General features: G+C 49.1%; 106 protein-coding genes (2 of these 106 cut by a window edge). 76 read left to right on the top strand and 30 right to left on the bottom strand.

Annotated elements, in window-relative coordinates:
- Positions 1–266: the 3' end of a response regulator gene (locus MKX50_RS15730; RefSeq protein WP_213590492.1), read on the top strand. Its footprint begins 1,378 nt before the window's first position; only the last 266 of its 1,644 coding nucleotides appear in the window; its start codon lies beyond the left edge, outside the window; it ends in the stop codon at positions 264–266.
- A gap of 85 nt (positions 267–351) precedes the next feature.
- Here the strand turns inward: MKX50_RS15730 and MKX50_RS15725 are convergent, their stop codons facing one another.
- Positions 352–1,068, bottom strand: coding sequence for a Crp/Fnr family transcriptional regulator (locus MKX50_RS15725; RefSeq protein WP_155610235.1), 717 nt, complete (start codon positions 1,066–1,068; stop codon positions 352–354).
- Between the two features lie 433 nt (positions 1,069–1,501).
- Between MKX50_RS15725 and adhE the strand changes: the two genes are divergently transcribed.
- The 11 genes from adhE (at position 1,502) to metG (ending at position 18,212) form a co-directional block, all read left to right on the top strand.
- Positions 1,502–4,117, top strand: coding sequence for a bifunctional acetaldehyde-CoA/alcohol dehydrogenase (gene adhE, locus MKX50_RS15720; protein WP_155610234.1), 2,616 nt, complete (start codon positions 1,502–1,504; stop codon positions 4,115–4,117).
- 286 nt (positions 4,118–4,403) lie between these two features.
- Positions 4,404–6,665: a formate C-acetyltransferase gene (gene pflB / locus MKX50_RS15715; protein ID WP_339157338.1), complete on the top strand. Its 2,262-nt coding sequence runs from the start codon at positions 4,404–4,406 to the stop codon at positions 6,663–6,665.
- 57 nt (positions 6,666–6,722) lie between these two features.
- The gene (gene pflA, locus MKX50_RS15710) at positions 6,723–7,466 is read left to right on the top strand and encodes a pyruvate formate-lyase-activating protein (RefSeq protein ID WP_339157337.1); all 744 of its coding nucleotides are present in this window, start codon (positions 6,723–6,725) and stop codon (positions 7,464–7,466) included.
- A 166-nt stretch (positions 7,467–7,632) separates the two neighbouring features.
- Complete coding sequence (locus tag MKX50_RS15705) at positions 7,633–9,006, top strand: extracellular solute-binding protein (protein WP_213590495.1); 1,374 nt, start codon at positions 7,633–7,635, stop codon at positions 9,004–9,006.
- Positions 9,007–9,033: 27 nt separating this feature from the next.
- The gene (locus MKX50_RS15700) at positions 9,034–10,845 is read left to right on the top strand and encodes a sensor histidine kinase (RefSeq protein WP_339157336.1); all 1,812 of its coding nucleotides are present in this window, start codon (positions 9,034–9,036) and stop codon (positions 10,843–10,845) included.
- Positions 10,832–12,505, top strand: coding sequence for a beta-N-acetylhexosaminidase (nagZ, locus tag MKX50_RS15695; protein WP_339157335.1), 1,674 nt, complete (start codon positions 10,832–10,834; stop codon positions 12,503–12,505). The genes MKX50_RS15700 and nagZ overlap by 14 nt, the downstream gene beginning before the upstream one ends.
- A gap of 188 nt (positions 12,506–12,693) precedes the next feature.
- A complete protein-coding gene (locus tag MKX50_RS15690; protein WP_339157334.1) occupies positions 12,694–14,901 on the top strand; it encodes a stalk domain-containing protein in 2,208 nt (735 codons plus the stop codon).
- 180 nt (positions 14,902–15,081) lie between these two features.
- Positions 15,082–15,537 (top strand): Fur family transcriptional regulator, encoded by a 456-nt coding sequence (locus tag MKX50_RS15685; protein ID WP_213590499.1) that lies wholly within the window; start codon positions 15,082–15,084, stop codon positions 15,535–15,537.
- A 2-nt stretch (positions 15,538–15,539) separates the two neighbouring features.
- Positions 15,540–15,815, top strand: a complete 276-nt coding sequence (yidD, locus tag MKX50_RS15680) for a membrane protein insertion efficiency factor YidD (protein ID WP_213590500.1) — start codon at positions 15,540–15,542, stop codon at positions 15,813–15,815.
- Between the two features lie 86 nt (positions 15,816–15,901).
- Entirely contained in the window at positions 15,902–16,096 is a 195-nt protein-coding gene (locus MKX50_RS15675; protein WP_339157333.1) for a hypothetical protein, read from the top strand.
- A 142-nt stretch (positions 16,097–16,238) separates the two neighbouring features.
- Positions 16,239–18,212: a methionine--tRNA ligase gene (gene metG, locus MKX50_RS15670; RefSeq protein WP_339157332.1), complete on the top strand. Its 1,974-nt coding sequence runs from the start codon at positions 16,239–16,241 to the stop codon at positions 18,210–18,212.
- Positions 18,213–18,299: 87 nt separating this feature from the next.
- On the opposite strand, the gene MKX50_RS15665 is transcribed toward metG, so the two are convergent.
- Positions 18,300–24,653: an S-layer homology domain-containing protein gene (locus tag MKX50_RS15665; protein WP_339157331.1), complete on the bottom strand. Its 6,354-nt coding sequence runs from the start codon at positions 24,651–24,653 to the stop codon at positions 18,300–18,302.
- 543 nt (positions 24,654–25,196) lie between these two features.
- On the opposite strand from MKX50_RS15665, the gene MKX50_RS15660 reads away from it, so the two are divergent.
- The 7 genes from MKX50_RS15660 to MKX50_RS15630 all read left to right on the top strand — a co-directional run bounded on the left by MKX50_RS15660 (position 25,197) and on the right by MKX50_RS15630 (position 32,042).
- Positions 25,197–26,198, top strand: coding sequence for a zinc ABC transporter substrate-binding protein (locus MKX50_RS15660; RefSeq protein ID WP_339157330.1), 1,002 nt, complete (start codon positions 25,197–25,199; stop codon positions 26,196–26,198).
- Positions 26,199–26,229: 31 nt separating this feature from the next.
- Positions 26,230–26,991, top strand: coding sequence for an ABC transporter ATP-binding protein (locus MKX50_RS15655; protein ID WP_155610221.1), 762 nt, complete (start codon positions 26,230–26,232; stop codon positions 26,989–26,991).
- A 102-nt stretch (positions 26,992–27,093) separates the two neighbouring features.
- On the top strand, positions 27,094–27,888 hold the full coding sequence (locus MKX50_RS15650) for a metal ABC transporter permease (RefSeq protein ID WP_213590506.1): 795 nt from the start codon (positions 27,094–27,096) through the stop codon (positions 27,886–27,888).
- A 44-nt stretch (positions 27,889–27,932) separates the two neighbouring features.
- Positions 27,933–28,646: a cytochrome c biogenesis protein CcdA gene (locus MKX50_RS15645; RefSeq protein ID WP_213590507.1), complete on the top strand. Its 714-nt coding sequence runs from the start codon at positions 27,933–27,935 to the stop codon at positions 28,644–28,646.
- A 110-nt stretch (positions 28,647–28,756) separates the two neighbouring features.
- Positions 28,757–29,182 (top strand): transcriptional regulator MntR, encoded by a 426-nt coding sequence (gene mntR, locus MKX50_RS15640; RefSeq protein WP_155610218.1) that lies wholly within the window; start codon positions 28,757–28,759, stop codon positions 29,180–29,182.
- 167 nt (positions 29,183–29,349) lie between these two features.
- Entirely contained in the window at positions 29,350–31,002 is a 1,653-nt protein-coding gene (locus MKX50_RS15635; protein ID WP_339157329.1) for a family 10 glycosylhydrolase, read from the top strand.
- Positions 31,003–31,070: 68 nt separating this feature from the next.
- On the top strand, positions 31,071–32,042 hold the full coding sequence (locus MKX50_RS15630) for a patatin-like phospholipase family protein (RefSeq protein WP_155610216.1): 972 nt from the start codon (positions 31,071–31,073) through the stop codon (positions 32,040–32,042).
- On the opposite strand, the gene MKX50_RS15625 is transcribed toward MKX50_RS15630, so the two are convergent.
- Together MKX50_RS15625 and MKX50_RS15620 are read right to left on the bottom strand one after the other, a co-directional pair.
- Positions 32,039–32,362 carry a hypothetical protein gene (locus tag MKX50_RS15625; protein WP_339157328.1) on the bottom strand — a complete coding sequence of 108 codons (324 nt, stop codon included), beginning with the start codon at positions 32,360–32,362 and terminating at the stop codon, positions 32,039–32,041. The two genes, MKX50_RS15630 and MKX50_RS15625, sit on opposite strands and share 4 nt — an antisense overlap.
- Positions 32,363–32,368: 6 nt before the next feature.
- A complete protein-coding gene (locus MKX50_RS15620; protein ID WP_213590510.1) occupies positions 32,369–33,364 on the bottom strand; it encodes a DUF1385 domain-containing protein in 996 nt (331 codons plus the stop codon).
- Positions 33,365–33,523: 159 nt separating this feature from the next.
- Here MKX50_RS15620 and MKX50_RS15615 point away from each other — a divergent pair, with 159 nt between their 5' ends.
- From MKX50_RS15615 to MKX50_RS15450, 34 genes are all read left to right on the top strand, one after another.
- Positions 33,524–34,027 (top strand): YqhR family membrane protein, encoded by a 504-nt coding sequence (locus MKX50_RS15615; protein ID WP_339157327.1) that lies wholly within the window; start codon positions 33,524–33,526, stop codon positions 34,025–34,027.
- Between the two features lie 76 nt (positions 34,028–34,103).
- Positions 34,104–34,547: a type II 3-dehydroquinate dehydratase gene (gene aroQ, locus MKX50_RS15610; protein ID WP_213590707.1), complete on the top strand. Its 444-nt coding sequence runs from the start codon at positions 34,104–34,106 to the stop codon at positions 34,545–34,547.
- Between the two features lie 12 nt (positions 34,548–34,559).
- A complete protein-coding gene (locus MKX50_RS15605) occupies positions 34,560–35,636 on the top strand; it encodes a Xaa-Pro peptidase family protein (protein WP_339157326.1) in 1,077 nt (358 codons plus the stop codon).
- An 80-nt stretch (positions 35,637–35,716) separates the two neighbouring features.
- Positions 35,717–36,274, top strand: a complete 558-nt coding sequence (efp, locus tag MKX50_RS15600) for an elongation factor P (RefSeq protein ID WP_213590513.1) — start codon at positions 35,717–35,719, stop codon at positions 36,272–36,274.
- Between the two features lie 279 nt (positions 36,275–36,553).
- Positions 36,554–37,807 carry an aspartate kinase gene (locus MKX50_RS15595; RefSeq protein ID WP_213590514.1) on the top strand — a complete coding sequence of 418 codons (1,254 nt, stop codon included), beginning with the start codon at positions 36,554–36,556 and terminating at the stop codon, positions 37,805–37,807.
- Between the two features lie 206 nt (positions 37,808–38,013).
- A complete protein-coding gene (locus MKX50_RS15590) occupies positions 38,014–40,446 on the top strand; it encodes a glycogen/starch/alpha-glucan phosphorylase (RefSeq protein WP_339157325.1) in 2,433 nt (810 codons plus the stop codon).
- A 122-nt stretch (positions 40,447–40,568) separates the two neighbouring features.
- Positions 40,569–40,835: a YqhV family protein gene (locus MKX50_RS15585; protein WP_155610210.1), complete on the top strand. Its 267-nt coding sequence runs from the start codon at positions 40,569–40,571 to the stop codon at positions 40,833–40,835.
- 106 nt (positions 40,836–40,941) lie between these two features.
- Positions 40,942–41,943 carry a stage III sporulation protein AA gene (spoIIIAA, locus tag MKX50_RS15580; RefSeq protein ID WP_213590516.1) on the top strand — a complete coding sequence of 334 codons (1,002 nt, stop codon included), beginning with the start codon at positions 40,942–40,944 and terminating at the stop codon, positions 41,941–41,943.
- Positions 41,936–42,454: a stage III sporulation protein SpoIIIAB gene (spoIIIAB, locus tag MKX50_RS15575; RefSeq protein ID WP_155610208.1), complete on the top strand. Its 519-nt coding sequence runs from the start codon at positions 41,936–41,938 to the stop codon at positions 42,452–42,454. The genes spoIIIAA and spoIIIAB overlap by 8 nt, the downstream gene beginning before the upstream one ends.
- A 64-nt stretch (positions 42,455–42,518) precedes the next feature.
- On the top strand, positions 42,519–42,722 hold the full coding sequence (gene spoIIIAC, locus MKX50_RS15570; RefSeq protein WP_155610207.1) for a stage III sporulation protein AC: 204 nt from the start codon (positions 42,519–42,521) through the stop codon (positions 42,720–42,722).
- 11 nt (positions 42,723–42,733) lie between these two features.
- On the top strand, positions 42,734–43,123 hold the full coding sequence (gene spoIIIAD / locus MKX50_RS15565; RefSeq protein ID WP_213590517.1) for a stage III sporulation protein AD: 390 nt from the start codon (positions 42,734–42,736) through the stop codon (positions 43,121–43,123).
- 14 nt (positions 43,124–43,137) lie between these two features.
- Positions 43,138–44,337 (top strand): stage III sporulation protein AE, encoded by a 1,200-nt coding sequence (gene spoIIIAE / locus MKX50_RS15560; protein ID WP_339157324.1) that lies wholly within the window; start codon positions 43,138–43,140, stop codon positions 44,335–44,337.
- 24 nt (positions 44,338–44,361) lie between these two features.
- Complete coding sequence (spoIIIAF, locus tag MKX50_RS15555) at positions 44,362–45,222, top strand: stage III sporulation protein AF (RefSeq protein ID WP_244996394.1); 861 nt, start codon at positions 44,362–44,364, stop codon at positions 45,220–45,222.
- A gap of 14 nt (positions 45,223–45,236) precedes the next feature.
- A complete protein-coding gene (gene spoIIIAG / locus MKX50_RS15550) occupies positions 45,237–45,881 on the top strand; it encodes a stage III sporulation protein AG (RefSeq protein ID WP_213590520.1) in 645 nt (214 codons plus the stop codon).
- A 74-nt stretch (positions 45,882–45,955) separates the two neighbouring features.
- A complete protein-coding gene (locus MKX50_RS15545; protein ID WP_339157323.1) occupies positions 45,956–46,738 on the top strand; it encodes a SpoIIIAH-like family protein in 783 nt (260 codons plus the stop codon).
- Between the two features lie 169 nt (positions 46,739–46,907).
- Complete coding sequence (accB, locus tag MKX50_RS15540; protein WP_213590522.1) at positions 46,908–47,408, top strand: acetyl-CoA carboxylase biotin carboxyl carrier protein; 501 nt, start codon at positions 46,908–46,910, stop codon at positions 47,406–47,408.
- Positions 47,409–47,471: 63 nt separating this feature from the next.
- Complete coding sequence (gene accC / locus MKX50_RS15535; protein WP_339157322.1) at positions 47,472–48,815, top strand: acetyl-CoA carboxylase biotin carboxylase subunit; 1,344 nt, start codon at positions 47,472–47,474, stop codon at positions 48,813–48,815.
- A gap of 112 nt (positions 48,816–48,927) precedes the next feature.
- On the top strand, positions 48,928–49,335 hold the full coding sequence (locus MKX50_RS15530; protein ID WP_213590524.1) for an Asp23/Gls24 family envelope stress response protein: 408 nt from the start codon (positions 48,928–48,930) through the stop codon (positions 49,333–49,335).
- A gap of 69 nt (positions 49,336–49,404) precedes the next feature.
- Positions 49,405–49,944, top strand: a complete 540-nt coding sequence (gene amaP / locus MKX50_RS15525) for an alkaline shock response membrane anchor protein AmaP (protein WP_213590525.1) — start codon at positions 49,405–49,407, stop codon at positions 49,942–49,944.
- A 14-nt stretch (positions 49,945–49,958) separates the two neighbouring features.
- Positions 49,959–50,192 carry a DUF2273 domain-containing protein gene (locus tag MKX50_RS15520; protein ID WP_155610200.1) on the top strand — a complete coding sequence of 78 codons (234 nt, stop codon included), beginning with the start codon at positions 49,959–49,961 and terminating at the stop codon, positions 50,190–50,192.
- A 182-nt stretch (positions 50,193–50,374) separates the two neighbouring features.
- Positions 50,375–50,824 (top strand): transcription antitermination factor NusB, encoded by a 450-nt coding sequence (nusB, locus tag MKX50_RS15515; protein ID WP_213590526.1) that lies wholly within the window; start codon positions 50,375–50,377, stop codon positions 50,822–50,824.
- A 29-nt stretch (positions 50,825–50,853) separates the two neighbouring features.
- On the top strand, positions 50,854–51,711 hold the full coding sequence (folD, locus tag MKX50_RS15510) for a bifunctional methylenetetrahydrofolate dehydrogenase/methenyltetrahydrofolate cyclohydrolase FolD (RefSeq protein WP_339157321.1): 858 nt from the start codon (positions 50,854–50,856) through the stop codon (positions 51,709–51,711).
- A gap of 34 nt (positions 51,712–51,745) precedes the next feature.
- Positions 51,746–53,107 carry an exodeoxyribonuclease VII large subunit gene (gene xseA, locus MKX50_RS15505; RefSeq protein WP_213590528.1) on the top strand — a complete coding sequence of 454 codons (1,362 nt, stop codon included), beginning with the start codon at positions 51,746–51,748 and terminating at the stop codon, positions 53,105–53,107.
- On the top strand, positions 53,094–53,381 hold the full coding sequence (xseB, locus tag MKX50_RS15500) for an exodeoxyribonuclease VII small subunit (RefSeq protein WP_339160148.1): 288 nt from the start codon (positions 53,094–53,096) through the stop codon (positions 53,379–53,381). Before xseA ends, xseB begins: the two co-directional genes overlap by 14 nt.
- Positions 53,374–54,276, top strand: coding sequence for a polyprenyl synthetase family protein (locus MKX50_RS15495; RefSeq protein WP_339160146.1), 903 nt, complete (start codon positions 53,374–53,376; stop codon positions 54,274–54,276). Before xseB ends, MKX50_RS15495 begins: the two co-directional genes overlap by 8 nt.
- Positions 54,277–54,398: 122 nt before the next feature.
- Positions 54,399–56,306: a 1-deoxy-D-xylulose-5-phosphate synthase gene (gene dxs / locus MKX50_RS15490; RefSeq protein ID WP_213590529.1), complete on the top strand. Its 1,908-nt coding sequence runs from the start codon at positions 54,399–54,401 to the stop codon at positions 56,304–56,306.
- Positions 56,307–56,329: 23 nt separating this feature from the next.
- Positions 56,330–57,199 (top strand): TlyA family RNA methyltransferase, encoded by an 870-nt coding sequence (locus tag MKX50_RS15485; protein WP_213590530.1) that lies wholly within the window; start codon positions 56,330–56,332, stop codon positions 57,197–57,199.
- Between the two features lie 222 nt (positions 57,200–57,421).
- On the top strand, positions 57,422–57,928 hold the full coding sequence (locus MKX50_RS15480) for a hypothetical protein (RefSeq protein ID WP_339157320.1): 507 nt from the start codon (positions 57,422–57,424) through the stop codon (positions 57,926–57,928).
- The gene (argR, locus tag MKX50_RS15475; RefSeq protein WP_155610192.1) at positions 57,925–58,374 is read left to right on the top strand and encodes a transcriptional regulator ArgR; all 450 of its coding nucleotides are present in this window, start codon (positions 57,925–57,927) and stop codon (positions 58,372–58,374) included. Before MKX50_RS15480 ends, argR begins: the two co-directional genes overlap by 4 nt.
- Positions 58,375–58,437: 63 nt before the next feature.
- Positions 58,438–60,162, top strand: coding sequence for a DNA repair protein RecN (recN, locus tag MKX50_RS15470; protein WP_339157319.1), 1,725 nt, complete (start codon positions 58,438–58,440; stop codon positions 60,160–60,162).
- 114 nt (positions 60,163–60,276) lie between these two features.
- The gene (gene spoIVB / locus MKX50_RS15465) at positions 60,277–61,605 is read left to right on the top strand and encodes a SpoIVB peptidase (RefSeq protein ID WP_213590533.1); all 1,329 of its coding nucleotides are present in this window, start codon (positions 60,277–60,279) and stop codon (positions 61,603–61,605) included.
- 416 nt (positions 61,606–62,021) lie between these two features.
- A complete protein-coding gene (gene spo0A / locus MKX50_RS15460) occupies positions 62,022–62,828 on the top strand; it encodes a sporulation transcription factor Spo0A (RefSeq protein ID WP_213590534.1) in 807 nt (268 codons plus the stop codon).
- A gap of 309 nt (positions 62,829–63,137) precedes the next feature.
- Complete coding sequence (locus tag MKX50_RS15455; protein WP_339157317.1) at positions 63,138–63,974, top strand: SHOCT domain-containing protein; 837 nt, start codon at positions 63,138–63,140, stop codon at positions 63,972–63,974.
- Between the two features lie 297 nt (positions 63,975–64,271).
- Positions 64,272–64,481 carry a hypothetical protein gene (locus MKX50_RS15450; protein WP_213590537.1) on the top strand — a complete coding sequence of 70 codons (210 nt, stop codon included), beginning with the start codon at positions 64,272–64,274 and terminating at the stop codon, positions 64,479–64,481.
- A gap of 75 nt (positions 64,482–64,556) precedes the next feature.
- Here MKX50_RS15450 and MKX50_RS15445 read toward each other — a convergent pair whose 3' ends face one another.
- The gene (locus tag MKX50_RS15445) at positions 64,557–64,841 is read right to left on the bottom strand and encodes a DUF2627 domain-containing protein (RefSeq protein WP_213590538.1); all 285 of its coding nucleotides are present in this window, start codon (positions 64,839–64,841) and stop codon (positions 64,557–64,559) included.
- Positions 64,842–65,023: 182 nt separating this feature from the next.
- Between MKX50_RS15445 and lpdA the strand changes: the two genes are divergently transcribed.
- The 5 genes from lpdA (at position 65,024) to lipB (ending at position 70,779) form a co-directional block, all read left to right on the top strand.
- Positions 65,024–66,445, top strand: a complete 1,422-nt coding sequence (lpdA, locus tag MKX50_RS15440) for a dihydrolipoyl dehydrogenase (protein ID WP_339157316.1) — start codon at positions 65,024–65,026, stop codon at positions 66,443–66,445.
- A gap of 174 nt (positions 66,446–66,619) precedes the next feature.
- Positions 66,620–67,645 carry a thiamine pyrophosphate-dependent dehydrogenase E1 component subunit alpha gene (locus tag MKX50_RS15435; protein ID WP_213590540.1) on the top strand — a complete coding sequence of 342 codons (1,026 nt, stop codon included), beginning with the start codon at positions 66,620–66,622 and terminating at the stop codon, positions 67,643–67,645.
- A gap of 2 nt (positions 67,646–67,647) precedes the next feature.
- Positions 67,648–68,634 carry an alpha-ketoacid dehydrogenase subunit beta gene (locus tag MKX50_RS15430; protein WP_213590541.1) on the top strand — a complete coding sequence of 329 codons (987 nt, stop codon included), beginning with the start codon at positions 67,648–67,650 and terminating at the stop codon, positions 68,632–68,634.
- A gap of 17 nt (positions 68,635–68,651) precedes the next feature.
- Positions 68,652–70,040 (top strand): dihydrolipoamide acetyltransferase family protein, encoded by a 1,389-nt coding sequence (locus MKX50_RS15425; protein WP_213590542.1) that lies wholly within the window; start codon positions 68,652–68,654, stop codon positions 70,038–70,040.
- Positions 70,041–70,086: 46 nt separating this feature from the next.
- Positions 70,087–70,779: a lipoyl(octanoyl) transferase LipB gene (lipB, locus tag MKX50_RS15420; protein ID WP_213590543.1), complete on the top strand. Its 693-nt coding sequence runs from the start codon at positions 70,087–70,089 to the stop codon at positions 70,777–70,779.
- 3 nt (positions 70,780–70,782) lie between these two features.
- Here the strand turns inward: lipB and prli42 are convergent, their stop codons facing one another.
- The gene (gene prli42, locus MKX50_RS15415) at positions 70,783–70,884 is read right to left on the bottom strand and encodes a stressosome-associated protein Prli42 (protein ID WP_083484945.1); all 102 of its coding nucleotides are present in this window, start codon (positions 70,882–70,884) and stop codon (positions 70,783–70,785) included.
- A gap of 77 nt (positions 70,885–70,961) precedes the next feature.
- Between prli42 and MKX50_RS15410 the strand changes: the two genes are divergently transcribed.
- Entirely contained in the window at positions 70,962–72,089 is a 1,128-nt protein-coding gene (locus MKX50_RS15410; protein WP_339157315.1) for a M20/M25/M40 family metallo-hydrolase, read from the top strand.
- 80 nt (positions 72,090–72,169) lie between these two features.
- Here the strand turns inward: MKX50_RS15410 and MKX50_RS15405 are convergent, their stop codons facing one another.
- Together MKX50_RS15405 and mciZ are read right to left on the bottom strand one after the other, a co-directional pair.
- The gene (locus MKX50_RS15405) at positions 72,170–73,150 is read right to left on the bottom strand and encodes a hypothetical protein (protein ID WP_213590545.1); all 981 of its coding nucleotides are present in this window, start codon (positions 73,148–73,150) and stop codon (positions 72,170–72,172) included.
- Complete coding sequence (gene mciZ / locus MKX50_RS15400; RefSeq protein ID WP_213590546.1) at positions 73,143–73,307, bottom strand: Z-ring formation inhibitor MciZ; 165 nt, start codon at positions 73,305–73,307, stop codon at positions 73,143–73,145. The genes MKX50_RS15405 and mciZ overlap by 8 nt, the downstream gene beginning before the upstream one ends.
- Positions 73,308–73,397: 90 nt before the next feature.
- Between mciZ and MKX50_RS15395 the strand changes: the two genes are divergently transcribed.
- The 16 genes from MKX50_RS15395 (at position 73,398) to MKX50_RS15320 (ending at position 86,668) form a co-directional block, all read left to right on the top strand.
- Complete coding sequence (locus MKX50_RS15395) at positions 73,398–73,967, top strand: NUDIX hydrolase (protein WP_213590547.1); 570 nt, start codon at positions 73,398–73,400, stop codon at positions 73,965–73,967.
- Positions 73,968–73,999: 32 nt separating this feature from the next.
- Positions 74,000–75,202: an endonuclease Q family protein gene (locus MKX50_RS15390; protein ID WP_213590709.1), complete on the top strand. Its 1,203-nt coding sequence runs from the start codon at positions 74,000–74,002 to the stop codon at positions 75,200–75,202.
- Between the two features lie 87 nt (positions 75,203–75,289).
- Positions 75,290–75,931 carry a stage II sporulation protein M gene (gene spoIIM, locus MKX50_RS15385; protein WP_213590548.1) on the top strand — a complete coding sequence of 214 codons (642 nt, stop codon included), beginning with the start codon at positions 75,290–75,292 and terminating at the stop codon, positions 75,929–75,931.
- Positions 75,932–76,027: 96 nt separating this feature from the next.
- Complete coding sequence (locus tag MKX50_RS15380) at positions 76,028–76,504, top strand: Fur family transcriptional regulator (protein WP_055107708.1); 477 nt, start codon at positions 76,028–76,030, stop codon at positions 76,502–76,504.
- Between the two features lie 170 nt (positions 76,505–76,674).
- Positions 76,675–76,911, top strand: coding sequence for a DUF4227 family protein (locus MKX50_RS15375; protein WP_213590549.1), 237 nt, complete (start codon positions 76,675–76,677; stop codon positions 76,909–76,911).
- A 23-nt stretch (positions 76,912–76,934) separates the two neighbouring features.
- On the top strand, positions 76,935–77,852 hold the full coding sequence (gene xerD / locus MKX50_RS15370; RefSeq protein ID WP_213590550.1) for a site-specific tyrosine recombinase XerD: 918 nt from the start codon (positions 76,935–76,937) through the stop codon (positions 77,850–77,852).
- A 35-nt stretch (positions 77,853–77,887) separates the two neighbouring features.
- On the top strand, positions 77,888–78,715 hold the full coding sequence (locus tag MKX50_RS15365) for a purine-nucleoside phosphorylase (protein WP_213590551.1): 828 nt from the start codon (positions 77,888–77,890) through the stop codon (positions 78,713–78,715).
- 172 nt (positions 78,716–78,887) lie between these two features.
- Complete coding sequence (locus MKX50_RS15360; protein WP_244996379.1) at positions 78,888–80,075, top strand: D-alanyl-D-alanine carboxypeptidase family protein; 1,188 nt, start codon at positions 78,888–78,890, stop codon at positions 80,073–80,075.
- Between the two features lie 89 nt (positions 80,076–80,164).
- Positions 80,165–80,518: an anti-sigma F factor antagonist gene (spoIIAA, locus tag MKX50_RS15355; protein WP_213590552.1), complete on the top strand. Its 354-nt coding sequence runs from the start codon at positions 80,165–80,167 to the stop codon at positions 80,516–80,518.
- Entirely contained in the window at positions 80,515–80,967 is a 453-nt protein-coding gene (spoIIAB, locus tag MKX50_RS15350; protein ID WP_213590553.1) for an anti-sigma F factor, read from the top strand. Before spoIIAA ends, spoIIAB begins: the two co-directional genes overlap by 4 nt.
- A gap of 11 nt (positions 80,968–80,978) precedes the next feature.
- Positions 80,979–81,734: an RNA polymerase sporulation sigma factor SigF gene (gene sigF, locus MKX50_RS15345; RefSeq protein ID WP_155610174.1), complete on the top strand. Its 756-nt coding sequence runs from the start codon at positions 80,979–80,981 to the stop codon at positions 81,732–81,734.
- Positions 81,735–81,904: 170 nt separating this feature from the next.
- Positions 81,905–82,546, top strand: coding sequence for a stage V sporulation protein AA (locus MKX50_RS15340; RefSeq protein WP_213590554.1), 642 nt, complete (start codon positions 81,905–81,907; stop codon positions 82,544–82,546).
- Positions 82,543–82,968: a stage V sporulation protein AB gene (locus MKX50_RS15335; protein WP_213590555.1), complete on the top strand. Its 426-nt coding sequence runs from the start codon at positions 82,543–82,545 to the stop codon at positions 82,966–82,968. The genes MKX50_RS15340 and MKX50_RS15335 overlap by 4 nt, the downstream gene beginning before the upstream one ends.
- A gap of 48 nt (positions 82,969–83,016) precedes the next feature.
- Positions 83,017–84,675, top strand: coding sequence for a spore germination protein (locus tag MKX50_RS15330; protein WP_213590556.1), 1,659 nt, complete (start codon positions 83,017–83,019; stop codon positions 84,673–84,675).
- A 109-nt stretch (positions 84,676–84,784) separates the two neighbouring features.
- Positions 84,785–86,116, top strand: coding sequence for a diaminopimelate decarboxylase (lysA, locus tag MKX50_RS15325; protein WP_339157314.1), 1,332 nt, complete (start codon positions 84,785–84,787; stop codon positions 86,114–86,116).
- Between the two features lie 114 nt (positions 86,117–86,230).
- Positions 86,231–86,668: a peptidylprolyl isomerase gene (locus tag MKX50_RS15320; protein ID WP_155610169.1), complete on the top strand. Its 438-nt coding sequence runs from the start codon at positions 86,231–86,233 to the stop codon at positions 86,666–86,668.
- A 154-nt stretch (positions 86,669–86,822) separates the two neighbouring features.
- On the opposite strand, the gene tlp is transcribed toward MKX50_RS15320, so the two are convergent.
- From tlp to MKX50_RS15210, 22 genes are all read right to left on the bottom strand, one after another.
- Complete coding sequence (gene tlp, locus MKX50_RS15315) at positions 86,823–87,047, bottom strand: small acid-soluble spore protein Tlp (protein ID WP_339157313.1); 225 nt, start codon at positions 87,045–87,047, stop codon at positions 86,823–86,825.
- A 77-nt stretch (positions 87,048–87,124) separates the two neighbouring features.
- Positions 87,125–88,009, bottom strand: coding sequence for a peptidoglycan recognition family protein (locus MKX50_RS15310; RefSeq protein WP_339157312.1), 885 nt, complete (start codon positions 88,007–88,009; stop codon positions 87,125–87,127).
- A 35-nt stretch (positions 88,010–88,044) separates the two neighbouring features.
- On the bottom strand, positions 88,045–88,524 hold the full coding sequence (locus MKX50_RS15305) for a phage holin family protein (protein WP_244996380.1): 480 nt from the start codon (positions 88,522–88,524) through the stop codon (positions 88,045–88,047).
- A 62-nt stretch (positions 88,525–88,586) separates the two neighbouring features.
- Positions 88,587–91,415 carry a DNRLRE domain-containing protein gene (locus MKX50_RS15300; RefSeq protein ID WP_339157311.1) on the bottom strand — a complete coding sequence of 943 codons (2,829 nt, stop codon included), beginning with the start codon at positions 91,413–91,415 and terminating at the stop codon, positions 88,587–88,589.
- A gap of 41 nt (positions 91,416–91,456) precedes the next feature.
- Positions 91,457–93,583: a hypothetical protein gene (locus MKX50_RS15295; RefSeq protein ID WP_213590561.1), complete on the bottom strand. Its 2,127-nt coding sequence runs from the start codon at positions 93,581–93,583 to the stop codon at positions 91,457–91,459.
- A 12-nt stretch (positions 93,584–93,595) separates the two neighbouring features.
- Entirely contained in the window at positions 93,596–94,195 is a 600-nt protein-coding gene (locus MKX50_RS15290) for a hypothetical protein (RefSeq protein ID WP_213590562.1), read from the bottom strand.
- 89 nt (positions 94,196–94,284) lie between these two features.
- Entirely contained in the window at positions 94,285–94,749 is a 465-nt protein-coding gene (locus MKX50_RS15285; protein ID WP_213590563.1) for a hypothetical protein, read from the bottom strand.
- A 43-nt stretch (positions 94,750–94,792) separates the two neighbouring features.
- Complete coding sequence (locus MKX50_RS15280) at positions 94,793–95,944, bottom strand: hypothetical protein (protein ID WP_339157310.1); 1,152 nt, start codon at positions 95,942–95,944, stop codon at positions 94,793–94,795.
- A gap of 12 nt (positions 95,945–95,956) precedes the next feature.
- Positions 95,957–96,592 carry a hypothetical protein gene (locus tag MKX50_RS15275; RefSeq protein WP_339157309.1) on the bottom strand — a complete coding sequence of 212 codons (636 nt, stop codon included), beginning with the start codon at positions 96,590–96,592 and terminating at the stop codon, positions 95,957–95,959.
- A gap of 11 nt (positions 96,593–96,603) precedes the next feature.
- Positions 96,604–97,239: a hypothetical protein gene (locus MKX50_RS15270; protein ID WP_339157308.1), complete on the bottom strand. Its 636-nt coding sequence runs from the start codon at positions 97,237–97,239 to the stop codon at positions 96,604–96,606.
- A 15-nt stretch (positions 97,240–97,254) separates the two neighbouring features.
- Entirely contained in the window at positions 97,255–97,872 is a 618-nt protein-coding gene (locus MKX50_RS15265) for a distal tail protein Dit (RefSeq protein WP_213590567.1), read from the bottom strand.
- A 44-nt stretch (positions 97,873–97,916) separates the two neighbouring features.
- Positions 97,917–98,414, bottom strand: coding sequence for a hypothetical protein (locus tag MKX50_RS15260; protein ID WP_213590568.1), 498 nt, complete (start codon positions 98,412–98,414; stop codon positions 97,917–97,919).
- Between the two features lie 78 nt (positions 98,415–98,492).
- The gene (locus MKX50_RS15255) at positions 98,493–101,924 is read right to left on the bottom strand and encodes a phage tail spike protein (protein WP_339157307.1); all 3,432 of its coding nucleotides are present in this window, start codon (positions 101,922–101,924) and stop codon (positions 98,493–98,495) included.
- 70 nt (positions 101,925–101,994) lie between these two features.
- Positions 101,995–107,109, bottom strand: a complete 5,115-nt coding sequence (locus MKX50_RS15250; protein WP_339157306.1) for an NlpC/P60 family protein — start codon at positions 107,107–107,109, stop codon at positions 101,995–101,997.
- 264 nt (positions 107,110–107,373) lie between these two features.
- A complete protein-coding gene (locus tag MKX50_RS15245) occupies positions 107,374–108,132 on the bottom strand; it encodes a phage tail tape measure protein (protein WP_339157305.1) in 759 nt (252 codons plus the stop codon).
- A gap of 60 nt (positions 108,133–108,192) precedes the next feature.
- Positions 108,193–108,621: a hypothetical protein gene (locus tag MKX50_RS15240; protein ID WP_339157304.1), complete on the bottom strand. Its 429-nt coding sequence runs from the start codon at positions 108,619–108,621 to the stop codon at positions 108,193–108,195.
- Between the two features lie 21 nt (positions 108,622–108,642).
- Positions 108,643–109,227, bottom strand: coding sequence for a hypothetical protein (locus MKX50_RS15235; protein ID WP_339157303.1), 585 nt, complete (start codon positions 109,225–109,227; stop codon positions 108,643–108,645).
- A gap of 139 nt (positions 109,228–109,366) precedes the next feature.
- On the bottom strand, positions 109,367–110,161 hold the full coding sequence (locus tag MKX50_RS15230) for a hypothetical protein (RefSeq protein WP_213590574.1): 795 nt from the start codon (positions 110,159–110,161) through the stop codon (positions 109,367–109,369).
- Positions 110,162–110,174: 13 nt separating this feature from the next.
- Positions 110,175–110,900 carry a hypothetical protein gene (locus MKX50_RS15225; RefSeq protein WP_339157302.1) on the bottom strand — a complete coding sequence of 242 codons (726 nt, stop codon included), beginning with the start codon at positions 110,898–110,900 and terminating at the stop codon, positions 110,175–110,177.
- A 156-nt stretch (positions 110,901–111,056) separates the two neighbouring features.
- Positions 111,057–111,824 (bottom strand): hypothetical protein, encoded by a 768-nt coding sequence (locus MKX50_RS15220; protein WP_339157301.1) that lies wholly within the window; start codon positions 111,822–111,824, stop codon positions 111,057–111,059.
- Positions 111,821–114,568, bottom strand: coding sequence for a hypothetical protein (locus MKX50_RS15215; RefSeq protein WP_339157300.1), 2,748 nt, complete (start codon positions 114,566–114,568; stop codon positions 111,821–111,823). The genes MKX50_RS15220 and MKX50_RS15215 overlap by 4 nt, the downstream gene beginning before the upstream one ends.
- Complete coding sequence (locus MKX50_RS15210) at positions 114,528–114,710, bottom strand: hypothetical protein (RefSeq protein ID WP_213590578.1); 183 nt, start codon at positions 114,708–114,710, stop codon at positions 114,528–114,530. The genes MKX50_RS15215 and MKX50_RS15210 overlap by 41 nt, the downstream gene beginning before the upstream one ends.
- 515 nt (positions 114,711–115,225) lie before the next feature.
- Here MKX50_RS15210 and MKX50_RS15205 point away from each other — a divergent pair.
- Positions 115,226–115,343: the start of a hypothetical protein gene (locus MKX50_RS15205; RefSeq protein ID WP_213590579.1), read on the top strand. Its footprint extends 164 nt past the window's final position; the window shows 118 of its 282 coding nt (coding positions 1–118); the start codon lies at positions 115,226–115,228; its stop codon lies off the right edge, out of view.

The following is a 115,343-nucleotide window of genomic DNA, read 5'->3' as shown; positions in this document are numbered from 1 at the left end:
TGTTTAAGAACCATTACGGGGAGACGTTCGTTGAACATTTGCGAAAACAGCGCATGGAGCTTGCCAAGACGATGCTAAGGTTGACTTCCCGCAGCGTAACCGAAATCGGCGCCCTGGTCGGCTATAGCGACAGGCGTTATTTCTCCAAGGTATTCCAGCGCTATACCGGCGTAACTCCGACCGAGTACCGGGAACAGGAAGAGGCGCGAGGGAGCGGTAATGTGCCGGAGAATGCGGGTGCGGATTCCAACAAGCAGCAAATATAAGTCTCGCAGGAACAGCCTTGCGGCAAAATGAAAAGCAACCTCCTCCCGGCTCGAGATGAGGTTGCTTCCTTGCGTCTTGCCATCATTAAATCCGGCATATTTCGTTGGGGCATAGCTCACAGTGGCAAATGTCCTGCAGCATGACAAGGTCTTTAATAAGGATCATGCCGTTCACATATTCCAGCGCATCCTTCTTGCGCAAGTCGCTGAGCATCCGGTTGACGCTCTCGCGGGTCGCGCCGATCATGTTGGATAGATCCGTATGCGTAATTTTCTTGTTGATCAGAATATTGTCGCCTTGCTTCTCGCCATAGGTATTGCTGAGACGGATCAGGGTGGAGCAAAGCGCTCCCGGCTTGCCGTACATCATCAAGTCGCGGAACTTGGTCTGCGTCAGACGGTGATGGATGCCCATCCATTTCATGAAGTCAATGGCAAAGTCGCAATGCTGGCAGATCATGATTTCGAGATCTTTTTGTTCAATAATGCCGATTTCACTGTCCTCGATGACTTCGGCGGTAAAGCTGTGCTTCGAGCTGAAGAAGGGATCGGCCTGGCCAACCATGTCTCCGCGCCCGTACATATATAGAATAAGCTCCTTGCCTTCGTCCGTGGATTTGGTCAATTTAATGCGCCCTCGCTTAACGAAGAACAGCTTGTCGGAGAAGTCTCCTTCCCAGAACAGATGAGTTCCTTCCGGATACGTCTTGTCTTTCATGGTTACGAGAAGCCGGTTGAAGTTCTGCTCCGTAAAGCAGCTCGTATTCCCACGGGGCGGGGTTGCCGTTGCGAATTGAGTCATTTTTAAATCCCCCTCATGCTCCAAATTTTTCTGAAAATTTTAAATGAATTTAAATTAATTATATACCGAACTTCAAGCTTTGGGGCGGCTTGCAAGGCCGCAAAAGTGTCTAAATTCTAACATTGTGACTATTTTCACTATCTACGCGTCTAAAAACTCATTGCAGAACAGGGCGGTCTATGAAATTAAATTCATGAACCATCGTTGAAAGTACGGAATGAAAAACAAACTATAGAGATGAAAACTTTCATTTCTTTAAAGTTTGTGAAAATATTCACTATACAAACCCAAAATCCTGTGATATGATCGAGGTAACAAAAGAGAAGCTAAAGCTTCCGATGGATAAGCCAGAAAGTGAAAATATTCACAATAGGCAACGCACCCTAGAGAGACTTCCCTGGTTGGTCCATATGAAATTAGGAGGATGAGAGAAATGGCCGTAAAGAACAATGTGACCACGAAGCAGCAGCCTACCGCAGAGGATTACATCCAATCCCTGATCGACAAAGCGAAAAAGGCGACCGAAGCGTTTATGGAATTGGATCAAGAGCAAATTGATAAGATCGTTCAGGCGATGGCGCTTGCCGGCCTCGACAAGCACATGTATTTAGCGAAGATGGCTGTAGAGGAAACTGGCCGCGGGGTATATGAAGACAAGATCATCAAGAATATGTTCGCGACAGAGTACATCCACAACAGCATCAAGTACGACAAGACAGTTGGCGTCATCGAGGATAACCCTTACGACAGCTTCCAGAAAATCGCCGAGCCCGTTGGCATTATTATGGGGATTACCCCAGTGACCAACCCGACATCCACGACGATTTTCAAAGCGATGATCGCGATCAAGACCCGCAACCCGATCATCTTCGGCTTCCATCCATCTGCACAGCGCTGCAGCGCAGAAGCCGCGAAAATTTTGCTGGAAGCTGCGGTCAAACATGGCGCGCCAGCAGACTGTATCCAATGGATCGAGGATCCGTCCATGGACCGTACGAATGCATTGATGAATCACCCTGACGTAGCCTGCATTCTGGCTACCGGCGGCTCCGCGATGGTTAAAGCGGCGTACAGCTGCGGCAAACCGGCGCTGGGCGTTGGTCCTGGCAACGTACCTTGCTTCATTGAGAAAAGCGCTGATCTGGATCAAGCGGTCAACGACCTTATTTTATCCAAGACCTTTGACAACGGCATGATCTGTGCTTCCGAGCAAGCGGTCATTATCGAAGAACCGATCTTCGACCAAGTGAAGAAAAAAATGATTGCGAACGGCTGCTATTTCGTTAACAAAGAGGAAGCTGCCAAATTAACGGCCGGCGCGATCATTGCGGATAAATGCGCAGTGAACCCGACGATTGTGGGTCAGCCTGCTACGAAGATCGCCGAACTGTGCGGCATTGAAGTGCCCGCAGGAACAAAAATCCTGGTAGCCGAGATCGAAGGCGTAGGTCCTAAATTCCCGCTGTCTGCCGAGAAATTGAGCCCCGTGCTCGCCTGCTACAAAGTGAAAACAGCCGAACAAGGCATCGATCGTGCGCTGGAAGTTGTGCAATTCGGAGGCATGGGGCACTCGTCGGTTATCCATTCGAACAATGAAGACATCATACAAAAATTTTCGGACCGCATGCCAACATGCCGGATCCTGGTTAACCAGCCGTCTTCGCAGGGCGGAATCGGGGACATCTATAATACGAACCTGCCGTCGCTTACGCTGGGCTGCGGATCTTACGGACGCAACTCGACTTCGTCGAACGTTACGGCTGTCAATTTGATCAACGTGAAAAGGGTGAATCGTCGTACCGTGAATATGCAGTGGTTCAAGGTTCCAAGCAAAATCTATTTCGAGAAAAATTCGACGCAATATCTGGCCAAAATGCCGGACATCAGCCGTGTGCTGATCGTAACCGACCCGATGATGGTCAAACTCGGATATGTAGAAAGAGTCGAGCATTATTTGCGTCAGCGCCAAACTCCAGTTGCCATCGAAGTGTTCTCGGATGTTGAGCCGGATCCATCGACAACGACGGTGGAACGGGGAACCGAGCTGATGGCTAAATTCCAGCCGGACTGCATCATCGCACTCGGCGGCGGTTCGCCGATGGACGCTGCAAAAGGAATGTGGCTGTTCTATGAATATCCGGATACGGACTTCCATAACCTGAAGCAAAAATTTATGGATATCCGCAAACGAATCTACAAATACCCGCGTCTCGGCCAAAAAGCCAAATTCGTAGCGATTCCTACAACTTCGGGTACAGGTTCGGAAGTGACTTCGTTCGCAGTTATTACGGATAAAATCAACGGCAATACGAAATATCCGCTTGCTGATTATGAGCTGACCCCAGACGTGGCTATCATTGATCCTGAATTCGTATACAGCTTGCCGAAAGTGGCTGTAGCCGACACGGGCATGGACGTTCTGACGCATGCGATTGAAGCTTACGTATCGGTCATGGCGAATGATTATACGGACGGTCTTGCTATCAAAGCCATCCAGCTCGTATTCCAGTACCTGGAGCAATCGGCGTTGACCGGCGACAAGCTGGCCCGCGAGAAAATGCATAATGCTTCGACGCTGGCAGGTATGGCCTTTGCCAATGCGTTCCTGGGCATCAACCACAGCCTGGCGCATAAATGGGGCGGTCAATACCATACTGCACATGGCCGTACCAACGCGATTCTGATGCCGCACGTGATTCGCTACAACGCGAAAAAGCCTACGAAATTCGCAGCATGGCCTAAATACAAACACTTTGTGGCTGACGAGCGCTATGCGGAAATCGCCCGCATCCTGGGACTGCCTGCCCGTACGACGGAAGAAGGCGTCAAGAGCCTCATCAACGCGATCCGCGAGCTGAACAAGAAGCTTGGCATTCCGGCGAGCTTCCAGGAGCTAGGCTTCGATGCGAAGGACTTCGAAGCGCGCGTGGATTACTTGGCTGACCGTGCTTTCGAGGACCAATGTACGACGGCGAATCCGAAGCTGCCTTTGGTCAGCGAGCTTGCGGAAGTATACCGCGACGCATTCTACGGACGCTTTGAAGAGTAAAATCCGGGCTGCCTAAAATTTAAATAATTAGAATATAAGCTGTTCAATAAATAGTGACAAATATCACTCGAAATGTGATATTTGTCACAATCCTTTTGTCCAATCTGGTATATCATAGCAGTATAAAGATCCCTCATACGTTGATGAGTTGAATGGATTCGTATAAATGGTAAAAATGGGCTTATCAGTGTCTGAGTTGTGAAAATTATCACAAATTTTAGGGATCCAAGGGTGCGGGATGTAGCCTTCAACCCCGCATACACTATACAAATGGAGGGAATACAAGATGTCGGTGATTGAAAGAGAAGTACAAGAAGTACAGTCCGCATGGAGAGGTTTTAAAAAAGGGAAATGGATGAGGGAAGTCAATGTTCGCGATTTTATCGACCATAACATTGCCCCTTATCACGGTGACGAAGCTTTCTTGGCAGGACCTACGGACAACACGGTGGCCCTGTGGGACATCGTATCCGATCTAACCAAGAAAGAGCGGGAAGCTGGAGGGGTACTCGATGTTGACGTGAACACGCCATCTACGATTGTTTCTCATGCTCCAGGCTACTTGGATAAGGAGAAGGAACAAATCGTCGGCGTGCAGGGCAGCGCTCCGTTTCAACGTACGATCCATCCATTCGGCGGCATTAACATGGTTTTCAATTCCTGCAAAGCTTATGGATTTGATTTGCCGGAAAGCATTATTGAAATGTTTACGACGATTCGCAAGACGCATAACCAAGGCGTTTTCGATGCATATACTACGGAGATGAGAGCTGCCCGCAAAGCTGGTATTATTACAGGTCTGCCTGATGCTTACGGACGCGGCCGGATCATTGGCGACTATCGCCGGGTGGCCCTTTATGGCGTAGACTTCCTGATCAAACAAAAACAAAATGAACTGAAAAGTCTTGAAGTTGATGTGATCGACGAGGATGTCATCCGGCTGCGTGAAGAGCTGTCTGAGCAAATCCGCGCACTTGGCGAATTGAAACAGCTGGGTGAAATGCACGGCTTTGATATTTCCAGACCTGCGACGACTGCAAAAGAAGCATTCCAATGGCTCTATTTCGCATATCTGGCTGCTGTTAAGGAGCAGGACGGCGCGGCGATGTCCCTTGGACGCGTATCATCCTTCCTCGATGCCTACATCGAGCGTGACCTGGCCGAAGGCACGATTACAGAAGTTGAAGCGCAAGAGCTGGTAGACCATTTCGTCATGAAGCTGCGTATTGTGAAATTCCTCCGTACGCCGGAATACAACGACCTGTTCAGCGGAGACCCTACTTGGGTAACCGAATCGATCGGCGGGATGACGGTACAAGGTGCTACCCGCGTAACCAAGAACAGCTTCCGTTTTCTGCACACGCTGTATAACCTGGGACCTGCGCCTGAGCCTAATCTGACAGTGCTCTGGTCTGAGCAATTGCCGGAGGCGTTTAAGAAATACTGCGCCAAAGTATCTATCGAGACGAGCTCGATTCAATATGAAAACGACGATTTGATGCGTCCGATCTATGGCGACGACTACGGTATCGCTTGCTGTGTATCCGCAATGGAAATCGGGAAACAAATGCAATTCTTCGGCGCTCGCGCGAATCTGGCCAAAGCGCTGCTGTATGCGATCAACGGCGGTAAGGACGAGAAATCCGGTGCTCAGGTTGCTCCTGAATTCCCGGCCATCACGTCCGAGTATCTCGATTACGATGAAGTGATGAAACGCTTCAAGCCGATGATGGAATGGCTTGCTAAATTGTATGTAAATACATTGAATGTCATTCACTATATGCACGATAAATACTGCTACGAGCGGATTGAAATGGCCCTGCATGACCGCGACATTCTCCGCACAATGGCTTGCGGCATCGCCGGCCTGTCCGTAGCGGCCGATTCGCTTAGTGCTATTAAATACGCGAAAGTCAAACCGATCCGCAACGAAAACGGCATCGCCGTAGATTTTGAAATTGAAGGAAACTTCCCTTGCTACGGCAACAACGACGACAGGGTTGACCAAATTGCCGTTGAACTCGTTGAGAGCTTCATGGAGATGATTCGCAAACACAAAACATATCGAAACGCAATGCCGACACAATCCGTTTTGACGATTACCTCCAACGTGGTATACGGTAAGAAGACGGGAACAACGCCAGATGGTCGTAAAGCAGGCGAACCGTTCGCGCCAGGGGCTAACCCGATGCACGGCCGCGATAAGAAGGGGGCGCTGGCATCCCTGAGCTCTGTCGCCAAGCTGCCTTACGAGCACAGCCTTGACGGTATTTCCAACACATTCTCGATCGTGCCAAAAGCGCTCGGCAAAGAACCGGAAATCCGCAAGAACAACCTGGTTGCCATGATGGACGGCTACTTTGGCAGCAAAGCCCATCACCTGAACGTCAACGTCTTTGACCGTGAACAATTGATGGATGCGATGGAGCACCCTGAGAATTATCCGCAGCTGACGATCCGCGTATCCGGTTATGCCGTTAACTTCATCAAGCTGACTCGCGAACAGCAGCTCGATGTCATCAACCGCACCTTCCATGGTTCGATGTAATAAAGATAGGGTATGGAATGTAACACATGCAGCCAATTACAGAAAGGGTGACGAAACATGCTTAAAGGTCGCATACATTCATTGGAGACATTCGGAACGGTCGATGGCCCGGGCATTCGCTTCGTCCTCTTCATGCAGGGCTGCTTGCTGAAATGTCAATATTGCCACAATCCCGATACATGGAGCCTGACGGACGGTAAAGAAATGACCCTGGAAGAGGTGCTTGCTGAAATTGAGCCGTACCTCAACTACTATCGGCCGTCAGGCGGCGGGTTGACGGTCTCCGGTGGAGAAGCTACGCTGCAGGCGCCATTCGTGACGGAATTATTCCGTGAAGTGAAGAAGCGCTGGAATCTGCATACAACGCTCGATACGAACGGTTATAATGAAGGCCCGAAAATCATCGAGCTATTGGATGTCACCGACCTGGTCATGCTTGACTTGAAGCATATCGACAACGAGAAGCATATCAAGCTGACCGGCAAGCCGAACGAACGCATGCTGAACATGGCGAAATGGCTGTCTAAGGAAGGCCGCAACATGTGGATCAGATACGTGCTTGTTCCAGGCTTGACCGATGATGAACAGGATTTGCTTGATCTCGGACGCTTTATCGGTGAACTGAACGCCGTAGAGAAATTTGAAATACTTCCGTATCATCAGATGGGCATATACAAGTGGCAGGAGCTAGGCTGGAGTTATCCATTGGAAGGCGTGCCTTCACCGATGGAGGCAGAGGTTCAGCGGGCATACGAGCTGATTGAAGAAGGAAAAAAGCAGACGCTATCCGCGACTTCATAACATCATATGGCTAGAAACGGGTTGTCCCGATCAGCAGATCGCTGATCAGGACGGCCCTTTTTTTGTTTAATCCTCCCCCTGTTGCAGAGAATTATTCCCTTACGAAAGGCAGCTGCCCGGACTATAATAGAGATAGCTTCATATAAAATAGGGGGATTTGCATTCAATGAGAAATCGTTCCATATTATGCCTTATTCTGCTCTTCATCGCAGCGGCCATGCTTGCATCCGGATGCGATAAGGGGAACGAGGACGCCGGTCCGGCAGGGGCGAATGGATCCTCCCTACGAGGGCAGGAAGAAGTTCATGCCGAGCCTTTTGAAGTGACGATTCGACATACGCAGGTGGGAGAGTCCAAGAAATTTCGGCTGGCGATTCTGAAAGACGTCGTTCGGCAGACCGAAGCGGATATTCCCGGTTTGAAAATCCGGCTGGATGGGGTCGATTCCGAGGTGAACCGCAAGGAGAAGCTGCGCGGCGAGATGGCTGCCGGCAAGCCGCCGGACATCTTCGACGTATTTGGCAGCCCGGACTCCGGAATCTATGCGCGGGAAGGGCTGATGCTTGATTTGACCCCGATTTTGGATGAGCTGGGGCTCAAACATAAAATCAGGGGTCTTGAGCCGTATACGCATGACGGAAAAGTTTACGGTTTGCCGGCCGGAGCGTCAATCGAAGGTTTTTTTTATAATAAGGCTTATTTCGAAGAGAAGGGGCTTCATCTGCCAAGGACGCTTGACCAGTTGGAGCAGCTGGCGGAATTCATTAAGGCGGACGGCAAAATTCCATTTGCCCAGTCCTCCAAGGAAGCCTGGGTTCCGCTAATGACGACGAACAATTTATGGTCTTATTTCGCTGGACCCGAGATTACATACGGCTTCAGGTCAGGCACTGCCAAGTGGACCGACCCGGAAGTCGTACGGGCCTTCGAGAAGCATAAGGGATGGGTTGACAAAGGATATTACATGCCTGGCGAGCTGGCCGCGGAATATACCGATATGAGAAATCAAATCATTAGCGGCGAAGCGATCATGATGATGGACGGATCTTGGGCGAACTCAGTTTTCAGAGATCCTGATCAGGCGGGTGATTTAATCGGCAAAATCGGTTACTTCAACATGCCGCCGGAAGCGGAGGGTGACCCATACATCGTCATGAACGACTTTAACAACGGGTATGGTTTTTCAAGCTCGATGGCGGACGATCCCCGTAAATTGCAGACGGTGAAGCGGTTCATCGTGAATTTTTGGACGGAGGAAATGCAGCTGCGGGGGCTGAAGGAGGACGGCGTGCTTCCTGCTCTAGTCATCGATGCCGAACGTCTTGCGGATACGGTGAGCGATCCCTTGCTGCAGGACATTTTTAACGGCGTAGAGCAAATTGATATTTCATATCCTGCCTATGACGCGCTTGTCCAGACGCCGGTCAATGAGGCACTGGGGCTCGGATTCCAGCAAATGCTCAGCGGGGCGGCGGAGCCGGGAGCAATGCTCGAAGCGCTGCAGCGGACGCAGCAGGCAGCGAATACGGAGCTTCCATAAGGACTATTTTCCACTAGGAGACAACCTATGAACTTGAGGATCAAATTGTTGACGGCTTTTCTCGGCCTCGTAATCGTACCGCTATTCATTCTTGGCGTCGTCACGTTTTTCGTCACCTTTCAATCGATCGAGACAAAATACAGCCAGCAGGCTGAATATTCGCTCAAGGCCATCAGCTATAGCATTAAAAAAGTGTTTCAAGAGATGGACAATGTAACGGATAACGGGATCTCCAACGAAATATTCAAAATGGCGCTCATGGCCGAGGATCCCGAATCCCAGAACCTGGTCAGCCAAATTCAATTGAACGAGAACCAGAAAAACTTCCGCTCCCTGCTATATAACCATCCTGCCATCGATTACGCTTTTCTGTACAGTGAGCGGGGATACGGCGAAACCTCGAACGTGGTGACCTTGTTTAACAAGGAGAGCTTCCAGACTCTGCCGTACGAGAAGTTTAAGCTGCATCCCCTGTATGAAGAAGTGAAGGCGCTCAAGGGCCAGTCGAAGTGGATTGCACCTTATGAGTATCCAGAGCTGACGGGTTCTGAAAACGTATTCACACAAATCCGGCTGATCAAGGATAAAAATACGATGAAGCCGCTCGGCATTCTGGCGGTGCAGATCAAGAACTGGGAGTTTGAGCGGATTTTCCAGAATTTGAAGCTGGGCAGCGAAATGAAGGATACCCGTTTTATGCTCGTTAATGACGACGGTCTTGTCCTATACGATCATCAGTCCGAGTTTGACGGCGAGCACATTCAGGAGCATATTAACAAGGCGTTTCTTCCGAATGATACGTATCAGAGCTTCAAGGGAAAGTTCAACGGGCAGGAAAGCATCATTTCTATTTACAATTTGCAAGGTTATCCCTGGAGCCTGATATCTGTAACCTCCTGGAGCTATTTGTCGCAGGAGGTGACGACCTTTGCCAAATGGTTTATCGCCATCCTGCTGACATGCTTGATCACAGCGACGCTGTTCAACGTGCTGTTCATGAACCGGATTACCGGCCATATCGGCAAAATCGTCCGGTTTATGCGCAAGGTCGAGGCGGGGGATTTACAGGCCAGAGTGGAGGAGAAAGGCGATGACGAGCTCTTTTTGCTGCAAAAGGGCTTTAACAATCAAATGAACAAAATCAATGAGCTGTTCGAACAGGTCAAGACGGAGCAGGAGCAGAAGGCCAACGCGGAGCTGCGGGTGCTGCAGGCGCAAATCAAGCCTCATTTTCTCTTTAACACGCTGGAGTCGATCAACGTTCTGGCCATTCAGAACGAAGGGCGGAAGGTGAGCGAAATGGTGCTGCGCCTGGCCAGCATTTTGCGGATTAGCATTCAGGAGAAGGAAGAGATCAAGCTTAGTCTCGAAATCGAGCATTTGTACAGCTATTTGGAAATCCAAAAGATCAGGTTCGACGACTTGTTCGATTATACCATCGATATCCCGGAGGAAATGATGCCGTACCGGCTGCTCAAATTAACGCTTCAGCCGCTCGTGGAGAACAGCATTCAGCACGGCTTCGACGGCATTGAATATCCGGGCCATATCACGATTACAGGATTCCTGGAGGAAGACCGGATGATTCTGCGGATTGAAGACAACGGGATCGGCATGACCGGGGAGCAGCTATCCTCCATCCAGTATGCGGAGCTAGGGCAAGTCCAGTACGATGCGTTGAAGCCTTATCCAAGTCCGGAGAGACAGGGCCTGGGACTGCGAAGTGTTCATGACCGATTGCGTTTGCAGTATGGCCGCAGATTCGGATTGTTCATTTGCTCGGCTCCCGGACAAGGCACGATCATTCAATGCGTCATTCCCAAGCATGGTTTTATTTAATAGTCGATTATATGAAAGCAGGTGTAGAAGATTGGAACTGTCAAATCTAACGTTAGAGCAAAAAATCGGGCAAATGTTTATATGCGGTTTACCCGGAACAGCGGCAGATGAAGGAATTAAGGGGCTGATCGCGGAGCATCACCTGGGCGGTGTCATTTATTTCCGCCGGAACATCGAAAGCGTGGAACAGCTGTCCAGGCTGTCCCGGGAATTGCAGCAGCTGCCCCGCAGCACACCGGAAATTCCCCTGTTTATCTCCATGGATCAGGAAGGCGGGATGGTGGCGAGGCTGGATCATGACGGCGTAAGCCGAATTCAGGGCAATATGGCGCTCGGAGCCGCAAACGATCCGGCGCTGACGGAAAAGGCCGCTGCGCTGGCAGCCAAGGAATTAACCGACCTGGGCATCAACCTGAACTTTGCGCCGTGCGTTGATGTTAATAACAATCCGGCTAATCCGGTGATCGGCGTCCGCTCGTTTGGCGAGGACCCGCTGCAGGTAGCCGAACATGGAGCGGCAGCGATCCGGGGCTACCAAAATCAGGGGGTCAGCGCTACGGCCAAGCATTTTCCGGGGCACGGCGATACAGCCGTTGATTCGCATCATGGTTTGGCTAGCGTGCCGCACAGCAAGGAGCGGTTGTACCGCGTTGAGCTGCCGCCGTTTCGCAAAGCGATTGAGAGCGGCGTCGACATGATCATGACGGCGCATGTCATATTTCCAGCCTTTGAGCCGGACGGAATTCCGGCAACGCTGTCCCGCCGCGTACTTACCGGCTTACTGCGCACCGAGCTAGGATTCGAAGGCGTCATCATCACGGATTGCCTGGAGATGCATGCGATATCCAAAAGCTGCGGCATTGCCGAGGGCGCCGTACGGGCCATCGAGGCCGGAGCGGACATCGTCCTGGTCAGCCATACGCTGGAGGAGCAGGTGCGAGCGATTCAATCAGTGCTCGCTGCTGTGCAAAGCGGACGATTAAGCGAGGAACAAATCGATGAATCCGTGAGGCGTATTCTGTCCTTGAAGCAGAAGCGCATCGGCGTTGTACAAGAGAGCTCGCCGCCGGAGCCCTGCAGCCGCCCGCTGACGCCCAAGGAGGAGAGCGAACCGCTGCTGCGGCAGATCGCAGAGCGCAGTGTGACGCTCGTAAGCGATGCAAGCCGCAATTTGCCTCTAGACGGAGCGGAGCCTGTACTCGTCATCTGGCCGGAGCTGCGCCGCCGGACTGAGGTGGATGAGCCAGCTGTGCATCGTTACACGCTGGCCGATGCGATCGCTCCTTATGCGGAGGAAGTGACACTGGTTACCGTAGGCACTTTTCCCGATAGCGGCGAAATTCGCGGTGCGATAGAACAGAGCAGGAATTTCAGGCAGATTATCGTGCTTACTTACACCGCGGAAGGAGAGGTCTCCGAAGGGCAAATTTCCTTAATTCAGGGATTGAATGAAATTCATGGTTCTAGTATTATAGTTGTATCTACGCGGAATCCATATGATATCAATTTTTTTCCTGAAATCGGAACCTATTTGTGCCTATACGAGAACCGGCAATATTCGCTTGACGCGCTTGCCAAAGTGCTGTTCGGGCAGCTTCGCCCGCAGGGCAAGCTTCCGGTAGGCCTCAACCCTCAGTTCCCGATAGGACACGGCCTGTAACCCTGGAGCATCATTTTAATATGGCACTAATTACCTACTAAACCGGTATAAGTCCGTATTACATGACGGATTTTACCGGTTTTTGCGTGTCCGTGCGATAGGAGCAGCAACTTTTCCTATAAAACCGCGTTAAATAATAAGTGTACAAGTGACAGTATTATTCAAATGGGAGTAGAAGGAGTCAAGCAATGAATTTGAAAAAAATGGTCCTCACCACCGTATCCATAGCTTCATTTGTGACCATGGTTCTACCTGCTAGTGCGGCAGAGACCGTACATGGAAGTATTCTAAGCACGGAGGATATCAAGGCAGAACAAACCAGCATCGCAACCGAATGGCAGGATGCTCAGACGAGCATAACCGATCAGGAAAACCCGGAGGCTGAAGGAACCGGCTCAGGCAGCAAGGAAGAATTCCCTGCGGCAAACGGTACGGTGCAGCCGACGGAAACCAAATCTGCACCGGAGAGCCAGCAGACCAGCGTTGTCGCAGCGGGGACGGCGAATGGGGCAGCAGATTCCGGTGTCAGCCAGCTGGTTTTGATGATGAATAGCAACAAAATGTATCAGAACGGCAAGCAATACTTGGCACCGCATCCGATGACGGTCAAGGACGGAGTTTCGTACATCTCTATCCGGGCGATCGTAGAGCGGACGGGCTTGAAATTATCCTTCGACAATAAAACCAAAGAGACGATCATCCGGCGGGGCGGCGACGAGCTGCGCTTCAAGCTGAACAGCAAGACCTATAAAGTGAACGGTGCCGTCAAGTCAATGAAAGGGCCCTCATATTCTTCTAACGGCGTATTCTTGGTTCCGTTAACCTCTATTACGCAAGCGCTTGGCATCCCCTATACGGTCAACCAGCAGGAGAAGAAGGTCGTTCTCAACCTGTCGACGAAGCCGGTCGCCGCATTCAGCATCGGCAACCCGGAAATTTTCGCAGGCGAGACTTTGGTGCAGTATATCCCTAGCGCATATTCCCCGAAAGGACTGCCGATTGTGGAGGAGCAGTGGGAGGGGCGCGAGGAAGTCTTTATGTATCCGGGCAGATACGTGGTCAGTTACCGTGTCAAGGATTCCAGCGGACAATGGAGCGATACGTTCTGGCTAACCGTGACGGTGAACAAGCCGCATACGCCTCCGGTCGCTGATTTTACTACGAATAAGGATACCTATAAGATCGGGGAATTCATTTCTTACACGGATTATAGTACGGACGAGGATAATGCGATCGTATCGCGCGAATGGCTCAACAATGAAATGGCTTTCTTCACGCCAGGGCCGAAGACGATCCGCTTGACTGTAAGGAATAAGTACGGGCTGTCCTCGACGGTCGAGAAGACGATTACGATTACGGAAGAGATATTGTATACGAGGGACGAATTCTACAAGATTTATACTCCAGTCGGCAGCAAATACTCGTTTGACGGTACCAAGATTCCCACTTGGACTAAGGTTCCTTACCAATATGATACGGAGCCTGTAACACTAATTCGCAGCAACAGCCCGGAGACGGTCTATTCCGAAGGCATCCTCTACCGGGAATCGGCGATCGGAAATACAAGATTCATGCTGCATCATGTAAACTCAACGAGGAAAAACGTCAAGATGTACGTCGTAGCCACAAACCGCGGCACGGAAACCGCGCGCTTAACTCAGACGAGCTTAGGGATGGGCGGACCTACGAAATACGCGACTGCTTCCGGCAAAATGTCGGTTCAGCGCTATTTTGAATCGATGCAGTACGGCAATAAGTTTAAGGACGTCTGGCTGTCTCCTGGACAAAGCAAAGTTATATTTACAGAACTCAGCTCCAGCATAATGAGACAGGGAGATGTTGTATCCCTGTTCGCCGACTTATACAGCGATCAGACGATTCAATATCACGTCATCATGCTTTCGACGACTAGAGATCCTATTAATGCCCTGCAGAATTTGTCCGTATTGCCTATGGATAACCACAACCGGGGAACATATTTCGATGCGACAAGAAACATCCGGTACGGCGATCTTCTGGGCCTTACGCCTGCCCGTCTGATGATCGGCGACAACTCGCAGGACCCTTATCTCGTCGGCAGGGACGGTGCGACAGGGACGTATCAAATGAACGCGGGCAACTTCGGCGTGCTGTACCGGATCAAGCTCTACCGGGTCGCTCCCCGGACGCTGATCACGTTTAATCCCCGGGGCGGGCAATACGATGGGGTGATTATGGTGAATGGCCGGATCGTCCAGCTTCCTGATACGAGCGGTTTGAAGGCCCCCCACGAGGCGGCCGTGCTGTACCGGACCGGAGACCTCGAGGAGACGGTGGAAATGCTGTTCACTGCAGCACCGGGCAGCAGCTTGTCCGTTAATCTGTTATTCCAGCCTTTACCTGAAATCAAGCACTAATCATTTCATATCCTGTACCGTTCAGGGCAGGCCGGACCAAGCAAGGTCGGGCTTGCCTTTTTTGTTGCTGTGTTGAGAGATCGTGGCGAGCTGGGCGGGCCTTCATTGACGCTGCTGTTTTTTTCGGGCATTATTAGTAGAGACGCATGCATAACGCAAGTTCAGACGGGAGGTATGCACATGCTGTCGAGTGAACAAATCATCGGGGTCATGTCCGCCCGAGGGCTGCGGATTACGGATCAGCGCAGAACGCTGGCCAAGCTGTTTGCAGAGCGTGACGGATATTTAACGCCGAAAGACGTTTATGAATATATGGAAAAAATATATAGCGGCCTCAGCTTTGATACAGTGTACCGCAATTTGCGGGTGATGGAGGAACTGGGGGTATTGGAGCAGATCATGTTTGAGGACGGCCTCAAGTTCCGGGCCAGCTGCAGCGAGGGGCATCATCATCACCATATGATCTGCCTGCAATGCGAGCGGACGTATCCGATCCATTTCTGCCCCATGCCTTTGACGGACGCGCCTGAGCAATTCCAGGTCGTGAAGCATAAGTTCGAAGTGTTCGGCTACTGTAAAGACTGCCGCCGCGAGCTGAACGACGAGCGGCTGCCTCAGAATAGCGGGACGTCCTGAAGATGGGCATCGTTCGCAAAGCGGTTAAAGGCCCGATCATTTTCTACCGGAAGTTTATTTCTCCGCTGAAGCCGCCGACCTGCAGGTTTTACCCGACCTGCTCCGCCTACGCTCTGGAGGCGATCGAAGTGCACGGCCCGGTGAAAGGGTCCTGGCTCGCAGCCAGACGAATTGCCCGCTGCCATCCTTTTCACCCTGGCGGGATCGATCCCGTTCCTCCAAGAAAATCACCGATTCCGGAGCAGGGAGGCCAGCTTAACGACGGGAGCTCGTCATGAGGCCTAGCCAGCGGCCCAGGACCGCTTGACAGAGGCATGGTCTTTTTCTAAGATAGAAGATAAACACATGAGCTGCTTGATCATGCATGATATCATTCCGACGAACGGATAAGTACAGAGAGGGATTCAGTGACAGAGAGCCGGGGGAGCTGCAAACCGGTCTGAATCGGCTTTGGAAGATGGTCCGGGAGGAACTGCTTTCGAGCCGTCTAGGCGGGGGAATAACCCCGGTCATCGGTAAGGGGGCGGCGCGGAATCCGGCGTTAACGGAGGGTCGTTAAGACCGACAGAGCCTGCCGTCTGCGAAGACGCAGGGAATTTGGGTGGTAACGCGTGAGTCATCTCTCGCCCCATACGGGGTGGGAGTTTTTTTGTTTGCGTTGCTTTCGATGATGTTTCGATGATGAAGGAGGACGAAGGAATATGGCTGAGAAAAAAACATTCTATATCACGACGCCGATTTATTATCCAAGCGACAAGCTGCATATCGGTCACGCTTACACGACGGTGGCCGGGGACGCTATTGCGCGTTACAAGCGTTTGCGCGGCTATGATGTGCGCTATTTGACCGGTACGGACGAGCATGGGCAGAAGATCGAACGTAAAGCCCAGGAGAGCGGCAAGACTCCGCAGCAATTCGTCGACGACATTGTAGTCGGCATTAAGGACTTGTGGCGGAAGCTGGACATTTCCAACGATGACTTCATTCGCACCACCGAACCGCGCCATAAAGCCGTCGTTGAGGAAATCTTCGACCGTCTGGTGAAGAAGGGTGATATTTATAAAGGCGAATACGAGGGCTGGTACTGCACGCCGTGCGAATCGTTCTTTACGGAGCGCCAGCTCGTAGACGGCAATTGTCCAGATTGCGGACGTCCGGTCGAGCTGGTGAAAGAGGAGAGCTATTTCTTCCGCATGAGCCACTACGCGGATCGCCTGCTGCAGTACTATGAGGAGAATCCTGACTTCATTCAGCCGGAATCCCGCAAGAATGAGATGATCAACAACTTCATCAAGCCAGGTCTCGAGGATCTGGCGGTATCCCGTACGACATTCGATTGGGGGATCCGGGTCAAGGGAGATCCGAAGCACGTCATCTACGTGTGGATCGACGCATTGTCCAATTATATTACGGCGCTCGGTTACGGCACGGACAATCCGGAGCTGTATGACCGCTATTGGCCGGCGGATGTCCACCTCGTCGGGAAGGAGATTGTCCGTTTCCATACGATCTACTGGCCGATCATGCTCATGGCGCTGGATCTGCCGCTGCCGAAAAAGGTCTTTGGACACGGCTGGCTGCTGACGAAGGGCGGTAAAATGTCCAAATCCAAAGGAAATGTCGTTGATCCGAACATGCTGATCGACCGTTATGGCCTGGATGCAACGCGCTATTACTTGCTGCGCGAGGTTCCGTTCGGTTCTGACGGTTCCTTTACGCCGGAGAGCTTCGTGCAGCGCGTCAACTCAGACCTGGCCAATGATCTCGGGAACCTGCTGAACCGCACGGTGGCGATGATCGGCAAGTATTTTGACGGGGAGCTGCCGGCGTATCGTCCAAATGTAACGCCGTACGATGCTGAGCTGTCCGAACTCGCGCAGCAAACGATCCGCAAGGTGGAGGAAGTGATGGAGAATCTGGAGTTCTCCGTAGCCTTGACAGCGATCAGTGCATTCATCGGGCGGACGAATAAATACATTGATGAGACGCAGCCTTGGGTGCTGGCCAAGGACGAAGCGAAGCGGGAGGAGCTAGCTTCGGTCATGGTTCACTTGGCAGAATCCTTGCGCATCGCTTCCATCTTGCTGCAGCCGTTCCTGACCCAGGCTCCGGCCAAAATCTGGGCGCAGCTGGGCATTGAGCCAGGAGAGCTCACTTCCTGGGAGAGCGCGAAATCGTTCGGCTTGATTCCGGCTGGAACGAAGCTGGGCAAAGGGGAGCCGATCTTCCCTAGACTTGATGCCGATCAGGAAATCCAGTACATCGTCGATTCGATGTCCGCGGGAGCAGAGCCTGCTCCAGAAGAGCCTGCCAAAGCGCAGGAGGCGGAAGCCGTCAAGGAGGAGTCGAAGCCGGAGATCGGTATCGACGACTTTGCGAAGGTAGAGCTGCGCGTGGCCGAGGTTATCGCCTGCGAGCCGGTGCCGAAAGCGGATAAGCTGCTTAAGCTGCAGCTCGACCTCGGCTATGAGCAGCGCCAGGTTGTCTCCGGAATTGCGAAATTCTACAAGCCGGAGGAGCTGGTTGGCCGCAAAGTGATCTGCGTGACAAACCTCAAGCCGGTCAAGCTTCGCGGCGAGCTGTCGCAGGGCATGATTCTGGCCGCCTCGCAGGGAGATAAGCTGACGCTGGCGACCGTTCCAGATTCGATGCCAAACGGCGCGATCGTGAAGTAAGATAGGTAAGGCAAGCATCGAAAAAATTGAAAGGCGAGTCCGCGCATGTATGGCGCGGACTCGCCTTTTTTTATTCATGAACTCTGTTTAATTTAGAATTTTAGAAACTACTAGCACACTTTCCGCTCGCGTCATCGGCGCTTTCGGAGCAAACTGGTTATTCCCTCGTCCCCGGATGAGATCCCATGCTTGTGCGGCTCCCACGGCCTCCTTCGCCCAAGGTTCAATTTGTCCGTTATCGCTAAACGACTCCAGGTATGACGTGGTTGTCTCTTCGCCATGCAAATACTTATACGCACGCACGATCATCACGGCCATTTCTTCCCGGGTGATGACGGCATTTGGTGCAAATGTGTTCGAATCGCGCCCATGCACGATTCCAGCGCTGCTTGCCTTGGCGACTGCTTCGGCATACCAAGCATCAGGACTCACATCCGTGAACGTCAAGGTATCAGCAGCCGTTAGCCCTAATGCGCGTGTCAGCATTGCTGCGAATTCGGCCCGTGTTACGCTACCTTGCGGATCAAAACGCGTGTCGTCGATCCCTGCAATGATGTGCTTTGCCGCCATTTTTTTAATAGCTTGACTCGCCCAATGGCTCTCTCCTACATCGGCGAACGTTTTGTTGTATTCGAGAACGGCATATTTCCCTAAATGATGTATTTTCGCGGTGATCATGCCTTCCGCTAACGTCCCGCCCATATACTCCAGGGTTCCGTCTGCCGAAATAAAGTATATGCCCAATAAATCGGGATCGGCATTCGGATCGATTTGCAGCGCAATCGTTATTGGCTCGGCAAAGGCTGGGACCGGTTCGGAAGTTCCGTCTGCGCCAACAACCCGCATGTTGAGATCGTACATATCGCTTGCTGCCGTCAACTGAACGGTTCGGTTGGCCGCTGAGCTGCGAATAAGCCGGGCGGCTTCTTCCTCCGAAACGGGCCGCATTGAGAAATGAATCTGCGCTTCTTTGGCCTCATCTCCAGGTACAACGGCTTGAATGCTCCTCAGAGATGCAGCAGGGAATTCAATGGTCATATTCGGGCCGGCGAGACGGAGACGGTGATCTCCTAGAATATCTGCAATATTCCCCGGAAGAATGACGGTATCTTGGTTCTCCGAAATACGAACGATTACTGTGCCGTCGGCTGTGTCTCGTAAATCGTCTGCATCAAGAACCAGAGTAGTCGAGGGGATCTCGGGTTTCGTTGGACGCTTAGGCCCTGATGGAGGAGCCGAAGTGTTCGATGGCGGAGTCGTTGTCGTGCCGCCGTGATCTTTTCTATAGACAGTCACCGTTCTTGTCACTTCGTCAGCCGCATTGCCCGCCGCATCGCTTACGTTGTAGTGGAACGTATACGTTCCGGCTTTCGATGTATCGATTGTCTTCAGTCCATATACGCTGCTGGTTACCGTGGTCATAATCCGATTCGTTATGTCGCCGTCCCGATCATCGATCGCCGTTGCGCCTGCATCCGTGTAGTCAGCACCGACGGGCAGACGAACCACTGGTTCGCCTAACAAGGTAATGACCGGCTTGGTCACATCGGCTTCGATGTCCTCCGTTACGATAACCGTTCTTGTCACCTCGTCAGCCGCATTGCCTGCGTCATCGCTTACATTGTAATGAACCTTGTAAACGTCTGGAATCGATGTGTCAATTGCCGTCAGTCCGTATACGCTGCTGGTCACTGTGGTTACAATCCGATCTGTAATGTCGCCATCCCGATCATCGGTCGCCGCCGCGCCTGCATCTGCGTAATCATCCCCAACGTTCAGACGAACAACCGGTTCACCCAACAAGGTAATGACGGGCTTCGTGACATCCGCCTCCGGGGTTTTGACCGGTGCAATCCCGACAAAGGACAGCATTGGCGACTGGTTGTTTTTCGCCACCAGTTTGAGAGTCAATGCCCCGGCTTCCGCCATGGAGAAGGTGTACCCTTGTACTACGTCAAATGAATTGCTGTCAAGCGTTATAGTATCCACAAGTTCGTTTTTGTCGCCATATTCAAGGTAGACTTCTTCGGTGCGGGAGTATTCGGGCCACCAACTGTATGTGCCAAGCGTTATCGTATGCTCGCCAGCAGGCAGATGATCAAACGTATAGGTAAGGGCCGCTCCGGTCTGATTGGCCGTATAGATGCCGGTTGTGCTTTGCTTGCTGTACGGGCCGCTAACGATCCCTTTGTAAGAGACGGACGGCGAGCCGCTGGCATTGTAGCCGCTGTGACCCCAGGCTTTGGCGGAGTCGTAAATCCGGTCCGGGGCATCGTTGAGAAGCGGTTTGCCGTCGGCGTCCGCAAGGACAGCGACAGCTCTGTATGCCGGCGAATCATAGCCGAGCGTATTGGAAGATGTATGTCCTGCTGTCAGTCCGGTCTCGGTAGCGTTAAGATCAGCGAAATACAAAATGTCCTCGGGGACTACTTCTACATAGCAAACGGTTGTAAGGCTTCCATAAGTGCCGTTTACGGTTACCGTTTCATAGGGGGTGTCGAAACGGACACCGTCCAAATTCCAATTCACGGTCACGAACGACTTCGATCCGTCTTCATGTGTCGCCTCCACTTTCTCGGGAAGATTTGGCGCTCCACCGACGTAGGCGGCAGCATAATGAGGCGAACCAAGCTCCCGTATATCGCCCGTAAATAACTGTTTCTGGGCAAAAACAAGGCGCGCCGTGAGCTGTTCAGCTCCTTCTTGATCCAATCGGTAGGAAGCAGGGTTATTCAGAGCTTCCTGGGCAGCATTCCGCGCGGCTTCGAAGAGCTGCCAGTCGCTGTCGCGGAATTCGTCCAGCTTGTTGATCACTTGCGCCTCTGCTGCCGCTTCTTGGAGAGCAGCTATATCAGGCGTACCTTGCACTTCGCCGGAAACGACCGCCACGGCGTCCACCACCAAGGTGCCGCTTAACACCTTGATCCGGACGGTATGCTGGCCAAATGCAAGCCCGCGAAGTGTAAAGGTTTGGTACAATTCCTTGGAAGCTGTCGCGGCGGCTGAAGGCGCTACGATTTGCCCGTCCACCATCACCTCCAGCTTCGCCGAACCATCGTTGGGGCCCAGAATATCCAGTCCGGTGCCTACAAAGGTATATTCCAGCGCAGCATCAGCGCCCTGGCTGGTGGAAAGGGAGCGTTGATAATGGAACATGCCCTGGCCGTTGTTATGGGCCCACGAACCGCTATAAACGAGTTTGGGCTGGGGAACGGGAGCCAGGTCTTGCATTTCCAGATCGTCAAGCGTCTCGGAATAGTACGGTGCATAGCCTTCCACTGTTTCTACCAGTAAATTGTCAAAACGAACGTGATAGTATCCGCTGCCCAAATCTACCCGGCCGGACAGCTTGGGGTGCGGATCGGTGTAGGAGACAAGCTCCACGCCGTCCAGGAAGGCTGTCACCTGACTTCCCGCCACTTGAATCGCAATGTTATGCCATGCGTTATAAGTGTTGTCAAAGTCATTGATCTTTACGCCGCCGGAACCGCTCACGACATTGCCGTTGGCCACGGAACGGCCATCGACCTGCAGCTGCCAGCCGCCGTCAAACCAAAATTTCAGTACATAAGGTGTACCGTTAATCGTATGGGAGCTGCCGCCGCCCTGATACCGGGCGCCTATCGCAGCGTAATTTGCGCCGCCTTGCGTATTGTTCGTTTCGAACGAAACGTCGACGCTGGCCTTATAGTTGGTCCACCGGTAGTCGCCGATGGCTGTGACGGGCTCGCCGTTGTTCCACGTACCGCCAAGTCCCATAAGCCCCCGGTCCAATTGCTGGCGCAGAACGTAATTTCCGGTTTGCTCGTCCAGATATGCTTCAAACGCGCCGTTACGATCATGGGTGTAGCGGGGGATTGCGCCTTTAGAACCGCCGCGTGAATCGATATAGCTTTGATAGCCCGTAATTTGACCGCCTGCTCCAATTACAGGAACCGTCTTGCCAGAATAGTCAAAATCGTCGGCGTAAAGGATACCATCCCCGGTATTCTGAACCGATCCTGTTGCATCGGTGTCGAGCACGGTGCGCTCGCCCTCAACAGGGAATGGTGTATGGTACGCATTGTTCCCGCTGTTTTCCAATGTCGTTACGGTTACGATGGAATAAGGTTTGACGCGCACAGTGTAAATTCCGCCTCCGTCAGCAGAAACCTTCCCGCGATATTGCATGTAGCTGCTGTTGAAGGCTTCTCCTTTGCCGGCGGCCCGAGTTTCCCATATTTCCAGGGAAGGGGTGCCCGTGTACGCCATATTGACTGTCTGGAGTTTGTAGGTTCTCTCATACTCGCTGTCATTGACAATAACGGTTGAAAAATCGCTCTTGTCGGGGGCTGCGAGTGTCATATAGCTTGGCGTGCCGTTGCGTCCGCTGACCGGATTAGTGCCTGTCGCGCCGGTGTAGCTAGCCTGCGGAACCGCTCTCCAAATTCCCTCGTCGTTATTGCCGTTCTCCCAGCCGGCTTTCGCAAACCAACTAAAATGCTGCAGGATGTGAAGACCGGCGTCATAATGAATCCAGCCCGACCAAGGGTCGCGAGCGCTGACCAATTCCTTGAAGGAATATTGACCGCCTTCGTAGAAGGAGCCGATGGCTGGCTGATAAACAAAATGCGTCCGCCGGGAATTGACGAATCCCTTGATAATGGTATTGCCCATCTCCAGCGCGCTGCCTGTACCGCCGATGCCGGTGCCTGCAACTGCAGGATCCTTCATATTGTTGTTGGGACGGAAGGACGAGTTGCTGAAGGTGGCCTGCGCCTCGCTGTTCCAGACCTCGACGTCGAATTGCTCCGCGAGCCGTTTGAAATTGCCCGCACTATCATCATCCGTATTGTAGTGGTAGGCGGCGACTGATACCGCGTCCCGCAGAGAAGCGTCGCTCACCATGCTGCCTCCGAAGGAGCCAATTCCGACTTCATCGGAAATAACAACCTTCATCTGTTGATAAAGCGCTTTCTCTTCTTCGCTCGCAAAGCCGGCATGATCCGTTCTAACCCGTTCGGCGTATTGTTTTGTCCACGTCAGGTCCGGCGCATGCTCGTTAATATGGGGATTCACGTAATCGACCATATAGCCGTACTCGCGATAAGCGGCCAGAATGGTGTTTTTATACCAGGCATAGATTTTGTCGTTGTTGTCCGCCCAGGCGGGAGCACTCCAGCGCAGGATGCTCACTTTGAGATTAGGGTTCACGGCCTTCGCGTCGGCCGCAAGCTGGAAACCGGGATGCCGGGCAACGTTGGCTTCTTCATCGGCCGTACGCATCGTGGCCGGGTCCGGACCGGTGGAGTTATTGCGGTCGTTGCCCATCTCAATTTTCACATGTGTCATGATGGGGTTGTCTCCGCCAAACAGAATCTGCAGCAATTCTGCATAAGACTCAGGATGCTCAGCCTTATAATCCATTAGCAGGGCGCTGGTGCTGTTTGCGCTCAGTACGCCAAATCCCTTGAATGTGAGGCCGTTGACATTGCCGGCTTTGATATCGTTGCCGTCCAGCAAAACCTTGACCGCTGATGCTGCATTTTGCCGAGCGTCTTCAATCAAGCCTTTGATCCCGCCCTTGGCTATGGCGAACCAGCTCAAGATTGGTTTTTCGCCGGACACATAAGCAAAGGTCAGTTTCAGGGGAACGCTGGTGTCAATGTCTCCGGGGATCGTAAATTCGCTGGAAATGAGCTTAGTCGCATTAGTATTGAACTGATCAAGATAGATCATCTTTCGATCGCCGCTGATATCCTGATACTCGATATTGGGGCGCATCACGCGGGAGCGGCTGCCGTACCAGTCGTGAAAACCGCTGCTGAGCGTATAGGTTCCAGCTTCAAGGGCTTTGAGCTGATAAATGATATGATCGCCCGCAGCCCGCAGCCCGACAACCCATATCGACGGATCCGCAGCGGGGTCTGTATGCCCTCCGTCTTTGGAGTTTTTTACCTTGTGTACCGAATCGTCGAACCCCCAGCCGTTCGTTGCGTCAAACTTCTGATCCGGCAACTGATTGAGCAAGGGTGCGCCGGTCAGTTCTTTGACCGCCTCGTACAATGGCGAGGTACTAGGACTGTTGCCAAGGGAATCGCCGCCTCGGCCGCTATCCACGAAATAAACCAAGGGATGGCTAGAGGGCGGAATAACTTCCACATTTGCCAAGACCGCTCTGCCTCCAGCCGTACCGGTAACCGTCACCGTATCGTAAGGCACCGCAAAGGTATCCTCGCCGATATGCCAAGTGACAGGCGCGCTCTGGCCTTCCATTTCCATGCTATCAGGCAAAGTAGTTTCTGCGGCTGTCCTGGCACCCATGTAAGCGGCCGCGTGGACGGTATGCACGCTATCAGCGGATACATCGGAAAGACCGAATGGGGGATACAAACCAAACAACAGCATCGCGGTCATAGCAATAGAGCATAACCTGTTTCTGACAGTGCGCTTCTTGCTCATTCATACATCCTCCTTTTGATAAACTTTCAGACGTCGGTAGTAGCGAGACACGGGGTGAAACCGCTATCAAAAATACTCGTCATGAAGGAAGTACTCGACTTTCCAGGCGGATCGTCCGTATCCATTTCGATTCTCTCCTTGGATGCACGCCTCCTTTCATTGCTGATATCGCGCTTTTTAAAATGCGCATTTCAAACTCATTAGCTGTTATACCACACACGTTAGAAGGGGAACATGTACTTTTCAATGCACAACCTGCAAGATTGTTATGTATCTTAGGCGAAGCAAGCCTCTTGCTAAGTCAATAACGAAAATTTCGGATAAGAACATGTAATTTTATTAGCTCCATACTATGCTCTTCGAACGTAACTCCGTTACGCCATTAGCCGTTTATTTTGCCAAGCATGCGCCAACACTAGAATGTGACAATACGCCAAAGACAAATTTAGGCGGTTGACAATCGTTTTATTTTGACCCTATAATCCTTCTAGTAATAATTACGATTAAGGATGGCTAGGAAGGAAGATCATAATGGCGTCATACATGAACATATATAAAGGGTGGAAAGCAGTTCTACTGCTTCTTGCGGCAGTTCTGCTGCTGGCCGGCTGCGGAAGCGGCAATAATGAAAATAAGATCGTTGCGGGCAAGGTCAACGTCGTTACGAGTTTTTATCCTCTCTATGAATTTGCAAAAGAGATAGGCGGAGAAGAGGCGCATGTTATCAATTTGATGCCTGTAGGCGTCGAGCCGCATGATTGGACGCCGCGCAGCCAGGAAATTCTCAACACGTCCAAAGCACAGCTGTTCTTATACAACGGAGCAGGGCTTGAAGGATGGCTGGACAGCTTCCTTAAAGGCCTGGGCAGCGACTCCAAGGTGAAGACCGTCGAAGTAAGCCAGGGGATTACCCTGATCTCGAGCGGTGAAGAGGATGGACACCAGCATGGCGCAGGCAACGACGATCATCATGATGAAGACGGGCAAGTCCATGCCGAAGATGAGCATAATCATGACCACGGCCATATCGATCCGCACACTTGGGTAAGCCCGAAATCGGCGATGATCATGGCTGAGAATATCAAAAACAGCTTTATCGAGGTTGATCCCGTTCATCGGGAGCAATACGAGGACCGCTATGAACAGCTGCATGCCCGCTTGCAGCAGCTTGATGCCAAGTTTACGGAGGAACTGGCGAAGACGAGCCGGAAAGAGATCGTCGTATCCCACCAATCGTTTGGCTATCTGTGCCGGGATTACGGGCTGACTCAGCATTCGATTATGGGCCTGACGCCCGAAGCGGAACCGAAAGCCCAGGATTTGATTCATCTGTCCAAGCTGGTGAAGGAAGAAGGTATTCAATATATCTTTTTTGAGGAGCTTGTGTCTGATAAGCTTGTGAGCACGCTGGCCTCGGAAGCGGGCGTGAAAACGCTGGTGCTTAATCCGGTTGAGGGGCTGACGAAGCAGCAGGAGCAGGCGGGAGAGAATTACTTTACATTGATGGAGAAAAATTTGCAAAATCTTGTTCTCGCCTTACAATAAGGGGAGACATACCAGCGGAAGGACGGTCAAGATGAAACCGGACAATTTAGCAGCATCAGCGTTGGCCTGCCATGACAATATTATTGAGCTTGCCGATGTCTCCTTTTCCTATAAGGACAAGAACGTGATCTCGAACTTCAGTTTTACGGTAAAAGAACGCGATTTCGTCGGGGTCATCGGCTCGAACGGGGCCGGCAAGACGACCCTGCTGCGGATGATGGTCGGGCTGCTGTCGCCGACCGACGGGGAAATTCGCCTGTTTGGACAGCCGATCCGTCGTTTTCGTGATTGGGACAGGATTGGATATGTGCCGCAGAAAAATTCGTTCAACCCTTTGTTTCCGGCGACTGTAAGAGAAGTCGTCATGTCGGGATTGTATAACAATAAGAAGCTGTTTCGCCGCATCGGCAAGGCGGAGCAGGTGAAATGCGACGATGCGCTTGAGGTGATGCGCATCGGGGATATTGCCGACAAACGGATCGGGGAGCTGTCCGGCGGGCAACAGCAGCGCGTCTTTTTGGCCAGGGCCTTGATCAATAAGCCGGATCTGCTAATTTTAGACGAGCCTACAGTCGGAATCGACGCGCAGACCCAGGAAGATTTCTTTGAGCTGATTTTCCATATGCATGCGCACCATCATATGACGTTTCTCATGGTCTCGCATGATGTGGAAATGATTGAAGATAATTTGGGCAATGAGCCGCTGGATCGCTGCGGAGCGATCAAGTTCTATGTGAAGCATTCCCATGATCAGGATTGTTCAATTCCCGATCTTCAGCATTCAATCCAATAGATTGGCCAGCTTATGCTTTCGATGTAAGTTTTGCTTACGCAAAACTAAGCTTATGCTTACGAAGTAAGTTTTGCTCCGCAAAACTCTTAGGAGATGTGAAACTTGGAAATACTTACGGCAGAATTTTTTCAAAGAGCGCTGATAGGCGGGCTGCTCATTGGCATTACAGCCCCCCTGATCGGTATTTTTTTAGTGCTGCGCCGCTTGTCGATGATCGGGGACACACTGGCCCATGTAACGATTGCGGGCGTGGCCCTCGGTTTCCTGATCCATGCCAATCCGATATGGGTCGGGCTGGCCTTTGCAGTACTGGCCTCCTTCGCGATCGAGAAGCTGCGCAAAGCTTATAAAGCCTACGCGGAACTGTCGATAGCCATCATCATGTCCGGTGGCGTGGCGCTGGCGTCGCTGTTCTTTACGCTCGGGATAGGGTACAATACGGATGTATTGTTCGGCAGCATTTATACTTTGAGCAGGGAAGATTTATATATCGTCGGCGCAGTTACGCTCGTCGTTATCGCCGTTGTGGCCCTGTTCTTCAAGGAATTTTTCCTTCTTACGTTTGAGGAGGATGCCGCTGCGGTCAGCGGGCTGCCCGTTAAGCTGTTCAACCTGCTGATTACTGTGCTGACGGCGCTGGTCATTAGTACCGCTATCAAAATCGTTGGCGCCCTGCTCGTATCCGCTTTAATTACGATTCCTGCGGCATGCAGCCTGCTTATTGCGCGCAGCTTCAAGTCCTCGGTGATCTTCTCGGTCATTATCGCGGAAATTGCCGTTGTGATCGGGCTGGTTATGGCCGGCATTTGGAATCTGGCGCCGGGTGCTACGATTGTGCTGCTGCTCATCGGCATGCTGATCGTTACTCTTATAGGCAAAAAAGGGCTGAACGCTTAGAACATTACAATACTTTCTATCTCATCTGAGGATCGGAGGCTGTAATGGCTGATATTAATGTAGTGATAGCTTTCGGGGCAGGTGTTGCCTCCTTCATTTCGCCTTGCGCCTTGCCGCTCTACCCGTCCTATTTGTCTTATATTACGGGGATGTCTGTGCAAACGCTACAGAAGGAGCAAAACAAGCGGGAAGTCCGTATGAAGACGATGGCGCACACGCTCGCTTTTATTCTGGGATTCTCTGTTGTTTTCTATACTCTTGGCTTCGGGGCCGGGCTTTTTGGCGAGTTTTTCATCCATTATCGGGATTTGATCCGCCAGATTTCTGCTATTTTAATTATACTTATGGGCTTGTTTTTGCTCGGCATATTCCAGCCGCAATTTTTGCTGAAGGAACGCAAAATGGATATCAAGCTAAAGAAGAGCGGATACGTGGCTTCTTTTATTTTTGGCATCGGCTTTTCCGCCGGCTGGTCGCCTTGCGTAGGGCCGATTTTGGCCGCGATTATTTCGCTGGCAGTCAGTGAGCCGGGAACATGGCTAAACCTGATTACGGCATATACGCTGGGCTTTGCTTTGCCGTTTTTCATTCTGGCTTTCTTCATCGGCAGCACGAAATGGATTACCCGCTATTCTGCGGCGATCATGAAAATCGGCGGTGCGCTAATGCTGTTGATGGGGGTGCTGCTGTTTACGAACCAAATGGCCAAAATTACGATTTGGCTGCAGCAGATTACGCCTGAATGGCTTAAATTCTAAATTTCGGGCGCACTTGCCAACGGACGAGCTCAACATGTATCATAAATATAGTAGCATTTGGTAATGCGGTCAGTTTCCGCGACGCCAATAGAGGAAAAGAGGTTCGTAAGATGCCAACACCTAGTATGGAGGATTATTTGGAGCGCATATACAAGCTCATTGATGAGAAGGGCTATGCGCGTGTTTCCGATATTGCCGAAGGACTGGAGGTACATCCTTCTTCCGTCACGAAGATGATCCAGAAGCTGGATAAGGACGAATACGTCATTTATGAGAAATATCGGGGCCTGGTGCTTACGAGCAAAGGCAAGAAGATCGGCAAGCGTCTCGTTGACCGGCATCATCTGCTGGAGGAATTTTTGGAAATGATCGGCGTCGATGAGGAGAACATCTATAAAGATGTGGAGGGAATCGAGCATCATCTGAGCTGGGACTCGATTACCCGCATCGCTGCTCTGGTGGATTATTTCAAGCGCGACGAAACCAGAATTCAGGATCTTCGGGATGTCGATAAGGAGATCATGAACGAATCCTAGCTAAAGCATCTGTCTTGCCCGGACAGATGCTTTTTCTTTTGTCTTATAGTCCGGCGCAAGTCATTTATTGCAAGGTAAACGCAACTCTTGGGACATGGAAGGCGTTAGAGATAGAGGGGACTATATTTGGACGCCGGCAATTATTTACTATGATCTGGAGGTTACTCATGAAATTTCGCACTTGGTTCTTTTCCTTTATCATTCTGCTGTTGATTTGGCCGTTCTCCGGTCACGCGGATGCTGCGGCGGCGCGTCCGATCGAAATTGTTCTGGATGGGCGGATCCTCTCCAGCGATGCGCCTCCGTATATCAAACCGAAATACAATGTCACAATGGTACCGCTTCGAGTGATCAGTGAAGGCCTGGGGGCTCAGGTCGACTGGCTGGCCAGCGCCAAGTCCGTGACGATTGCGAAAGACAGCAATATCATCGTATTGCGGGTGGGGAGCACATCGGCGCAAGTGAATCATGCCGCGGTGAAGCTCGATGTTTCGGCGGAGATCCAGTCCGGGCGTACGATGGTTCCGCTTCGTTTCGTTGGGGAACAGCTTGGTTTGCAGGTAGACTGGAATTCCGCAACGCGAACGATAGCGCTATCTTCACAGGGGACGAGCATTCCGCCAATTACCGGGCCAACAACGCCCGTTATTCCTCCGACCGAACAGCCATCTACACCACCACCTGCGGTTCAGCAGCCTGGAGGCGGCGGAGCAGCGTCCGAGCTGCGGGGAGTCTGGGTATCCTCAGTGCTCAATCTCGATTGGCCCACGAAGGCCTCGTACGGAAACGCCGAGCAGCAGAAGCAGGAATACATCAAGCTGCTGGACGAGATCCAGGCCATGGGGTTAAATGCGGTATTCGTTCAAGTCAGGCCTACCGCAGATGCGCTCTATCCTTCCCAGCTTGTGCCATGGTCGGTTTATCTGACCGGAACAGCGGGCAAGGATCCCGGATATGATCCGCTGGCATTTCTCATTGAGGAGACGCATCGCCGGGGCATGCAGTTTCACGCTTGGTTTAATCCGTTCCGCGCTAGCATGAATGCCGATACGAGCAAGTTGCCAAGCAGCCATGTCGTTCATCAGCATCCGGACTGGATCGTCAAATTTGCCGACAAGCTCTATATTAATCCCGGGATTCCTGAAGCGCGCCAGCATATTATTGATGCCATTATGGAAGTCGTAAATGGCTACGATATTGACGGGGTGCATCTGGATGATTATTTCTACCCGTCCGGCGAGACGGCTTCCAGCAAATTCAATGACGATGCAACGATGAAGCGATACAACGCGAAGCAGTTGAACAAAGGGGACTGGCGCCGTGACAATATCAACCAGTTCGTGCGCGACCTTGGTCAGAACATCCGCGCCGTCAAGCCGGCAGTTTCTTACGGCATCAGCCCGTTTGGGGTGTGGCGCAACAAGGCTTCGGATATTACCGGTTCAGATACGAAGGCCGGGATAACCGCTTATGACAGCACTTATGCCGACGTTAGAACCTGGATTCGCAATGAATGGATTGACTACGTTACGCCGCAATTGTATTGGAGTCTTACGCGCCCTGAGGTGCGCTACGATATTTTGACAGACTGGTGGGCACAGGAGGTTCGGGGAACGCGGGTGAAGCTGTATATAGGCCATGCTCCTTACAAGATTGGCACACCGGAAGTCGGCTGGCATTCGGCGGACGAAATTATCCACCAGCTGGAGTACAATGAGCGTATACCTGAAGTGAAGGGCAGCATCTTTTTTAGCGCCAAAGATTTAAGGAAAAATCCTCTTGGACTAGTTCCATTATTGAAATCATATTTCGGCTCCTAGGATGACATAGGAATAGCCCCCATGACATACATAAGCAGTAGACGTGTATGGAATGGGGGCTATTGTTTATGCTGATAAACGGCGTATTCGAGGGCGGAGGGGTCAAAGGGATATCCCTGGCGGGAGCCGTCAGGGCGGCTGAACGGTACGGGGCGGTATTTCACCGGGTTGCGGGTACTTCATCCGGCTCTATCGTAGCGGCATTAATTTCCGCTGGCTACTCCGCGGAGGAAATGAAGGATGTCATCATGGGCACTTCATTTCTGGAATTTCTGAAGAGGTCGCGGATTTTTAATGTACGGCTCGTAGGGCCGGCGCTGCGGGTCCTGTTGAAGAAAGGGCTATACTCGGGGGAATCTTTGGAGAATTGGATACGGATGCTCTTAAAGGATAAAGGCATCCGAACGTTTGGAGACTTGCCGAAGGGCAAATTGACGATCATCGCCTCCGACATCACAAGCGGCAGAATTTTAATTTTACCCGACGATCTTCAGAAGCTGGGGATTACACCGCACAAGTTCGAAGTTGCCCGGGCGGTGCGGATGAGCTGCAGCATCCCTTACTTTTTTGATCCGGTGCTGCTGCGGCTGCCGCCGCGGCTGTCCACGGGCAAACCTTTTGCCGATCAGTTTCTGCATATCGTTGACGGCGGACTGCTGAGCAATTTTCCGTTATGGCTGTTCGACGATGACAGCTGCAAACCCCGCGAGAAGATGATCCCGACGGTAGGCTTCCAGATGGTCGGGAAGAACTCCAACCAGCCCCATATGATCAGGGGTCCATTCACGATGCTGCAAGCGCTCGTCGAAACGATGCTCTCCGCGCATGACGAGAGATACATTGAGCAGTCAAACCGTTACCGGACAATAAAAATACCGACGCTTGGCATCGGTACAACCCAATTCGATATCAGTAAAGAAGAAAGCCTGCTGCTTTATGAATCCGGGCTCCAATCCGGCAACCTATTCTTCGACGAATGGAACACCCAATACTACGAAGAACAGTTCATAAAGTATCAGCAGGCAAATTTAAAGACTTAGTGGTATCTCGGAATATCCTCGTCATTTTTCCCTTTATTCCCCTCGATGACCTGGAACGGATAATGCTTGCGCTTTTGCCCGCTGGACTGGCGCTGCTCGGCAGCCAGTTTGGCCATCGTTCGGGCTGAAGGTTTCACTTTAGGATGCTTTGCCCTGTACTTGCGGGGCGGGAATTTGTAGAGCCAGACTACGGCCCCTACCAGGATGGCCGGAATCAGCAAGCTGCTCCAATTGATATGACCATTTCCGAATAACGCGTTAATTACACCAAATGCAGCAAGTCCGATCATACTCCAAAATAGAATGGCCTGCTTTTTCATCGCTTATCATCCTTTCACGGGATCAAAGGCAGTATTAGGGGCAGGCTGTTCAAGGACGCCCTCCCGTTCATATTGTGCGTCAAGCTCTCGCATCCGGTTAAAGGAAGCGATCGATACCTCCACTTGGTCGTCCTTGGGCTCTTTCGTCGTCAGCAGTTGAAGCCACAGACCCGGATAACCCAGAAACCGCAGTACGGGAATATCGCGAACGGCGTTGGTCAGGCGCAGAAGTTCAAAGGATACGCCGATAACCAGCGGCAGAAGCAGCAATCTGATGTACATGCGCTCCCAGACATTGTCCCAGTGGAACAAAGAGTAAATGATTACACCGACGATGACGGTCAGAATAATGAAGCTGCTGCCGCAGCGATAATGGAGCCGGCTGTATTTCTGCACGTTCTGAACCGTCAGTTCTTCCCCGTGCTCGTATGCTGTTATTACTTTATGCTCGGCGCCGTGATATTGGAACAGTCTCTTGATTACCGGGGTTTGCGAGATAGCCCATAAATAAACCAAGAGGAGTATGATCTTAATGGCCCCTTCGACCAGCGTATGCAGCACCCGGTTGTCGAAGGCGTTTTCGAACAAAAACTCCTCTACGACGGCCGGAACCAGGGTAAACACGACTTTGCCGAACAGGAAGGACAGAACGCCGGCGATCGCCACGCCTACAATCATCGTCAAAGAGAAGCCGGATGATTCCTTCTCCTTCTGCTTGGCCCGTTCTTCTGGCTCCGTCTCGTCATCGGCCATGGCTTCGGCGGAATAGTTCAAATGCTTCGAGCCCTTGGCGCTGGAATCGATAATGCTCACTATGCCGCGGATCAACGGGATTTTACGCAGCCGCTTGACCCAAGACTTGTCCTCTTTAGGAACCTCTAAAAAAGTAATTTCTCCGCTCTTGCGGCGGACTGCAGTGACATTGACATGCTTTCCGCCAAACATGACTCCTTCTATTACGGCTTGGCCGCCATATATATTCGGTTTGGAATCCTTCGGCAAATATTTCACCTTCCCTAATTAATATCGTTGTCGCTAAGAATAATTCCATTGTATCGAATATAGGAATCAAATTCTAGTTTGTTTAGTCTTTTTGGAAATGCGCATACTAAAACGACGAATGGAAGCCTTGGATAGAGCAGGAAAGGAAGGGATGCGCGAATGTCGAATCAACGGCAGCAAGGAAGTCAAAGCAACAACAGAACGAATATATGGACGTTCGGCTTGCAGCTTGGTTTTTTTGCCGGGCTAATCTGGGGAGGAGCGAGGGGGTTGTTGTATTTTTTCAGACTTACCGATATTGTGCCGGGGTATTTGGCGGAGCCCTTTTTCAAGACCCCGTTTCTAAAAACGCAGGTAGGTTATTATGTCGGGTGGCTGTTCTTCATTTTGTTCTCGATCGTTGCTGCAATGCTGTATACAATATTTTTGCGGCGACTGAAGGGGCCTTACCCCGGGATCATTTACGGTATTGTCTGGTGGCTGGTGATCTTTCTTGTTCTGGGGCCGATGTTTGGCATGACCAAGAAGGTCACTGCGCTTCCGGTGGATACGCTGATCAGCGAATTTTGCTTGTATTTGCTATGGGGACTATTCATCGGTTATACGGCCGCGATGGAATTTACAGATGAACGCCGCAGAGAACCGCAAAAAGCGCTGCAATAAGTATAAAAGGCTTCTCTTTTCCCTCACACCTATGTTAAAATTACTTTTGGTTATTTTGCAGGAAGGGTGTGGCATGATGTACCGTATCCTGGTATTGAACGGACCGAATTTAAACATGCTCGGCATACGCGAGCCTGGCGTTTACGGTTCTGAAGGGCTTCGCGACATTGAGGACAAGCTCTTGAAGCTGGGCGAGCAGCAGGGTTTGGCGATTGAATGTTATCAAACCAATCATGAGGGATACCTGATTGATAAAATTCATGCGGCTTTCGGCAGCATCGATGGAATTTTGATCAATCCGGGGGCATGGACGCACTATAGCTATGCGCTCCGCGACGCTTTTGCAGCGGTGAATATCCCTTTTGTGGAAGTGCATATGTCGAATATTCATGCCCGTGAATCATTCCGTCATACATCGGTTACCGCCGCCTTGGCGATTGGGCAAATCGCCGGCTTTGGCTCATACAGCTATGAGCTGGGATTAATGGCGCTCGTGCGGTATCTGGAAAGTCGGAAATAAGGAGAGCATATAATGGCGAATTCTAGAGTAAGCCGCCTTCGGGAAGCCATGAAGCTGAAGAGCTTGGATGCGCTATGGATTACCGGAGACGTCAATCGGCAATACTTGACGGGATTTACCGGCTCGTCCGGCTACGTGCTGATTACGCTGGACAAGTCTTATTTGTTAACGGATTTTCGTTACATGACACAGGCAGCCGATCAAGCCGCTGGCTTTGAAATCGTGGAGCATGGCTCGTCCGTGGCGAAGACGCTGAAGGAACTGCTGGCCGGACAGAAGATCAGCGAGCTAGGGTTTGAAGAAGAGAACGTCGTGTTCTCCACCTACCGGGCTTATGAGCAGGAACTGCAGCCGGTCAAACTGGTTCCTTCGGCTGGCCTGGTTGAAGGTCTGCGCATTTACAAGGATGATCATGAGCTGGCGCTGATGAAACAGGCTGCGGAATTGGCTGATCAGACGTATATGCATATGCTGAAGGTGCTGCGTCCGGGCGTAACAGAGCGGGAAATGGCGCTGGAGATCGAAATTTTCATGCGCAGGAACGGCGCAACTTCAAGCAGCTTCGATACGATTGTGGCTTCGGGCGAGCGTTCGGCTCTGCCGCATGGGGTAGCCAGCGATCGCGTATTGCGCAGTGATGAATTCGTCAAAATGGATTTCGGAGCGCTGCTGAACAGCTATTGCTCGGACATTACACGGACGGTAGTGCTCGGCAAGCCTGCTCCCAAGCATCGCGAGATTTACGATATCGTACTGGAAGCGCAGCTGCATACGCTGGCGCATCTTCGTCCAGGCATGACCGGACGTGAAGCGGATGCCTTGGCGCGTGACATTATTGTACGCTACGGCTACGGCGAGCAGTTCGGCCATAGCACCGGCCATGGGCTGGGGATGGAAGTGCATGAAGCCCCGCGCCTGTCCAAGCTGAGCGACGATATCCTTCAGCCGGGAATGGTCGTTGCTGTCGAACCGGGGATTTATATACCGGGCTTCGGCGGGGTCCGGATTGAAGACGATGTCGTCATTACGGAAGGCGGCTGCCGCAGGCTGACAGAATCGAGCAAGGAATTTACCGTCATTGATTGTTAATGAACGGCTTTAATATGGGGTAATTTATATTATCATATAGTAGTTATGCAACTCATTTGATCCTATAGGAGGTTCTATTTGTGATTTCAGTTAACGATTTTAAAACAGGCCTGACCATCGAATTCGAAGGTGACATTTATACGGTACTGGAGTTCCAGCACGTAAAGCCGGGTAAAGGGGCTGCATTCGTACGCTCTAAACTGAAAAATCTCCGTAACGGGAATACGGTCGAAAAGACTTTCCGTGCCGGTGAGAACGTGAGCAGAGCGATGATTGAGAACCGCGATGTTCAATATTTGTACGCTAGTGGACAAGACCATACTTTCATGGATAATGAGACGTATGATCAATTTACATTGTCCTCGGAACAATTGGAATGGGAACTGAATTTCCTGAAGGAAAATATGAACGTAAAAATCGTTAGCTACCAGGGCGAAATTCTCGGAATCAATTTGCCGAACAGCGTAGAGCTGCGCGTAGTGGAATCCGAGCCAGGCATTAAAGGGAACACGGCTACTGGCGCTACGAAGAACGCCAAGCTGGAAACTGGACTTAACGTGCAGGTTCCCCTGTTCATTAATCAGGATGATGTCCTTCTGATTGATACTCGTGAAGGCAAGTACATTTCCCGCGCGTAAGTTCACGCTACATGCATGCCTTGCAGAAGGCAGCGTCGTCCTCCACTCATTTTCGGGTGGAGGAATTTTTTTGGATTCATTTGGATCGGGAAAATATGACGAAAACTTCGCATATTGCCGCGAAAAGCAATGGATTAATTCAGCTCTTTCGTATTATACTGGTTTAAAGCGTTACTGCTTGAATTTGCGGCGATAGCGATTCTATTCGGATTTATCGTATATTCATAGCCGTACTGTGCTTTTTGGATAGGAGAGTTTACTTTTTTGGGAGGGTCTGATTTGGCTTTATTTGTGATGAAGTTTGGGGGAAGTTCTGTCGGTGATACGGAACGGATGCAGCGCGTAGCCCGGCGCATCGCCGAGAAGCAGGATGAGGGGCATCAGGTCGTTGTGGTGGTGTCCGCCATGGGAGATACGACGGATGATTTAATTGATCAGGCGAAGCAGCTCAGCAAGGAGCCGCCTTTGCGTGAAATGGATATGCTGATGACGACCGGTGAGCAGATTTCGATTTCACTGCTATCGATCGCGATTCATGCGCTAGGCCGCAAGGCTGTGTCATTTACCGGCTGGCAGGCTGGTTTCCGTACGGATAAAGAGCATTCCAGAGCCCGTATTACCGATATTCAGCCGCAGCGAGTGCAAGCAGCGCTGGATGAAGGAAACATCGTCGTCGTTGCAGGATTCCAAGGGATTAGCGAGGACGGGGAGATTACGACGTTCGGGCGCGGCGGCTCGGATACGACAGCGGTCGCCTTGGCAGCGGCCATTTCCGCCGATTACTGTGAAATTTATACAGACGTAGATGGAATCTACTCTACGGACCCGCGGATCGTCAAGAATGCCCGCAAGCTGAAGGAAATATCCTATGACGAAATGCTGGAGCTGGCCAACCTGGGAGCTGCCGTGCTTCACCCGCGCGCAGTAGAGTATGCGAAGCATAATCATGTTCGTCTCGTCGTTCGTTCAAGCTTTAATCATAATGAGGGTACGGTTGTTAAGGAGGAAGTGACAATGGAGCAAGGCGTAGTAGTCAGCGGAATAGCTTACGATAAAAATGTAGCAAGAATTAGCATTTTGGGCGTATCCCATATTCCAGGAGTTTTAGCCCAGGTGTTCGGTTCTTTGGCTGAAGCAAAAATCGATGTAGACATTATCGTACAAAGCGGCGTGCAGAACGGCAAGGCGGATTTCTCCTTCACCGTATCTTTGACAGATTTGGAGAAGGCGCTGCATGTCATTAACGGAATTCGCGGCAGCCTTCCATTCGATGAGGTTACTTCGGAAGAGGGATTGGTCAAGGTGTCGATCGTCGGGGCCGGCATGGTTAGCCATCCAGGCGTGGCGGCGAAAATGTTCGATGTCATTTCCAAGCAGGACGTTAATATCAAGATGGTGAGCACCTCGGAAATTAAAGTATCCTGCGTTATCGAGGGTACGAAGCTCAATGAGGTGGTCAAAGCATTGCACACCGCTTATGGCCTGGACACCGAAAGCCAAGTGTTCGTCGGTGGACCGCAGGAGCGCCGCTAACCCGGTTTGATTCCTATTGAACTACTAAATAAGAAGACCGTTTCTCTGCAGTGAATTCATTGCAGATGAGACGGTCTTTAGTTTTTTTAGGTTTAAATTATTGATTTTTGTTATTTTATCGCTCCCGCAAGTTTAAACATAAGGTATTAAGGTATAGGTTTATTCATGCCTACCCAAGGAAAAGCCGAATAGGGAGGACCATTAGCGTGTTTGATACTAAAGAGAACTTCAAGGAAGCGTTTAAGAAAGAGCTGGTGATGCAGTTGGGGAAGCCTGTCTCTCAGGCGACCGATGCGGATGTATATCGTATTTTGGGCATGATGATCCGGGAAAGAATAGGTGAGGATTGGGCGAATACGAACCAGAGGCTGAAAGCGGCCAAAGCCAAGCAGGTGTATTACTTTTCTATGGAGTTCCTCATCGGAAGGCAGCTGGGGAACAATTTGCTGAGCCTGGGTGTACTGGAGCTTGTGCGTGACGGACTCCAAGAGCTGGGCTTCGATTTGGACTCAGCCGAGGAGGAGGAGAGCGATCCGGGGCTGGGCAATGGGGGGCTTGGGCGGCTAGCGGCCTGTTTCCTCGACTCGTTGGCTGCGCAGCAGCTGCCCGGGCATGGTTGCGGGATTCGGTACCGATACGGCCTATTCGAGCAAAAAATCGTCGACGGACACCAGGTAGAACTGCCGGACTACTGGCTGCAGCGAGGGAATGTGTGGGAGGTGTGCCGGGAAGACAAGAAGGTGGAGGTGCGCTTCGGCGGCGAGGTTCAAATGACGGAGAGAGACGGCCGTCTGCATTTTGAGCTGGCAGGCTACGAGAGCATTTGGGCCATTCCGTATGACATCCCGGTCATCGGCAGCGGCTCAAGCCATGTCAATACGCTGCGCCTCTGGAGCGCCCGGCCGGCAAAAACACCCATTAAACCCAATAACGGCAGCTACTATAATTATTTGAACTACTATCGCTCGGTCGAGTCCGTTTCCGAATTTCTCTATCCCGATGATTCCGAATTTGAAGGCAAGCTGCTAAGGCTGAAGCAGCAGTATTTTTTATGCTCTGCAGGCCTGCAGAGCATCCTAAGGACGTTCGACAAGCTGGAGCTTCCAATCGAATGCCTGCCGGACAAAGCGGCGATACATATCAACGATACGCATCCTACGCTGGTGATACCGGAGCTCATGCGGATTCTGATGGACGAAAGGAGCTGCTCCTGGGAAGAGGCGTGGCAAATTACGCGCCGGGCGGTCTCCTATACCAACCATACGACATTAAGCGAAGCGCTGGAGAAATGGCCCGCTGTCATGGTAAAACAATTGCTGCCGCGCATTTATATGATCATCGAGGAAATGAACAAACGCTTTTGCGCGGAGCTCCTGGAGCGTTATCCGGGGGATCAGAACCGGATTTCTCAGCTGGCCATCGTGTATGGAGATCAAATCCGGATGGCCAATTTAGCCATCGCTGGCAGCTATAGTGTAAACGGCGTAGCTGCCCTTCATACTGAAATATTAAAAAAACGCGAAATGAAGGCATTCTACGAGCTGTATCCGGAGAGGTTCAACAACAAGACGAACGGGATTTCTCATCGGCGCTGGCTTATGCACGCCAACCCGGCATTAGCGAGGCTCATTACCGAAGCTATCGGCTCGCGCTGGATTAGGCAGCCCAGGGAAATGATCGGACTAATCAAATATGCCGAGGATCGCGGTTTTCAGGACAATCTGCACGAGATCAAGCGGGGAAACAAGCTGCGGCTAGCGAAATACGTGCGGGAAAGGCTGCACATCAGCATTGACCCGGATTCGATTTTTGACGTTCAGGCGAAACGATTGCATGCCTATAAGCGTCAGCTGCTTAATGTGCTGCATATGATGCATCTGTATAACCAGCTGAAGGATAATCCCTCGGCAGATATCACCCCGCGGACGTTTCTGTTCAGCGCCAAGGCCGCGCCTGGATATTATTTGGCGAAAAATATCATTAAATTGATCAATACGGTGGCGGACACGGTGAACCGGGATCGAACGGTCCGCGATAAAATGAAGGTCGTTTTCCTGGAGAATTACTCGGTGTCTTTGGCCGAGAAGCTGATTCCGGCAGCCGATGTCAGCGAACAAATTTCGACCGCAGGCAAAGAGGCTTCGGGGACCGGGAACATGAAATTTATGATGAACGGAGCCTTGACGGTCGGAACATTGGATGGAGCCAACGTGGAGATGCATGAAATGCTAGGCGATGACAATATGTTTCTGTTCGGCTTGCGGGCAGAGCAGGTTATGGAATACAACCAGAGCGGCGAATACTCGCCTTGGCATATTTACGACGTAGATTTGCGTGTAAAAGAAGTGATGGACCAGTTGATCCATCCGGGCCGCTTCTGTCCGGAAGGCCAAGACTTCGAGTCCATTTACCAATCGGTGCTGCACCATCAGGACGAATTTTTCGTGCTGAAGGATTTCGCCAGCTATGTGGAGGCTCATTTGCGAATCGATCTGGCATACCGCAATGCCCGCGACTGGCTGAAGAAATCTGCGCTTAATATCGCCCACTCGGGCAAGTTTTCCAGCGATCATACGATTAAGCAGTACGCTACTGGCATTTGGCAAATTGAGCCCTTGATTCTCCAGCGAAGAAAATAGCATGTCTTATCCGCAAGGCCTCCATATATTTTGGGGGTCTTCTTCTATTTTTTGCAAATAAAAAGAGATGAACGGGCATATGGTAAGAGAGACATGGACAAGAAGGGGGTTGTTATCCGGCTATGCTCGACAAATTCGTGACCAGCATGGCGACCATACGGGTGATTTCCGGCTCGATCGAAATCGTTGCCGCCTTAATTATGCTGAAGCTGGGGCGCGTGGACAAAGCGCTTGCGGTCAACTCTATGCTTGCGTTCGTAGGGCCCACGGTGCTTCTGTTAACGACGGCTATCGGACTGGCCGGGATGGCAGATAAGCTGTCGTGGGGCAAGCTGATTTGGATATGCTGCGGTATTTCGTGTCTCTTAATCGGCATTTTGAAGAAATGATAGATTTCCCGTCATAAAGACAAAGTACAGGCATACACATGAGATATGACACAAGCTAAGACATAGAATTCTGCAAATTAAGCAGAAGTTATTGGGGGTACAAACGATGAGCAACCCTAGCTGGCTATCTGTATTTCCCGATCAAATCCGTTCCTTGCTGCTTCAGCTGCCGTCTGCATTGTTCTCAGGCCTGGAGGAGATCCGCATCCGCGAGGGGCGGCCCCTGGAAGTGAACGCCGCCGGACGGCATTATTACCTGACCCCGGAAGGCGGGCTAACGGGCGATCCGGCCGCCGCTTATAAGCCAGGCAAGCAGGACGGCAACCGGCTCCTGGATTTAATAACGAATCATTCGCTGTACACGATGGAGGAAGAGCTTCGCAAAGGCTTTATTACGATTGCTGGAGGCCATAGAATCGGACTTGCCGGCAGAACCGTGCTGAGCGGAGGCAGGGTTGAGCATTTACGGGACATCAGCGGGTTCAATGTTAGGATCGCTAGAGAAGTGCTGGGCATCGGCGACCGGATATTGCCCCAGCTCCTTGATTTCAAGCACAGAACTGTCTACCATACGCTGATCCTGTCACCCCCTCAGCAGGGAAAGACGACATTGATTCGCGATCTGGCCAGGGGAATCAGCAGCGGAGCCTGGGGGCATCCGGAGGCAAAATGGCCAGGTCTCAAAGTCGGCATAATCGACGAGCGTTCGGAGATTGCCGGAAGCAAGCGGGGGGTGCCCAGCTTTGACGTCGGTCCTAGAACCGACATTATGGACGGCTGTCCCAAGGCGGAAGGCATCATGATGATGCTCCGCTCGATGTCCCCGGATGTGATCATCGTTGATGAAATCGGCCGGCCCGAGGATGCGGATGCCCTTGCCGAGGCTTTGCATGCGGGAGTGAAGGTGATTGCCACCGCGCATGGCTCCGATGTAAACGAGCTGTCCCTCAGACCTGCCCTTTCCAGGCTGACTGACCCGCCGTTCTTCGAGATGTATGCCGTACTCAGACGCAGTGAAGGCGGAATTGCCTATCGACTCTGGGATGGCAAGCGGAGAGGAATTGACCATTCAGGACTCGGCGCGAAGGGCAGGGAACGATATGGTTAAAATGTTCGGCGCAGCCATAGTGCTTCTTGCCGCCACACTGGCTGGTCTGGTGAAGGCGGGGCAATATGCCAGCCGTCCCAACCAGATTAGAAGGCTCATCCTGGCGCTGAAACGGCTGGAGACGGAAATTATGTACGGCTTCACGCCGCTGCCCGAAGCGATGCAGCGCATGGCGGATCAAAGCAGCGAGCCGATCAAGATTCTGTTTGAGGAAGCAGCCCGGAGAATGAACCCGCCGCTGAATTGGACGGCTCAGCAAAGTCTGCATCAGGCGATCGAGACGGGATGGAAGCATACCGCCATGAAGGCGTCGGAGAAAGAGGTTATGCATCAGCTTGGCTTCACTTTAGGGACAAGCGACCGGGCGAATCAGCTGGGGCATATCGCGACAGCCGTCCGCCAATTGGAGAGCGAGGAGCAGACGGCTCGCGAAGAACAAGCCCGTTATGAAAAGATGTGCAGGAGCTTGGGATTGCTTGGCGGGGCTTTTATCGTCATTCTGCTCTATTGATTGCGACTACCCTCTCATCGCCGACGAAATGTCGCTGCAAAAATGATCGTGAGGTGCCAGAACAATGAACATAGAAGTGAATGCCATATTTCAAATTGCAGGCATTGGCATCATTATCGCCATGATACACACGGTGCTCAAGCAAATGGGCAAAGAGGACATGGCACACTGGGTGACCGTGATCGGGTTCGTCGTCGTGCTGTTTATGGTCATCCGATTGCTGGACAATCTCTTTCAGGAAATCAAATCGATCTTTTTATTCCAGTAGGTGATACGGCAGTGGAAATAATCCAGATCGTAGGCTTGGGATTGATCGCCACCATACTCATCCTCACCATCAAGGAACAGAAGCCGATGTTTGCGTTCCTCATCACGGTTGCCACGGGCATCATGATCTTTATGTATTTGGCAGGGAAAATCGGCGGAATCATCGAGGTGCTGGAGCAGCTGGCCGAATCCTCCGGTGTGCAGATGATCTACCTCAAGACGATCCTGAAGATCATTGGAATTGCCTACATTGCCGAATTCGGGGCCCAGATCGTAAGGGATGCCGGGCAGGAGAGCATCGCGTCCAAAATCGAGCTTGCCGGCAAAATACTTATTATGGTATTGGCCATTCCGATCATCAGCATCATTATCGAAACGGTCATGAGGATGCTGCCTGCTTAATGAAATGGGGACAGATGATGAAAAAGAAGATATTCAATTGGCGCAAGCGTTCGATGCTTATGCTCGTCCTCAGTCTCTTCCTGTTATGCCCCCTGCCGCTTGTTACGGCGGAAACTGGTGACGGATGGGTGAAGAAGCAGGCGGAGGAGCTGCCTACGGATCAGGTGGAAACCTATTGGCAGCAGTTGATGAAGGAATATGGCGGTTTTTTTCCGGACCAGAAAATGCCCTCTTTCATGGATATGCTGCTCCAGGATCCGAATGGAGATTCATTTAGCGTCAAAGCGGGCTTCACTGGACTGTTGAAATATATGTGGCATGAGGTGCTGTACAACGGCCATATTCTGGCGACGATCGTACTGCTGTCGGTATTCAGCTCGATTCTGGAAACCTTTCAATCTGCCTTTGAACGCAAGCAAGTCAGTAAAGTCGCCTACGCGATTTGTTATATGGTCATTCTTATTTTGGCGATCAACAGCTTTTATGTGGCGATCTCATATGCTACGGAGGCCATCCGCGGCATGATTGATTTCATGATGGCAATGGTTCCGCTGCTGTTTACACTGCTCGCTTCGATGGGCAATGTGGTCACCGTCTCTGTCACGCATCCTCTCGTCGTATTTATGGTGCATACCGTGGGTACGGTCGTGCATACGATCGTATTTCCGCTGCTGTTCTTCTCCGCTGTCCTTCATATTGTCAGCTCCTTGTCAGAGAAGTACAAGCTGACCCAGCTTGCCAATCTGCTGCGTACGATCAGTATGACTCTGCTCGGCGTTATGTTGACCGTCTTTCTCGGTGTCATTTCGGTGAAAGGCATTACCGGCTCGGTAGCGGACGGTGTGACGCTGCGGGCAGCCAAGTATTTGACCGGGAACTTCGTTCCGGTCGTCGGCAAGGTTTTTGCCGATGCTACAGATACTGTGATTTCAGCCTCGCTGCTCGTCAAAAACTCGATCGGCCTCGTTGGCGTGATCATTCTGCTGTTTTTGTGCGCTTTTCCCGCCATAAAAATATTAACGCTGGCGCTGATATACAATTTGTCGGCAGCGGTAATGCAGCCGCTTGGCGAGACGCCGATCGTGTCCTGCTTGGAGACAATTGGCAAAAGCATGATCTACGTATTTGCTGCCCTTGCCGCAGTAGGATTGATGTTCTTCCTCGCCATCACGATTACGTTAACCGCAGGCAATGTGACGGTGATGATGAGATAGAAGAGATGTGGTGGTGATTTTTTGATGACCTGGCTGGCGGAATGGCTGAAGGAGATTATTTTTGTCGTACTTCTGGCGACGTTCATCGATCTGCTGCTTCCTAATCGTTCAATGGAGAGATACGTGAAACTTGTAGTTAGCCTGCTCATATTGCTGACGTTAATCTCCCCGGTAATGCGCCTATTCGCCCCGGATGCAGAACGGAGGCTGGAAATGGCCTTTATGGACGATAGCGGTAATGAGGAGATGCCAACGGCAGGCACCGAGGAAATATTGCGGCAGGGGGAGCAAATGAGAATGCAAAGGCAGCAGGAGGCGATGCAATGGGCTGGCGAGGAGGCGGCCGCCCGGATGAAGGAGCAAATCGAACGGGAAACCGGACAGCCTGTGCAGCGGGTAGCGGTCCGGCTGGAGTCGGACAAAAACGACGCGGAGCCCACTATCTCAGCGATAGAAGTGTATATAGCGGAAGTAGAGCAGGAACAGGAGGCTTCCCCCATAGAGAATCAAGCCAGCAGCAGCCGGAATGACTCTGCACAGATTATTATAGCGCCAGTGGAGCCTGTGCGTATTGAAGTGAAGCCCCAGAAAAAGGAGCCGGGGGACGAGGACAGCATCCCCGTCATAGCTGATAGCAGCGGTAGCGATATAGCCAGCAATACCGGCACAAAAAATAACGAGAAGGATACTCTGATAAGCGGTTCAACCGGAGAAGGGATCCATACTGGGAATGAGAATCGTCAGGAGCCTGGCCTGTATGGAGAAAGCGTTTCTCAGGAAACGGGTTCAAGCGGACTCAGCCGGCAAATTGCCGGATTGCTGTCGCGTGACTGGGGAATCCCGAAAGAGCTCGTACATATCATACTACCGGAAAATGCGAAATAGCGAGGGGGATATTGATGCTGAATTGGTGGAAGAAGCTGGAGTCGCTGATCGGAAGCGGCTTGGAAGGGAAAAAGAAGGTAAACGCATATCGGCTGCTTATTATACTTGGGTTAATCGGCGTAGCGATCATGCTGTTTAATTCTTTCGTTAATGTGAAGCAGATTGATACAGGCGGTGCAGGGAGAGAACCTCCCGCAGGGCAGGAGATGCTGACGTCCGCGCTGCCCGACCAAGGCGGGGGGGAAGGCAGCTTCGATGCAATCGAGCTGTCGCTGGAGAATAAAACGAAAGAGATTCTGGAGAAGATCGTTGGCGTCGGCGCTGTTGACGTTCTCGTTACGATCGATTCCACGGAGGAACTGATCATTGGCCGCAATACAAAAGACACGCAGCAGCTGACCGAGGAGAATGATAAGGATGGGGGGAAGCGCCATATTACGCAGTACACCCGCGATGGACAGATCGTCACGAATGAAGAAAGCGGCAGCGAGAAGCCGATTATCACCAAAAAGATCAAGCCGAAAGTTCGCGGCGTGCTCATTGTGGCCAGGGGTGCTGAAAACAAGACCGTCAAAAACCTGATCGTTGACGCGGTCGAAAAGGGTCTGAATGTGCCTGCCTACCGGATTTCCGTCGTCCCCAGAAAACAATCGCAGTAAATCCTGCAGGGCATCGATATTAAAAATATTTAAAATATCAAAAATCAAAAACTTTGATTCTAGGAGGAAAAACAATGAAATCGAAAAGACAGACAATTTGGCTCGTCTCCATGCTCAGCTTGATGGTTATTCTCTCGGCTTATTATTTGTTTACTGAAGAGACAGGAATGAATAAGCCCAAAACTACGGATGGCAAACAGGTGACGATGATGGAGCAGGCTGCAGATGACGAAGCCATCGTCGAAGGCAGCGCATTGTCGGATGATGATATTATCGTCTCCGAGGTTACTGCCGGGGATGAGGCTGCGAAGGAGGCCCTTGACGGCAAGGATGAGACCGTTCAGGACAACGAAGGGACAGACGCTTCCCAGAGCATGGAGGCAAATAACGGCGAGGCGGCCGACAAGGCGAAGACCGACCAGCCGAAGCCGGCGGATAAGGACACTGCTTCCGAAAGCGCCAAAGATGAAGATGTACTCAAGAAGCTGGAGTCGGAAGGAATTTTATCGAGAGATTCATTGACTGCTTATCAGATGGACCGCGCCGAGCAGAACATGAAGAAGCAGGAGCAGCTCCTGCAAACGATGAATGACGAAAAGAAAACGCTGGATGAAGCGACGATGGCCCAGCAGCAGCTGAGTGCACTGGAAGAAAAGGAAGCTAAAATCATGGATATCGAGGAGCGTCTCCAGCAGCAGTATGCCAATGCGGTCGTGGCCGAAGATAATGACAGCTACCGGGTCGTCGTGATCAGCGAAAAGCTTCAGGTGAAAGATGCCGTAAACATCGTCGATATGGTGATCAAGGAGCTTGGCGTATCCCAGGATAAAGTCAAAGTACAGTACGTTTCACAATAGTGCGCCTGCTTGGATTACCCGCATTAAAATTATTCATTTGCCGATTGAGCCGGAGAGTCCAAGGGAATCTTGGACTCTTTCCATTTTGATCGATTGTGATATAATACATAAAGTTATGATGCGAAAAGGCCCGAGCTTTGCGAAAAAGCTGAAGGAGTGAAGAAAAAATATGTTCAAATTGAATGAAATCAAAGAGCTGATTGAGCTGGTGGATAAAACCTCGGTTCATGAGCTTGAAATCGAAAATGAAGGTACAAGGCTATGTATTCGCAAGCCAGGCAAAAGCGAGCTTGTGCATGTTCAACCGGCGGTAGTGCCTAGTCTGCCGCAAGTTGCTGCAGCAACTGGACAAGCAATCTCTGCCGCTGCGGATAACGCTCAGGTTCCGGCTGCAGCACAGGGCGCGGAAAGCGCAGCTGCCGATGCTAACCTACATAAGATTGTGTCCCCGATGGTTGGAACATTCTATAGAGCTTCTTCCCCGGATGCAAATCCTTATGTAAACGTAGGAGACAAGGTAGGCGTAAAGACGACCGTCTGTATTATTGAAGCGATGAAGCTGATGAACGAGCTGGAGGCGGAAGTGAAGGGCGAGATCGTCGATATTCTCGTAGAGAACGGGCAGCTCGTGGAATATGGACAGCCTCTCTTTTTGGTGAAGCCGGAATAAGCTACGGTTAAAAGAGGCCTTATTGAAGGTCTTATCTAGCTTTCCAAGGAGGATGGGAAATCAGTGAAATTTCAAAAAGTATTGATTGCAAACCGCGGTGAAATCGCCGTGCGGATTATCCGCGCTTGCCGGGAACTCGGCATTTCTACTGTAGCCGTGTATTCTGAAGCGGATAAGGATTCGCTCCATGTCCGGCTTGCAGATGAAGCTTATTGCATTGGACCGACCTTGTCCAAAGACAGCTACTTGAATTTTACAAACTTGATGAGCGTAGCAACGCTGACAGAATGCGACGCGATTCATCCGGGCTACGGCTTCCTGGCCGAGAATGCGGATTTCGCGGAGATATGCGATTCCTGCAATATTACCTTTATCGGCCCTTCTCCGGAAGCCATTACAAAAATGGGCGACAAGTCTGTGGCGAAGCAAACAATGAAAAACGCAAATGTCCCGGTTATCCCTGGCTCCGACGGCCTGGTCGAAGACCTCGATGAAGCGGTTATGGTCGCGCGTGATATCGGTTATCCGGTGATCATTAAGGCGACAGCCGGAGGCGGCGGCAAAGGCATTCGCCTCGCTGAGGACGAAGCGTCGCTGATTCAGCAAATCACGATGGCACAGCAGGAAGCGCAAAAGGCTTTCGGCAACGCCGGCGTATACTTGGAGAAATATTTAACAGGCATGAAGCACGTTGAAATCCAGATTATTGCGGACAAGCATGGCAATGCCGTCCATTTGGGAGAACGTGATTGCTCAGTACAGCGCAGACGCCAGAAGCTGGTGGAAGAGGCCCCGTGCCCAGTGCTGACGCCCGAGAAGCGACAGGAAATGGGAGAGGCCGCTGTGCGCGCAGCTCTTGCTGTGAACTATTCCGGGGCAGGGACGCTGGAATTTCTGTTAGGCCCCGACGGCCAGTTCTATTTCATGGAGATGAACACGCGTATCCAGGTAGAGCATCCGGTCACAGAAATGATTACCGGCATTGACTTGATCCAGGAAATGATCTCCGTTGCCGAAGGCAATCCGTTATCCTTCAAACAGGAGGATGTCGTCATTAACGGCTGGTCGATCGAATGCCGGATCAATGCGGAGGACCCTACCCGTAATTTTATGCCGTCTCCGGGCAAGATCGGGTTTTATCTGGCGCCGGGCGGACCTGGAGTTCGCGTGGACAGCGGCGCATATCCGGGATATACCATTTCCCCGCACTACGATTCCATGATAGCCAAGCTGATCGTCTGGGCTCCGACCCGCGAGGAGGCCATTGCCAAAATGAAGCGTGCCCTGGCTGAATTTGCGATCGAAGGTATTCATACGACCATCCCTTTCCATCAAAAACTGCTGGATCATCCGGTGTTTATCCGAGGCGATTTTGATATTAAGTTTTTGGAAGAAAATGAGATTTAGAATTCGCCGGCCGTTTGTCATAATGATCCTGAAATGATATAGTATTTATAATAAGTGGCCAGCCTCTTTGTCATGAGGTTTCGTCAAACTTATTGAGAGGTGGATGATAGTAATGAGTACATTGCCTACGGAATTTGAACGCACAGATATCGGAGAAATTCAAATTGCACCCGAGGTTATCGAAGTGATCGCCGGGCTGGCTACGGTTGAAGTGAAAGGCGTTGCCGGCATGAGCGGCGGATTCGCAGGCGGCATTGTCGAGCTGCTTGGCAGAAAGAATCTGTCCAAAGGCGTGAAGGTTGAAGTCGGCCAGCGCGAGGCGGCTGTTGATGTATCCGTTATCGTCGAATACGGCAATCGCTTGCCGGAGGTGGCTACGGAAATTCAACGCAACGTGAAGCGTTCGATCGAAACGATGACCGGACTGACTGTGGTTGAAGTTAACGTACATATTCACGACGTCATTTTTAAGGCGGCTGAGAAAAGTGAAGAGACGGAACTGAGCCATAGGGTGAAATAAAGATTAAGCTAAGAACCCCCGACGATCACCGTCAGGGGTTTACTATAATTTAAGGAGGCTCTATCCGTCGTGCCCAAAATTTTGGACAGACTGCTGCTGTTTATTTACAGCTTAAGCATCGGAATAATTTCTGTCATCGCCATCCTCCTGGTGACAAACGCTGTGCCTGTTGAGCTGAAGCAATATGACAACAGGTCATGGATTATTGCTGCGATCAGCGTGGCTGCTCTTCTGTTTCTGCTAAGCATTCGCTTTTTCTATATTTCGATCAAGCGGGACCGCGGTTCGCTTCCTTCCATCGACCAGAGGACAGAGTACGGGGATATTCAAATTTCGGTCGAGACCATCGAGAATTTATCCTTAAAAGCGGCGTCACGGGTACGCGGCATTCGTGACGTAAAGACGCGTATTCGCATCACGGACTCGGGTCTGGAAATTATCGTCCGCGCATTGGTGGACGGCGAGACTTCCATTCCGGAGCTCACGGGGGAAGTGCAGAAGCAGGTGCATGATCATGTAGAAGAAATTACGGGTATTCCCGTTTCATACGTATCGGTGTATGTTGCTAACGTTGTACAGTCACCTGCGATCAAAAGCCGGGTCGAATAGGGGTGAAGATCCCAATGAATTGGAAGCAAATATGGGAGGATTACAAGGGACGCCTGCTGGGAACGGCAGCCGCGATATTTCTAATTCCCATTTATCTGTTTTTCGGATTTTGGAACATGTTATTTTGTGCGCTTCTCCTGTATGTCGGTTATACGATCGGCAAATATAAGGATATCGACCAAGGTCCGCTCATTCCCTGGAAGGAGCTGCTGGACTGGTTGAACGCGCGCTGGCGCCCTTTTAAATGATTCCTGTGATATGCTGTCTTCCGGAAAAAGAGCTGCGTTTTTATCTTGCCCATTTTTGTGGAGAGAGCATGTCACGGGTTTTTTTTGTTTGAAATCGGTGTAATAGAATACCGGCATTTTGGTTCATCATGAAGTAGTAGGAAGCATAAACGTTGTTCTTATGGAGGTTAAGGAGGAAGCACATGAAACGCAGACTAGCACGGGAAATTGCGATACAGAGCTTGTACCAAATGGAAATGAACGAGGTCGGAGCCGAAGAGGCCGTATCGATGCTCATAGCGGAAGCGGCCGGTGAGAACGAGAGTATGGTCGAATTGTCCGACGTTGATCAGACGAAGGCCTTCGTACTGGAGCTCGTGAGTGGTACTTGGGAGCGCAAAGCAGCCATCGACGAGATGCTGGCCGACTATTTGAAGAACTGGCAGGTTAGCCGATTGTCCAAGGTGGACAGGCAGGTATTGAGACTAGCGGTTTACGAAATGGTATTCCGCGACGACGTACCGGGCAAAGTAGCTGTAAACGAAGCGATTGAGCTGGCCAAGCATTTTGGCGTGGAGGAGTCAGGAAAGTTCGTTAACGGTGTGCTCGGCAAAATGATTCATGATCTGGAGAAATTGAAAAATCAACAATAAATCATATATAAGGTTAAGGGGAGAAGTCTATGACAGCACCAATCATTAACGGAAAACAGGTATCTGAGGAAATTAGAGGGAATATCCGTAAAGAAGTTGAAAGCCTGGCAAGCCAAGGGTTCAAGCCTGGTCTGGCCGTCGTTCTTGTAGGCGAGGACCCGGCTTCGCAAGTATATGTGCGCAATAAGGAGAAAGCATGCCATGACCTCGGATTCTACTCTGAGGTTCATCGCCTGTCTGCTTCCACAACCCAAGAGGAGCTGCTCGCACTTGTAGACAAGCTGAACGGACAGAGCGATATCCACGGTATTCTTGTGCAGCTTCCGCTACCGGGGCATATTGAGGAGAAGGCAGTGATCGATGCGATTGCGGTAGAGAAGGACGTAGACGGCTTCCACCCGGTCAACGTCGGCAATCTGGTCATCGGCGACGATAGCTTGCTGCCTTGCACCCCTGCCGGTGTAATCGAACTGATCAAGCGCACCGGCATTGAGATGTCCGGGAAGCATGCCGTCGTGATCGGCCGCAGCAACATCGTCGGCAAGCCGGTATCCCTGCTGCTGCAGCGGGAGAATGCCACGGTGACGATGTGTCACTCGCGCACGGCGAACATGAAGGAACTGACGAAGCAGGCTGATATCCTCGTTGTGGCGATCGGCCGGGCCAACTTTGTGGATGCTTCGTACGTGAAGCCTGGCGCGGTTGTGATTGACGTTGGAATGAACCGTCTCGACAACGGCAAACTGGCCGGAGACGTGGACTTCGAAAGCGTGAAGGAAGTATCCGGACCGATTACGCCTGTACCAGGCGGCGTGGGCCCGATGACAATTACAATGCTGATGCAAAATACGCTAATTGCAGCCAAGCGGCTTCAAGGCCTTGCCTAGTTGGTTAGCCATAAAGGGGGGAGTGTAAGGCCCCATGGAACAAAAAATATATACAATCAAAGAATTGAATCGCTATATCCGCATGAAGATGGAATCGGACACACTGCTGTCTGAGGTTTGGATCCGCGGAGAAATATCGAACTTTACGCACCATTCCAGCGGACATATGTATTTTACGCTGAAAGATAAGGACAGCCGGATCAAAAGCATCATGTTTGCTTCGCATAATCAGCGGCTGCCCTTTATCCCGCGTGAAGGAACCCGCGTCATTGCCCGGGGCAATGTGTCCGTGTACGAGCGGGACGGGCAGTACCAGTTCTATGCGACGCAAATGCAGCCCGACGGCATCGGCAGCCTGTATCTGGCCTTCGAGCAGCTGAAGCAGAAGCTGGAGGCCGAAGGGCTGTTCGCGCCGCAGCGCAAGCGGCCATTGCCTGCGTTTCCGCGTGTGATTGGCGTTGTCACATCCCCGACCGGCGCTGCCGTACGGGACATTCTGACGACGCTGGAGCGGCGGTATCCGCAGGCCAAGATCGTTCTGCACCCTGTGCTTGTGCAGGGCAAGGGCGCGGCGCCGTCCATCGTCAAGGCAATCCGGACGATGAATGCGCTTGGCGAGGCCGACGTACTGATCGTCGGCCGGGGCGGCGGCTCGCTGGAGGAGCTGTGGGCGTTCAACGAAGAGGCGGTCGCGCGCAGCATCTACGAATCGGCGATTCCCGTCATCTCGGCCGTAGGCCATGAGACGGATTTTACGATCGCCGACTTCGTGGCCGACCTGCGCGCCGCCACGCCCACCGCCGCCGCCGAGCTCGCCGTGCCGCATGCCGCCGAGCTGCGCGAGCAGCTGCGCCAGCGCGAGAGGGTGCTGCAGCAGGGCTTGCAGCACCAGCTCCGCCAGGCGCAGGAGCGCTTGCGGCGGCTGGCGGCCTCGCCGGCGCTGCGGCAGCCGCGGCGCAGCCTGCTCCAGCACGCGGAGCGGCTGGACATGCTGCAGGCGCGGCTCGTGCGGCGCATGCGGGCGCAGGCGGAGCTGACGGGCGCGGCGCATGCCCGGCTGCATCAGCGGCTGCTGCGCTACCATCCGCAGGATACGCTGGCGCTGACGAAGCGGCGTCATGAGGAGGCTAGCCGGCTGCTGCGCTCGGCGATGAACGGCATTTTGAAGGAGAAAAGCCAGACGCTTGCTTACGGGATTAGGCAGCTCGACGCTCTAAGCCCGCTGAAGGTCATGGCTCGAGGATATAGTCTTGTATACGACGAGAAAGGGCGGCGTTTAGTCAAGTCGCTGAAAGATGTAGAGCCTGGAGATCTGGTCAGGGTCAAGCTTACTGATGGCGAGCTGGACTGCCAGGTTTGGGGCATGAGGGGAGAAGGTGACGATCTTGGAGACTGAGAAGCAGAATCTGAAGGAGCTTAAGGAGCAGGACTACAGCTTCGAGGAAGCGATGAACGAACTGGAGGATATCGTGTCCCAACTGGAGCATGGCGACGTGCCATTGGAGAAGGCGATCGATCTGTTTCAGAAAGGCATGCAATTATCGCAATTATGCGGCAGTAAATTATCGCAGGTTGAACGGAAAATTGAAATGATCATGGAAGCCGACGGACAAATCGTGAAGAAACCCTTCGATCCATTGACTGAAGAGAGCGGTGATTCGGTTGGATAAGCAGGCGATTTCTCCTTATATCGAGGAAATTTCAGCGCTTGTGACCTCTCATTTGCAGCAGACGATTCCGTCTGAATGGAGTTTCCCGGACAATCTGAAGGAAGCCATGAGCTATTCCCTGATGGCCGGCGGCAAGCGACTTCGCCCGCTGCTGGTCATCGCTGCGGCTGAGGCGCTACACGGAAGCCGCGATGCGGCTCTGCCCGTCGCCTGCGCCGTAGAAATGGTGCATACGTACTCGCTGATCCATGATGATCTCCCGGCGATGGACGATGATGATTTTCGCCGCGGCAAGCCGACAAATCACAAGGTGTTTGGCGAAGCGATGGCGATTTTGGCGGGTGATGCCTTATTGACCCATGCCTTCTACAGCGTTGTTCAGGCGAGCAAACATCATGGCGTTCCCGCCGAGGCCGCGCTGGCCATCGTGGAGGATTTGGCCCGTTATGCAGGGCCTTCCGGCATGGTCGGGGGGCAGGCTGCTGATATGGAAGGGGAGCAGGGGCTGACCGATCTCGACCAGCTTCGCTACATACATGAGCATAAGACCGGTGATTTGATCGTCTTCTGTTTGAAGGCCGGAGGACGCATCGCATCCGCTTCAGCCGAGCAGCTGCAAGCTCTAGAGACTTTTGGCCGGGCGATCGGGCTCGCATTTCAAATCCAGGACGATATTCTTGATCTAGTCGGGGACGAGAGCAAGCTCGGCAAGAAAACGCAGAGCGATCTCAAACAGCAGAAGGTAACCTATCCTTATTTTATCGGTCTTGAAGAGTCGCGGGCTGAAGTGGACCGTCTGACCAGGCAGGCGAGGGAAGCGGTTTCAAACGGACTCGTTCCTAGCCCTGAGCGTCTGTTGGGAATCGCCGATTATTTGATGCACCGGGATCGTTAAGGAAAGAGCTGCAAGGGGACAGTATGCTTGGATAACTTCGACAAAAGTTATTCATATGTTATAATTAGTGTCATTATAATTAGCAACATGAGAAATCCAATGAAGGAAGCGGGGAATTCGCTTTGCTGCTCTCTCAAATTCATGAGCCCGACGATTTGAAACAACTTCCAATCGAACAATTGACGCCGTTAGCCGCCGAGATCCGCCAGTTTCTTATCGAGAAGCTGTCTGTGACAGGAGGACATCTTGCGTCCAATTTGGGTGTAGTGGAGCTGACTATCGCGCTGCATTACTGCTATAACAGTCCTAGGGACAAATTTATTTTTGACGTCGGTCATCAAGCATATGTCCATAAAATCCTCACCGGCCGCATGGACCGGTTTGATACACTGCGCAAGCATAATGGATTGTGCGGATTTGTCAAACGCTGCGAAAGCGAGCATGACGTATGGGAAGCTGGTCACAGCAGCACATCGCTCTCAGCAGCTATGGGAATGGCCTTGGCCAGGGATTTAAAGGGCGGGGACAACAAAGTTGTCGCTATTATCGGCGATGGCGCCTTGACGGGCGGCATGGCTTTTGAAGCCTTGAATCATATCGGCCATGAACAGAAGGATTTAATGGTTATTCTGAATGACAATGAAATGTCAATTGCACCTAACGTCGGGGCGATGCATAATTATTTGACGAAAATCAGATCTGATAAAAATTATTTGCGCGCTAAAGACGAAGTGGAGCAATTGCTGAAGAAAATACCGGCGATTGGCGGCAAGCTGGCTAAAACGGTCGAGCGGCTGAAGGATAGCCTGAAATATGCAATGGTATCCGGCGTTCTGTTCGAGGAGCTCGGATTTACGTATCTCGGACCGGTTGACGGACATGACCTCGCGGGATTGATTGAGGCGTTCACCCAGGCTAATAACGTGAACGGGCCGGTGCTGGTTCATGTATTGACCACGAAAGGCAAGGGGTATACTCCCGCCGAAGAGGACTCCCATAAATGGCACGGAATCACGCCTTACAAGATCGAATCCGGCCAGGTGCTCAAGGCCGTCGGCAATCCGATGTATACCGAGGTATTTGGCAGGACGCTAATCGAGCTGGCGGAGCAGGATGAACGGATCGTGGCGGTGACGCCAGCGATGCCGGGCGGCTCCGGGCTGGTGAAATTTGGCGAGCGCTTCCCGGACCGGATGATCGATGTCGGAATTGCCGAGCAGCATGCGGCTACGATGTGCGCGGCGCTTGCCATGGAGGGAATGAAGCCGGTGTTTGCGGTGTATTCCACTTTCATGCAGCGGGCGTACGATCAGATCGTCCATGATATTTGCCGCCATAACGCAAATGTTATGTTCGCCATTGACCGGGCCGGCTTTGTCGGTGCGGATGGCGAGACGCATCAAGGCGTATATGATATCGCATTTATGCGCCACATTCCCAATATCGTGCTGATGATGCCGAAGGACGAGAACGAACTGCGCCACATGATGAAGACGGCGCTTGAATATAACGATGGTCCGATCGCGTATCGTTACCCTCGTGTCAACGTTCCGGGGGTTCCCTTGGATGAAGAGCTTAAGCCCATACCGATCGGCAGCTGGGAGAAGCTCCGCGAAGGCGATCAAGTTGCGATCGTCGCCACGGGTCCCATGGTGCAGGTTGCCGAGGAAGCGGCCGAGATACTGAAGCGGGAAGGCGTTAGTATCGGTGTGGTAAATGCCCGCTTCCTGAAGCCCCTCGATAACAGCATGCTGCTTAATCTGGCGGGTGCCGGAACGAAGCTGATCGTGCTTGAGGAAGCTTGTCAGGCTGGAAGCCTGGGAAGCGCGGTGCTCGAATTCTATGCCGAGCACGGAATCACTGGCACCGACGTGTCTCTCATGGGCATTCCGGACCGGTTCATCGAGCATGGCAGCATCAAGGAGCAGCTGCGGGAGGTTGGACTGACCGCCGAGGCTGTCGTGGAGCAAATTCAGCAGTACCGGGCAGAACATCAGTTCAGCTTCGGCAAGAAAGTCAAACCATCTTAACAAGACAGAGTCAGGAGAATGTTATGTCTGTGTCCAAGGAACGCATAGATGTCTTGTTGGTCGAGCAGGGCTATTTCGACAGCAGAGAAAAGGCCAAAACCGCGATCATGGCAGGGCTCGTATTCGGGAATCAGGAACGGATCGAGAAGGCTGGCACCAAAGTACCGAGAGATACGAAGCTAACGGTCAAGGGAGCAATCCATCCGTATGTAAGCCGCGGGGGATTGAAGCTGGAGAAAGCCTTGAAGCTGTTTCAGATCGATATGAACGGACGGGTTATGCTCGATATCGGCTCGTCGACCGGCGGATTTACGGATTGCGCCCTTCAGCACGGCGCCAGTTACGTATATGCGATTGATGTTGGCTATAACCAGCTGGATTGGTCGCTGCGGAACGATGAACGCGTCAACGTCAAGGAGCGGACCAATTTCAGATATATGACGCCGGAGGATTTGGACGGACCAAGTCCTGATTTCGCAAGCATTGACGTCTCTTTTATTTCATTACGGATTATTCTTCCCCCGCTTGTCGCGCTGCTTGGGCGGCCTGCGGATATCGTTGCATTGATCAAGCCGCAATTCGAAGCAGGACGGGAGAAGGTCGGCAAGTCTGGCGTCGTACGCGATGCAAAGGTTCACCAGGAGGTGCTGGAGACGGTGCTCAGCTTTGCGTCCGAGCTGGGATATGTTCTGCAGGGGTTGACTTACTCCCCGATTACAGGCGGAGAAGGCAATATTGAATTTTTGGCCCATTTAAGGCTGCTGCCCCCTGAGGAGAGGGATCTGCTTGCTGGAGCAGAAACTTCCGATGCATTGCAGCATATTCGCGACACCTCACAACGTGTCGTGCAGGAAGCAAAGGATACGTTTACGACCAAAAGCCCATCTTATTGATGGGCTTTTTTGAGCTGTCAAAGGAATGGGTTCTGAGCCAAGGTGAAGTTAACGCTCACAATAGACACTTTTTATGCATATATTCATTAAAAAGTTGCATACAGAACGAGTGTTCGCTTATAATGACAATATACGAATAATTATGTACTAATGCTTAACAATATCCACATGTAAACAGGAGGTTATCCAATCGCGTCGAATTAATCATCTGAGGTGATTTCGATGAGCGATTATACCGATGGTTTTCTCATGGTAGCCATAGCGGGTATTGCCTTATTGCTGCTGTATCGCGGATTCAGGATATGGCTGCGCAAGCCATTTACGCTGGGCTCTGGTGTCGGCTTTGAGTTTAACGAGGACATTCAGGAGCATCCGGCCGTTGATTTGCTGGAGTCGGCAGGCTATAAGATCGTAAGTGACAAGCTGAAGGTTCCGCTCGCATTCCGGGTGGAAGAACAGGTGCTGCACAGCCGGTTATATATCGATTATGTTGTGAAGAAGCATGGAGAATACTATTTGGTAAGGAGATCGAGAGAACGCCGGCTGGTCGAATGGACAGGCGCCGGACTTCGCCGTGAAATACTTCCTTACCTGCTTCTGTATCCTGACTGTGCAGGCGTGCTCTATATCGATACCGAACAGGGACAAATCAAAGAAATCACCTTAAACACAGATTCGGACGATGCCGATGAGGCGTCGTATATCAAAGATATATGGAGGACAAGATGAAGGGTCAACGGCATATTAAGATCAGGGAAATTATTAGCGCCCACGAAATCGAAACACAAGATGAGCTGGTAGATGCACTGCGCCAAGCCGGATTTCAAGTCACGCAGGCTACTGTGTCTCGGGATATCAAGGAACTGATGCTGATCAAGGTACCTACCGACGATGGCAAATATAAATACTCGATGCCCACGGCACAGCGCTACAATCCTGTGCAGAAGCTGCAGCGGGCGCTCGTAGACAGCTTTGTGCATATTGACCATACGGGAAATTTGGTCGTTATGAAATGCTTGCCGGGAACAGCCAATTCGGTAGCGGTTCTGCTGGACAACATGGAATGGCCCGATTTGCTCGGAACAATTTGCGGCGATGATACAATACTGTTAATCTGCCGTAACGAAGATTACAGCCATTACGTCATCGATCAAATTATGGCGTTTATTTCATAATTCACATGCAGCTGTGGTGATATTTGCTGCATTGTTTACATTTGGCGAAAGGAGTGCCTTTACTTGCTCGTTCATTTATCCATTCGGAATTTAGCCGTTGTCGAGGCGGTTGATGTCACGTTTGACCGGGGGTTTCATGTATTGACCGGTGAGACCGGGGCAGGGAAATCGATTATCATTGATGCGCTGGGACTGATATCCGGCGGAAGGGGCTCGGCGGATTTAATCCGTTACGGCAGCGACAAAGCGGAGATGGAGGCTGCTTTCGAGCTGAAGGAGCATCATCCGGTATGGGCTATACTCGGCGAGCTGGGGATTAGCGCGGATCCTGGTGAAGCGCTGATTGTACGCCGCGAGATTAGCGCTCAAGGCAAGAGCTATTCCCGGATCAACGGCCAATTGGTTAACTTGTCTATGCTCCGGCAAGTAGGCGAGAGCCTGATCAATCTGCACGGCCAGCATGAGCACCAGACCCTGCTTCATCCAGAGCGGCATTTGATGCTGCTGGATGCGTTTGGTTCTGAGGATATTGCCGCCGTAAAAGCAAAGTATCGGGAAGCTTACTCGGCGTTCCAGCGGGTGGACAAAGAATGGAGAGAATTGCAAAGCACGAGCCAGCAGGCACTGCAAATGCTTGATTTATACCGTTTCCAGCTGGAGGAGATTGCGGCTGCGGCACTCCAGCCAGGAGAGGATGAATTACTTGCCGAGGAAAAGGTAAAGCTATCCCATAGCGAGAAAATGATGGACTCGGTGTCAGGGGCTTACGATCTGCTATACGGACCGCAGGGGCTGGAAGCGATCGCAAAGGCAGTATCCCGGTTAGAGGACGTTGCGGGATATGACCAGAAAGGGATTGCGCCTTTGCTCGAGCAGCTGCAGTCCGCGTATTACTTGCTGGAGGATGTATCCTTTGCCCTGCGTGATTACCGGGACAAGATCGAGTTTAATCCCGAACGGCTGGAGGAGGTTGAGGAGCGTCTCGACTTGATTTCCACTCTGCGCCGTAAATACGGCGACGATATCAAAGGAATTCTTCAATACTATGAGCAAATATCCCGCGATACGGATATGCTGGAGAATAAGGACGAGCGGCTGGAGAAGCTGTCTGCTGAACGGGAGAAGCTGCTCCATGCGGCTTTGATGGAAGCGGCAGCGCTTAGCGCTGTACGCCGGGAAAAAGCGGATCTGCTGGCGCAGCAAATTGAAAACGAGCTGAAGGATCTGCAAATGGGTCGCACTTCCATTGAAGTCAAGCTGGAACGTACATTGGACCCAAGAGGGGTTGAATGGGAAGGCCATTTGGTAAAACTCAGCAAACACGGCATGGACAGCGCCGAATTCCTAATTTCTCCGAATCCTGGGGAGCCGCTGCGCTCTTTGAGCAAAATTGCCTCTGGCGGAGAATTGTCACGGATCATGCTGGCGCTGAAGAGTATTTTTGCCCGTCATGACGAGGTTCCCGTATTAATCTTTGATGAGGTGGATACGGGGGTCAGCGGCCGGGCTGCACAGTCGATCGCTGAGAAGCTGTACCGGTTATCCGCGACATGCCAGGTATTCTCGATTACCCATTTGCCTCAGGTTGCTTGTATGGCGGATCAGCAATATCTGATCGAGAAAATTGTGGCGGACGGACGAACAATGACAAAAGTGGAGCATTTGGATGAGAACGGACGGGTCAATGAGCTGGCCCGAATGCTTGGAGGCGTGGAGATTACTGACAGTACACGCCACCATGCCAAGGAAATGCTTAAACTGGCTCGGGCGCAGAAGGGTGTGATTTGACGAGCGGAACAATGATTGACAGTAATAAAAGACCACACCCGGGGTATCTTATAGGTACGCAATTGGCGACCACCTTTTCGTCAAGCGAAAGAAGCTAAGGGAGCGTGACAGCCATTGAACCCGAACCTCAGGAGTAGATTTCTCGGTCTTTTACTTGCCTTCTTCTTTTGTTTCCTTGGCACGTCAGCCGTCGAAGGTCATTCGCCGATGCTGCCGGATGAACTGCGCATGTTTCAAGGCCAGGGCGCACAAATCGATCTGGCCATACCCGTACTGGCTGAGGTTAGCGTTGATCGGCCCGATGTTGTGATGTTGAACGACCAACCTAACTCCTCCATGAAGGTATCCCTCGGCTCGCCGTTAAAGCTATCCTCGCTGAACAGCGGCGAAGCCAAGCTCCGCATGAAGCTTTTTGGACAAATTCCTCTGAAGCCAGTGAAAGTAAATGTCATCCCTGATTTAAAGGTTATCCCAGGGGGACAAACGATTGGCGTTAAAGTGAAATCCGACGGCATTCTGGTAGTAGGCCACCATCTGGTAAATACAGACAAGGCCAAAATTTCGCCTGGAGAGGCATCAGGCATTCAACCGGGTGATTTAATTACCCATCTGAACGGTACACGTCTGAAAGACGTGCACGAGGTCGCGTCTTTAGTCGAGCAAGCAGGCAACAATAAGAAGCCTCTAAAAGTCGTGTACAAACGAAGCAATAAAGAATTTACGACCACGTTAACTCCAGCCTTCGATAAGCAGGACAAGGCTTGGAGATTGGGGCTGTACATCCGCGATTCCGCTGCTGGCGTGGGAACTTTAACCTTCTATGCTCCAAATGAAGGTGTTTATGGGGCGCTTGGACACGTGATTACCGATATGAATACACAAACGCCAATTATTGTAGGAAGCGGACAAATTCTCCAGTCCAGCGTAACTTCTATTTCCAAGAGTGAAAGCGGCGAACCCGGCGAGAAGCGGGCACATTTCGTCAAAGAAGGCAAAACACTGGGAACGATCGAGCGAAATACGCATTTCGGCATATTCGGCAAGATGTCGGAAAATCCGGATCACAGCGTGTATAAGAAGCCGATACCGGTAGCATTCTCCGAAGAGGTAAAGGAGGGGCCGGCGGAAATATTGACGGTCGTGGAAGGCCAGCAGGTGGAGCGGTTTAAGGTAGAAATCGCTCACGTGTCGCGGCAGAGCACACCACAAACTAAGGGTCTGGTCATTCGCATCACTGATCCAAGGCTGGTGGAGAAGACCGGAGGCATTGTGCAGGGAATGAGCGGCAGCCCAATTATACAGAACGGTAAATTAATCGGCGCGGTAACTCATGTGTTTGTAAATGATCCGCGTTCGGGCTACGGGTGCTTTATTGAATGGATGCTGCAGGATGCGGGTATTTTGAAGGATAAGACGACTTCAACCAATCTTAAGGCGAGTTAGCGCCTTAAGATTGGTTTTTTGTTTAAGAAGTAAAAATACAGAGTCCAAAAATTAAAAATATTAATCTTAATAGGCGTAGGCAATCATTCGTGGATAAATGCAGGGATGAGTAATTTGGGGTAATACGGAGACTTGCCACATGAAGCATAAAATTATATGCTAATGAGGATGGGGAAACATGCAAATGATAAAGTTAGCTGCTATTTCAGGCGCTTAAATCCGACATTTCCGCCGTAATTACTTGTCGAATGGTAACGAATGAGATCATTATTTGTAAGCATCAAACAATTATATATCAAATTATTAAAAAAATAAATAAAAATAATTTTCGACAGAAGGAATTTACTTTTGAGTGTCGAATCCTTATCCTGGAAGAAGGATTAAGGAAACTCATATACACAAGGAGGAAGTCGTCAGTGCAAAAAATTGAAGTGTTGTTGGCGGATGATAATCGGGAATTCACGAATTTGCTTGCAGAGTACATTTCTGAACAGGATGACATGGTTGTTTCAGGTATTGCATACAATGGCGAGGAAGTTTTGGAGATGATTGAACATGCTTCTAAAGTTCCGGACGTGCTGATCCTGGATATCATTATGCCGCACTTAGATGGATTGGGTGTGCTGGAACGTTTACGCGATATAAATGTGTCTCCACAGCCAAAGATCATTATGCTGACTGCCTTCGGACAAGAGAATATTACACAGCGTGCGGTTCAGCTGGGAGCGTCTTATTACATCTTGAAGCCGTTCGATATGGAAGTATTGGCCAATCGAATTCGGCAGCTTGTAGGAGTACAAACCTTATCCTCAAGCAGTTCTTCATCCTCATCCTTCACGAAGTCCAATGTAGTACCGCTTGGAAAAGGTAAAAATCTAGATGCAAACATTACTTCCATCATCCATGAAATCGGTGTTCCTGCTCATATTAAGGGATACCAATATTTACGGGAAGCCATCACTATGGTATACAACAATATTGAGATTCTAGGCGCGATTACCAAAACGCTGTACCCAGCCATTGCCGAGAAGTTCAAGACGACGCCATCACGCGTTGAGCGGGCAATTCGCCATGCGATTGAAGTAGCTTGGACGCGCGGCAATATTGACAGCATAAGTCATCTGTTCGGCTATACGATCAACATCAGCAAATCGAAACCGACGAATAGCGAATTCATCGCCATGGTGGCCGATAAGCTGCGGATCGAACACAAGGTAAGCTGAAAGCATTCGACAACGCGGGATACTGACATCGACTAAAAACTCCTCCGATATTTTATCGGACATTGCTCGGAGGCTCCGATAAAATATCGAGATACCATTAACGTTTAGAACAAACCTTTACAAACGAAATCAGTCAATAAAGGGGCGCTCATGCTGCGCCTCTTTTTTGATGAAAGCTTTTGGAATTCTAGAAATTAGTTCTCATAAAGATAACTTGAAGTAACCCTCCTCGCTCGAATATTATTGAAATTTCATAACTTACCGATAAATATTAAAGATACATAGCAACTGAAAATGGGGGGTAATCATATGTATGGAATTTTAGGAATTATATCGGGAATCGTCGCTATTATGTTCTTTATTGTTCTTCTTGCAACCGGAGGCGGCGGTAATAATCCAATTTTAGCGTGGGCTGTATTTATTGCATCCGGTGTATGCTGGTGGTTTTTCCATAAGAAGCAAAAAGAACTTGATGATGAAAAAATGGCACAGAAGCGATCTGAGACTGATGATAGGCTTAAGCGTATTCCTAACTTTAAATCATCACAGCAATATACCTCTGCAAATGGAGATGTTACACTATCAATAGACGAAACAACTAAGCAAATATCCTTTGTTGTTCTTAATTCATACAAGGATAGAGTTTATAAATATAAAGATATTTTGAAGTCGGAAATTTTAACTGACGGCATTAGCGTTACTTCAACGAACAGGGGAAGTCAAATTGGAGGAGCATTGTTGGGTGGGTTTGTTGCTGGTGGTGTAGGGGCATTGATTGGTGGGCTTTCTGGTTCCACGACAAGTCAGGAGGAAGTGAAGAAGATTGAATTAAATGTAATTGTCAATGACACAACAAATCCCATACATAAGATTGCTTTTTTAGATTCTGAATTAGATTCTTATCCTAAAGATAGTCAGGAATATAAAGATGCTTATAATAAAGCGTATCACTGCCATCAATTAATCGGGGTTCTTATCAAACAAGCCGATGAAGAAGATAAACAAAAAGAGATTTCAACAAGTAGTAGTAATTCTCCAAACAATATGTCTGTTGCTGATGAACTTAGAAAGCTTGTTCAGTTAAGAGATGAGGGAATCATCAGTATTGATGAGTTTGAAGCACAAAAGAAAAAGCTAATAGGGTAATTGTCCGGATTATCAAGGATGCAAGTCACCTTGATAATCTGACCAATAAGGCGCAAGCTTATCGCGGGGGTTTCTACGGTACTTGCGCTTTTCGTTTGAAAATTCAAAAAACTCCAGATACTCAAGGGTACCTGGAGAAGAGAAGTAAAAAAGGTTATGAAGAACAGCGTCTTCATTCTAATTGTATGATTTGAATAAAACCAGATCAAGAAGCAGATGTTGGTAAAAAATATAGCGATTGAATGAACACGGGCTGTATGGAGTTTGTGATACAATATAGTCGGAGGACTAAGAAAAATGAACAAAATATCGCTAAACGAAGCAAAATATAAGACGCTACTGAATGACCCGTCCTTGTCGGAGCAGCAAAGATCGCTGATCGCTGAGCTGCTGGAAACGGCCGAGCAATTATCGGCAGAAAATACAAGATTGCGGCGGGTGCTGCTAAGGAAATCCTCAGGCGGTCAGCGAATGTCCAGCAAGCTGAAGGATGCCCTGTATGAATAACAAATATATGACAAACCCTCTTGGCAGGCGTATTGCTCGCTCAAGAGGGTTTGTTTCGTTCTAAAAGTATCCGATTTATGAAGGATTCTCTGTTTTTTTCTTGAAGCGGGGTCCGAGATAATTGCGCTTGCGGTCACGGAAGTAAATCCAGCCGCCCAGGAATCCGATTCCGGCAGCGAACAAAACGATGCCAAGTCCGAAATCGAGCCAGTCAAAGTGCACTTGGGTCAGCGAGTCGTCGCCGTGTCTGGACATGTATAGGAATAAGGCGTCCTTCATTTTCAGGAAGCCAATCATCGCGGCGATACCGGGAATAACAAGAATAATGATGGCAATAAAACGGGATATCATCAATTTCATGAGTTGCAGCAATTCCTTTCGTCAGCAAATATATCCTATTCGATCAGATGATGTTACGTTTATCATACCTTCTTCTTGAACGGCTGTCTATTTCGTTCTTAGTTTGTAATGTGGAAAAAACGAGGTACAATAAGAAACGAGAAGTTTATCTGGACATTTTTGGGGATAGGTGGAGATCGGAAATGACGATTACATGTGATGTAGCAGTGTTAGGCGGCGGGACCGGCGGTTATGTCGCGGCAATTCGCGCTGCCCAGCTCGGCAAGCAAGTGGTGATCATCGAGCAGGACAAGCTGGGAGGAACGTGCTTACACCGGGGCTGCATTCCGAGCAAGGCGCTGCTGCGCAGTGCCGAGCTGTACGCGCAAATGAAGGACAGCCTTAGCTATGGCATTGAGACGAGCGGGTTATCCCTTGTTTTTCCGAAGGTGCAGCAAAGAAAGCAGGGCATCGTAGATCAGCTTCATAAAGGCGTTCAATATTTGATGCGTAAACATAAAATCCAGGTCATTCATGGAAAAGGGAGAGTGATCGGACCATCGATCTTCTCGCCGAAGAGCGGAGCCGTTGCAGTCGAGCTGCATGACGGAGATATGGAGACGATCGTGCCGACTCACCTGATCCTTGCGACAGGTTCGAGGCCGCGTGTTCTTGCAGGGCTGGAGCCCGACGGCAAGCACGTACTTAGCAGCGATGAGGCCTTGCTGCTCGAGGAGCTGCCGGCTTCAATAATTATCGTCGGGGGCGGTGTAATCGGCGTGGAATGGGCTTCGTTGCTCCATGATTTTGGGGTCAACGTCACAGTGGTCGAGGCAGCTGCACAGCTTCTTCCCAACGAGGATGAAGAGGTTGCACGCGAGCTGCAGAAGCAGTTGGAGCGCCGGGGAATCGAAATTCTTACTGGCTGCAAGGTACAAGCGGAAACCGTAGAGAAAGACAATACCGGTATCGCAATTACTGCTGTACAAGATAGCAATGAGGTCCGCCTGCAGGCAGACAAGCTGCTTGTTTCGATCGGGCGTCAGGCGAATGTCGAGAACATCGGCCTTGAAAATACCGATATCGCCCTGCATCAAGGCTATATCCGGGTAAACGAGTCGATGCAAACGACGGAGCCGCATATTTACGCGATCGGCGATTGCATCGGCGGTCTGCAGCTCGCCCATGCGGCAAGCCATGAAGGGCTGGTGGCGGTGCATCATCTTGCGGGAGAGCCGTCCCATGGGTACGATGTCCGACATGTGCCCCGCTGCGTATACACTCGTCCTGAGGTAGCTTCCGTCGGTTTGAACGAGAAGGAAGCGAAGGAGCAGGGCATTGACATCAAGATTGGCAGAGTACCGTTTTCCGCCATTGGCAAAGCCCTTGTACACGGGGAGAAGGAAGGGTTCGTGAAGGTGATCGCTGACCGTAAAAGCAACGACATCGTTGGAGTGCAAATGATTGGCGCCCATGTTACCGAACTGATTAGTCAAGCCGCACTTGCCCAGGTGCTGGATGCGACTCCATGGGAGATCGGCCAGACCGTTTTTGCGCACCCTTCGCTGGCCGAAATTCTTGGCGAAGCAGCATTGGCCGTGGACGGCAATGCGGTTGGAATTTAACAAATTAGGCATAAGTATCACATAATCAACAAAACCCTGCAAAGAACATTTTCTTTTTGCGGAAAAAGGGATTATAATAAGGTTAACCCAAGTCTTAGTACCAGGTTTTAAGATAAGAGCAAACATGTACGGTACAGACGACTAACAGGGTTCTAATCGAAGGAGGTAACTCCCATGAACGCAAAAGTATCAACGAAGACACAGCCCAAGCATGAGCAACTCGGATTGACGGATGCCGAAGTAGTGGACATGTACAAATATATGCTGCTCGCGCGCAAGTTTGACGAGCGTAATTTGCTGCTGCAGCGAGCGGGCAAAATCAACTTCCACGTCTCCGGTATCGGACAGGAGACCGCGCAGGTAGCAGCGGCTTTTGCCTTAAATCGCGAGCAGGATTATTTCCTGCCCTATTATCGCGACTACGGCTTCGTCCTGTCGGTAGGCATGACACTGGAAGAATTAATGCTGTCCGCCTTTGCCAAAGCGGATGACCCGAACAGCGGGGGCCGCCAAATGCCAGGACATTTCGGCTGCAAGCGACTTCGGATCGTCACAGGCTCCAGCCCGGTGACGACCCAGGTTCCGCATGCCGTAGGCATTGCTCTTGCTGCTAAAATGCAGAAGAAGGAGTTCGTATCCTTCGTTACCTTTGGGGAAGGCTCCAGCAATCAGGGAGATTTCCACGAGGGACTGAACTTTGCCGGTGTGCAGAAGCTGCCGGTCATTTTCATGTGCGAGAACAACCAGTACGCTATCTCCGTTCCGGTGAAGAAGCAGCTCGGCGGTAAAGTCAGCGACCGGGCGCAAGGTTACGGCTTCCCGGGCATTCGCGTTGACGGCAATGATGCCCTTGAGGTGTACCGTGTCGTGAAGGAAGCGCGCGAGCGTGCGCTTCGCGGCGAGGGGCCGACGCTGATCGAAGCGATGATGTACCGTCTGTCGCCACATTCCACCTCGGATAACGACCTCGTGTACCGTACGAAGGAAGAGGTTGAGGAGAATTGGAAGAAGGACGGCATACCGAAAATGAAGAGCTATCTTATCGAGAACGGGCTTTGGACGGAAGAGCAGGATGAAGCCCTCGTGAAAGACATTCAGGCGCAATTGAAGGCAGCGATTGAACGGGCGGAGAACGCGCCGTTTCCGAAGCCGGAGGATACGCTGCTGCATGTGTACGCGGATAGCGAAGGGGAGGAATAATCATGCCGGTAATGGAGTATATCGACGCTATTCGTCTTGCCATGAAGGAAGAGATGGAGCTTGACGACAACGTATTCGTATTAGGGGAGGACGTTGGTGTAAAAGGCGGGGTATTCACGACGACGAAAGGGCTTCAGGAGCAATTTGGCGAGCTGCGTGTGCTCGATACGCCGTTGTCCGAATCTGCGATAGCCGGGGTGGCCATTGGGGCCGCGATGTATGGAATGAAGCCAATCGCTGAAATGCAATATTCCGACTTCATGCTGCCAGCGACGAATCAAATCATCAGCGAAGCGGCTAAAATCCGCTACCGCTCCAACAACGACTGGAGCTGCCCTGTCGTCATTCGCGCGCCGATCGGCGGCGGGATCTTCGGGGGACTGTATCATTCTCAGTGCACGGAATCGATCTTCTTCGGAACACCAGGACTGAAAATCGTCGCTCCTTATTCGGCATACGATGCCAAGGGGCTGCTAAAGGCCGCGGTTCGCGATCCTGATCCCGTCTTGTTCTTCGAGAACAAGAAATGCTACAAGCTGATCAAGGAAGACGTACCAGAGGATGATTATATCGTCCCGCTCGGCAAGGCGAACGTACTTCGGGAAGGTAACGACATTACCGTAATCGGGTACAGCTTGCCTCTGCATTTCGCGATGCAGGCCGCAGAAGAGCTCGCAGCAGAGCAGGGAGTTAGCGCCCATATCTTGGATTTGCGGACGCTGCAGCCGCTTGATCGCGAAGCGATTATCGAAGCGGCACGCAAGACCGGGAAAGTGTTAATCGTGCATGAAGACAATAAAACCGGCGGAGTTGGAGCAGAGGTATCAGCGATCATTGCGGAGGAATGCTTGTTCGAGCTGGACGCGCCGATCGCACGGCTGTGCGGGCCTGATGTACCGGCCATGCCGATCAGCCCGCCGATGGAGAAGTTCTTTATGCTCAGCAAAGATAAGGTCAAGGAAGCCATGCTTCAATTGGCTCTGTATTAATGGGAGTGAGGGACGATATGTCATCAAATAGAACATTGCAGGATGTCGTAATGCCACAGCTTGCGGAATCGCTCGTATCGGCAACGATCGGCAAATGGCTGAAGAAGCCGGGAGATCCCGTCGAGCAGTACGAGCCGATTTGCGAGGTTATTACCGATAAGGTGAATGCTGAAATTCCGTCCACCTTAGACGGGGTCATGGGCGAGCTGCTAGCGGAAGAAGGGCAGGAAATCGAAGTAGGGGCTGTCATTTGCCGGATTGAAACGGCTGGCGGTGTAGAGGCTAGTGCCGCGACTGGCGTTGATTCCCCGGTAGCTTCTGCTGGACAGACGGATGCAGCCACTGCTGCGCACGGCGATCAGTCTCAGCGGAGCCGTTATTCCCCGGCCGTCCAGACGCTGGCACAGGAGCACGGGCTAGACCTGCGGGCGATTTCTGGAACGGGCCTAGGCGGCCGCATTACCCGCAAGGACGTGTTGAATTACCTGGAGAATTACAAAGGAAGCGGCGCGGCAGCAGCTTCCGTGGCACAGAGCAGTTACCAGGCGCCCCAGCCTGCGCAGTCAGCCACCTCTCCGGCAGCGCCAGTCTCCACGCCAGCCCCGCCGGCTGAGTTTAATAATGCGGCAGCGGAGCAGGTACGCAATTCTGGCCTGCATCTTTCAGAGACGCCGAAAATACCGACGATTGAGGTGGAGGGTGGCGACCGGTCGGAGTATTTCATCGATGTGACGCCGATCCGGAATACCATTGCTACGCGTATGCGGCAAAGTGTGTCGGAAATTCCGCACGGCTGGATGATGATTGAGGTGGATGTGACCAACTTAGTACAGCTTCGCAATAAGCTGAAGGACGAATTCAGGAAAAGAGAAGGCGTTAACCTGACTTATCTCGCATTCCTGCTCAAAGCGGTTGTCAGTGCCATCAAGGATTATCCGATCATGAACTCTGTGTGGGCGGTCGATAAAATTATCGTCAAGCGCGATATCAACATCTCGCTCGCCGTCGGCACAGAGGATTCTGTAATGACGCCTGTCATCAAGAAGGCGGACCAGAAGAACATTGCCGGCTTGGCCAGAGAAATCGAAGAATTGGCGACGAAGGTAAGAGCGGGCAAGCTCAAGCTGGATGATATGCAGGGCGGAACGTTTACCGTCAATAATACCGGATCGTTTGGTTCTATTTTGACTCAGCCGATCATCAACTATCCGCAAGCGGCGATTCTGACGTTCGAATCGATCGTGAAGAAGCCCGTCGTGATTAATGATATGATTGCCGTCCGCTCCATGGCGAATTTGTGTCTGTCCCTGGATCATCGTATACTGGATGGGGTGATCTGCGGACGTTTCATGCAGCGCGTTAAAGACAATATGGAGAGTTATTCCCTAGATACGCAGGTATACTAAATTTATAATGCGAGTCTTCATGAATCCGAGAAAGGCGATGAACCGTATGACGAATTCCTTGGAAGTCAGATATTTCCCGATGATGGAATACGGAGAGGCCTGGAATAGGCAAAAAGAGATCGTGAAGGCCATCGACGAAGGACAGCAGCAGGGGCACCTGCTGCTTCTTCAGCATCCGCCAACGTATACGATCGGCTCTTCGCGCCATCCGGAGCATTTGCTGCTCAGCCCCGAGCAGCTGAAGGAACGAGGAATTTCCCTGTTTGAAATCGATCGGGGGGGAGATATTACATACCATGGACCGGGCCAGCTCGTCGGCTACCCGCTGCTTTGGCTGGATGGAAATCTGGGGATCGATCTGCACGGATATCTTCGGGATATCGAGCAGGTCATCATAAACTACTTAGCGCGGTATGGCATTTCTGGCTCGCGAAAGCAGGGCTATACCGGGGTATGGGTAGGAGATGTTAAAATTGCCGCCATTGGCGTGAAATTCAATAAATGCCGCCGGAGAAAAGGATTTATCACAAGCCACGGCTTTGCCTTCAACGTCAAATCCGGGATTCAGGAGGATGGCTTTCGCGGCATCATCCCCTGCGGCATTCAGGAATATGGCGTGACCTCGTTGGAGGACATAACCGGGCTGGCCTTCTCCGTAGAGCAGGTGGCCCGTGAAATATTGCCTTATTTCAATGAAGTGTTTCAAATCTCCGAGTACAAGGAGCACTGGGAGTCATAAGCTCTAGCGGAACAGCAGCGGTTCGAGCAGCGCAAGCAGCGTAGAACCGATCATTGCGAATAGCATAAGATAAACGACGACTTTGAACCATTTTTTTTGCATCATGAATCGCAAAGCTCCTTTACATGTACTTGACCTCTATTCATTAATATTAGCGCAAAAGAGAAAGCGAGGAAAGTCCAGTGATTAACAAGGACAGAATCATCGCACAATTTGTGGAATTAGTGCAAATCGACAGCGAGACGAAGGACGAACGGAATATTGCCGATTATTTGAAAACGAAATTTGCGGAGCTAGGACTGCATGTGGTGGAAGACGACTCCATGAAACGGACCGGACACGGCGCCGGCAACATCGTGGCAACATTGCAGGCAAGACCAGGCGTTCAAGCACAGCCATTCCTGTTCACCTGCCATATGGACACCGTGGCGCCGGGCAAAGGCATCAAACCTGTCATTGGCGAGGACGGCTGGATACGCAGTGATGGAACAACGATTCTTGGCGCCGATGACAAAGCAGGACTGGCCGCGCTGCTTGAGATCATTCAAGTGCTGCAGGAGCGGCAGCTGCCGCACGGAAAGATCCAGTTTGTCATTACCGCTGGAGAAGAGTCTGGATTGCTTGGCGCCAGAGCTATGGATCGCAGCTTGCTGGACTCCCGCTTCGGCTTTGCAATCGATTCGAACGGAGAAGTAGGTTCAATCTGTGTGGGGGCGCCAACCCAGGCGCGCATCGAGATTGAAATATTCGGCAAATCCGCGCATGCCGGCGTTAATCCGGAGGATGGAATCAGTGCGATCCAGGTCGCCGGCAAGGCGATTGCCCGCATGAAGCTGGGGCGCATTGACGAAGAAACGACGGCCAACATCGGCAAATTCGAAGGCGGCGGACCAACGAATGTCGTTACTGATTACGCGAAGCTGTATGCCGAAGCACGCAGCCTGTCGCGGGAAAAGGTGGATAAGCAGCTGGCGCTGATGAAGGAAGCCGTCGATACGGCCTGCAGTGATTTCGGAGCCAGAGGGGAGTTTAGAAGCGATATTATTTATCCCGGGTTCCATCTTGGAGCACAGGATGCCGTTGTCCAGTTGGCCAAACGGGCTGCAGGCAAGCTGGGGCTTTCCGGTAGAACCTTTACCTCCGGCGGGGGCAGCGACGCTAATATCATGAACGGATTCGGCGTTCCTACGGTTAATCTTGCAGTAGGATACGAGGAGATTCATACAACAAATGAGCGAATTAAGGCCGATGACATTGTGAAAATCGCCGAATACGCGCTGGAGATCGTTGCGCAAACGGTAAATTCATAAGCCAATAAGCAAATGTTTTCTGCATACAAGGTGTCCTGATAACTTTAAGCGAAGTTGTCGCGAGGGCGCCTTTTTGCACTCTAATTCAGCGGCAGTTTGTCACGCCCTCCAATATTTTTTTGCTGTACGGGAGTCCAGGTTGTGTGCCAGTTCGACTTCTCTAGCGTGAGCAAGGTCTGCTGAAGCGTGTCCAGATATTTATCGATTTTACGCTGTTCTTCTTCGGAGGGATGGTACAGCTCGATGCGTTTGACTAAGTTGTCCATAGTTTGATGCAAATAGCAGGAAGCAGCGCCAAACCGCGCACGCGCCATTTCCGGGGCTTGCCTGATCAGCGTTTCGAAAATGCGGCAAGCCTTCTCGTAGCAGCCTTCATCATGCAGCATTTCAGCAGATATAAAGGCAATTTCCCGGTACAGCTGCAGCGAGCCCAGCAACAGCGGATCGGGCAGCCTGCACAAAAGGCGCTTGGCCGCCTCTATGTAGCCTTCTTGATAAAGCGCGCTAATGAGGAGATATTGCAAATCGACTTCCGAGCCGGCGAGCTGCAAGGCGGTTTCTGTATGGCCAAGCTTTATCGCAAGGTTAATTAGACCGGCTAAACGATACAAATCAGCCTTATTCCAGTCATAATCCCGCTGCGCCATGAGGCGGGAAAGATCGGACAAGCGGCTCATTTGATCCCAAAAATCCGCGTCCTCCCGCGTTGCTGGAGTTAAGCAGTCCTCAATAAAGGAAAGAGCTTGTGCTGCTTCTCCGGATCGGAGCAAAATTTCCGCATGGACAAGCTGTAGTTGTTGATCTGCAAACATGTCAGGAGTAAGCCAAGCAGAAGCGCTATCGTATGCCCCCAGCTGATGCAGCACAAGAACAAGAAGCTTGCGGCCGCCAGGCAGCTTGTCCTGCTCAATCACATCCCACAGTGATAAGGCAATTTCGTCGTCGCTGCTGCCCTGAGTAAGCCGCAGGTTCAGCCCGATTTGCATCAGCCGTTCGGCGGCAGGCAGATCCGCAGAAATGGTCGTCTCCGCAGCAGATTCGCATAACTCATTTCTATTCACGGCCGCTCACCTTCGGGTTCAATTGCTGCCGCGAAGCGATAAGATCCATTACTTTGCATGCTGGACCGGATTGTTTTTGCCATTGGTTAAGCAGGATGCGGATTTGCCAGGCTTTGCCCTGCGCGCGAAGAGAATTGTCCGAGATATAGCTCTTCATCAGCGGTGCCCTCCTTGTTGGGGTTTGGTATAATAACACCATATGTTCATCTTGGACAAGTTATGATTGTTAATCATTAGGAGGATTTCCATGACATCATCAAACGATAAATTAAAAGAAACCACCGTATCTACGGAGCATATTTTTACAGGGAAAGTGATCTCGCTGCAGGTAGATACCGTACAGCTGCCAGACGGGACGGAAGGGAAACGCGAAATTGTCAAACATCCCGGCGCTGTAGCGGTACTCGCCGTCCATGAAGGACGGCTGCTGCTCGTCGACCAGTATCGCCAAGCGCTGGGGCGCTGCGAGCTGGAGATTCCCGCCGGCAAGCTGGAGCATGGCGAAGATCCGATGGAGGCGGCAAGACGCGAGCTGGAGGAAGAGACAGGCTATCGCTGCAGCAGGCTTTCCCTGCTGCATTCCTTCTACACGTCGCCAGGATTCGCGGATGAGCTTATCCATCTGTATTTGGCGGAGGATCTGAAGGCAGGCAATGCCTCGCCAGACGAGGATGAATTTCTGGAAATCATTGAAGCTACGTTCGCGGAAACACAGCAATACATCGCGGAAGGCCGAATTTCCGATGCGAAGACGATTTTGGCCGCATATATTTGGCAGCAAAAAATGGCCGGCGATCATGCCAATAAGGGTGCGTAGGCATGGCAACCAGCACAGCAAATTCAAATGATATGAGCAGTTCTTTAGGGGCGTATTATGCCGATCTTCACGTGCATATTGGGCGGACAAACGCGGGAAATCCGGTTAAAATCAGCGGCAGCCGGAATTTGACGTTTGGCAATATCGCCAAGGAAGCAGAGGAGCGCAAAGGGATCTCTCTCATTGGAATCATCGACTGCCATTCTCCCGGCGTGCAGAGGGATATCGATGATTATTTGCAGGCCGGGGAGATGAAGGAACTTCAGGAGGGCGGAATTGCCTACGGCGGAACGACGATCCTGCTCGGCAGCGAGCTGGAAATCCGCGAGCCGGGGATGGGACCGGCCCATTTGCTTGTATTTTACCCCAGCCTGGAGCAAATGAAGTCCTTCACAAAATGGCTGGATAAGCACATGAAGAACGTACATTTGAGCTCGCAGCGTGTCTACGTTCCCGCTCGGGAGCTGCAGAAAGAGGTCTATGACCGGGGCGGCATGGTTATTCCGGCACATATTTTCACGCCCCACCGCAGCATTTACGGAAGCTGTGCCCCGCGAATGGCGGAGGTGATGGACCTCGAGCTGGTCAGTGCTGTTGAGCTTGGCTTGAGCGCGGATACCGAGATGGCTGGCTTGCTTAGCGAGCTTGACCCTTACCCGATTCTGACGAATTCGGACGCCCATTCCTTAGGGAAGATCGGCAGGGAATACAATGAGCTGCGGATGGCCCGGCCGAATTACTGCGAATTTCAGAAGGCGCTTGGCATGAAGGAAGGCAGACGAATTGCCGCCAATTACGGCTTGAATCCGCGGCTCGGCAAGTATCACCGGACATTTTGCGGCGGCTGCAGCTATATCATCGATGAGGCAGAAGCCGCTGTTGAACGCTGCCCGTATTGCGGCTCGGCCAAGCTCGTTCGGGGCGTGCAGGATCGCATCCGCTCGATTGCCGACCGATCTGAACCTGCCGTACCTGCGCACCGGCCTCCGTATCATTACCAGGTGCCGCTTGAGTTCATTCCGGGTCTTGGACCTGCGAAATTTGAAGCGCTGCTCCGGGCCTTTGGAACGGAGATGAATATTTTGCACCGGGTTTCCGAGCAAGAGCTGGCGGGGGTAGTCGGCGGGGATCTGGCCGGGAGTATCGCCGCTGCACGTGATGGACGGCTCGCCCTAACCTCGGGCGGCGGAGGGACGTACGGCAAAGTCGACACGGCGAAAGGTTTTGGCGAATAGGGCATAAGCGGGCAGGCTTGTTCATATTTTTACTAGTAAAGGGTTATCTCTGTGTAAACAATGTGAACATGGAAAGGAGTTGCCTGCATGATTCGGCCTTTTCGTTATGCGCTTAAGGATCAAACCCCTATTTATGTGTTCGTTTCGGTGCTCTTTCTCATGGGGGTTGTGTTTGGCGCCTTAATGGTCAATGCCCTGACGTTAGAGCAGCAGCAGGACTTGTCCCGGTATTTGGGCAATTTCTTCATTTCCATTAACGAAGGTGGAGCCGGTTTTCACCCGATGGCATTTTGGGAGGTCGCCGTCCTGCATTTGAAATGGCTTGGTTTGATCTGGCTGCTCGGCTTATCAGTCATCGGATTGCCGGGCATTCTTATTTTGGACTTCCTGAAGGGGGTTCTAATCGGGTTTACGGTTGGCTGTCTCGTCGGCCAATTTACCTGGAAAGGGCTGCTGTTCGCCCTGGTGTCCGTTGCTCCGCATAATTTAATCATTATACCGGTGCTGTTGATCAGCAGCGTCGCTGCTATCGGTTTTTCGCTGAATATTATCCGCAGCAGAGTGCTCATGAACCGCAGCGGCAGTGTTGCTGGGCCTTTTGTGAATTATACAGGGGTGACCATGGCTTTGGGTCTAATGATGCTGGCTGCCTCGTCTTTCGAAACGTGGGTAACCCCAGTGATGATGGCATGGGTCACCCCGATGCTTGAATCCAGCCTGACACTCTAGTAAAATGTTTGACTTTGTTGATTGACACCCCCTATAATGAAAGAAGCGATTGTAGATATTAGATCAATGAGCGGCGATTCCTGGGGGAGGGAGAACATGGAAGCAAAGATCGACAAAATCAAGCAGCAGTTACAATCCCAGGGTTACAAATTGACGCCCCAACGGGAAGCTACGGTACGGATATTGCTCGAGAACGAAGACGATCATCTTAGTGCGGAAGATGTTTTCATGCTCGTCAAAGACATAGCTCCTGAAATCGGTCTTGCGACCGTTTACCGTACTTTGGAGTTGCTAAGCGAATTGCATGTCGTGGAGAAGATCAACTTCGGCGATGGCGTTGCCCGCTACGATTTGAGAACCGACACGAGCAAACATCATCACCATCACCTCATCTGCGTACAATGTGGTGCCATGGATGAGATCCGCGAGGATTGGCTTGGGCCACTGGAAGAAAGACTGGAGAAAGAGTTTAACTTCACTGTGCTCGATCACCGTCTTGATTTCCACGGGATTTGTTACCGCTGCAAAGACAAGAACGATAACAATCCTGAGTCCGGCAATAAGAAATCTTAAGTCCGCTTCTTAAAGCTCCGCACGGCCGCCGCGCTGTGAGGGGCTTTTTTTAAACGGAGCCACATAAATCCTCTTTGACTTCTATATACTATTATCAGGCGCCTGTCCGACTAGGTTCTGCTGGTTGGAAGGCATGAGTTCGGGTAAAGAAATAGGAGAGGGAGAGGCTTATGGTAATTTCAGTTCGAAAATGGCTACGGAGCGTCAAGTTTGGGATATTGTTCATTGCGCTGGCATATTTGCTGTACAAGATGCTGGGTACATTCGGCGGCTATCTGTTTCCAGAGGATAAATACCGTATTCCAGATGGCTCGGCCATTAAAGCTTTTCAAACGGAGCGGGCCGGCAATTATGGAATTGAATTTATGGCGGATCGATTAAAGCTGTTTTATTGGTACGGAGAATAAATGAAGAACTGGGGGCGCGAAGCTTGGAACAGTATATTGCCCCGTTTATGGGTTATTTGACTGATCATAAGAGGTTAAGCGCGGCAACGCTGGAATGTTACAAGCGGGACGTAGAGCAATTTATCAGTTATTCACAAGAGCGCGGGGTGAATGAGCCCGCCCAACTGACGAGGGCAGGGGTGAAGCTTTATTTTACGATGCTCGGCCATTCTGGAAAAGCCCCGGCAACTGTGGCTAGATCCGCGGTGTCGCTGCGCGCTTTTTTTACATATTTGCAGCGGGAGCGGCTTTTGGATCAGGAGCCGGGCGAATGGATTGAGGCGCCAAGAATCGACAAGTCCCCGCCGCAGACGCTGACTGTGGCCGAGGTTGATTTGCTGCTGGACATGCCAGATGTGTCCCAGACCTCCGGGCTGCGTGACAAAGCGATGCTGGAGCTAATCTATGCGACAGGAATCCGCGTATCCGAGCTTATTGCGCTGGATGTCAAGGACGTCGATACCGCTATGAAATTTGTGCGATGCTCTGGCGGGAAGGAGCGGATTATCCCTATGGGGACCGTTACGGCTGAGTGGCTGGAGAAATATTTGAGGGAAAGCCGCCCGAAGATGTTAAGCCGGTCCGACACCGAAGTACTGTTCCCTAATGCAAGGGGAGATCGGCTCTCTCGCCAGGGTTTTTGGAAAATCGTCAAGAAGTACGGCAGAGAGGCTGGGATCGAAGCGGACATTACGCCGCACACGCTCCGTCATTCCTTTGCCGTGCATTTGCTGGAAGGCGGCGCTGACGTAAAGTCGGTGCAGGAAATGCTAGGACATGCCGATATGGTTACCGTGCAGATGTATTTAAGCAAGCGCAAACCCAACTTGAAGTCTGTCTATGAGGCATTTCATCCCCGGGGTAAGGCGCAGGCCTTCGATTCTTCAACTGGACAAACGTAATCATATGATATTTTATACAAAGGAGATTAATGACAATGACAACGATATTAACGCAAGGAATGATTCAGGAAGCCGCGGATTATATTCGTTCCAAATCGGGTGTGGCGCCGAAGATCGGCTTGATCCTTGGCTCGGGCCTGGGTGTGCTGGCTGACCATATCGAGGAGGCTGTGAGCATCGCCTATAAGGATATTCCTTATTTTCCCCAATCGACGGTAGAGGGGCATGCGGGCGAGCTGTTGATTGGTACGGTGCAGGGAACCCCTGTCGTGCTGATGAAGGGCCGCTTTCACATGTATGAAGGCTACGGTCCGGAACTGACGGCATTTCCGGTTCGGGTGATGAAGGCGCTTGGGGTGGCAAAGCTGCTTGTTACAAACGCAGCAGGCGGAATTAACACATCCTACAAGCCTGGCGATCTGATGCTGATCTCGGATCACATCAATATGACGGGGAGAAACCCGCTCGTAGGTCCGAATGATGCAGAACAGGGTCCGCGTTTTCCAGATATGTCGGAGGCCTACAACCGCAAGCTTCGCGAGATTGCCAAGCAGGTAGCCAAAGAGAAGGAAGTACCGCTGCAGGAGGGCGTCTATGTAGGCTTGTTAGGGCCATCATACGAAACGCCTGCAGAGATTAGAATGTTCCGTACTCTGGGAGCAGATGCCGTAGGCATGTCCACGGTATCGGAGGTTATCGTAGCCAGACATGCTGGCATCGAGGTGTTGGGCATATCCTGTATCAGCAATATGGCTGCTGGCATTCTGGATCAGCCGCTTTCCCATGAGGAAGTGATCGAGACGACGGACCGGGTTCGTGAGAAGTTCCTTAACCTCGTGCTCGGAATTATCCCCAAATTGTAACATTGGACTAGCGTCAAACTATAAAGATTTTATCGGGCGTTCTCAACGATCTTGCCAAGATCGGAGGGGGCGCTGTTTTTTTTGCTTCGACAGGAATATATTGGCTTTCTTTCGCCGATACTAGGTTAGCAGAATCCAATATTTTGTAAAATATGTTGAAGGGGGACTATTCTTGAGCAAGCGGCTGATAATTTGGAGCATCGCAGTTCTGCTGATTTTCCCGGCCTGGCCGGCGGCCATGTCCGCCAATCACGGCGGGGCGCATGAGGATGGGGATGTTCTATTGGCGGAAAATGCCAATTCCGCCGTGTTAATGGATGCTGATACGGGGACAATCATTTACGAGAAGAAAAGCCATGACAAGCTGCCGCCAGCCAGCATCACGAAAATCATGACCATGCTGCTGACGATGGAGGCGATTGAGAAAGGCACCTTGAAGCTTTCGGATAAAGTGACTACAAGCGAATACGCAGCTTCGATGGGCGGTTCGCAAATATTCTTGGAGGCAGGGGAACAAATGACCGTGGAAGAATTGCTCAAAGGCATAGCAATGGCCTCAGGCAATGACGCTTCTGTGGCGATCGCCGAGAAAATCGCCGGATCGGAAAAAGGCTTTGTCAGGCTAATGAATCAGCGGGCTGCCGAGCTTGGAATGAAGAATACGCAATTTAAGAACTGTAACGGTCTTCCTGTCGAGGGACATTACAGCTCAGCTTATGACATTGCCATCATGAGCCGGGAGCTGCTGAAGCATCCGGAGGTTACGAAATATACGGGGGCGTACCAGGATTACTTGCGGCAGAATACGCAAAAGCCGTTCTGGCTTGTCAACACGAACAAGCTCGTCCGCTTCTACACCGGCGCGGACGGATTGAAGACCGGTTATACGTCGGAGGCCAAATTCTGTTTGGCGGCCACGGCGCAAAGAGATGGCCTGCGGCTGATCGCCGTTGTCCTGGGAGAACCAAATACGAAGACGCGGAACAGTGAGGTTTCCGCCATGTTCGATTACGCCTTCTCCCAATATGCTCTGATGCCGATTTACAAGGCCGGCGAAGTGATCGGAAGAGTGAAGATCCAAAAGGGACAATCCTCAATGCTGGAGCTGTCTGCGGCCCGCCAACTGAATGTGCTGGTCAACAAGGGAGCTGCCCCGGGCAGCATCACTCATAAGCTTGAGGTACCTGAGAAGCTTGCTGCCCCGATCAAGAAAGGCCAAAATATCGGGAAGCTGATCGTTTATCAGGAGAATAAGGTTATCACCGAGTTCCCATTGAAATCACCAACGGATATTAATAAGGCAGGTTGGTGGACGATGTTCAAGCGCTCTGCCTCGCATCTGTTTTTTGTAGATTCATAGGGTTTTTCTTCTAGTTTTGTCAGGCGGAAGGAATTCTGCTGGGGCTTATCGAATTGTTGTGTTCATGTCAGGGAGGAGAGTGAACAGACGTGAATTTACATGTGGAAATGGTAAGGCACCGCGAGACGCTGATCGTGCGTTTAAGCGGAGAGCTGGATCACCATACGGCCGACGACGTCCGTATGCGAATGGATGAGGAGATTGCGCGGGGGGATTGCCGCCATCTAGTGCTTAGCTTGAAGTCCTTGGAATTTATGGACAGCTCGGGTCTGGGCGTCATACTTGGAAGATATAAGCTAATTAAGCATAAGGGCGGAAAAATGGTGCTGTGTGACGTAAACCGCTCGGTATACCGGCTGTTCGAAATGTCGGGTCTCTTCAAGATCATGAGCATTTTCGAGAATGAGAGCGATGCGCTCTCTGAATTGGAGGTCGCATTATGAACCAGTCCGCCAGCAATTTCATGTCGCTGCAATTTGCCGCAAGATCGGAGAATGAATCCTTTGCCAGAGTGACGGTTGCCGCATTTGTATCGCAGCTCGATCCCACCATGGATGAAATTACGGATCTGAAGACCGTTGTGTCCGAAGCCGTAACGAACTGCATTATTCACGGATATGACAACGATCCCGATGGAATCGTCACGATTTCAGCCCAGATTGAAGGGGATACCGTTACCTTGGTGATAGAAGACAAAGGACGGGGAATCGAAGACGTTGAGCTTGCCAAGCAGCCACTCTATACGTCTAAGCCGGAGCTGGAGCGTTCGGGGATGGGCTTTACGATCATGGAGAATTTCATGGATGAGTTTGACGTTGCCAGCGAAATGGGCGGAGGCACGTCCATTCGGATGAAGAAGAGGATTGTATCCAAGAAAGCTTTATATAATTAGGGGTTGGATCTATGGATGCGGATGTGAAGCAAACCTCAAGAGAGTTTTTGGATGATGCCGAAGTGAAGCGGTTGATTGCTCTGAGCCAATCCGGGGACCATAGTGCACGGGATCGGCTGGTGAACTGCAACATTCGGCTCGTCTGGTCGGTAGTGCAGCGGTTTATGAATCGGGGGTATGAGCCCGAGGACCTGTTCCAAATCGGCTGTATCGGCTTGCTGAAATCAGTGGATAAGTTCGATCTCAGTTATGACGTCAAATTTTCCACATACGCCGTTCCGATGATTATCGGAGAAATCCAGCGGTTTCTGCGCGATGACGGGACGCTTAAGGTCAGCCGCTCGCTGAAGGAGATGGCGAACAAGGTTCGCAAGAAGAAGGATGAGTTATCTAAAGTACTGAATCGCCTGCCCACGGTTAAGGAAGTAGCGGACGAGCTCGGCTTGACGCCGGAGGATGTCGTATTTGCCCAGGAGGCCAACAAACCGCCGACCTCGATTCATGAGACGGTGTTTGAGAACGATGGCGATCCGATCACACTGATGGATCAAATCGCTGATGAGTCCCAGGAGCGATGGTTCGACAAGCTGGCGCTTCACGAGGCGATACATGGCTTGTCCGACCGGGAGCGGCTGATTGTATATTTACGTTATTACCGCGATCAGACCCAGTCTGAGGTAGCAACCCGGTTAGGGATTTCCCAGGTGCAGGTATCGAGGCTGGAGAAAAAAATCCTGCAGAACATTCGCGACCAAATTGCCCAATAACACAGCAGGGTTAGTTTAGTAAGTACAGCAGTCGCACTAAACGGCTTTCGGTTAAATACCGGAAGCCGTTTTTTATATTCAAAGAGGGCAAGGTGTTTTGCTGGGTTGCGAGTAAATCAGACTCCCGCTTGGCATACTATGGACAATTCGTCCTGGAAAGAGGTGTTAGGATGAAACAGGGAACAGCTACGATATATTTGCAGCTGCGCAAGCATGTCAAGCTTCCGCTCGGCCAGGATGTGCGGCTTCGGGATGTTGCGCGCGTTCTAGCTGACCCGAACATTGAGCCGAGACTTCTGGACATTGTCCTTAAGCAGCCGCGGGAGCAGGACGGCAATCTTGTTCTGATCGATATGCTGCAGATTATATCGCGCCTCCAAGAGCGTATTCCGGATATTCAAATAGAGTATATGGGCGAGCCTCAGGTATTGGTGGAGATGGTCGGCAAGGAAAAAAGGCCGCTGCTGGTTCTGTTTCTTGCCGTTTGGCTGCTTCTATTCTTCGGATCGGCGCTGACGATTATGAACTTCCACGCGGATGTCAGCATGCAGGCGGTACAGGTACGGATCGTGGAAATGATTACGGGAGAGCGGGATGAACATCCGCACTTGTTCCAGGGAGCCTATTCCCTTGGCATCGGCTTCGGGATGGTGGTGTTCTTCAATCATTTGTTCAAGAAAAAGTGGAATGAAGAGCCTACTCCTCTCGAAGTGGAAATGTATCTATATCAAGAAAACCTCGATCAATTCGTCATTACCGAGGAATACAAGAAGATGCATAAAGCGGCAGGACGGGGGGAGAAGGACCCTTGATTTCACCCTGGTCAGCGGCGGTGCTTGTCTTTCTTGGGTTGGCCGGAGGCGTTGCGGTGGGAGGGGGGGTCATTGCCCTTTTTATCGTTCTAGACGTCATTCCGAGACTTGCCCAAGTGACCCGGACGTATGACAAAGTACATTGGTATGAAGGAGCCATGGTCAGCGGAGCGTTCATCGGAACCGTAGCCGATTTCTATCAGTGGCATATGCATGGCCCTTGGCTGATTAGCGGCTTTGTCGGTTTGTTGAATGGCATTTTCGTCGGCCTGCTCGCGGCAGCCTTGACCGAGGTGCTTAACGTCCTACCGATTCTCGCCAAGAGGCTGCGGATGCAGCATTATTTGCTGGGGCTGCTGCTGGCGATGGTATTCGGCAAAGTAGCCGGTTCTTTATTTGAATTTTTTGTTTATACACCTTAGAGCAGCAAGGCTCAATTGATGCGAGTCTAATGGAAGGAGGCAAAGGATATGACGGATCGGGAGCATAACGAATATTCACAGGAGCAGCCGGAATTTATTCCATATCCGGAGGAACACTCTGACGAGGAGACGGACGGTGTTAACAGAGAGAAGGGGCAGGGGGACGAGAACAAAGAGCTGCGGAATCAGAAGGTAGAGAACGAGCATTCCGATACGATTGAGGAATCGGTCGTATATTGGCAGAAAAGCGGCAGGATTAGCGAGGATTTAGATACGACGAAAAAAACGCTGGAGGAGGTCGTCGGCCTCGGCAAGAGCTTTGATATTGATTTTCGCGAAATGACCTTCGGGGAAACGCGAACAGGTTTGTTCTTCATCAGCGGCTTTGCGAAGGAGGATATTTTACAGGAAATTTTGAAACGCTTGACATATTTGTCGCCCGATAATGTATCTTCCGGGGCGCTGCATGCTTTTTTTGACCTTTATATCCCGCATATCCAGGTAAAAAAGATCAATAAGCTGAGCGATGTCATTACGATGGTGCTCAGCGGAATGAGCGCCTTGTTCATTCATGGGGAGCAGGAAGCGTTAGTGATGGATACCCGGACGTACCCGGTACGGAATCCGGAAGAGCCATCGCTCGAACGTGTTGTGAGAGGGGCGAGGGACGGATTTACCGAAACCCTGCTGACGAACATTACGCTTGTCCGCCGGCGGCTCCGCGATCCTGGCCTCACCTTTGAATTGCATAAGGTGGGGCGCAGAACGCAAACTGATGTATGCATCGCTTATATCGATGATATTGTTGATAAAACGCAGGTCGATTCCGTACGCGAGAAGATCACATCCATTGATATCGACGGCATTCCGCTAGCGGAAAAACAATTGGAAGAAGCGATCGTGCGCAAGGGCTGGAATCCGTACCCGCTGGTCCGGTATTCGGAGCGGCCGGATGTCGTTGCTTCGCATATTCTAGAAGGGCGGGTTGCGCTCTTTAGCGATACATCGCCCAGTGTCATTATTTTCCCGACGACATTTTTTGATCTATGCCAGCATGCGGAGGAGAACAGGCAGACGGCATTTATGGGCAGCTATTTACGCTGGGTACGGTTTGCCGGCATCTTTGCTTCGTTATTTTTGCTTCCATTATGGCTCCTCATGGTGATTCATCCCGAGCTTAAGCCAGCTGCGCTGTCATTTATTGGCCCGCAGTCCCAGGCTAAAATCCCGCTGATCGCCCAGTTTCTTCTGATTGAATTCGGCGTAGATCTGCTTCGGATGGCTGCGGTACATACGCCGACTCCGCTTGCTTCGGCGATGGGTCTGATCGCGGCAATACTCATTGGAGATATTGCTGTGAAAACAGGTTTGTTCGTCAACGAGGTCGTGCTGTATATGGCTGTCGCGGCCATTGGAATGTTTGCCACGCCGAGCTATGAGCTGGGGCTTGCCAACCGGGTGATTCGGCTGGGCTTGCTTATCGCTGTTGCGATCTTCGGCGGTCCGGGGTTTGTCGTTGGCGTGACGGCCTACATTGTTTGGCTGACGCTGCGGCGGTCCTATAACTCCTCCTATCTGTGGCCGTTTATACCGTTTAATGCAAAGGCAATGGCCGCCATTTTTTTCCGCTTGCCGGTCATGACCTCCAAACAAAGGCCATCCTTCAACAAGACAAGGGACCGCACTCGCATGCCGCGTAATGAGTAGCGGATAAGGTTGTCCGTAAAAAAATACAAATGATATTCACAAAAATCCATTTTTCAGTTCACCTAATGTTTGCTATACTGGTGTAAAAGTTGAAAGTGGAGAGTGCTAAATGTATTTACATGGTACTAGTAAAATTAATGCCAAAGGGCATCTCGAAATCGGCGGCTGTGATACCGTCGAACTGAAGCAGCAGTATGGTACTCCGCTATATATCGTTGATGAAGCACTTGTACGGCAAAGATGCCGCGAATATATGGATGCTTTCAAGCAATCCGGCCTGTCTTTCCAGGTAGCTTATGCGAGCAAGGCTTTCTGCGTGATGGCGATGTGCAGAGTTGTGGAGGAAGAGGGCCTGTCCTTGGACGTCGTTTCGGAAGGGGAGCTGTATACGGCACTGCAAGCCGGGTTCCCGGCGGAGCGGATTCACTTCCATGGCAACAACAAAACGTTGGATGAGCTGGAAATGGCCATTAGCGCGGGCATTGGCTGCTTCGTTGTGGACAATTTCACGGAGCTGCATATGCTGCAAGCGATCGCTGCGGAAAAGGGCATCGCTGTGAACGTGCTCCTGCGTGTGACTCCTGGTGTGGAAGCACATACGCATGAATTCATTTCAACAGGCCAGACTGACTCGAAATTTGGCTTCGATATTGGGAACGGCTCGGCGAAAGAGGCGGTAGAGCTTGCCTCCGGAAGCTTGAATCTGCGTTTGCTTGGCCTGCATTCTCATATCGGTTCGCAAATTTTTGAAGTGGAGGGCTTCGAGCTTGCCGTAGAGCGTGTTGCTCAATTTGCGGCGGACGTCAAGGAGACGCTTGGCGTCGTGTTCAAGGTCGTCAATCTGGGTGGAGGCTTTGGAATCCGTTACACCGAGGAGGATCAGCCGCTGCATGTATCTCAGTATGTCAAAGCGATCACAGATGCAGTGAAGAAGTATTTCGCGCTAGTCTATGCGCAAATTCCAGAAATTTGGGTTGAGCCGGGCCGCAGCATTATCGGCGATGCCGGTACAACGCTGTACACGATCGGCTCGACGAAGGACATTCCCGGCGTACGCAAATATGTTGCCGTTGACGGCGGGATGACGGATAACCCGCGTCCAGCGTTGTACGACTCCAAATATGAGGCCATGCTGGCGAACCGGGGCAATGATGACAATGAAGAGACGGTGTCGATTGCCGGCAAATGCTGTGAGAGCGGGGATATGCTCATTTGGGATCTGGAGCTGCCTAAGGCAAACCAGGGGGATCTGCTTGCTGTATCCTGCACAGGAGCGTATAACTACGCCATGGCCAGCAATTATAACCGTATCCGGCGTCCGGCGGTCATCTTCGTCAAGGATGGGGTTAGCGACGTTGTCGTTAAGCGCGAGACGCTGGAGGATATCATCTCGTGCGATGTCATTCCTGAGCGCATTTCCAAGCAGCCCTCGTTTAAATAAGGCTTAATCGTTCCGCCGCCAAAATTGGCGGCGGATTTTTTTGCTCATAACCCGATTTCATAGTAAACTGTAAGAGGTTTGTCTCACTGAGAATAAAGAAGGAAGTGATCCGATATGAAAAAAGGCAAGATCGTACTGGAAAAAGGCGGAGAGGTAGAAATTCAATTTTTGCCGGAAGAAGCGCCGGGCACTGTAGCAAACTTCGAGAAGCTGGCTAACTCCGGCTTCTATAACGGACTAACGTTCCACCGTGTTATCCCTGGTTTCGTGGCCCAAGGCGGCTGCCCAACTGGAAACGGCACAGGCGGACCTGGCTACACCATCAAATGCGAGACGGCTACGAATACGACGAAGCACGAGCGTGGCGTGCTGTCTATGGCGCATGCGGGCAAAGATACGGGCGGAAGCCAGTTCTTTATCGTTTATGAGCCACAGCCGCATTTAAACGGCGTACACACGGTGTTCGGAAAAGTGACCTCCGGCATGGAGCTTGTGGACGAAATCCGTCCTGGCGACAAAATGAAGGAAGTTACCGTTTGGGACGAAGCGTAATTAAACGAAGATGTAGAAGGATGGCATCGATCGGGAGATCGGTGTCATTTTTTATTGGGGATAAATATAGTTGAAATAGCCAATAGGAAAGAGAGAACACAGGATAGGAAGATCCTGGTTCTCTCTGAAGTTAAGATTAACAGACAGATTTGGATTACTTCCGAGCGTCGGTGGCTTCGTCCTTAACCTCTTCACGGAAGCCTTCGATACTATGCAAACGGCGTTCATTTTTAGCCTCGATTTGGGCCTTCTCTTCGCCGCTGATTTCATCGGCATGCTCGCTTAAATAATCCTGTCCTTCACGGAAGTTTTCAATGGTATCCTGGATGGCATCCTGTAATTTCTCCACGTTATCGGAACGATCGTCCGGTTTGGCCACAATAATTACCTCCTTGTCAGCATGTTGTATGTAATTTTCCCGCCGACAAACGCTTTTATGCAAACTGGGCAGCTTGGTTATTTCTGTGCAATTACTCCTGCCCGAAAGAGTATCGTTAAGGTGTCGTAAAAATCCTGGCTTCGGCCATGGACGGTATTTAATACAGGGTTGCCGTTCTTATCCTTCATTTTACTTAGCTCATCAATAGCGGGTTGGGCATAAGCAGGGATATGCGGCAGTGCAGCTTTTAGCGTTAAGCTGGCTACTTGCTTCTTAAGCTCGTCAAAAGCTTGTTTCTCATCTGCGGTCATTGGCTGTTCCACCGTTTCATTATGTTGTAGTCGTTCTAATTCCTGCCTGATGGCAGGAATAAATCCTTGATTGGCTGCGGCCACTGTATTGCCATGGCCCCAGAAGCTTGTACCTGGACATGTCTTTGCGGATAGGCCAGGAGTGTAGTCCGGCAATCGGATGCCGGAGCTCGTAAACCAGGCATGGTAAGCAATGTGATGGGTATCAATGGGAATGGACAGCTTGTCACATAAGCAGGCATATACATGGACGACGGACCGCTGCTGCTCCGCAGTCATCACGTCATGATGAGCGTCAAAATTGCCTATGATCTCCATGCAGATCCATCCGCTATTCTGATTGACAATGCCTGCTGGCGTCTGGTTCAAATCCCTGTCCAGGGAAATGGCGATCCGGCCGTCTTCCATAATGGTGATGTTTTGGCCGGTCGCTCTCCATTTGTTGGTGTTAACATGGTAGTTCCGCATTCCCTCCAGGCAAGCAAAAGCATCCTGATGCGCAATCCCGTTGCTCTTTTTGCGGGTTGTATAGTTCGGGGAGGCGGTGTGGTGCACCTGCAGCTTGCTGATGCTCCTTGTAATAGTCTGTTTCTGCAGCCAGTCACGGAATTCCGAGCGTTCCATCAGCAGAAAATGGCCTTGCTGCTTCATTATTGTCTCCTTGTAATTGTACGTTTGATCGTAGTTTATTTTACAGTTTCATTGTGTTTTTCTTTGCCTTTAAGCATGGCTATTTTCTCTTTAATGAATTCTGGAAAGGGAAGCTCCAGTCTTCCGTAATTTTCAGCCAGTGAAATAATTTCATTAGCATACCAGAAATAAATACTTCCGATCATGACGGCATTGGTATTCATCACAATGTCCACATGGTGCGCGATCAGCACGGAAAGTAGCATCAGGCCTTTCTTGATCAGACCCCAGAATGACGCAGTGCTGGCGATACCCCGGCCCTCCTTCAGGCTGGCGAGGATGCCTGTGATGTAGTCAGAACCCATGAGAATAATTAGTAATGTCATTGCTGGACTCCAACCTCCATATGATTGAGCGATTATACTCCCTGCTACGCCAAAAATGCCGTAGAATCCAATTTCTTTGGCCGTCAGCGGCTTGAGATAGGTGAGGATCAAACCTTTGATCTCGAGTAACTTAATATAGTTGTTCATCATTCCATTCCCTTCGCTTTGAAAAATGAAAGAGACCTCTCACGATGAGAAGTCTCAAGGAAAAGCTACAATATATACACATAACCCTGCGAATCTCCATTAGGATCGTCAATGACAATCCGGCTCTTTAAGTCGGCAGCCCATTTCACTCTGACTCTGATTCGTGATGATAGATCAAGGTGCTCAGTCTCAGGAATGGATAGCCTCGCCTTTAAATAACCCGATTTAACAAACAAAGTACCTGGCAAGAGCTGCTTTTCAAAAACTCGAATATGAGCAGCAATATCTTTAAAATCAGATTTCTGAACAAAGATTTTGGCTGGCAATATTTTTTCTCCATTACCAACAACAAAAATCTTTCCTGGTAGATACTCGCTCTTTACTACGGAAATTCTAGCGCTTAGGTAAGGGTTTTTTACAGCGACTATTGATTGTAGATCATGATCCTTTTTAACCCTAACTACCATCTTAGAGGTTAAACCAATGACCCTTTTTTGTCTTACAATCAAACGTGCGAACGCGAATTTCCTATTAACAAACATAGTGGATGGAATATCCCCTGCACCCTTGATTAAAACACTAAGCTTTGCAGTCAAATCATCTGTAGCAAATTGCCGTACATTTATCTTAGATGGTATTACAGGGTCTTTAACAGCCAAAGTGCCATCAATAACACCCATGTTAGCAATTTTGACTCTTGACTTGATATTTTCTCTAAACCATACCTGATTAACATTGATCTTCGCAGCAACTGATTTATCCATGTTCTGACGAACAAGTAAATGGTTGTTTCTTAGGTCTGCTTTTTCGTAGGTGTAAACAGTCTGATCAATATATTCAATATCAAGCATTGGAATATTTCGGCTTTCTCGGGAATAGAACCGCTTGTAGTATTGTTCACTCTCATCCTCAAGCTTAATGATAAAGCCATTATTCTTTTTATTACCCTCATACCAATCCTTGACAATATCCGTAAAGTCAACGACTAAATAACCTCCAGCATTACCTACATCGAGTTCAGCAATCTTACTGATCGGTAATGGTTGGTTATCCCACGTAATCCCTCGTTCATTCCATTCACGATCTAATTCATAAATCTCGACCTTCTGAACAGGGGTTCCTTCGAGCTCATGAAATAATTTAAAGTGAGCAGATTTAATGATTTGATCTGCTGGCAATGCAGATATATCGAACTCAACAAAAGAGCGATACTTCTCATTAAATTTAGAGTTATAACCAACATATAAATCATGTTCTGTGCCATAGTTGAATTTTGGGGTGCTTTCACGGACAAAAGCATCTTTTATTGGTGACAATGAGAGTGTTTTAGTTGGTTGTTGAACAATGTTAACAATAGCACTTGCCCGATTATTGATAGGAATATTGATTCGGCACGCTAGGTTATCGTGTACCTTGATGCTTACAGTTGCTGGCAAATCATATCGATAGACTCCACGAACATCTACATAGCCTGTAGCCTTATTATGTGGTGGTATATAGAGCTTTGATGGTAAAGATGTGCCGTAGGGAACAATCAAGGATGATTTGATTTGGTATCCGTTGCCGTCTACGAGTTCGAAGAGCTCTAGTTCCCAAAGATATGGTCTCTCAGTCGTAGTCATATATAGTCTGTAGTATCTAAATAATTTATTGTGTTTTAGGGAATTGAGTTGATGGTAAAATTCATTACCTGACCATATAGCAAATAATTGTTCGTCAACTGTTTCCCAGCTCAATCCATCAAAGCTTCCTTCAATACGAAACGCTCTTAACCCAGAGCTTGAGGAGTGTTTATAGAGGTGATATCCCGAAATAGCCTTTGCATTTCCGCTACCCAAATCGATTTGAGCATAAGTACCGATACCATATGGTCTCCATGTATCGCTCAATACACTTCCTATTTTTATACCATCAAATAGCTTCCATGCAGTTGGCGTTGCTGGTTCTGCTGTTCCAGTACCAGTTGCTACATACGGCGCTGGAGTATTTGGCGAAGCCATCTCAGGAGTTATTTTATTTAACGAATAAGCATTTCTAGGGATAATTATATACTTCTCATCAGTCTTAGGAATATCGTCAAAGTACATATTAAAGTTATAGAAGGAGGGAACATTGATGCTATTTGTTGATAGAGTGGCTCTAACTTTTAATCGACCGTTGCTTATGTCTGTCCCCAGCGGAACGTTTTGAATTGAACTTCCATTAATCAAAGGCTGCCAAGTAGACCAGGTTGCTCCACTATCTAAAGAGATGGATGTTTCTACGATGACACTTGTTTCATAAGGTGTCTCTTCCATCCAAAAAGCATTGTTTGTTCTTAGCGTCCCTACCGAAGAAATATCATAGATATGCTCTCTATACCCTGTATAGCTGTGACCCGCATATATTTCACCTTCAGAGACAGTAATAATCCCTGGAGTATTTTTTAACAGACTAAACTTAACGTACCTTGCTCTTACCCCCGTAAACGCATTGAGAACAACATATTGCTGATTTAAGCCAGTGCCCTCTTTACTAATAGACCTAAAAGTATTTCCATCACTACTAATCAAAATCTCAACGTAATGTTGAGTAGTGTTTGTAGTTGCCCCAGTAAAAAATTGGGTTCCACCAATAACCATTTCCGAACCTAAATCAACTGTAATATCTTCTTGAAGAGTGCTTGCATACCTAAAGAAGCTATTCTTATTTCCATCAGTAAACATTATATTATTTACATCTGAAGAAGTTAGAGCTGCATTCAATGTCTTTGTATACGGCTTATTCAATGCCAGGTTCGTCTGCATGTTTCTATTTACTAACGTTAACTTCCCATACCCATCCACATATATATCTGAGTTACTAAAGTATCCTTGCTGCATATGAGCTTGAGTTTGCTCAACTATTCTAAACATTTTTCACCTTCTTCCATTGTATTGGAATTTGATGTAGCCATTTAGACTACATCGCATTTAGCTAATACCTCAAACATCCCACCTGACTGAGATTGATCTGTTGTCGTAACTCGAATATAAAATGGAATGGTTTCTCTCGTATCCAGTGTTTGATTAAAGCTAAGTGTTTGTTGAGGTATGAAAGGAAGATCGGTTTCACTTAGCTCAACTCTAAATCCTTGAGACGGATTTGATATTGATAATTGAATATTATTCACAGCATAGTCATAGCAATTTTCTAGTAATATTTCTTTGGGACTAGTAGTTTGACCCGCAACAATTGTTCCAAAGTCAATGAGCATAAGGGTGTTGCCTTTATTATCGGAATAGTAATCTTCAGTGCCAGGATCTTTAAAATATATATTGTTTTCTGGTTCGTGGAGGAACTTATACAAAAACATAGAATTAGGGGCAGCTGCGGCCTGAGAATAAAGCAACAACGAACCATCTGGAGAAAATTTAAGCTCATATGGTGTATTAAATGGTTCCATATCCACAGGGTTGATATGTACTTTTTCATCGATTATACCAGCATCTTTATCAAAGTTATAAATTGAGAACCGAGGATAATTGGCTGTAGATTGAGCCATGACAAGATATTGATTTTTCTTAGAAAGTACTAGATGCCTTGCAGGGGCTGTATCCATATCTATAGTTACAGAAATGGGTGTGCCTATTGATCCCGAATTGGAATCGAAGGGGCAAATTAGAATATATGGAGCCGTTGTCCTACTGAAAATTATAAACTTCTCATCGTTGGTTACTGCAAAATCTACAATATTAGTAACTGTAAGGGGAGAAGGAAGATTTAAGGTATTTGAACTGATTACACCATTAGAAAACAAATATATTCTAAAAGTAATGTTTGATGTCGCTCCACCGGTACCCTGTTGGCAAAATAAATAATTTTCGTTTTTAGTTAAATAAATTTTTCTTGGATAATAAGAAGTCCCGATACTCGATAATATTGTTAATTTTTGAGTAGGATGATTGGGATCAAACTTACAGCATTCCAATGCATAGTTGTTGCCCTTGAACAAATACTTACTATTATCTGTAATATAAACAGCATTCGTTCTTTTATTGGTTTCTCTAAAGATAAGTGTGTCATAATCTTGTGTAATCCTGTTGTATTGATACACATCAAAAGTAGAGACTCCACCGCAGAAAAAGTATCTGTCATCTGGAGAGAAGGCGGCTTGGCTATCCACCCTTGAATCTATTATCGTATTCTTAAAAAATGGTGTCTCCTCTAAAGTTTTTTGAGATTGATTAATTTTATACAATCTTCTTCTGTAGGCGTTATTGTCGTGGACAGATAAATAAGTATTGTTATTAGAAATCACTCCATTGTATACTTGCGATGCATTATTTCCAGCTCCTATAATTTGCAATGTTGGATCTATCGCTAGAGGGAACGTTCTACCACTATCCTCAATCCATGCATAAGGCGTAAAAATTTTCAGACTAATTACGTTCCCGATCTTGATCACTTTATACAAGCATTGAACACTTTCACTTCCGTTGACTTCATAGGCAATTGGCGGGGGCAAAGTGAAAACAGTTTCGCCAATATTATCCCTAAACTGAATCTCTGATGAGGTTTCAAACTCATCCTGCTGAAGCGTATCGCCTACATACATTTCAATATCTGTAGAGAAATCAATGATCCCATCAACGACAACACTAATTTGTCTGCCTGGCAATGTATGATTATAGACTGGTTTAGAGTTCAAAATGGTATTGTGCTTCAACTCGCCAGCATTCACGATGAACTCATCGTCAATGTCAAGCAACAAATCTTTATAGATGACTTTATTGCCGTCAATCTCTGCCTGAGCATCATTGATTCTTCCAAACCAATCTTCATTGCCATGCTCATCTGCGAATCCTACTCCGAAAGGAGTCCACTCAAAAAAACGATCTCCAACAACCACTTTGACCGGCGCGTACTCGCTAATATTTTTCTTGAAATAAGTTTTAATCAAGTTCGTATTATTCTCAAATTCATATCTGTAATCAGAGCTTGAAGTAACCTCTAATTCCACGTCTTGCTCAATGCCGTTGTTATCAACATATTTTGGCTTCGGCAGCTCAATAGCCTCTAATTTATTTATTCCTAGGCTCATATGGTCACCTCCTTATTGAATAATCCAATTTAGTTCACTAGCAACATTCTTCTTTAGGGATGTTTTAATTCGATCAATCTCTTTGCCATTTTTTCTAATAACAAAATCGCCAGTTAGACTCTTGCTAGAAACCAATCTGAAATTAAAATGAAGAGGACTATCATATGGAATCACGCATTGAGCTTTAAACTGTAACTCATTATTTTCTCTATCTATACCCACTTTATATCCAAACGTATAGCTTGTGATTGTAGTGCCTCTTACTGATTGCAGAGTTGAGGGATTTAAAAAAACTTCAGCGGATTTATAAGAAATCACATCATTGTAGTAGATTTGATTACCAGTCAGTGGTATTGTTTTATCCTTGGTTTCAAAGAAAAATTCATACATTTTTCCATCGACTCTGAAAGTGCCACCCCAGACCTCATAATGAAATCTTCTTCCGAGGCCTATTATTCCAAATCTAAGAAGTCTATCTTTATCAATTGAATCAAATAAATTACCTTTCTTGTCATCAAAGTTATACTCGGTTAAATATGTATTATCATCATACTCAGCAACCCAAATAAAATCTTGTTCAACTGGTGAGCATGGATGGATGTTTCGCAACATTTTAAATAGCCTCCCATTGTATTGGAATAAATTAAAAAAGGACACCTTTGTAGGTGTCCCAAATCAGTATTGTTTATTTTTCTTGTAAATCAAGGGAACTGGTAGGATACACGAATCAAGAAGTCAACATTACCAGCAGTTGCTAAAGTAGGAACGTTTGCGACAAAGGTTAATTGAGCATAATTCTGCTTAGCTCCAGCAACCGTACCGTTATTGACCGCCCCAGAAATAATGCCAGCTCCTACGCCCTCTGCTTGAATTGTTTTTGAGTTAGTTCCTCCGATTGGAGTAAATGTGTTTTCCCCCATTGAATCCACTCGAACTTCAATCCAACGACCTGTCACTAACTCTCCTGTATTTCCACCATTTTGATCATGAGTAGTAACTGTGCATTGTGTCATATCTGATACAGCCGAAGATTGCCCTCTATTATTCCATACTAAAATTGAGAACTCTCTTGAGAAAGTGCCTGCATCAACTGTGTCAAAATCTAAAAGGCTAACTGGGGTTGTTCCATTTGGCTGTGTAAATTCAACCTTTGGTGCTATTGCCATTTATAATCTCCTCCTAAAATTAATAAAACACTCTAAAAGAGTGTTAAATTTGTATATCGATTTGAATGGTAATACCATGAATCTCGGAGTCCAGGTCCGTTATATTAAGCCTGAAATAGTCGTTGGCATTAACTCTATGATTTGAAACTGTGTGCGTATTAGACTCCAAACTGCCTACCGGAAAGCTGATATTATCGGTTAGAATATTGTCCCAGATGCCATTGTTTTTGAAATTGGCCTCGGAGATTTTTTGTATTTCAATTTCGGTGGGCTGAAATGAGCCGCTATGCAGACAGAATGCTTTAACATTTTTTATTTCTCCGGCAAAAGGAAAAGAGCTGATTAGCGGCGGAACGCCTGTTAATTTCGGTTTTCCTACCAGGAACATTAAAGTTTTAAGCTCTAATTTATCATGGAATGCAATAAAATCCTCTTTGCTCATTAATCCATTTACGGTTCTTGAGGCAATAGGGAAGGCCATTTGGGTAAAATTCTCAATGAGAATCCAACTGAACCCGTCCCAGCGGTATATGTTCCCTGTGTTTCGAACCATGACCGTCCATCCCAGCTCAGGTCTTGGGTAGGTTGTCGCCAGATCGCCGTAATTATTAACTGGAGCCTTGTAGATCTTCATGGCATCCCGAATGACAACAAGCGCCTGGTCTGCGGCATTTAAGGCCGTTTGAGCCGCTTTGTTGGCATTATCCGCGGAAAGATTGGCTCCTACCGCAGCCTGTGTCGCCGCGGCTATAGCATGGTTAATCTCAACAAGCTTCGAATTGTACTGGCTGAGATGATGCAGCATCTCGTCAATAATGTCTTGCAGCGTTTTAACGATATCGGGACTTCGTTCGACCATGGCGTACACCCGGGAAGCGGGGAGCAGAATTTGCCCTTTGCCCTTATACTCGCAGAGTAGCGTTTTTCCTTCATGGGACGGATGGAACTGAATTTGCCCGTTTCCGTAGTTGACGTGGAACTCATCCGGCTCTAGCGTATTTTTATGGATAAAGTCCTCGATATGTACCTCAACCATTCCAACGATGCGAACTCTGTCCTGGGACGAAGGAATTTCTAACAATGTAATGATGCCATTAATGACCGGGAGAGAGTCCGCACGGTCGATATACGGCGGGTCACGCCAGATGACGATCGACGGATCGTTGTATTGCAACTGCGTTTGCAGTCGTGGCATTGAATCACCTCCTTATAAGTACTTGAATTGGTACCTGAATTGGATATTGGCATTACCAGATAATTTCAAAATGTTCAAGCCTACAGGCAAACTTAAATAGTTATCATTGAAGCTTGAGTATCTATAGGTGGATGCCAAGCTGGTTTCGATGTCTTCCTGCTCGTTGTTGATATAGACGGTTTCTTGATCGATAAGGTCGGTCAATTTAAATTCCTCAGCTTTGCTGGACAGGTTCACGATGCTAAACTCACCATTACCTTCTTTGGTAATCCAAATTTCCGGTTTGCAATCCACATCTCCAGTATTATTGATGACGATTACAGGTTCATAGGAGAAGGTAATCTCCTCAAATACTGGAACGGCAGCGTAATCCGGCGAAGATATGATGACTCTATACATCATTTGCAGGTGATCTACTTTATCGGTGGGGGAGAGGTCAGGAATAGCTCCACCGTTGGTGCAAATTCTCCATTCCGTCCAGTCCGCACCTTTAGTAAAAGAAAGCCTGGTTTGGACGATGATTTTCGAACCAGTCGGGGAAGAGGACTTCCACGAAACTTTTGTTAGTGCGCCATCCACTTGTAAAGGTACAGTGAAGGGGGGAGATGTCGAAATGCCTTGCAGATTGCCTAGTTGCAGCCAATTCATATCATCACCCTTTATTCTATTTTTCCAAATGGACGGAACATGGTCGAGACCCCAGCTTCACGCCACTTGGCAATGCGATAGCTTGACCAGGCGACAGTTCCGTCATTCGTAATATAGCCATTCGAGGTTGCCCACACCGGTTCAAACATCCCCGAGTCACCAGCTACAGTGCAAACATAGAAACGACCGTTATCGATTGTGGGGAACACGATTTCGTTCTGAGCATAAGCCTTATTAGCGGTCCAGGTCGTTGCTGCTTTGGTGTCTTCCACTTCAGTTCCGCTGGTCACGGGGAAGGCTGGTTCCTGCACAGCTGAATAACCGGCTTGAATGCATTCATAGTAATGTCCGTTTTCTGCCGTAGGGACGATAGTTTGGCCAATCGAGTAGGAGGTTAGGCCTGTCCATGCTGGAGCAGCTCTTCCTGTACGCGTGCAGATCCATCCGGCATATGATCCCGCTGCTGGCCGGTCGTTCCAAATCCGATCCCGGATCGTATGAATTCCGCTTGTGGGCGGTGCAGGTGCATATCTTTCCGCAGCCGCATCGATGATGTCGAAATTTTGGCTTAAATCAAAAATGGTTTGATGTGTTTCATCCGAATGTTCCGGCTTAATGAGTCCTAAACGAGTAGTTAGTGTTGACATTGCAATCTCCTTTCCTTACAGGTCGGTCCAGCGCGTGCCGGAAGGAATATTCGCCCATGTTGTCTTTGATGGATTTAAAACGAGATGGCCAGCAGGATCAACAGCGGTTCTCTCGTGCATATGATTTGAAAAATGATTCATCCGGTTTGTAAACGATTGGTCCGTCCAATCGTATTTCTTGGATAAAATGCGCGGTGAATACGCATAGGGTGAATCGCAGCGAAAGGTAAGCGTGATGTAGCCATGCTGCAAGCTATTGTGCACTAATGCGGGTTCATCCACGACCAAGGCATAGTAAATTTTCTCAGGCTCCACGCCTAAGTCATTCGTAAAGAATAGCGGCTGGTAGTAATCGTGTTCGGTCAGCCATCTCGCCACTTCCCTCAGCTTTTGTGTATTAAATCTTTCCTGGAAAGCAAAAGAAACGTTAAATCGCAGAGGATCTTTCTCTATGCCTTGAAAATAGGGCTGATCTCTTCCTTTGATGGAGACCTCATGGATTTCACGGCTTGCCGCCAAAGGTTCTTCTGACATCCCGCCGCCGCTTAGGCTGACATTTAAGATGCCAAACTCAGCCGACACTCTGCCCGCGTATGAAAAATATAACGAATCGCGAATAGTGATATAGAACACCTCCTTTCTAAGGATAAAAGGTTATTGTTTGAAATATTTTATTTTTAACTGCTGAATTTCATTTTTTCGTTTCCTGTTTTGATGGTGGTAGTTACGTCAGGGATACAGGTTTGTACGGTAGAGCCAATCAAAGCAATGGCTTTACCATCTAATTTCCCCTTGGTGCTTCCAGAGATAATCTGTCCTTGACCACTATCTTGAGTTGGAGAAGTGGCCGTATATCGATAAGAATCATTGCTCGAAGGAATAGAAGAGGTTGCCTCCCACTGCTCAATTGTTATATCCCCAACTTTTGCAATATTACTACCTTGAACTTTCATTCTCGAAGAAGGGGCAGAAATATAGCCCGTAATTTTAGCATCTATGCTCCCAGTGCTAGGGTTGGCCTCTGTCCAGTATCCACCGCTATATCTTCTACAGTTACCGTTCTCGTCATATCCTCCAGTGCAAGTTCTTGGTATATATTCTTCAATCTTATATGTCACATGTCCAGGTGCAATAACCTCATATATCTCAGATCCATTAATGGTGACTCCGGGCATTTAAAATTACCTCCTATAACATAATAGAGTAAGAAAAAAAGCCATATAAGATGCCCCTTTTAAAGGTTAAATCTATCATCATGTGAATACATACTCAGTTCCAGAAAAACTGATAGTGCCAGCAGCTTCTAGTTTAATACTATGAGCCTTTATCGTAATATGGCCCTGGCCGTCCGATTGGATCGTAATTCCGTTGTCGGCCAGATCGATGCTTCTTTCGATCGCCGAACCGCTGGAATGATAGGAAGTTTTTAATCCGCCGTCGTATTTATCGATTCGTGATTTGCCGCCCATGCTTCCATCATTCCCGTCCCCAATCCCCATTTGAATAAATGGAGTAGCGCGATCTTCATCACCATCTAGTCCAATGATCATTTTGTCCCGTTCATCCATGTCATAAGTCATGACCGGCCAACTCGTTACCTCTGTTGTCATTTGTCCGCTTTGGGAAGCGTTGATCCAATAGAGCAGTCTGCCGTCAGGGAGGGATTTATGCACAGCAGAACCAGGTTTAATATTTCCTCTAATGAACTTTTGCGTATGGCCGTCAATCCGGATGTAATCCATTGCTCTTTCTCGGATCTGACCGGTCAGGGTAGTCATTCGGGATGCTGTCAGATCGGTGACAAAGCCGTCCATTGCAGTTACGATGTTGGCCGACAGCAGATCCGTGTCAATGGCACCGGCGCCTACGATATCCCAGTTGTTCATGAAAATCTTCTTCTGTTCGCTATCGATCAATAGTTTGTTGTGTCCATCAGTAACGATTAATTTCTTGAACTTTGCCGTGCCGTCCATGGCTATGCTAGCAATGGCATCGTTAAACTGTTCCGCTCCAAACCAAAGTCCATGATCAGGATACATCTTGATAACCCCGCCAAGCGCATCACGCAATACGAGGGAGGAGCCTTCAATATGACCATCTTTGAATAGTGAGTTTTTTATTTCAGCGTTATTAGCGAATAAAGAGTCCAGCCAGCAATTGCCGAGCATGTCTACACGAAAAGGGGCGTTATCCCAAATGCTCGCGCCCACGCTTATCCCATTGCGGTCGGCGATGAACACTCGCTCATCTTCACCAACCCGCAAATTGCCGATCATATATAGATCCCCGTCCGTGGAGGTATAGAGCGTTTTTTGGAAAGAACCATTACGATTTCGCTCTAGTACAAGGCCCTCATCGGCAGTAATATTCACCCGGTTCAGGATCGTTGTGTTGTTGCAGTCCGTTGGAGAAGCATAACGATTTACAAAAATGCCGAACTTATCCGGGGATTCGGACAGCAAGCCAAGCTTGAGGACTTCCCGGCCACAGCGGTCATCGATCATGAGCCGAGAGCCTTCGATCGTAAAAACTCCTGTCGTATCGCCGATGACGACCCTTTGGCCGAGGATGATTTTACCAAGCACCATTTCAGCAATCACACCGTCGGGGGAGATAGCAGTCTCGTACTTCAATCCGCCCGAACGCGTCAAACCCAATACGCCATGGGTTGCGCGCAGAAATCTTAAAGGATCATTAGGGTCGATGATCGTAATGCCTTTGCGGTCGATCACAACGTGTTCATTGGAGGCCATATTAATATCATTGGTGACCTTGTTCCAGAAGTTCTCGAACAACTGCGACATTTCGGACACATCGACGATGGCTTTGCCCCATTTATGCTTGCTGGCGTCAACGATGATATTCGTATTGGTCGAGTTCTGGATGAATTTCTCCATATCCTTGCTGTCGTCGCTGACGTCTTTAATATTGGATAGGGTGAGGCTGATTTCTTGGCCTTCGTAGTCGTAGCTGATACTTACAATCCGCGCCGTGACATATGTATCCGTAGGTTCGTACTTGATATTTACAAAATCGCCGAGTACAAGCTTATGCCAATTGCGCTGCTCGCCGACGATTTCCAGAAAGTTCACGATATCGATATCGATCGAAAGCTGAGGCTGCTGCAGTTCTCGCAGTTTTTCCTGAGCCGCTTCATAAAGATCATGCTCGTCGACGTATACATCGTCACTGAACTCCCTCTCTATGACAAACTCGTTCAGCTCCTGAAGCTGAGCAGGGGAGAAGTTGTTGTCGGCTGCTAAAGCAACCTGAACGGCATCGATCTCATTTTGGATATCTGCGATTTGAGCCTTTTTGTTGTTGATTTCAATTTCCTTCAGCCGCAGCTGATTCTCCTTGTGATCCAGGCTGTATCTCTCCACGATGGTCTGCTCATTGCCTGAACCGGTCCATTCGTCGAGGCTTATGTTGGCTACCTGGATGAAAACTCCTGTATTTCCCCCTTGGAGCGCAACCTGAATGGAGGCGACGTCCTTCACTTTGCCAAGCATAGCCCATTGTCCGGAGGGCAGGCTTCGAAGCTGCCCATTGAGATAGACAGATAGACCAGCTGTGTTATCGGCTTTGAACAATACGGCATAGGCATAAGTGCTGTTTACTTCAAAAGTGTGCGAGGAGCTTCCGGTATGCACATATTTTTCGAAAAACATTTTGCCATCAAATTGCTGGCTCAGCATCGTGTCTGTTATGACTTTTTCGTTGTTTTTGAGCCTGTTGTGGTCAATGTCTAGTTGATTCAGCTCATCCCCATAGCCCTGTCGCTGCTTAATGTAGCTTTCAATCAGTCCCGTCTTCGATTGCACAAGCTCTTCGTAATCAAGCAGGGCGTGGCAGAGGGAGTCGCTCATATGAAAAGAAGAAGAGAGGACCGTTCGCTGGTCATCTCTGCGAAAAGGGTATACAAAGTAGCTGAAGCTCTCAACGTACCCTTGACCCGTTGGATTGACGTGATGGATCGTCAGATCATCTTTGCCTTTAGCTGTAAGCCTGGTCACCATTTGGTCGGCCGAAGTTTGTTTATTCATGCTTTTGAGATACTTGCCGAAGCTGAACGTAAGGCCTCGATTGAGACCGAACAATTCCGGCTTTTTGAAGCTTAACGTTCTTGCATCCGTATTAAACTCGACGATGGCATTATATTTGTCAGCAATCGAATAAATAGCGTCCAGAACTGTACTCGACTGAAACTCAAAAGCACGATAGGAAAGGTCGAAATCGGCATCGATATAATCGATGTCCCATACGGTATTAGCGAGCATATCCGTCAGCACCTGCCGGCAATAGTACGCCTCGACGCTATAACTCTTGATCATTTTGTCAGTCAGCATGTGATAGGCGGAATAACATTTTACCGTCATGCTTTCCTGGTCATTCTCGGAAGCTTGGGACAGGCTGACCACGATAAACCAGTCGATTTTCTGGCCGCGGACGACTTTAATCAAATATCTCTCACGGATGAGCTCGGCATATTTGTTACTGATCAGCTTATGGTGCCAATCGATTTGCAAAGGGATGGTGAATTCTAGTTCGCCAACCTGGTTAAGCGGCTCCTGGATGGTATCATTATAAATATGTTTCAGTTTGCCAATGATTTCACGGTTTGGTTTACAAAGAAAATACTGCGGTTGTATCGGCTTTAAGTTGTAATCGATCTCTCCGAGCACGTGGATAATACCTCCTAAATCGCAAAAAGCAGAGCATGCTTTCGGATCGGAAAGCGGCTCTGCCAGCATATCATTTTTTAAACGTTCCTATTTTAATGGACCTGTTCATTGCGGATTCGAACTTGTTCAGCAGGCTGGTTCCCGTCTCGCGGTCATTGGCTTGAATGATAACGGTATCGATCGCGACGCCTCCGCCAGAGACCGCCTGAACCGCATTGGCCGTACTGCTGGACGGAGAGAGGAGAGAGAGCTTCTTGGACATTTCGCCGGCAAAATTATAAACAAATTGCAAAGGATTATCCAGGACAACTTCGCCTGTCTTGAGAATGCCTAATTCTTCGTTAGGCTTCAGGGTGCTCTTTATTTTCTCCCACCAGGTTCGAGTCGTGGTTCCAGCTACTCCGACTTCTCCGCCGTCATGGTATAATTTGACGCCATTTTTGTACCATATTCCGGTTTTATCGTCGCGTGTAGCTCCAATCTGAGCTCCGAGCCGCAGGTTTTCTGCAGCAATTTCATTTTTTCTGTTCTGATTTGTTGCTGCTGCCCATGCTTTACTGTTGCCTTTCATGATTTCGATAATTTCCAGTTCTTTTGCTGTAAAAGCAGGGGAGGCAGGAGAGCTGGGGCTGGCAGTATTGCTATTATTCCCATTATTAGAGCTACTGTTACTCCCTATAGGGAAATTGAGCAGCTTATCAAAATCCAATTGCATAGCATAGTTCAGGTTCTCGAAAGCTTGGGAAGTCTCGAATGCATGATCCTTGAGTATAGAGAAAAATATATTGTACTTGCCCTTTAGTTCATTGAGTGTTGCTTCAACAACTTGAGCATCCTGACTGAGCAGGTTTTTCTTCATTTCATAAAAATACTTCTCATTTTCGAGAAGATCTTTATATTTTTGCTGCGTTTTCTCTTTCTCGCTATCGATTTTCTCGAGTGTTTCTTTATGAAGATCATCTTGATCCTTTTTGACTTTCTCCGTATACTTCTTACGATCATCCAGCTGATCCTGCAGGCCTTCTTTGGTGAGGGTTCTTTCACGCTCTAATTTGAAGCGCTCGATCTCTTCCTCTGCAGCATCCAACTGGTCCTGTAATTCTTTACGTTTGGCTTTGCCTTCCATGGATTGATCCAAGGACCATTTGTTCAGGCTTTCCTGAATCTTTTGCCGCTCTTTGAGCTTTTTCTCCAGTTCGGTTTCATAGTCATCCGCGGTATTCTGACGGTCAAGCAGCTTGATTTGTTTGTTGATATACTCTTCAAACCGTTTATCTTCGTCATCGATGTTCTGCATGAACGTTTCGTGTCTTTTGTTTTCTGCCTTGGTGCGTTTCTCTAGGGTATCCAGTTCCAAATCGCGCTGTGTCTCGATCATTTTCTTGAAGTTGCTGATGATCTGATCGGCGTAGGTTTCTCTGATATTCTGGATGGATTTGTTATATTCATAGTTAGCAATGATTAAGTTATGAAGTTCTTTTGTTAATTCTTCTTTGGCTTTAGCCGACAGCTGTTCGCTTTGTATTTGCTCTTCAAGATATTTGATGGCTTCTTCATTAATGTCGATTTGTTGACTGGTTAACGAAATTTGCTGAGACAGCTCTTTAGAGTATTCAGAAGAATTTTCATTTACTTGTGCCATTCTAGCTTTAGAAAGCTCAAGCTCCTTATTAACATTAGAGGCTTTTTCGCTAAATTCATCAAGCTTGCTATTGATGATGCCGAGATTTTTACCGTCAATCTCTAGTGTAATATCATCAATTTCTTGTAATAGCTTTCGTAGATCGGCTTCAAAAAGCTCTCGCTCAAATCCTTTTGCATCAATCGTATTTTGAAACTCTTGATATTCCTGTTTTTTTATTTCTCTCTTTTGAATTAAATTACCGACGACATCAGATTCATATTTTCTCCAATTCTCAGAGTAATCAGTATAATTAGACTGTTTGAATTGCGATTTGTGGATTTTGTCGTCTTCGATATCTAGTAAATTTGCATAGTAGGCGCGGACACTTTCTAGATAATCCCGCTGACCTTGATAGATCTTGGCATTATTATCGGCTATTTCTTGAGCAGCCTGTTTGCCTGTTTCGTTGAGGTCTTTTTGTGAATGATCGCCACCACTGGAAGAGCTGCGGCTAGTTACCCTTTTTGCACCTTGGTATTTTTCTGACCAATATTTGCTGTCCAATTTTTGAGTACTTAACCCGCTTTTGACACCCATATGGATAAACTCGCCGTTACCCTTGTAAATACCAACGTGAGAATTATCTTCGCCCGTAGTATTAAAAAATAAAAGATCCCCTTTTTGCAAGTCTGCTTTATCAACTTTTGCACCTTGTTTGGCTTGTTCAGCAGCTGTACGAGGGAGGTTGATTCCTAAAAACTCCTCGAACATTTCTTGTACGAATTGGGAGCAATCCGACACGGCTTGCTTCGCGAATTCCTCATAAGTGCCTTTGAATTTACCGGAAACTTGTTTATATGTAAAAGTACCTTGCAAACCGGAAGCAGCAGAAAGCATATTATTGATAGGGTCGCTAGACGAGTTGCTAGTTCCAGAACTATTAACTGCTTGCTTGACTGGCAGCAACTTAGAAGGGTCTTTAACACCTTCTTCTAAAAGTCTATTTTTTTCAGCAAGTAATTTATTTTCAGCAATTATCGAATCACGATACTTTTGAGAATGTTTAGCGTATCGTTCACGCTGGCTGTTAACTTTTTTGATTGCGTCGTCTACGCCATTTATTTGCTGTTGAAGCCTTGAAAGAACCTCTGTAGTTTCCTTAAAGGTTTCTTTGGATTTCTTGTTTTCTTTTTCGTTTGAATTTTGTGTCTTGGTAAGCTCGTCGAGAGCAGCTTTATATAACTTGAGTCTGACAGTCTCGTCTTCAACTTCAGATTCTGCAGCATTTTGTTTTGCAATTTGGTTGATTATCAGCTTTTCAGCCTGGTTTTCATTCATTGAACCATTTTCTACCATAGCAGCATATTTATCAATTAATGCCTGACGTTCTTCTTTAAGTTTATTAATTCTCTCGTTTGCATTATCAATCAAAGTTTGAGTATCTTTAATATCATCTTTTAATGTTTGTTTACTTTTTTCTTTTTGAGCCTGCAAGAAAAGAAGGATTTCTTCACGACTCATTTTTGTTACATCAGCAAAATCGCCATATTTATCATTCAGCTTCTTTATCGTCGATATGGAGAGAGACTGGCCGTCTTCGAGCTCTATCTCAGCGTCATTCAAAAGTTTCATTTCTTCTTTAGCATCTTGCAAATACTCGCTCAAATAACCGATCGTACCTTCGGTATTAGTTGAGTAACCGGTAAATCCAATGACTTCGTTGTTTTCCCCAAGAACTTCCTTTAATCCACGGAAGCTGCTAGCTGCTGCATCGGCTGCGCTTGCTATTCTGCCAATTTCCCTTCCGGTTTCATCATATATCGGCAAGCTTGCTTGAGTATTTTTGGCTGCTTCGGCTAAAGAAATGGCCAGATCATCAAGAACATTAATATAATCAGGGAATTTTAACTTTAAATCTTCAATAATCGCAGCGGTGTTCCCTGACTCAATTGCTTGAGCCAGATCTATGTTATTTTCTTTTAGATACTGGTTGATATCTGAGGCCAAGTCTTCATATTGAAAAACCAAATCATCAGAATTGGACTTCGTAACATTCATTGTTTTCGAAAAGGAGTTACTCAGATTGTCTAGAAACAGCCTGACATTATTATCTGTTACATTTGTTTCATTGATGAGGTTGTTATTATAAGTTTTAAAAAGATCCGTAAAGTCTTTTAATGCACTATCATACTTGCCTTTAGCATCCTGGAATTCTCCATCCAGTTTGCCCAGTTCTGATCTGGCCACAGTAACTGCTTGAGTAATGCCGCCATGACCTAATATTTCTTTAGAAAGCCAGCCCTCATCAACGTACTGGCCTTTTTCTTTAAATATACTAGCAATTTTATCGTTTAGTTCCTGAACTTTCCTAATATATTCATTAGAGTTTGCATCCTGCTCGTCGAAAACTTTTTTATTATCATTAATGAATTCTTCGGCGGATAATAGTGCATCAACCCTAGCTGAGGCGTAGTCATGTTTCTGCTGCAGTTTTCCAACTTTTTTTTTGTTTGAAGTGATATCTTTCGCGGAATCTTTTAGCGATTCCGTTGATTCTTGATATAATCTTTTGCTTCTCTCTAGATTTAGGGCCTTTTCAGACTCAATAAGTTTATCTATTTCTGCTTTAGATTTGTAAACAGCTTTTCCCTCGGCAGTGTAGTGACTGATGATATCCGGGACGGACTGGGAAGTTTGTTCAAGAGCCTTATTTAACTCTTCTTGAGACTTACTTCGGTCACTTAGGGCTTTACTTAAATTCTCAAGGGATACGATATTGCTTTCAGTATCCGCAATATTTTGCTTTAAATTATCAAAATACTCTTGCTGAGACTCTTTGGCACTCCCAAATAAATTGGCGACCTTCTCAAGTACAAAACCTAATGCAGCTAGAGCAAGTCCAACTCCTGTACTTGCCATTAAGCCTCTCAGGGCTATTTTTGCTGCTGTTGCAGACACTCCAAGCGTTGTCATACCTCGACCAAGCGTTAATACGGCAATCGTGGCTGTTCTAAAGTTTTTACTTACCGTGGCAGCCGAAGTACCAACGATTCCTAGCAAGGTAGGGAGCAAACCAATTTTGTCAATGCTAAAGGTTAGTACCTTCATCAAACCCGTTAATACACTCGTTACACCAATAATTGAGTCGTTGATCACGGCATTTCCCATCGATAAGGCGAGCGTGTCCCAGGCGGTTTTCATTGTTTGGACTCTGGCTTCAAGGGAGTTCATGTAGTCGGCATTCTCCCGCATAGCGGATCCTTGAGAGTAGAGGGCCGCTTCGCTTGCTCTCGTGCTGGTGTCATAGTTCTCCATCAGGGCGATGAATCGGGAGAGCTGGGACTGACCGGCCAATTGCAGTGCGGTATTATACTGCTGCTCCTTGCTTAGATTGCTCCATTTACCGGCCACTTCGTCCAGAACCGCAGATCCGTTCTTCACATTGCCGTTCATGTCTTTCATGGAAATGCCAATGCTGTTCAGTACCTGTTCGGATTCTCCGAGTGTCGTCAGGCGCGAGTAAATCGTGGTTAGTGAGTTCAGGCTGTTACTTTCGGACATATGGCGTCCTACAGACTGCACTATCCTATTTCCGAAAAGTGCAGCGGAAACGGTGCTTCTAGGAGTGTCTTTACACTCGACCGCTTCTCACACTATTGCTAGTGTGTTCAGACTATCGCATCATCTTCGCTCTTAAGACAAGAAGGGAAGATGTCTCGACATTTAGTCGTTCAGGCTGTATTTAAACTTGCCCCTTGTTGTCCTATTTTTGAAAATAGGAGTTCCAAGTCCATTAGTCGAGATTTTCACTAATCAATCACTTGATCAGGCGGCAACGAGTTTACCGATCACTTCACCACTCTCACGCGTGGCCATGGAAATGGCTGTCGTATCACCGATCAGCTTTTCCATGGAAATTCCATAGTTGCTAGCCGCAGTTCCGGCCTGGGTTAAGCTGCTGGCCAAATCCTGGCTTGTTACGGAGAATTTATTGTCCACCGCGTTAAGCCTGTCAGCAATTAGAATGCTGTCCTCCGCTTCGATATTGAACGCGGACATCGCTGCCGTCATTGTCTGGATCGCTTGATCCGGTGTCAGCTCCGAGATATTTTGAAACAGGGTGGCCGTTTTGGTGAGCGCAAGGGTTTGCTGTTCGTCAAAGCCCATGCGGCCAATCTTGATCATTAGGTTATTCACTTCACTGATGGAATGTCCCAGCTCATTTGCCGTTTGAATGCTTCCGCGCAGCATGCTCTCGAAATCCGTTCCTTCGTTCATGACCCGTTTAAGCTGCGTGATTTGCGTATCGACCTCAAGAATGGTTTTAATAATATCCTGCATACCTTGCTTCAGGAGAGCCTTGTTATTTTTAATGAAAGCATGCGTTTGTTTGTAAACAGATTTTAGTGCTTGGCCAAAGCTTTTACCGACCTTATCATTTTCTTGCTTGTCGATTTCGATGGTGATCTTGATCTTCTTCAAAGACGGGTGTTTTTCAATATCTTTTATGGCTTTATTCAGCGCGGCGATCGACAGATTTATGTTGATATCGGCGGTAATTAGAATTTTCGTATCATTTGCCATGGTTCTCACTCCTTTAAATAAAAAAATGACCAACCAATGGCCATTTCTACAAAATGTATATTAAATTTCGTCCAGATTGAGTTCTTCAAATTTTGAAGCTAAAGCATCGTATTTGAACTGATCGTCGCCTGTGAATTCCAGACCGCAATGCAGCACGGCGTAGGCAACGCTCTTCAGCATGTTCCGGTTGTTGTCTGTAATCTCGACGACGAATTCCTCATTCAGCAAGGGGGCAAGAGACGTTTGGAACGCTTGAAGGTCTTTGATGTTGTATCGCTGGACCTCGCCCTCTGTAATAATTTCCGGCTGACCATCGTCGTCTAGTACACAGTGCTCCATCACGAGGTCCAAATATTCTTCCTTGTATTGCTGAAAGCGTTCCGCCAAAATTTTTATGAAGCGAGTTCTCATACGTGAGCTAAAATCCAGCAATTTCAGACGGTACAGAAAGGAGATGATATATTCCAGTTCATGAATGAAAAACTTCAAAGCGATTCGCTCCTTTGGCATTTAGTTGTTTTTAATCAGAACGTTTTTGATGACGTCTGTATTTTTTAAATTCGCATTTTCAATATAATCCAGCAGTTCGCTTTGCAGCTCTTTATTGTCCTGAACCAATTCCTCGTACATGCTGAATTTCTTCCAAATACGGGAGTAGATTTTTTGGATTTCTGTTTTGTCAAAATGCTCAAAAATGGTCTCGGCCAGCTCGCTGTCCAGCATTTTATGGAAGATATCGATCTTTTCCTCAAAGGAATAGTCGGTTCGCTCCGTTAGGGTAGAGAAGAATAACAGGATATGAAGGCTTAAATAATCCATTAATCTGTTCTCTTTCAGCTCGGAAAATCTGCGATTGTACTCGGTAATGAATTCAGAAAAATGAACGAGCATGTCATCGATCCGCGTTGGCCTGAAGCAGGCATGCACCTCTGTATAGCGGCCGTCTTCAAAGCTGACCCGATGCAGCTTGTCGTATTTATCTGCATCTTGAACCAAGTTATCTAACGTTAGTTTAGTATCTTTTACTTTATTCGGTTTCGTGGATTTCTTGCTGCTAGCTGATGTTTTAGCTGTTTTGGTCGTTTTAGTCGCCATATTTACCATCTCCTAGGTTCTTATTCATTTGTATTTGTGATGAGCTGTGTTCTTTTCATCTGAAAATGAGCAAAGGGCGCATTCACTATCTTTAAGATGAGAAGAAAGAAGGGAGGAGGGGGAAGCCCCTCCGGATTTCTTACGCCAAATCTTCCTCATCGTAAATTCGCATTACGTACAGATCGTGGGAGTCGGCCGGCTTCAATGCCTCCATCGGAATATCCAGTGCGGAAGGCTCGCCGTCAGGCTGCATGTTGAGGTTCCAGTTGTCCTCAATTTTTGCATTGTCGACCGTAATTTGCGCAGCAAAATCCTTCTGAAGATGATAGTCGCGAACGAGTACGTCGAGCACAAGCTTGAAGCTGCCTGCGAATTTATCGGAGGATGCGCGGATTTCCTTCGTATCCGGACTTGCCGCTGTTTCGTAGTAAACGATGATTTTGCTTTGATCCGGAATTTCGCCGCTCGCGAAGGAAATGGCTTTGCCGCTTACGGTATAGCTGTCCGAGGCTGGTGCCGAGGCAACGTATTCGTAGGATTTGCCCACTGTTCCATCCGCATGGAGCAGGTTCACGCTAACCAGCGCTCCGCTGCTTGACGGCGTATATGTAAGTGTAGCGGTATCTCCATTCACCACACATACTTCATTTTTAATGACATTCTTTGCACTGGAAGTAACTTCATTGCCAAGCAGCATGCCCAGCATTTCGTTGGAGAATAGGGCATCCTGCAGCACGAATCTTGCAGAACGGCCGCCCGAGAAGCCAACCAATTTTGGATTGCCGCTTCCGCCAACGGCATATACCGTTTCAGCGGTGTTCTCAATGTTAGACATTTTCAGTGTGTCGATTTTAACCTTCAGCTTTCCTGTTTCGATATCGAAAAATGATGCTGTTGCAACGTCCCGTACTGCCCATCTATTTGTAACTGCCATAAAAAAATTCCTCCTAATAAATGATTTTTGTCCAATTGATTTCTTGCATATTAATCTTTTTTGCATCGATATTGCCGGTATAAATGCCAGTGACGACACTGTTGTAATGATCGATATTTTCAAGCCGGTAATAGCCGTCGTAGAATTGGTAAATGCTTAGCTCAAAAATATTATGGATGTTTATGCCGCTGGTTGATTTCCAGGACAGGCCCGATATGATGCTGTGCAAATTCATGACCGGTTTCTTGGCAGGCTTGTTCGCTTTGCCCTTCATTAGCTTCTCGATCATCTCTTTGGCCTTGGAATTGCCGGGATTATAGTCTTCCTTGTCATTGGCTAATTCAGCCTTGTTGGCGATTTTCACGATCTCCTGGAAACGTTGAAAATTGCCTTCGTGTAGGGTCATCCCATCTCCTAGGTGGAAATAGGGAGCCTTCTCTGCATCTACAAGCTCGATCTCTTTTTGTAATAGAAGTCTGATCCCGTTGGAAAACGAATTTCGGAAGTGATCGTTCTGCATGAAGAAATAACACGCTAGTACAAAGGCAGATTCAGGCACTTCTCCCAAGCCGGATATTCGTGACTTGTCAAACAATAGAGACGACAGGGATTCCATGTAGCTGCTGTATCCCAGCTTAATGACATCTCTCAGCTTCGGTGAGCGAATATAGCCGATATCTGTGACGAACACCGGCTCATTCGCCAGCAAAGCAAGATGAATGTCTTCTTCATGGGTCATTTCGGCGGCTCCATCCCTTCCGATTGATTCATAGTTAAGCACCTCCTTAAAAGCAAAATATTTATCTCAAAGGAATATTACAATTCCTATCACTAATACAAATTAGGTTCGATACCGTTAAAGTCTTGATGTATCAACGTTTAAGAGAGTTTTCTATCACTTCACGAACGTATGTTCCCTTATTTTCTTCATACTATTCCGCTGCCATTCCTTTTGTTTGGCCCGGGAGCATTCGCTGCAGTACTTCTTGCGATTGGAGGTTGGACGAAGCAGAATGCCGCAGCTTCTGCAGCTAATGATCTTATCGCCGCGCCACTCTAAGTAGAGGTAGATGTAATTTCTGAAATCTCTAACGATAACTCCTGCTGTGTCCTGATCCGCCGCAAACAACACTCTTTTGCTCAACTTTTTGGTATTCAAGGTCGGTTCAATTGCGCCAAGCGTGATAAGGTCATTGACGAGCAGCCCCTGCCTAACGCTATTCGCCGTCACCTTGGCATCTTTGAATATGTCGCTACGCGGCGTGTTCACCCAATAGGAGTCATTGCCGTTCATCTTGTTGAAAATTTTGCCGTACACCAAGTAGACGAAGGCGAGCTTTTCATGAACGAGACTATTCAGACTCTTGATATGTTCCAATTCTTTATTCGTTATGACGATTTCCGTGATTTCTAGAAGCGAATGATCTTGTTTTTCAATCGTTTTGACCCACCGGTCTAAAGTATCCTGCCATTTGATGCTGTTAAAGTGGGGATAATGAGTTTTCATGAAAAGCTCAATCTCTTCGCGAACCTCCAACCGATTCATACCAAGCGAATAGTAGTGTTTGATTAAACAGGTTATGGTTTTAGAAATTTTCTGATGAATATAACCTTCTGTCAGCGCCTGTTGAACCAGCTCTTTTTCGTTAATGATCAATTTCATGCGGGTTTCAGCTCCTTATCACCAAGATCTTTTAACTTTACGGTTTCAAGCGAAAACCAATTTCCGCCGAAGGAAATGCTCCCCCCAAGGTCCAGCCGTGGATAAGTGATGATATGACCGTTTCTCTCCAGCAAATTGAGCAAGATCTGGTCGCTGCAAATGTCCCAAACGATTTGCTTGGTCGTATTTTTGCTATAGCAGAGGTCCAGAAGAATATTGCACACATCCTCTGTATTGCTGCATTTTTCGTACACTTCCTGCTTGAAGGATTGCTTGAAGATCATTCTGGCGGACTGTGCTTCATCCTCCGTCATTCTAGCTTTCCTCGCAGAGAGGGCATGACTTTTAACGGTTTCCTGATACCTTTCCAGCACCTCTGCTAATTGCTGATAGCTTCTTTTAGAGTAGGGCTTCGCTGTTTTGTAAATGCTGTGGTCAAATTCTGTATTTGAAGCGGCTTCCTTGATGGGATCGAAAGCATCCTCAACCATCCGGCATAACCGGTTCATGACGGAATCGGTGATGGAGAGGGGCATATAGTCGTAGTAATTTTGCAAAAATAACTGTTCGTCGTCTGTCCGCTCTTCTTTGGCTATGAGCTCGATAAGACTCATTCTGAATCTTTCCAAGCAGTTCATTTCATAGGCTTTGATATGACTGCGATATTGTTTTTGCAGCTCGGGATAGATGTATCCAAAAAAATAAGGCTTCTTGTCAGCGAGGATGCGCAGATTCATCTCCCGATCCTTAGACGATTCGGCAGCATGGCGGTCATACCATTCTTTGGGCATGTCCTTGCTATTGATGCCTTTCGTTTTATCGATCGCGTTCTGCTGATAATTTTGACCGCATTGAATACGGTAGGTTAGTGTTTTATATTCCTTGCTGTCTTTCGGGAACTTGGCACGGACATCGAACATGGACGTAATCCGGTTTGTGACTTTGCCTATTTCATCGCCGAAGCTGTTTTTGTTCGCTTGGATGGCGTCTTTTTCGGTTACGATTTTTTTCTCGGCAATTTTCTGGACGCATACGATGGCAGGCAATTTCTCAATGCTGTCCAGCAGCACCTTGTTATTGGTAGTAAGGACGGCGTCACCATCCTTGTCCGCTCCGTTCAGGGCATGGGTTGTGGTGTCCCATGAATTGAAAATCGTGACCGTGTTCATATATTTGTACCAGTAATTCATTTCCGGTGTATTTTCCAGTTGCAGAATTCTGATGTTTTCCGCGCAGGTCATCGGCGCCCTGAGGCAGGCGACCTGGCTGACGTTTCTGTCATTCCAGTATTTTGAATAGAAGGAGCCTGCAGGAAGCAGTCCCGTAACCTCCATTCCGAACATGCTCTGACAGAGGCTGAAGGGATCGCCTGAGATGGTAGAGAAATTTCCGGCTACTTTTATTACGCCGACCTTGGCGTCGTTCATTCTTTTCCTGATCATTCCGTAAATTTTATTCCTTATGAATGGATCATGAATGATGCTAGGATCAGCCATAAGGGCTTTGGAGAAATCATTGCCTTTCTTGTGGAATGTATCTGGTGAAATGTTTTTACCGTTTAAATACAAAATGCTCTTGTAAGGATCGAGTCCTAAAATATCATTGATTTCATCCAGGGTCGGCGTAATTAACGTCCGGATTTGCTCGTCAGACAGATCCAGCGACTGAATGAACTGGTAATTAAGGTTTCGTTCATCCTCCAGCGATTCCGGAGTCACTTTGGTAACGCTGAAGGTATAGTTGTTTTGCCGGCAGTGATGGAGATAGTGTTCAAGATGATCATAGGAATCCCATAATTTGAGCATAGAGGCCGTTAGAACGATATCCGCCTGGCGGATGTCTCTTTCATGTCCCCAAACATCCTTTACGATATAGCTTTCAGCTACCTGCTCCGCAAAAGCGTGGAAATCGAACGTAAACAGCATGCCTTTCGCAAAAGCATTTCTGATGCAAAAACCGCTAGGCATATAATTTTCCCCAAGCTGCTTGGCCCATTTTTCGCTAAGGGAAGGGAGGATCAGTCCATAACCATCGCTTTCGTTCAGTTTGATGTCATAATTTTCTTTGTATCTCATCTTGGGAAACTTCTTTGTGACCGAATCGTCAATTTCAATGACATTGCTGAAGAACGAGGTTTCGCAATCGTTTACGACCAGAATTCCATTTGGATGGGGGACCGGCGTACTCGTACTGCATACTAGAGATTTATAGGCTTCAAGTCTGGCAGGGACAAAAGGTTTGTTCATATTCCTGCCGTTCTCAATCCTTCTCATTAGCTCGTCGTAGATGTCGTTATTTACAAAAACAACGGTACTATTTTTTGCACCGCTTGTCGTTGCCAGTAGTCTTCGATATCGTATCCCGTTGATATAAAAGCCTTTTTTGCTGTTTAAGCGGTCATAGTCCTGATTGTTGTCAATAACGACGCTTAGGTAACTGGAAACGAATGAGGCTTCATACAATTCTTTATATAACGAGCTGAGCTTTTTTTTATTGGCGGTTATGTTATCCTTCATTTTTAAAGTATGAATCTGATCCCGGATGCTTAATATGTATGGATCTTGATTTTCTTGATGTTCTATTTCCAAAATGAACCGCAGCGCCGTACTATCCGCCAATGCTACGATTTCTTCGTTTCTCATCGCTTCTTCGATCGTAAGATTAAGATTCCATTTGGCCTTCCGAAGCCTGGATGAACGTATTTTAAAGACGTATTTTAAAGAAGCTGATAGTTTGCCCAACATAATTACCTCCTGCTGCATAACGATCTTCGGTCTGAATAATGATGATTTCCTGCATGTCCTCGTCAAAAAATTCGAATCTTTCATCGATATCGCCGTCGTAATAAAGGTCCTGCCAGCTAAACCGTGAATGTCCTCGTTTCATCTACTCACCTCACTGTTCCTTTTTTATGTTACCGAAATGGTATTATCAGATAGTTGCCTCACGATAAATTTTAAGATTCCTTTTTGCTAGAAAAGTACTCCGAAAAGCAGAAATGTTATTGATTTCATTAGATATAAACAAAATTTTCTGTTATTTCATATTGTGTTCTCAGCTCCATCATGTTTTAATGTTAAGTAATCCCTTGTTACCAATAAGGTAATACTAGCATGGAATTTATAAATAGGCAAACAAATGTTCTTATCATTCCTTAAATTTACTAAAAATTAATTCACTAGTTTTTTTCTTTATGTTTCAGGTGCTAATTTTGCATACCTATTGAAAATAATAGCTTGAAATTGAGTATTGCTAGAGATATTCTGTTCATCAAATAGATTGCTACCTAGTACCTACTACTAACGAATTAATGCAACCGTTTAATTTGACAGCATTTTGCGCAAACGTAACCGGTTAAAAATAAAAAAGTAAAAATTGATTGAAGTGGGAGGAGGACTCTTGTGTATAGCTGTATCCATTGCGGTAGCGTCTACTTGAGAAAAGCGGATGCGGATAAATGTGTTGATCAGGAGGTTGAGACGCCGCTTATTGAAGTGGGGAAACTATTAATAGATCACT

Source organism: Paenibacillus sp. FSL W8-0186 (genome assembly GCF_037969765.1).
Lineage (GTDB): Bacteria > Bacillota > Bacilli > Paenibacillales > Paenibacillaceae > Fontibacillus > Fontibacillus woosongensis.
The sequence above is the reverse complement of the archived record's forward strand: the minus strand, read 5'-3'. Positions and strand labels throughout refer to the sequence as shown.

What these genes read in the sequence shown, in the direction of transcription:
- MKX50_RS15690 (WP_339157334.1), top strand. Translation starts at nt 12,694, where the DNA reads ATGAATTTGAAAAAAATGGTCCTCACCACCGTATCCATAGCTTCATTT.
- MKX50_RS15275 (WP_339157309.1), bottom strand. Translation starts at nt 96,592, where the DNA reads ATGAATTGGCTGCAACTAGGCAATCTGCAAGGCATTTCGACATCTCCC.
- MKX50_RS15260 (WP_213590568.1), bottom strand. Translation starts at nt 98,414, where the DNA reads ATGCCCGGAGTCACCATTAATGGATCTGAGATATATGAGGTTATTGCA.
- metG (WP_339157332.1), top strand. Translation starts at nt 16,239, where the DNA reads ATGGCTGAGAAAAAAACATTCTATATCACGACGCCGATTTATTATCCA.
- MKX50_RS15280 (WP_339157310.1), bottom strand. Translation starts at nt 95,944, where the DNA reads ATGCCACGACTGCAAACGCAGTTGCAATACAACGATCCGTCGATCGTC.
- MKX50_RS15210 (WP_213590578.1), bottom strand. Translation starts at nt 114,710, where the DNA reads ATGAAACGAGGACATTCACGGTTTAGCTGGCAGGACCTTTATTACGAC.
- MKX50_RS15390 (WP_213590709.1), top strand. Translation starts at nt 74,000, where the DNA reads ATGAGCAGTTCTTTAGGGGCGTATTATGCCGATCTTCACGTGCATATT.
- accB (WP_213590522.1), top strand. Translation starts at nt 46,908, where the DNA reads ATGTTCAAATTGAATGAAATCAAAGAGCTGATTGAGCTGGTGGATAAA.
- lysA (WP_339157314.1), top strand. Translation starts at nt 84,785, where the DNA reads ATGTATTTACATGGTACTAGTAAAATTAATGCCAAAGGGCATCTCGAA.
- MKX50_RS15295 (WP_213590561.1), bottom strand. Translation starts at nt 93,583, where the DNA reads ATGAGCCTAGGAATAAATAAATTAGAGGCTATTGAGCTGCCGAAGCCA.
- mciZ (WP_213590546.1), bottom strand. Translation starts at nt 73,307, where the DNA reads ATGAAGAGCTATATCTCGGACAATTCTCTTCGCGCGCAGGGCAAAGCC.
- MKX50_RS15395 (WP_213590547.1), top strand. Translation starts at nt 73,398, where the DNA reads ATGACATCATCAAACGATAAATTAAAAGAAACCACCGTATCTACGGAG.
- nusB (WP_213590526.1), top strand. Translation starts at nt 50,375, where the DNA reads ATGAAACGCAGACTAGCACGGGAAATTGCGATACAGAGCTTGTACCAA.
- spoIIIAG (WP_213590520.1), top strand. Translation starts at nt 45,237, where the DNA reads ATGCTGAATTGGTGGAAGAAGCTGGAGTCGCTGATCGGAAGCGGCTTG.
- MKX50_RS15725 (WP_155610235.1), bottom strand. Translation starts at nt 1,068, where the DNA reads ATGACTCAATTCGCAACGGCAACCCCGCCCCGTGGGAATACGAGCTGC.
- lpdA (WP_339157316.1), top strand. Translation starts at nt 65,024, where the DNA reads ATGACGATTACATGTGATGTAGCAGTGTTAGGCGGCGGGACCGGCGGT.
- spoIIIAE (WP_339157324.1), top strand. Translation starts at nt 43,138, where the DNA reads ATGATGAAAAAGAAGATATTCAATTGGCGCAAGCGTTCGATGCTTATG.
- MKX50_RS15615 (WP_339157327.1), top strand. Translation starts at nt 33,524, where the DNA reads ATGTCGAATCAACGGCAGCAAGGAAGTCAAAGCAACAACAGAACGAAT.
- MKX50_RS15480 (WP_339157320.1), top strand. Translation starts at nt 57,422, where the DNA reads ATGAGCGATTATACCGATGGTTTTCTCATGGTAGCCATAGCGGGTATT.
- MKX50_RS15300 (WP_339157311.1), bottom strand. Translation starts at nt 91,415, where the DNA reads ATGTTTAGAATAGTTGAGCAAACTCAAGCTCATATGCAGCAAGGATAC.
- xseA (WP_213590528.1), top strand. Translation starts at nt 51,746, where the DNA reads ATGGAACAAAAAATATATACAATCAAAGAATTGAATCGCTATATCCGC.
- MKX50_RS15685 (WP_213590499.1), top strand. Translation starts at nt 15,082, where the DNA reads ATGCTGTCGAGTGAACAAATCATCGGGGTCATGTCCGCCCGAGGGCTG.
- MKX50_RS15220 (WP_339157301.1), bottom strand. Translation starts at nt 111,824, where the DNA reads ATGAAATTGATCATTAACGAAAAAGAGCTGGTTCAACAGGCGCTGACA.
- MKX50_RS15305 (WP_244996380.1), bottom strand. Translation starts at nt 88,524, where the DNA reads ATGATGAACAACTATATTAAGTTACTCGAGATCAAAGGTTTGATCCTC.
- prli42 (WP_083484945.1), bottom strand. Translation starts at nt 70,884, where the DNA reads ATGATGCAAAAAAAATGGTTCAAAGTCGTCGTTTATCTTATGCTATTC.
- MKX50_RS15455 (WP_339157317.1), top strand. Translation starts at nt 63,138, where the DNA reads ATGTATGGAATTTTAGGAATTATATCGGGAATCGTCGCTATTATGTTC.
- MKX50_RS15365 (WP_213590551.1), top strand. Translation starts at nt 77,888, where the DNA reads ATGACAACGATATTAACGCAAGGAATGATTCAGGAAGCCGCGGATTAT.
- folD (WP_339157321.1), top strand. Translation starts at nt 50,854, where the DNA reads ATGACAGCACCAATCATTAACGGAAAACAGGTATCTGAGGAAATTAGA.
- lipB (WP_213590543.1), top strand. Translation starts at nt 70,087, where the DNA reads ATGACGAATTCCTTGGAAGTCAGATATTTCCCGATGATGGAATACGGA.
- MKX50_RS15230 (WP_213590574.1), bottom strand. Translation starts at nt 110,161, where the DNA reads ATGGCAGTTACAAATAGATGGGCAGTACGGGACGTTGCAACAGCATCA.
- MKX50_RS15625 (WP_339157328.1), bottom strand. Translation starts at nt 32,362, where the DNA reads ATGAAAAAGCAGGCCATTCTATTTTGGAGTATGATCGGACTTGCTGCA.
- pflA (WP_339157337.1), top strand. Translation starts at nt 6,723, where the DNA reads ATGCTTAAAGGTCGCATACATTCATTGGAGACATTCGGAACGGTCGAT.
- spoIIIAC (WP_155610207.1), top strand. Translation starts at nt 42,519, where the DNA reads ATGAACATAGAAGTGAATGCCATATTTCAAATTGCAGGCATTGGCATC.
- MKX50_RS15310 (WP_339157312.1), bottom strand. Translation starts at nt 88,009, where the DNA reads ATGAAGCAGCAAGGCCATTTTCTGCTGATGGAACGCTCGGAATTCCGT.
- MKX50_RS15660 (WP_339157330.1), top strand. Translation starts at nt 25,197, where the DNA reads ATGAACATATATAAAGGGTGGAAAGCAGTTCTACTGCTTCTTGCGGCA.
- sigF (WP_155610174.1), top strand. Translation starts at nt 80,979, where the DNA reads ATGGATGCGGATGTGAAGCAAACCTCAAGAGAGTTTTTGGATGATGCC.
- MKX50_RS15235 (WP_339157303.1), bottom strand. Translation starts at nt 109,227, where the DNA reads ATGGCGACTAAAACGACCAAAACAGCTAAAACATCAGCTAGCAGCAAG.
- MKX50_RS15530 (WP_213590524.1), top strand. Translation starts at nt 48,928, where the DNA reads ATGAGTACATTGCCTACGGAATTTGAACGCACAGATATCGGAGAAATT.
- MKX50_RS15630 (WP_155610216.1), top strand. Translation starts at nt 31,071, where the DNA reads ATGCTGATAAACGGCGTATTCGAGGGCGGAGGGGTCAAAGGGATATCC.
- MKX50_RS15520 (WP_155610200.1), top strand. Translation starts at nt 49,959, where the DNA reads ATGAATTGGAAGCAAATATGGGAGGATTACAAGGGACGCCTGCTGGGA.
- MKX50_RS15700 (WP_339157336.1), top strand. Translation starts at nt 9,034, where the DNA reads ATGAACTTGAGGATCAAATTGTTGACGGCTTTTCTCGGCCTCGTAATC.
- MKX50_RS15485 (WP_213590530.1), top strand. Translation starts at nt 56,330, where the DNA reads ATGTCTGTGTCCAAGGAACGCATAGATGTCTTGTTGGTCGAGCAGGGC.
- MKX50_RS15445 (WP_213590538.1), bottom strand. Translation starts at nt 64,841, where the DNA reads ATGAAATTGATGATATCCCGTTTTATTGCCATCATTATTCTTGTTATT.
- spoIIAB (WP_213590553.1), top strand. Translation starts at nt 80,515, where the DNA reads ATGAACCAGTCCGCCAGCAATTTCATGTCGCTGCAATTTGCCGCAAGA.
- MKX50_RS15675 (WP_339157333.1), top strand. Translation starts at nt 15,902, where the DNA reads ATGATATCATTCCGACGAACGGATAAGTACAGAGAGGGATTCAGTGAC.
- MKX50_RS15645 (WP_213590507.1), top strand. Translation starts at nt 27,933, where the DNA reads ATGGCTGATATTAATGTAGTGATAGCTTTCGGGGCAGGTGTTGCCTCC.
- mntR (WP_155610218.1), top strand. Translation starts at nt 28,757, where the DNA reads ATGCCAACACCTAGTATGGAGGATTATTTGGAGCGCATATACAAGCTC.
- aroQ (WP_213590707.1), top strand. Translation starts at nt 34,104, where the DNA reads ATGTACCGTATCCTGGTATTGAACGGACCGAATTTAAACATGCTCGGC.
- argR (WP_155610192.1), top strand. Translation starts at nt 57,925, where the DNA reads ATGAAGGGTCAACGGCATATTAAGATCAGGGAAATTATTAGCGCCCAC.
- spoIIIAB (WP_155610208.1), top strand. Translation starts at nt 41,936, where the DNA reads ATGGTTAAAATGTTCGGCGCAGCCATAGTGCTTCTTGCCGCCACACTG.
- MKX50_RS15585 (WP_155610210.1), top strand. Translation starts at nt 40,569, where the DNA reads ATGCTCGACAAATTCGTGACCAGCATGGCGACCATACGGGTGATTTCC.
- spoIIM (WP_213590548.1), top strand. Translation starts at nt 75,290, where the DNA reads ATGATTCGGCCTTTTCGTTATGCGCTTAAGGATCAAACCCCTATTTAT.
- MKX50_RS15340 (WP_213590554.1), top strand. Translation starts at nt 81,905, where the DNA reads ATGAAACAGGGAACAGCTACGATATATTTGCAGCTGCGCAAGCATGTC.
- MKX50_RS15215 (WP_339157300.1), bottom strand. Translation starts at nt 114,568, where the DNA reads ATGTTGGGCAAACTATCAGCTTCTTTAAAATACGTCTTTAAAATACGT.
- adhE (WP_155610234.1), top strand. Translation starts at nt 1,502, where the DNA reads ATGGCCGTAAAGAACAATGTGACCACGAAGCAGCAGCCTACCGCAGAG.
- MKX50_RS15430 (WP_213590541.1), top strand. Translation starts at nt 67,648, where the DNA reads ATGCCGGTAATGGAGTATATCGACGCTATTCGTCTTGCCATGAAGGAA.
- MKX50_RS15380 (WP_055107708.1), top strand. Translation starts at nt 76,028, where the DNA reads ATGGAAGCAAAGATCGACAAAATCAAGCAGCAGTTACAATCCCAGGGT.
- spoIIIAF (WP_244996394.1), top strand. Translation starts at nt 44,362, where the DNA reads ATGACCTGGCTGGCGGAATGGCTGAAGGAGATTATTTTTGTCGTACTT.
- pflB (WP_339157338.1), top strand. Translation starts at nt 4,404, where the DNA reads ATGTCGGTGATTGAAAGAGAAGTACAAGAAGTACAGTCCGCATGGAGA.
- MKX50_RS15285 (WP_213590563.1), bottom strand. Translation starts at nt 94,749, where the DNA reads ATGGCAATAGCACCAAAGGTTGAATTTACACAGCCAAATGGAACAACC.
- yidD (WP_213590500.1), top strand. Translation starts at nt 15,540, where the DNA reads ATGGGCATCGTTCGCAAAGCGGTTAAAGGCCCGATCATTTTCTACCGG.
- MKX50_RS15655 (WP_155610221.1), top strand. Translation starts at nt 26,230, where the DNA reads ATGAAACCGGACAATTTAGCAGCATCAGCGTTGGCCTGCCATGACAAT.
- MKX50_RS15270 (WP_339157308.1), bottom strand. Translation starts at nt 97,239, where the DNA reads ATGTCAACACTAACTACTCGTTTAGGACTCATTAAGCCGGAACATTCG.
- MKX50_RS15225 (WP_339157302.1), bottom strand. Translation starts at nt 110,900, where the DNA reads ATGACCCATGAAGAAGACATTCATCTTGCTTTGCTGGCGAATGAGCCG.
- MKX50_RS15320 (WP_155610169.1), top strand. Translation starts at nt 86,231, where the DNA reads ATGAAAAAAGGCAAGATCGTACTGGAAAAAGGCGGAGAGGTAGAAATT.
- MKX50_RS15450 (WP_213590537.1), top strand. Translation starts at nt 64,272, where the DNA reads ATGAACAAAATATCGCTAAACGAAGCAAAATATAAGACGCTACTGAAT.
- MKX50_RS15330 (WP_213590556.1), top strand. Translation starts at nt 83,017, where the DNA reads ATGACGGATCGGGAGCATAACGAATATTCACAGGAGCAGCCGGAATTT.
- MKX50_RS15425 (WP_213590542.1), top strand. Translation starts at nt 68,652, where the DNA reads ATGTCATCAAATAGAACATTGCAGGATGTCGTAATGCCACAGCTTGCG.
- MKX50_RS15290 (WP_213590562.1), bottom strand. Translation starts at nt 94,195, where the DNA reads ATGTTGCGAAACATCCATCCATGCTCACCAGTTGAACAAGATTTTATT.
- spoIIIAA (WP_213590516.1), top strand. Translation starts at nt 40,942, where the DNA reads ATGAGCAACCCTAGCTGGCTATCTGTATTTCCCGATCAAATCCGTTCC.
- MKX50_RS15435 (WP_213590540.1), top strand. Translation starts at nt 66,620, where the DNA reads ATGAACGCAAAAGTATCAACGAAGACACAGCCCAAGCATGAGCAACTC.
- MKX50_RS15545 (WP_339157323.1), top strand. Translation starts at nt 45,956, where the DNA reads ATGAAATCGAAAAGACAGACAATTTGGCTCGTCTCCATGCTCAGCTTG.
- MKX50_RS15250 (WP_339157306.1), bottom strand. Translation starts at nt 107,109, where the DNA reads ATGTCCGAAAGTAACAGCCTGAACTCACTAACCACGATTTACTCGCGC.
- MKX50_RS15665 (WP_339157331.1), bottom strand. Translation starts at nt 24,653, where the DNA reads ATGAGCAAGAAGCGCACTGTCAGAAACAGGTTATGCTCTATTGCTATG.
- nagZ (WP_339157335.1), top strand. Translation starts at nt 10,832, where the DNA reads ATGGTTTTATTTAATAGTCGATTATATGAAAGCAGGTGTAGAAGATTG.
- MKX50_RS15375 (WP_213590549.1), top strand. Translation starts at nt 76,675, where the DNA reads ATGGTAATTTCAGTTCGAAAATGGCTACGGAGCGTCAAGTTTGGGATA.
- MKX50_RS15635 (WP_339157329.1), top strand. Translation starts at nt 29,350, where the DNA reads ATGAAATTTCGCACTTGGTTCTTTTCCTTTATCATTCTGCTGTTGATT.
- MKX50_RS15605 (WP_339157326.1), top strand. Translation starts at nt 34,560, where the DNA reads ATGGCGAATTCTAGAGTAAGCCGCCTTCGGGAAGCCATGAAGCTGAAG.
- MKX50_RS15705 (WP_213590495.1), top strand. Translation starts at nt 7,633, where the DNA reads ATGAGAAATCGTTCCATATTATGCCTTATTCTGCTCTTCATCGCAGCG.
- MKX50_RS15245 (WP_339157305.1), bottom strand. Translation starts at nt 108,132, where the DNA reads ATGGCAAATGATACGAAAATTCTAATTACCGCCGATATCAACATAAAT.